The following is a 115,343-nucleotide window of genomic DNA, read 5'->3' as shown; positions in this document are numbered from 1 at the left end:
TGATAACGGGAAAGTTAAGCCTGAACCTGCCTGGATCGAGTATCGAACAATCACATACTACTTGGAAAGCAAAAAATAAATATTGAAAAACATCGACTCAAAATCACACGTTCGCGGCGAGTCCATTTATCTGGACGATATTCCGCTTGTCCAGGGGACGCTGTTTGCGTGTGTTTTTGATTCACCAGTTGCTCATGGAAAGTTAAAGTCGATAGATACAACTGAAGCCAAAAAGTCGGAAGGCGTTTGCAGGGTCATTACTGCAAAAGACCTGATCGGCGAGAATCAGATCGGCGGCATTGTTCCGGATGAACCGCTTCTTGCAGCTGACGAAGTTCACTTTCAGGGGATGCCGATCGCTATTGTTGTCGCGACAAGTGAGGAACTCGCCCGCAAAGCCGCGAAGAAAATTAGTATCGAGATCGACGAACTCGAACCGATCACCGATCCGCGAGTCGCTGCCGCAAAAGGCAACCTGATCGTTCCGCCAAAGAAATTTGTACTGGGCTATACGGAGTCCGCTTTTCACAATTGTGAGTATATTTTCGAAGGCCGAACCGAGCAGAACGGCCAGGAACATCTATACATCGAGACGCAGGGAGCCTACGCCGTGCCGACCGAAAATGGCGGGTTAAAAATTTACTCTTCGACACAAGGGCCTACGGCGGTGCAGCGTGCGGTCTGCCGTGTAACGGGCTTGGCAATGCATCAGGTCGAGGTCGATGTTCAGCGACTCGGCGGCGGGTTTGGCGGTAAGGAAGATCAGGCAAATGCTTGGGCTGGAATCTGTGCGGTCGCCACGCAGCTTACTGGTCGTCCCGTAAAATATGCCCTGCACCGCATGGAAGACATGCGAATGACCGGCAAACGGCATCCGTATTCATCCGATTACAAGATCGGCCTCGATAAGGATCTGAAGATCGTCGCTTACGAGGCTTCGTTCTATCAGAATGCGGGAGCTTCGTGCGACCTCTCGCCGCCGGTGCTCGAACGAACGCTGTTCCATTGCACCAATAGCTACTACGTCCCAAATGTCACCGCGACCGCCTATTGCTGTCGTACAAATCTGCCGCCGAACACCGCCTTTCGCGGCTTTGGCGGGCCACAGGGAATGTTCGTTATTGAATCAGCGATTGCACACGCTGCTGAAAAATTGAATGTGCCAATCTTCGCAATTCAAGGTCGCAACCTAATCCAAACCGATGACGAATTTCCATACGGACAGAAAGCTGAAAGTGAAGCGACAACGTCTTGGCAGCAAGCAGACGCTGAATTCGATTTCGCATTAAAACACCAACAAGCCGCTGACTTTAATGCCTCATCAAAATACCTGAAGAGAGGGGTTGCCATAATGCCGGTCTGTTTCGGCATTTCGTTTACCAAAACGCCGATGAATCAGGCGCGTTCGCTGGTGCATGTTTACACAGACGGATCGGTGGCAGTTTCGACCGGTGCGGTAGAGATGGGCCAAGGTGTGAACACAAAGATGGCACAAGTTGCGTCGAAGATGTTTGGCCTGCCCATCGAGCAGATCAAGGTTCACACGACAAACACTTTACGCATCGCAAATACTTCGCCGACCGCTGCGTCTGCTGCTGCCGACCTTAACGGTAAGGCAACGCAATTAGCTTGCGAGACGATCCGCAAACGTTTGTTTGAGGTGGCAAAAGATCTGGTTGAGACAGTAAGTGTAGAAGATCTTTCACTTGAAAACGGCTTGGTGTACCGCAATGGTGAAAAAACAAGTCTGGAATGGCAGACGCTCGTGATGGAAGCCCATCTCCAGCGCGTAAACCTCAGCGAACATTCGCATTACGCGACCGCAGGGATCGGTTTTGACTGGAGCACGGCGAAAGGACATCCGTTCGCATATCACGTTTACGGCACGGCGATCATCGGTGTTACCGTCGATTGCCTTCGCGGTCGATATGAGGTTGACTATGTTAAATGCTGTCACGATTTTGGCTCGTCAATGAACACCGCGGTTGATAATGGTCAGATCGAAGGTGGCATCGTCCAAGGCTTAGGTTGGGTGACTATGGAAGAGGTCGTTTACGATTCTGACGGCAAACTTCGCTCGAATGCGCTCTCAACATACAAAGTTCCAGACATCTATTCCGTTCCAAAAGAGATAACGATACTTCCGCTCGAAACTACTCGCGAAAATCTAGCGATCTTCAATTCCAAAGCGGTGGGCGAGCCGCCGCTTATGTACGGCATCGGCGCGTATTTTGCGATCAGAAATGCGGTCAAGGCTTTTACCGATTGTTCCCCTCCGTTTGATCTTCCGTTCACGCCAGAAAAGGTTCTGATGAATCTCTACAGCGACTCAGTAGAGAAAGCCGCAAATGCAAAATGAGCAAGGAATCCGAGCTATGGCAATTTGTCGCCAGCCGATTGAAAAAAAATGAATCGGTGATGCTGCTGATTGTCGCCGAAAGTTCCGGCAGCAGTCCCGGACGAGCGGGATACAAAATGGCGATCGGTGAAGACGGTGAGTTATGCGGCAGCATCGGCGGCGGCGTGATGGAAGTAAATCTCGTCGAACAAAGTCGACAGCTCTTGTCAGAACCGGGAGTGATAACGACTGCCTTCCGAAAAGCAACAATAATAGAGCAGGTTCATCAAAAGAACGCGTCTCATTCGAGCGGAATGATCTGCTCTGGTAAACAGACAATAATCATAAAAAGACTGGAACCTGATGATCTCGAAACAATTCAACAGATCATCGAATGCCTGACCAAAGGAAAGCCACAAGTATTTGAAATTTCAGATTCGAGATTTCAAATTATAGAAGACACTGAAAACGAACTTGCGATCACTTTTATAAAAAAGAGTGAAAACAGTTTCGTTTATCGCGAACGACTCGGCCCAAAACACACACTTTTCATTATCGGCGGAGGGCATTGTGCATTGGCTCTCTCGGAATTGATGTCCCGAATGGATTTTCGCATTTCGATCTTTGATGATCGGCCTGAATTAAACACACTCGCTAAAAATCAATTTGCCGATGGGATAACCATCATCGAACGCTATGAGAACATCGCCCAATTTATTCCATCGGGAATAGATACCTATGTCGTCGTAATGACGCTTGGATTTAAGTCGGATGAGATTGTGATCCGCAGTCTTTTTGATAAGGAGTTTAGATATTTTGGGGTTCTAGGCAGCAAAGCCAAGATGAAAACTCTGCTAAACACTCTCGAAAAAGATGGATTTTCAAAGGAACGTCTTTTGCAGATCCACACACCTATCGGCATATCCATTAACAGCCGCACTCCCGAAGAGATCGCCGTAAGCATAGCCGCTGAGATCATCTCGATCAAAAATTCCTGATCCTCTGGAACAAACGTGCCTGCTTGGTGTCTAAGTAAGCAGAACGCACGGCACCGGCGTTAGGAGGATTAAAAATGTTTGACAAATTGATCGAAACAGAACCGGAAGGAGCAGACTTCCACAATCGCCGTAGTTACTTCATGGTGTCGTCTATCGTGGTTGGAATATTGTTCGTCACGGCGGTCGTAATTAGTATTTACGCTTCAGATTACGGCTTGGGAAATGACAGTTTTGAATTAGCGACAGTAGTTGCCCCGCCCGAGATCGCCGCTCCCGAACTAAAGCCGCAGCGTTTACAGACAGCTCGGATTCCATCGCAATCGACCAGCGATCTACCGACAAAACCCTCATACGTCGCTCCGATGGACAAACCAAACAGCATCCCGACGACGATCTCAACTGTGCCAACCTCATTTGAAACATGGAACTCACCAGATCCCGCACCTATTGGTCCAGACAATCCGAGTGGAGGCGGGCGAGATAGAGATAGCACCGACGGCAGCCCTGACGGTATCGTGCGACAAGTCGAACCAACCGAGCCGGAACCAATTCCGGAGCCACCGCCTGTAATTAAGAAACCAGTCGAAATAAAGCCGACGGTTGTTAGGTCTGCAGGCCCGGTCAACGGAAAAGCTACCTATCTGCCAAAACCACCATATCCGGCCGCAGCGGTCGCTCTGAACCTTCAAGGCAAAGTGGATGTGCAGGTAACGATCGATGAAAACGGCAAAGTAGTCTCCGCGAAAGCCATCAACGGCAATGCGTTGTTCCGAGGGGTTGCTGAACGAGCCGCATGGCAGGCTAAATTTAGCCCGACCTACCTCGGCAAAATGCCGGTGAAAGTAACAGGCGTGATCGTTTACAACTTTACAAAGTAATGCCGTGTGGATCGTTAGTGAGAGGCAAGTCTTAACGACTTGTCTCTTTTAAGTTGTCAAATAGCTAATCAGACCTGCCGTGTCCACATCATAAACGGGGACATCAAATTTCGATCTCAATTCTTCATAAGTCATTCCGTCTAGAAAGATCGGTTCGTCCGATTTTATTGTGGCCTTAGGGATGATAACGAAATCGCCCTTTATCTTATCTTTCATCGCGATCAGATCTTGGCCCGTTAACAATCCCGCAACCGAAACATCGCCGCCGAAATAGGTGTTTGGAACGGCTAAAACACTCAGTCGCGAACCTCTCAGCTCGTTGTATTTATCTATCTGTTCACGCAGGATCGGAGCGAACATTTCGCCTGTAAGGAAAGTTCCGAACAAGTCAGAACCACCTGCGGTAGCGGGTGGCTGAAGATCAGATATATGCACATCTGACGGAACGATTGCTTCTGGATGTGTACGGTGATCGATCTTCTTTGCCCGCAGCGTTGAACCTACAGCTACCGCAGGTGGTTCTGACAATAACTTTTCAAACGCATTCACGAACGACCGCACCATTCCTACGCCGTCTTCGATCTGCGGATAGTTGCCGTAATGCCGCCGCGATGGTATTTCGGCACCGGCTTTTATGTAAATTTCATCGCCCAGAAAAGCAAAAGTTACGCCAAGCGTCTTGCGAAATTCTTTTTGCAGTTTTTCAATTTCTTTTATTGTTCTGCGGCAAAATTCGGGCGTAACGCGGGTAAGGCGTTCGTCGGTATTGTAGCGAGTCAACGCAACCGGCACAACGGCCGTCGAAACGACCTTAGGATAATGCGATGCGAGGTCACGCAATGTTTTTTCCAGGATCGCTCCGTCATTTATCTCCGGACATAAAACGACCTGTGCGTGAAGTTCAATATCGGCTGCGAGCAGGCGCTCTAATTTGTCCGAAATGTCCGCACGTGATTCTTCGACGCCGAGCAGATACGCTCGCGTCTTGAGATCAGTCGCATGAACCGAGACGTATTGCGGCGATAAACGCTGCTCGATGATGCGTTTCATCTCGTCTTCAGTAATCGACGAGAGTGTTGTGTAATTGCCGTAGAGAAACGAAAGACGAATGTCTTCGTCTCGAACGAAAAGCGAAGGCCTCGCGTCTTCAGGGTTGCCCTTGCAAAAACAGAAGATGCATTCATTGGCGCATTGGCGAGGCACGATCTGTTCGAACATCAGCCCGAGGTCTTCGCCTTCTTCGCGGTCAAATTCGATGTCATGAGTCTCGCCGTTGGTCTTTTTTATTTGAAACGTCAATTCGGTTTCGCCACCCGTTTGAAAACGAAAATCAAGGTAATCACGAACAGGCCTGCCATTGACGCGAACGATGCGATCATCTGGACGCAACTCAAGCTCTTCGCCAAGACTGCCCGGTTCGACCTCAGTAATGATCACGCCCGGACGGCGAAGTTTTGTAATGGCTGGCTCTACTGCAAACTCGTACATCTTTAAAGAAATTAGCCACGAATTACACAAAGGTCACGAATCAAATTTCGAATTCGTGCAATTCGTGTAATTCGTGGCAAAAAATATCTGCCGATCTTTAAGCAGCTGCCGACTTCAGATCAAGCAGCGAATCGAGCGGCGTGTATTCGAGGTTTTGCGAAGTCGCAACTGCCTCGTAAGTCAGTTTACCTGCGTAAGTGTTAACACCTTCGCGAAGTCCTGCGTCGTCGGCGATCGCCTTTTCAAAACCTTTGCCAGCAAGAGCCTGTGCGTACGGCAATGTTGCGTTGGTCAATGCGAATGTCGAAGTTCGCGGCACAGCACCTGGCATATTTGCGACGCAATAATGGAGAACGCCTTCTTCGTAATAAGTCGGATTCGAATGCGTCGTCGCGTGTGTCGTCTCAAAACATCCGCCCTGATCGACGGCAACGTCTACGAGAACGGAGCCTGATGGGATCAAGTGCAGCATGTCGCGTGTTACGAGCTTCGGAGCGGCCGCACCGACAACAAGCACTGCGCCAACCACAAGATCGGCATGCGAAATAGCTTCTTCGATGGCGTAACGCGACGAAGCGAGCGTCTGCACCTTCGAAAGGAAAATATCGTCAAGCTGACGCAAGCGGTCGAGGTCGCGATCAATGATCGTAACTTTAGCACCAAGTCCGACAGCCATTTTCGCAGCTTCGGTGCCTACGATACCGCCGCCGATAATGACGACGTTCGCTGCCGGAACTCCCGGAACGCCGCCCAGCAAAATTCCCTTTCCGCCGTTCATTTTTTCAAGGTAAGTCGCTCCGACCTGCACCGACATGCGGCCCGCAACTTCGGACATCGGCGTCAGCAGCGGCAAGCGGCCGTTGGACGTGATCGTCTCGTATGCAACGCCGGTAACTTTGCGGTCAAGCATCTGTTTGGTCAATTCCAGCTCAGGTGCGAGGTGCAAATAGGTGAAAAGCAGCTGATTCTCACGCATTCGCGGATATTCCGGAGCGACCGGCTCTTTGACCTTGACGATCATATCGCCGGCCTGCCAGATCTCGTCCGCCGTATCCAAAAGCTGCCCGCCTGCCTTCACATACTGCTCGTCCTTAAACCCCGAGCCCTCGCCCGCCGTCTTTTGCACAAAAACCGTGTGCCCGTCACCCACCAACGCCTGAACACCCGCCGGCGTCAGCCCAACGCGGTATTCGTTGTCTTTAATTTCCTTCGGTAAACCGATCTTCATAGATTATTTTTCTCCAAAACAAAATTGCGATTAAGTCGAATCCTTGATTTTACGTTTTTTTGACGAAAATTAAAAATCATTTCTGCCACTCACGGAAAAAGCGACACCAGATGTTCCGCATCCTAACATTTTCTTCGTTCCACCGTTCCACAGCGCTACACACCGGAGTGGAACGCTGTAAACCTTGCAGATAAATGAGTTAAGGTCAGAAAAATGCCTGCGTTCCGCGATTTTTGAAAAAAATATTAGACATTGTCCTCAAATCCTTAACTTCTGCATATATTGAGGTTACAGCAACGGCACACAGGAAAACACCACGATCTTTGTTGGAACGGTACTCTCACTCACGACTCTCAGACTGAGACTCCAGACTCATAAGTTTAGCTTGTCAAATATCTATAAATAAGCGATACCATCCTAGCATATATTTGCACAGAAGTCAATATATTTTATGTGTGCAACGACACGATAATCCCTTTTGATCATCTGGAATAGCCTTTCTTTGCTTTTATCCAAATGGATGCTACTATGCCTCGAAAGCAACAAATTAGAAGTGACGACGTTATGCATAAACTCTATGCCACCAACCCCGGCAAACTAGCCGCCTGGCTCCAAGCTGCCACATCGAACAGCGCCCGCAAAACCAAACCCGTCAACACCATGAACCATAGCTATCGATCCTACCGGGATTATCTCGTCGTGATATCGGCGGTGTTTTTATTCCTGTGTCCGTCGACCTTGGTCGCCCAGAAGACTCCACGCAAGCCATCGAAATATGTCGTCACGTCTTTAACTTCGAGACAAATTGCGGACAAAATTGCGAAATCACTCGTATTAGTTACGACCCAAGATATCAATGGAAAGCCTCTGGCACTGGGTAGCGGCTTTTTTTATGGAGTTCCGCCGGCGCTTCTTGCGAAGAAAACTGGCGACTACTGGGATGACCTTAGTCGAAGGTTTGGAATCGGCGTTCCGACTCTGAATCAGAAGCCCGGAAGTTCAACTAGTTCATTCATCGTCTCCAATCTACACGTCTTCAAAAGAGCGTGGACCGGTAAGGTAAAGGTCGTGGGATCTGCAACTGAATATTCGATAAAACGCATTGTAGGAATAGATATAAAACACGATCTTTGTGTCTTTGAAGTAGACGGGTTAGCGTTACCCGCACTCATGTTAGCTGACCCAGAAAAACTCGGAGTAGGCGATGATATTTATGTGGGTGGGAGCCCGCGGGGACTTGAAAATACTCTTTCTAGCGGAATTATCAGCGGAATAAGGAAAGACGAAGGACTCGTTCAAATTGACGCTGCGATTTCTGCGGGTTCGAGTGGGGGGCCGGTGGTTGATACGAATGGAAACATCGTCGGAGTCGCAGTGTCATCGTTGTCGTCGGGCCAGAATCTTAATTTTGCAGTTGCAGGCTCGTACGTCCTGAAACTCCGCCTTACATGGGACGCATCCGTGAAAGAGACCGGAGCTTTTGCAATTAGTGATGCAGAAGATGATGGATTTGTCGGCAAAGTAAAGCTAGTAAAAGTTAAGGTCGCGGAAAAGGAGGACCCAGATACTGACCTCTATTCGATTACGCCAAAACCAAAAGACACTTACCTGTTCAACGAAGATGGAAATCATTTGGAAGTTATCACCCATGGTTCTGATGGTAAGATTTACAGTATATTTCAAACTAGTTACGACTACCGAGGAATGCGTTCGCGCGTTTCGGTCCTATCACAGGAACGAATGCCTGTGGAAAGAAGCTATACGGACACTCAGAATCTACAAATAAAACTTGAGCAACGTTATTACGGGATCTCGAAGGAGAGTGAATTCGCAGCTAAGAACGGATTAATGGTCAAGGAAACCGCGACGTTTGATCGAAATGGCAATCTAACAGAACGAATGCGACGTGCCTCAAATGGCTCTTACTCCCAAACGTTATTCGAGTACAACGAGCAAGACAGATGTATTTCGGAAAAAGACATCCGAGACGGAAAACTGTTTGCAACAACTCGATATCAATACAAGCTAGACGCATACGGTAACTGGATTTCGCAACTAGCCTTAGTTGATATTGGTCATGACATCGAACCAATAGCGAATAAACTAATACTTAGAGAAATTTCCTATTACTAATTCGCAATATCGGCATGAAGGATGTTAACGACCAACTTGAAAGACATCACGAACGGTTGCAGCGATTGTTTGGGGAGATCAAACAGTTAGCAACTGATCGCGGACCAATCGCAATCATTGCGGACGAGGCCGCTCTCGACAAAACTAAGAACTTCTTTTCAGAGTGCCACCATTTTAAGGATGCCCTTAGAAGAGATTCACGGATCAAAGACAAGAAAGGTGTCGAAGCCTTCGTACAAAGTAGTTCCGCCCTGCTGATCGCTGGTGAAATATGCAATACGTTTAAGCACGGGCCGGCGCGCACAGGAAAATCACTAGACAGAATGATTCTTGCTGATGCGATCGACAATCCGGTTGGTCGAAGTGGACCGATTATTAAGATGGCTGGAACTCCGAACGAGGGCGATACTTTCACGATTTCACATTCCAAACGCGCTGGCGAGCCGATTGCAACGACCGTCGTTAAATTTATTATAAATGGTGCCGAGCATAATGCTGTTCAGCTAGCCGAACTGTGCTTGAAGGATTGGAATAAGTTTCTAACAACAAAAGGCATTGGCTTTACAAATTAAGCCTCTGGCTTCCGCAATTCCATCAATGCCAGTCTTTTGACGACATTTCCTTTTTCGATATGTTGTTCGATGACGGAGTAACAATATTACATCGAGGCCATTACCGCGCGGATTTCGCCGTAGGTGTATTGGTCACCCAAAAATTCTTTGATGGGCGATAGTGCTCCGGTGTCGTTGAATTTGATGATCGCGTTTCGTATCGGTTCGACTTTGTCGAATGAAACAAGCTCATCGAGGCGTATCTGACCGGTTGTAATAAACCTGGCAAGATGGCCTTCGACGGTGCTTGGCTGCACTCCTCGCTCGGCGGCTATTTGAGCGATCGACTTGCCTTCGCGGTACATTTCAAGCGAGATCTGAAAGGTGTCTTTGCCATTAACGTCACGTTTAGTGCGCTGTTTGCAGTTGGATTTGGGCGACTTTAGGTCGATGCGGGAAACAAGGCTGTTTTTAAGGCAGTATTCTTTTATCACTCGCAACAAATCGGCTCCGTATTTGTCGAATTTGAGATCGCCGATACCTGAGATCTTCCGCATTTCCCAATCGTTCTGCGGCAGATACGTGGACATTTCGACCAGCGTTGCGTCCGAGAAAATGATGTACGGCGGCACATTTTCGTGTTTTGCCAGATTCGTTCGCAGAGTGCGCAGATCGTCGAAAAGTGCCTGAATATACGGATGAGAAACATCTGAGACGAGTTTCGCTTTTTTCTCTTCTTTGACCTTTAACTTGACGAGTTCGACAGGCGTTTTCCCGGCGAGTACGTCCATGCTGGATTCAGTAAGAACGATGATCGGATATTCGCCCTCGGTCTGAGCAAGATAGCCTTGAGCGATCAGATCTTTGAAGTAATTGAACCAATTATCCTTTGAGATGTCCGCCCCGACGCCGTAGGTTTTTATGTTTTTGTGCTCGTCACGGATCTTTTCGCTTTTCGAGCCTCTGAGAAAATCGATCAAATAGCTCATCCCGAACCTTTGATCAGTTCGATATACCGCACTCAAAGCCTTCTGAGCGATGACCGTGCCGTCAAACCGCTCGACGACGGTTGTGCAATTATCACAATTGCCGCAATCCTCATCCATCATTTCCGAAAAATAATTGAGCAAAAATTTCCGGCGGCACGTTGTCAGATCACCATATTTGCCCATCAGATCGAGCTTTTTGAGCATGATCCTCGACTGTTCGGCGTTGCCTTCGACCTCGGCAAAACCTTTTAGTTTGATAACGTCCGCCCACGAGAAAAACAGCAAAGCATCGCTCTGCAAACCGTCTCGGCCCGCGCGTCCGGTTTCCTGATAATAGCTCTCGACATTTTTGGGCAGGTCCATATGGACGACAAACCGGACGTTGGATTTGTCGATGCCCATGCCAAAGGCGATCGTGGCCACAACGATCTTTGTCTCGTCTTTTAGGAAAGATTCCTGATGTTTCTCGCGAGTCTGTCTATCCAGTCCGGCGTGATAAGACAATGCACTGTAGCCTTCGTCGCGAAGATCGGCGGCCAGCGAATCGACCGAGCTGCGGCTCAGGCAATAGATTATGCCGCTTTCGTCTTTTCGTTTCTCAAGATAATCGAGCAGTTGATCGTAGGATTTCCGCTTTGGCTCGACAGTGTAGAAAATATTCGGCCGGTTAAAGCTGGAAACAAAAACCTCGGCATGATTGATATTCAGCCGCTCGACGATATCTTTGCGAACCAACTTATCGGCGGTCGCCGTCAGCGCGATCAGCGGAATCCTAGGAAACTCGCTCTTGAGCGCCGCAAGCCGCAAATACTCCGGCCTGAAATCGTGTCCCCAACTCGAGATACAATGAGCCTCATCAATCGCAAACAGCGAGATGTTAATGCCTCGAAGAAAATCCAGAAACAGATCGCCGCTTTGCAAGAGGCGTTCGGGAGCGACGTAAAGCAGTTTCAATTTGCCGTTGCGAATGTCACTAAAAACCTCGACTTGCTGGGCAGCAGTTTGTGTGGAATTCAGAAATGCAGCGTCGACGCCATTGTTGCGTAATGCATCGACCTGATCCTTCATCAAGGCTATCAGCGGCGAGATCACAACCGTCAAACCGTCAGACATCAACGCCGGTATCTGGTAACAGATCGATTTACCGCCGCCCGTCGGCATGAGCACGACACAGTCCTTTCCGGCCAAAACGGTCGAGATCGCCGCTTCCTGATTCATCCGAAACGAATCAAAGCCAAAGCGATGTTTGAGAATTTCGCGGGCCTTTTCGATTGTCATATAAATTATGAACGCGGATTTAGCGGATTAGGCGGATGAACAGGATAAGATCTATGAAGAATCCGCTCCCATCCGCTTGATCTGCTAAATCCGCGTTCAAATTCCCTATTCGAGAATGTACTAGATCTCAACCTCGTCGATCTGCGCTTTTTGCAGTTTGCCGGAGTAGTCGATGTATAGCGACTTCCACTCGCTGAAGATGTCGAGGACCTGCGTGCCCGCTTCGCGGTGGCCGTTGCCGGTGTTCTTTGTGCCGCCGAATGGTAGGTGAACTTCTGCTCCGATAGTCGCCGAATTGACATAGCAAATGCCGGTGTAGAGTTCCTGCATCGCGTAGAATGCATGGTTAACATCCTGCGTGTATATCGCCGACGAGAGGCCGTATGCGACGCCGTTGACGATGTCGATCGCTTCGTCGAGTGTTGAGAACGGAATGACGCACGTCACCGGACCAAAGATCTCTTCCTGAGCGACACGCATCTTCGGGCTGACGTTCGTGAACACCGTCGGCTCGATGAAATAGCCTTTTGAGTAATCGCCTCGCGTCAATCGCTTGCCGCCGCAAGCGAGTGTCGCTTTGTCGTGATTTTTGCCGATCTCAATGTAGCCGAGGATCTTGTCCATGGCACGCTCATTGATGACCGGACCAACTTCCGTTTTCGCATCGAGGCCGTTGCCGACGCGGAGTTTTTTAACCTTTTCGACCAGCTTTTCGCAGAATTTCTTATAGACCTTTTTGTGGACAATAAGCCGCGACGAAGCGGTGCATCGCTGTCCGCTCGTGCCGAATGCTCCCCACAGCGAGCCTTCGACGGCGTTATCGACATCCGCATCATCCATAACAATGATCGCGTTTTTGCCGCCCATTTCAAGGCTGACGATCTTGTTGTCGCGGGCACAAGCCTCGGCGATCAGCCGTCCGGTCGAGGTCGAGCCGGTGAACGAGATCAGCCGAACATCCTTATGATCGACAAGTGCCGCACCGGGCGCTCCAAAGCCGTTGACGACGTTGACCACGCCTTTCGGAATGCCAGCTTCTTCGCAAGACTTAATTAGATTGATCGTCGAAAGCGGCACGTCCTCGCCCGATTTGATGACGACTGTGTTACCGCATACCAATGCGGGAATTAACTTCCACGACGGGATCGCCATTGGGAAATTGAACGGCGTGATGAGTCCGCAGATGCCGACCGGCTGGCGGACGCACATTGCGAATTTGTTCGGCATTTCAGCCGGCGTCGTAAAGCCATGCAATCTGCGGCCTTCACCGGCGGTGTAGTAGGTGCAGTCGATCGCTTCCTGTACATCGCCGCCAGCTTCCTTTAGCACCTTGCCCATTTCGCGGGTCATCTGGTGCGTAAATTCGTCCTTATTTTTGCGGAGAATTTCGCCAAGCGTGAAGAGGATCTCAGCACGTTTCGGTGCAGGAGTTCGGCGCCAGCGTGTCGCAGCCTTTTTCGCCGCCTCAACCGCAGCGTTTACGTCGTCTTCGTTAGACGCGGGAAAACGCCCGACTATATCCGACGTGTCAGCCGGATTCACATTGTCAAACCACTCGCCCGACGAAGATTTGACCCATTCGCCGCCGATATAGTTGTGATATTTCTTGATCGACGTTTTAGCCGATCCTTTACTCTTCGTTTTTTGTACTTTTGCCATAAACTTTAAGTTTAACGTGCAAAGGCCAAAGTCCAAAGTTGGCATCAATTAAATGCAAGCTTTGGACCTTGAAGTTGGATGTTGGACTAGGTCTACCTGACAGTAAATTGCACTATCTTGAGCTGGGCAGTTTTGGAGTCCGGCTCATAATACTTGATATGGAGAACGACAGCATCGCCAACTTTAAGGCGAGATGCCGCGATGTTAAAAGACTTTAGATCAGTGACGGTGGTTCGATTGAGCCGTTGTATAAGATCGCCCTCACCCAACGCCGGAAAACCCAGAGAATTTTTCAGATCGGAAACAAAGCTCGTTGAACTTACCTCTCTAATGACAAGCCCTTTAAGGCCGACGAGCCTGTACCTCTGAGCGAGGAGCGGGGTTAATTCTGCCAGTGTGAGACCAAAGGGATTTTGTTCTTCTTTGACATCCTTGACTGGTATTTTTGGACTGCTGGTTTCGCTAGTTGCGGCTCTGCTTGACGGCCGTTCCCCTAACTTTATCGATGCGCTTTTGCGTTCAAGATTAGCTCCCGCTTCTCGAAGGTAGGTAACTGAGATCAACTGGCCCGGCTGTACAGCGGCAACTTTTGAGATCATATCCCTTGCGTTCTCGATCGTTAGCCCGTTGAATTCGATGACGACATCGCCCACCTCCAATCCTGCGACTGCGGCGGGACTCTGTTTGTCGGGAACGTTCGTAACTATCGCTCCCTTCGCTTCTGCAAGGCCGTAAACGCGGGCAAACTCCGTGCCTACAGATTCGAGATATGCTCCTAAATACCCTCTGCGAACTTTACCATTCTTTACGATCTGAGCGTAAACATTTGCCGTCTCGTTAGATGGCAATGCAAAACCAACGCCGTTGTATCCGCCGGTCGCGGTCGCTATCTGCGAATTCACACCGATCACCTCGCCGTCCATGTTTACAAGCGGACCGCCTGAATTGCCCGGATTGATGACCGCGTCCGTCTGTATGAAGCGCTGAAACGGTGACGTGCCTGGCGTCTCGCGTCTTGTCTGCGAGATTATTCCGGCTGATACAGATTTTGCCAAGCCAAACGGCGAGCCGACCGTGAGTACCCAATCTCCGATCTCGGCCTTGTCTGAATCGCCAAACTTGAGAAATGGCAAATCGCGTCTGGCATCGATCTTAAGAACTGCAAGGTCGGTCACTTCTCTACCGTCCGAGCCGACTACAGTTGCTGTAAATTCTTCGCCAGAGTCGAGCTTGACGGTAACCCTTTCCGCATTTTCAACCACATGTGAATTCGTGATAATGTAACCGCTTTTATCGACGATAAAGCCGCTACCTACGGAATGTGCCGGCCGTTGGCGGCCCAAAAAATCCAACATACCTTTTGGATCATCGGGTTTGACCGGGCCGCTGTAAATAGCGGGAATCGTCTTACTTTTCGTATCAATACTAACAATCGCGGGAGCGACTTTTTTTGCGATGTCCGCAAACGATCTCGTCCTGTCCGGCTGTGCGTACGTATGAACAGTTAAGAGTGCAACAGCCAAAAAAATCAACAAAATGCTCTTTTGTCTCAAAGGCGATAATTCAGATCGTTTTAACATAGTCGAGGAAGGCTTCTGAAATAAGCGAGTTACCGACGGGAAGCTTTCTCTAAGAATTATACCAAATCCTTACGGCGACAGAATCACTTTTAGAACGCCCTTCGCTGCGGCACACTCCATCGCGACAATGCCATCTAAGAGCGAGAACTCATTTGTGATCAGATCGTTTACATTTATCAGACCGTCAGCAAGCAGAGTAATTGCCGGTTCCATCTTTCCGCAACGGGAACCGACTATAGTTATTTCATCGACAACAACACGCGAAGCCGCCCATGTTTGCGTGCCGTGAAACGTGGACTTGAGCACTATTTTTCCACGTGGCCTTACAAGATCGAGCGCCGTGGCAAATCCCGATTCGGAACCGCTTGCCTCAACAACAACATCGAATCGACCGGAAATCATCGGTGTCAGATTACCGAGAAAAATGCCCTCTACACCATTTTTTTCAGCGATGGACATTTTAGATGTGTGCTTGCCGATCAGCGTGACATTTTGTGATTTGAGAGCAAGACTCATTGCACACAGCAATCCGAGTTTTCCGTCACCGATGACCGCGACCTTTGTCTCGGGCAATATTTCAACTTGCTCAGTGACTCCAAAAGCTGCCGCGAGCGGCTCGGCGAAGACTGCCTGCGCATCTGTCACCCTGTCAGGAATCTCTATGAGATTTCGCGAGGGCAATTGCAAAAATTCGGCATGACAGCCGTCGCGATCCACAATGCCCAGAACGGTCCGCGTAGGACAATGCCGCGAATCGCCCGCAATGCATAGATCACAACTTCCGCAGCCTGCGTTTATCTCGCCAACAACCCTTTTCCCAACGATCTCAGTCCTGTCATCAGCCCTTTCGACAACACCGACGAATTCATGACCGATAGTTCCCGAAAAACCGGCGTAGCCTCGCACGATCTCAAGATCGGTGTTACAAATTCCCGACTTTAAAACGCGAACGAGCGCTTCAGATTCGTTATTAGGGTTGGCAACGTTTGCCACTTCAAGGCCGCCATCATGAGTAAAACGCAACGCTTTCATAAACCACGGATTATATACGAATAAAATATCCGCTAATAATTGATTGATAAAAATGTTGTATACTTTCAAATTGTCGGAGACAATGTTGTTGAATTTATGCTAAGAATCATTCTTTTGTTTGCCGTGCTTTTAGTGATTTGCTCTGTTGTTGCTTGCAGCCAAATGTCGAGTGGCGGCGGTGGAGGTGCGACTCCAACGGAAGCCTACAAACTCCTATACGCTGCTGTTAAAAGCAAAGACACGGAAGCCATTAAAAAACTGCTCACGAAAAAATCTATCGAATTCGGCGCGATGGCTTCGCAGCGAAACGGCACTCCGCTCGAAAAGGTCTATGAGAACGGATTTACAGCCACAACCTTTTCTGCAACCTTACCGACGATGCGTGATGAACGAATCGACGGCGATATGGGAGCATTGGAGGTTTGGAACTCAAAAGAAAGTAAATGGGAAGACCTCGCCTTCATTAAAGAGGACGGCTCATGGAAACTTGCGGTCGGAGATATGTTTGCAGGGACATACAAGTCACCTGGACCGGGCCGTGATGTGGTCGAAAAGCAGGCCGCAAACGCCGCAGCAAATTCTGACGTACAAAGTCCGCCTATATTAAACTCCAATGCTCCGATGCCCGGCATAAATACAGCGTCCAACAAAGCTGCCCATTCAAATAGGTAATGACCAAAGCTTCCGCCGTCGCGGAGATCATCGCAACATATCAAAAATACGGCTGGATATTACGCCGTGTGCTGCTTACCAGCCAGTCGAGCAAAAACTTGCAGCACGATAAAGACTCACTTTTCGGCGAAACCATAATTGTCGATTCGGCGATTGACGCGGCGTGGTTCTCACGTCCGCCGAAAAGCGGCGGTGTGGCTTGGGAAATACGATATTTGGGTGATATTCCATTTGCTTTGCTTGAAAACGTGGACGAAGATGATGAACAATTTGAAAATCTTCTTAGCTCCGTTGAGCTTCGTCTCTGTGAATCCATCTCGGCAAAAATATCAGCTTGACAACCGCGCCGTGCGATAGCAAACTTATTCAATTGACATGATGATCAAGGAATTAGGTGGAAGGGTTGCTCGTGTGTGGGACGGTTTGCGGCCCATGACAAAAAAAATGCTCGTCGGAGCATTGCAATCTAGCAATCCAACCCCGGCTAACACAAAGAGTCCTAAATTCTCCTACGACGCTCACGCCGACTGGGAAGTGAGCCGTCTGCTCAGAGCCCTCGACGAACAATCAAAGAAAAGTTCGATACGAAAGAATTCAGTAAAATTAGCTGAGATATCGCAGTTCGCAGATGCCTGTGCCCGCGTGCTCGAAGCACAGTCCGCTTCGGCCGAGGTCTTTATTCAACTTGCCGAGCGAGTTATACGAGAGAACGATTACGACCGTCTCGACAAACTTGCCGACCGCCTCGCAGAACGTTATTCGGCGGGCGAGATAGCAGAGATAGTCCGGCAGACCGAGCTTCCACAGATTCGCGCGATAGCCTACGAAACTCTATCAATGCTGCCGATACCTTCGATACTGCCGTTGTTGGATGATTCGCTATATGCGGAAATCGCCGCCGGAGCATTAGAGCAAAAAGCCTTTGAATTCGATTCCGAAGAGGCCCGCGACATCCTCGATCAACTTGAGGCCGAAAGCTCACTCGCAGATCAATAGCGTTTTTGAAAGAATCTTAGGTTTTATTTTTCGGGCTTTTTCACGCCTTTATTGCTTCCAAATCCCCAGCGGAAAGGCGTCGGCAGCCATGCGACGCCGCCGATCCGAACTCCAAGATAAATCACTGGGGAAAGAAATCGATGGCCTTTTGCACGCACACAATCGCAAAGCCGTTTGTCAGCCGCTCTTCTTTCCGCCTTTGTTCCGCCGAAATAATAAGCCTTGTCATGCTCGACACAGCAATCGCGATAGTTGCCGTCAGGAAAAAGCGAACAGCCGTCACTTTTGAAATCAGCAGGCATCGGACGGACGACAATAGTCTGGCTAAATGAAGATATGGAAAAAACCAACACGAGTAAGACGGCTGAAAGTAGTTGCGAAAATCTTTTGGTCATTTTAATCATTATGTCGCCGAGATCGATTCCTGCTTTGTCGCTTCCAACCGATTGAGATACATCGGAAATTTCGCCGTTATCTCCGCAACGCCGCGCCTGACATTCGCCTTGACTTCCTCTGATTCCGGTTCGTGGATGATCGACGCGATCATTTCGCCGATCAACTTCATTTCAGATTCCTTCATCCCGCGAGTCGTAAGTGCAGGCGTTCCAAGACGAATGCCTGACGCGACAAAAGGCTTGTTAGTATCGAAGGGGATCGTATTTTTATTGACCGTGATATGCACTTCATCGAGTGCCTTTTCGGCGACCTTGCCCGTGATGCCCTTGCCGTCCATAAAGACATCGACGAGCAGCAAATGATTATCCGTTCCGCCCGAAACGAGCCGCAGACCCGCGTTTGAAAGTGTCTCTGCCAGCACCTTTGCATTGTCAATTATCTGCTGTTGATACGCCTTAAAATCGCCGCGCAAAGCCTCACCAAACGACACTGCTTTTGCAGCGATAATATGCACCAGCGGCCCGCCTTGAACGCCCGGAAAAACGCTGCGGTTTACGTCAGCAGCAAATTCCTCGCGGCACAATATCAATCCGCCGCGCGGACCACGCAAGGTCTTATGCGTCGTCGTCGTTACAAATTCGCAATGCGGCACCGGCGAAGGATGCAAGCCCACAGCAACTAGTCCCGCGATATGTGCAATGTCGGCCATTACCTTTGCACCAACGCTGCGTGCGATCTCGCCAATGCGTGCAAAATCTATCGTCCGCGGATAAGCCGACGCACCGCAAATGAGTAGCTTCGGATTGCTCTCTTCGGCCTTTCGCTGCAGTTCGTCGTAATCGATCTGCTCGGTGTCTTTATTAACGCCGTAATCCGCGACCTTATAATTGATCCCCGAAAAATTGAGCGGATGGCCATGTGTCAAGTGTCCGCCATGCGAGAGATTCATGCCGAGGATCTGATCGCCATGGTCGAGTGCCGTCATCAAAACAGCCATATTAGCCTGCGCACCTGAATGCGGCTGGACATTAGCATGCTCGGCTCCGAAGATCTCTTTAGCCCGATCTATCGCCAAATTCTCGACGACATCAGCAAATTCACATCCACCATAATACCGTTTCGCCGGATAACCTTCGGCATATTTGTTTGTAAAGACCGTTCCCATCGCCTGCAAAACGGCCTCGGACACAAAATTCTCCGACGCGATAAGCTCAAGCCCGTTCGTCTGACGCCGCACTTCGTCATTAATAGCCTCGCTGACCATCGGATCAACCTCTAATATATTTGCTGTGAAAAAATCATTCATAAGAAAATGATATATGTTTTCGTTTATTGAATCATCGAACGGAATTCGTTTTCATCCAATACTGCAACACCTAGTCCTTCCGCTTTAGTCAATTTCGACCCCGCATCGCTTCCAGCAACAACAAAATCAGTATTTTTACTGACCGATGATGACACGCGGCCGCCTCGTTCTTCGATAAGTTTTGCGGCTTCGTCGCGGGTGTAGTTTTCGAGCTTGCCGGTCAGGACAAAAGTTTTGCCTTGAAATCTTTCGTCGAGCATTGCCGTGCTCGCGGCGTCAGTTTCGGTTTTGACTCCGACGGCTTTGAGCCGTGCGACAAGATCGACATTTCGCGGATCGCGAAACCATTCATAGACGCTCTCGGCGACAGCGAGGCCGATCTCGTGGATGTCGTCGAGTTCCTGGACGCTCGCCTCGGCAAGGCGGTCGATGCTGCGGAAGTGATTCGCGAGAATTTTTGCGTAGCGTTCGCCGACGTGCCGAATGTCAATGCCGTATAGCAAACGCTGCAAGCCGCGAGACTTGCTCGCCTCGATCTGTTCGATAAGATTGGTTCCCGATTTTTCGGCCATTCGGTCGAGGCCCGAAACCTGTTCGAGAGTCAGCGAATAAAGGTCGGCGACATCGCGGATCATTTCTTTGTCCACCAGCATTTCTACCAACACTTCGCCAAGGCCCTCGATATCCATCGCCTTTCGCGATGCGAAATACAGTATGCGAGCTTTCAATTTCGCCGGACAAATATCATTTGTACACCGCCGAACGGCTTCACCTTCCGGACGCACAGCAGGCGAATGACAAACAGGGCAAGCATTTGGAAACTCAAATTCCGTCTCGCTGCCGTCGCGTTTCGTTGTTACGACTTGCAGCACCTGCGGAATGATCTCGCCGCTCTTTTCGATCATCACCCAATCGCCAATTTTTAGATCGAGCCGCTTGATCTCGTCCTCGTTATGGAGCGAAGCTCGTGCGACTGTAGTACCCGCAAGCAAAGTTGGTTCGAGATGAGCAACCGGCGTCAAAGCACCGGTTCGGCCAACCTGAATGCCGATACTGAGTAATCGTGTAGTCGCCTGTCGGGCCGGATATTTGTACGCAATCGCCCAACGCGGAGCTTTAGTCGTTGCCCCAAATTCGTCCTGCAGTGCAGTCGAATTGACCTTTACCACAACACCGTCGATCTCGTAATCAAGGCCGTCACGGTGGTTTTCCATTTCATTAATAAACTCAACCAACTCTTCAAAATTGCTACACAAGCGGCGATTTGGATTGACGTGAAAACCGTTTCGCTCGCACCATTCAAAATTTTCCCAGTGCGTCGCGAACATCTTCTGATTTCCCGTAAAAGCATCATACGGAAACATGTCGAGTCGCCGCGATGCGACGACTGCCGAATCGAGCATCCTCAACGTGCCCGACGCCGAATTCCGTGCGTTGGCAAACATCTTTTCGCCCTGCATTTCGAGTTCCGAATTGATCCTTGCAAACTGCGACCGCGACAGAAACACTTCGCCGCGCACTTCGGCATGCGCCGGTGCATCAACCTTCAAACGCAGCGGAATTGTTTTGATCGTCTTAACATTTTGCGTGACCTCATCACCAGTTTGTCCGTCACCGCGAGTAGCACCCGTTACTAAAATGCCTTTCTCGTAATGCAGAGAAACACTCAGCCCATCGATCTTCAACTCGGCAACGTATTCGAGATTGCGGCCCTCGGCCATTTTTTCACATCGCTCGGTAAAGGCTTTGAGGTCGTCCAGACTGTAGGAATTATCAAGCGACATCAATGCCACAGTGTGTTTGAACGGCTGCAGGCTCACTGCCTTACCTCCGACACGCTGAGTCGGGCTGTCAGGCGTAACAAGTGCGGGATGCTCATTTTCAAGGGCTCTTAGACGTTCGAGAAGCTGATCGAATTCAAAATCCGAGATCTCCGGCGAGTCTTGCTGATAATACAGATCGCTGTGGCGTTCGATCTCTGCACGAAGGTTTTCAATCTCTTTCTGAATTTCTGAACTCATACAAAATTAACTCATAAACTCCGCGATCAAACGATGAAAATGATGCGTTCCCTGCTCTCGTGTGGGCGAATAACGTCCGTGAGAATAAAACCGCGACCGAATGCCATTTTGAACACTTTCGACAACGGCCTCGTCTTCCATTTCGACAGAATGCAGATCGGCTCCCGCTCCTTTGTCCACGAGTGATTCGTCACAAACGTATGTCAAAAATTCAACTACGCTTTTCGACGGTGAAACCGGTCGAACAACATTCACGGAAAGTCCCCACGGATAAAAATTTAACATCAGATTCGGAAAGATATATAAATATCTCGCGGCGACTTCACCTTGGTCGTCATACCCGGTTTGCACGCTCGAATAACGAAACGTCTCGGTGGTGTAACTGCCGTAATCGACGATCTCATTTAAACCTTGATGGACATATGGAATATGAAAGCCTTCAAGATAATTCTCGCAATACAACGCCCAGTGCGCATTAACTTCATATTCGCGTGTCGCTGTTAGACGCAACCCCGGTGGTTCTGAATACTGGATAGTAGCTTCATTTACAAACGCTTCAAACGTATCAACCGGATCGATCGAGGCAAACATAAATCCGCCCTGAGCAGCAAACGCGATCTGGCGCAAATTATCACTCTCGGATGGAAAATCCTCAACCCCTTCAAATTCCGGCATCGACAAAAACTTACCATCAAGCGAAAAACGCCGCCCGTGATAGGAGCAGCGGATCAGATTAGCCTCGCAAGGCTCTTCGACAAGAATTTTGCCGCGATGCGTACAAACATTTGAAAGGCACGTCACCGATTCTTGCGTTTTCACCAGCAAAACGGGCTCATCAAGAAAGCCAGGCAAAATCATTACAGGCTTTAGTCCCGACATTTCGTTTGAATGACCAAGGAATTGCCACGAGCCTGCAAAGATCTTTTCTTTTGATATTTCGAAATACTGCTCATCCGTATAAAAATCGGACGCAAGTGTCTTTGCCTTTCTAATATCGGGATCTATCTCAAAGATTGACATCGTTAATCTTGATATAGCAAAAATGCCGGTCGTTTATCGTCGCGTCTAAATCCCCTTGCGATATAACCATTGTCAAACGCCGCTTCAAATTCAATGCGAATGCGCGTCTGCTCGGCTAGTGCTTCGGTTGGAGAGGATGCAACCAATCCCAACCAGTCATTCATTATCTCTATCTCAGCACTTTGTTCACGATCATCTCCAAATTGCGCTCCTGACGCTAATGCCGCAACTTTAGGACTTTCCAAGTGCCATTCTGCGAACAAACGGTCGCTAGCGAGACCGATCTTGTTATCGGCGGTAGCATAGTCTGTACCATAAAAATTCGGCCGATATTCTGAGACGATCGCTCCGAGTTTTTCGAGGTTAAAATAGGCATTTCTCGCCTTTATAGGCTCAAATGTCCACTTGATGTATTTTACACCTTCATCCAAAGCTCTTGTTCGCTGCGCCCATTTAAGCTTCGCTCCGATACCGTAACCTTGGTATTCCTGTCGAACACCCGTCATATGGGAGTAAAAGGCACGTTCGCCACGCAAAAATGCCGGAACGCTCAGCACAAAACCCGCAAGCCTCTCGCCATCATACGTACCAATCACAAAGCCGCCCGCGTTTTTCGTCACGACAAAATGCCTTACAGGCGACAATTCCACCTCAGGCAAAGCAAAAACCTCGCGTTGGATCTGCACACATGCGGCCAGATCATCGAGGTTATTACATTCGCGAATTTCCAGCTCTTTTTCCATCAAAAAACCGACTGCAATTGATTCAAATCCTATCAAATGAACGCCCGAAACGCGAAAAAATACCTTAACTTTTAGGCTCCATATTTGTTATTATTGTAATAGGCTGCTCCTGGCCGTTTCCCGCCTCTTTCTTTTACAAAATGACCCCACAGACGCAGACAGACCTAGAAATAACCGGAAGTTTCTACGCTCATCCGCTTGCCGAACTCATAACCGAGATCATGCAGGCACGGCTGAACGGCAGTTTGCGCGGAGCCGATAAGGAAAAAAAATGGGTCATTTATTGCAAGGGTGGTAAGGTTGTCTTTGCGGTTTCCAATGCCAGAAGTTCGCGCCTATTTGACATCTTGATGCGACGAAATCGGTTGAAAAAAGAGGAAGTTGCCGCGATCCCCAATTTCTCGAACGACTTCGAATTTGCCGCACATCTGCAAAGCAAAAAACTGTTATCTAAGGCCGATTGCGATCAGTTATTCGCCGAACAGATACAGGAAATAATAGTTGACGCGCTGTCGTGGACACAAGGTAATTGGACATTCAGCTCGCTGGCCCGCATTCGCGACGGCCTCACCTTTGACATAAACACGCGACAACTGCTGATCGAATATACGCGATGCCTCCCAGTAGATACGGTGCTGGGACGATTTCGCAGCATGGAAGAAACCTTCACGCGGTCGGAAGCCGATGCAACCGATCTTCGTCTGGACGCCGAAGAAGCTTTTATCTTGTCAAGGTCGGAGGACACGCCACTATCAGCAACTGACCTTGTCAGTATGGCAGCGATGAGTGAGTCGCGGGCATTGCACGCGCTTTACACGCTCTGGACGGGCGGACTGCTTGTTCGCAGAAAGGGGAGGCCGGCATTTGACGCAAATCATGTTGCCGCTATGAAAGACGCTCGACTTGAGCTAAAACGGGAAGCCAAACTAGCGCATGTTCCGCAACCGGTCGCTGAGATCCCGAAAGAACAGCCCGAGGTCGAGCTTCCGAAAAAAGAACAGGACGAAGTAATCTCGGTCGAAGCGTATCTGGCACAGGTCGAGAATGCAGAAACTTATTACGATATCCTCGGCGTCGACTCGCTTGCCGATGTCGAGGAGCTAAAGCGTGCGTATTTTCATCTCGCTCGTAATTTCCACCCCGACAGATTCCACTCAGAAGGCGGCGAGAGGCTTGCTCGCATCCAACAGGCATTTACCGAGCTCGCTCAGGCGCACGAAACGCTGAAAAACGAAGCGAGCCGCGAAATGTACGATTACCGAATGCGCAAAGAACTTGCCGAACGCGAAAAACTTCGCGAATCAGGCGGCGAGCGCGACGTTAAACTGGAGCAGGCCGACGAACATTTCGAACGTGGCTTCAGCCTGCTAATGGATAACGATCTAGAAAGGGCACTGCCGTTTCTCGCTCGTGCAGTACATTTCGCTCCGAAGGTCGCCCGCTACCACGCATATTACGGCAAGGCGCTGTCGGCAGATGCAAAACAGCGTCACAAAGCCGAGTCTGAGATGCAGGCTGCGTTGCGGATCGAGCCCAACAACGCGACGTTTCGCATTTTGCTCGCCGAGTTCTTCATTCAAAACAATCTGATCAAACGTGCCGAGGGTGAATTGAACCGCCTTCTGACAATCTTCCCCGGCCACCGCGAAGCCATAGACTTGCTAGCGAGTTTGAAGTTGTAAGTCTTACTCAGTCTCAAGACTTAGGACTCTAGACTCAAGACTCATCTTTTAGCTTGAATCTTCCGGTCAAAGACGCGACACTATAAGGATGCAGAGTGCACTCGCCGATTTCCCGGGATTTGATGAAAAGCTTCTCCGGATGGCGCCACAAATGGACAGGTTCGAAGGCTATACCGACGCCCATAGCCAGCGGATCGCATCGTTTGCCGATTCGCTCGCGGCCACGTTTAATCTTGCTTCGCGTGACCGTTTCTTCCTTCAGCAGGCGGCTCTTGTCCATGACATCGGCGAACTGAAAATGAACCGGGACTACATCAGATCGACAAAGATCCTTAGTCTCGACGAACGCCTCGACCTCCAGCGTCATCCTGTGATCGGTGAACAGGAAACGGCGAAATTAGGCCTGCCGCGTGGCGTCCAACTCCTTGTCAGATGGCATCACGAATGGTGGAACGGCAGCGGTTATCCCGACGGATTGACGGCTGAACAAATACCGCTTGCAGCTCGAATACTGCGAATTGCGGATACCTATGCAGCACTGACTAGCCCAAGGCCGTTTAGGGCGGGTTGGTCGGTTGACGACGCAAAAAAATATTTGGTCGAGTGGGCGGGCATCGAGTTTGATCCGGCAATTGTAAAGGCTTTCCTTAACATCCGACAGGCAGCGGCGAAAATACGACCGGAGACTTACTCATAATAAAGACCTATGCACGGCCCTTCGAAGATATCACCCAAAAGCTGGCTCGCGTTCGACCTGAACGTTCTCCATCGAATGACGTTCACTTCCGTCGCTCTGCCATTCACGGATAGTCCGGTGCTCGGTTCATTTCTCAAGCGCTGGGATGTGCGAGTCGCTGCAAACGACCCGATGCAGTCGTCATGGATGCGTGCTTCGGCACAGATAGCGAATCCAGGCGAACGATTGTCGTCCGACGACGTAAATGTCGTTCTGGAAGACGCATACGTTCCCGGCTATCGCCTGCACAATCCTGCTCTGACAGATTGGTTCGGCGAGACTGATGCATGGTGGTTTGATAATGTCCGCCAACGCATCGACAAGCTAGCGTCGCCGCTTGCTCGTGCTATCGCATCCAGCGTGGCAATGGCTACTGGCGACTATGTGTTGTCCTTTACCGACGAAACTCGTGAATTGCGCCAGCCGCTCTCAAATGTCTTTCGACGAATCTGGTCGATACAGCCGGAACCTCACAACAACGGGCAAAACAACAGTTGTCACAACGGGACCGCCGACTCGTTCATTTCCGAGACATTTACCGATCTGATGTTTCTCCGTCTGCCGCCTGTCCATACGCAAAGCACCCGATCATTTCTCGGTCGTTCGGCGTGGCGCGAAGAATGGCTTCGCGGCGGGAACGATTTTTGGGATTCTCTGGAAACGAGTTTGAAAGGCCAGCTCGGCGTCGCAACCGAAACAAAATCGCAGTATCTTCATTTGCTCGAAGAGACCTTGCGAAAGGCCTCGCACATCAGCAACTGGGCGATCGCCCACGTCGAAACCGGCTTTATCCAAACTCACGACATCGTTGAAACCATAGGCAAACTCCGTCGCGTGGATACCGTTTATACAAAAGATTTTTCGGAGCTGACAGGCACAAAGGCCGTAATCATAACTGCCTAGCTTGTCGTTTTTCCCGTACAAACCACACAAGCCCCGCAGTTGCCGCAAGCAATCCAGAAAAGACCGTCAGCGTCTGAGGCGAAATATAATACATCAGTTCGCCGCCTACATAACTTGAAAGGCTGAACATCGCGAGTTCGGCACCGCGGTCGAGCGTCGAGATCCTGCCGCGGATATAATCCGGCAAACTGCGTTGAAACATCGTTTCCTGCACTGCGTATTCGACGCCGACTATGGCACGCGACACAAATGTCAGGATCGAAAATAGAAAAAGGTTCGGCATAAATCCTGCGGCCGCAAACAACACGCCGTGAATTATCAGCGTCCATCCGATAAATGAGCGAACAGACTTTTTCCGGTCGAGATAGTTCGAAGTCCGATGAGCGATCATCATCCCGAGAAATAATCCAAACCCTGCTGCCGTCCATAATAAAGCGACGGCAACATCGGGATTCCATGCTTCCTTTTCGGCATAAACAACGCCGCCCATTCGCTCGAAAACGATATTGATCGCACCACCGCCGGTCGCCCAGATGACATTCATTATCAGTATCGTGAATGCAAAACGATTACCGAACGCATAACGAACGCCTTCCTTCAACTCAAACCAAAACGATTCTCTCTGAGTTCCTTCTTTACCAAGAAAGGGCAGCGTCGTTTCATCAACAAAAGTATTCTCTTGTACTACCTCGCTCGCCTTTCCTTTTTCACTTACCGCTTCCTCCGGAATTAGCCAGACTGTGTATGCCGAGATCAAAAACGAGGCCGCATTGATGATAAAAGCTATTTGGTATCCAAATAAATATGCCGCCCAGCCGCCCAAAGCCGAGCCGACAGCCATCAGCAAAAACCGCGTGGAGAACATCAACGCAGTTCCTGCGAGCAAGCCTTCTTTACCTGTTAGATTTGGCGTTGCGGCGTTTTTTGCACCATCAAAAAATGCTCCAAAAGTTGAGAGAAGCGCCGTTGCTAAATAGGCGATCCAAAGATCGTCGGCACTCGTAACAAACAAAAACACCAACGCTATTGCGACTCTCACGATATCGCTGACGATCATTACCGTTCGCCGTGAAAATCTGTCAACAAAAGTTCCCGCGATAGGCGAAAATAACGCGAACGGAAGTATGCGGCATACCAGCAAGATGCCCGCTGCTCTCGGCGAAGCCTCAGAAACAACACGCACCAATCCTAATCCGGCAATAAAATTGAACCAGTTTCCAAGCTCCGAAATAAATTGTCCCGCGAGCAGATTGCGAAAATTCCGATTTCCACGCAACAACTCGCCATACGTCAGCGAATGCATCTAATTAGAATAAACGGTGCGAAAGATTTTTCAGAATCAAAGGTGCATGAAAAAGGCGGGAGGTACCGGTTGGTTACCGGTACCTTTAGCGAGGGCTTTTTGATTTAGTTTTACAGTTTTAGAGGCAGGTGAGCAATCTGTATTAATGAACTGAGCAGTTGGTATGAGTGCGTGCGTCGTGCTCGCCCAGATCTATCAGCGAAAATGGATTTGGTGTTTCCCATCCGCTGTAATTTATTTCAACAACAGACTCGGTAAACGCCGCAAACTCTTCGCGAGGAAAATTTAACACCATATTTTTGACTGACATATGCACGACGCCGCAGCCGACGCAATGCCACAACTTCACGTCGGTCATTTCTTTCGTTGGTTTAGCACTTCTTATAATTTCCATTATTTCAAACCTCAGCATCAAAAGTTGATCTTTACTCCGGTCTGCGCACTCCTTTCCATTGACGGCAAAATGCCGCGGCTGCGATCGATAATGTAAGTTTTGTCTGTGAGGTTTTTGACCGTCACAAAAAAGGTCGTCTTCCAACCCTCGACTGTGTAATTTGCAGTAGTGTTCCAGTAATTTTGTTTTGTGATAAAACCGCGTTGGCCATTCGCGATCGGCTTGACAGTATTGAGATCATCGGCAAACTGGCTGCCGATGAAAACATTCTCGACAAATACATTGAGGCCCTTTGGGTGTGAATAACCGACACTAGAGGTCGCGAGAGTTTCGGGCGTGTATGGCAGACGATTACCCGTTACCAAAACCGTCGGCGTGACCGAACTATATCTCACACCCCGAAACTCAGCCGTCGGCAACCACGTAAATGCTCCGCGAAAATACACATTATTTTGGGAGCGAAATATCGCGCCTGACTCAGCCAACGCCGAAAACTCAAACCCCTGTTGCAGCGTTTTGCCGCCGTTTGTCAACAGTGAACCGACACCGCCGGCAAGGCTCGCAGCCACGATCTGATTTTCATAATCGAGTCGAAACGCGGTCGCTTCAAACTGCAAACCCGTCATCGGCGTCGAACGCATTCCAATTTCGTAGTTCCAGCTTCCCTCTGGGTCGAGATCGACCACGCCGCCTGTATTGCTGATGATGTCCTCTGCACGAGGCGGTGAAAAACCGCGATGAACTCCCGCAAAGATAGTCGTCTTTGGCAACCCCGAATACGCAAATCCGATGCCTGGGATCACGGCGTTTACGGTCGTGCGTCCGAGAGCGATCGGCGTCGCGAGCTGATTCTCGCGATATATCTCGATACGCTCCAACCGCAAGCCCGGCGTGACCGCGATATCGCCAAAAATAAATCTGTGCTGAACAAAACCGCTTTGTGCAAAGTTGCTGCGGTAGTTTATCTCTGATGCAACGCCGTCGCGGCTCGTCGGCAGATCACCGTTTAGTTGGCGACGATATTGCCTTTCAAGATGGAGTCGAAAACCGGTTTTGATCTCCCCTCGAAACGCCGACCCTCCATTGTAATTAAGATCGAATCGCGGCTCGATGCCAACGGTATCGTAATTGCGCAGACGGCCTTCGTTGCCGCACGTCGTGTTTAAATTTGCCATCGACAGACAATCAGGATCTACGTTGAGACGATTTGGCCGCTGACCGGAGTTCGACGATTGACGCCACCAGTCACGCGAAAAACGGTTAAAATATGCATTCGTAGTAAGAGCTGCGTTTGATGAAAAAACAGTCGTGTAGGCGGTTGAGAACCCAAACCTATCGCCATAGAAAAAATCGTTTCTAAACGGATTTGCACGTGGGTTCGCGGCGTATTCCGCTGTCGTCAAGCCCGAATAAGTAACATTCGAATCTTCGCCGTAGTAGCTGAACTTAAAAGTAAGTGCGTTGTGGTCGTCGATCGTTTGCACGATCTTTGCGGTCACATCGTTGAGCCTCGAATTTGTATTTTCACGAGAGCCATCGCCTTGCTTTCGTGTGTAATGTGCAAATATTCCTGTGCGCCCGAGCGTGCCGCTGCCTGTGAAACTACCATTGAAATACTTGCTTTCACCGCCCGTCAGTGCGAGTGAAAATGAAGGTTTGGTCGTCGGATTCGGCGTCAGGTAGTTTATCACTCCGGCGATCGTCTGCGGGCCAAAGGCGATCTGGCTCGAACCTTTTAGAACCTCGATCGCCTCATAACGCTCTATCGGCGGATGATAGTACGATGCATTATCACCATACGGCGCATATGCGAGCGGAATGCCGTCTTCGAGCAGCAGGACCTTTGTCGAACGCGTCGGGTTTGTTCCGCGAATACCGATGTTCGGCCGCAAACCAAAACCCTCTTCGTCACGAACATTGACGCCCGCAACCTTTCTTAACGCCTCGGAAAAATTCAAGACCCTCGAACTGTCGAGAGTTATTTTGTCGATAACCGAGATCGAGCCCGGCACTTCGAACAAACTTTCAGGCGAACCCGCCAACAAGCTTGACGTCACCGATATCTCAACGGCGATCTGTCCCGGTTGCAGAGTGATCAGCAGATCTTCGCTCGTCGGCAAATTAACCTCGAATCTCCCTGTGCTAAAGCCCTCAGCCGTGACTGTCACCAAATATTTCCCTGTCGTTAGTTCGCCGAACGCAAATTTGCCATTTGCATCAGATATCTCCCGCCGCTGTGATGAAAGTTCTTTCCTCAAAACTGAAACGCTAGCACCCGACACCAGATCGCCGTTTATATCAACAACCTTACCGTGCAAATTGCTGCTTTGAGCCGACGCCGCTATCGCCGCACACACCAGCATAACCCCGAGCATTAAAGCTTGTTGATAAAGACTCGTCCACGATTCCTTTGAGTAAACTATAAAAACCACCCCAAACCCTCCTCACTCATTCAGCGCAAATAAGTCATTTCAAGATTGAATCTGATTAATCTTATTGAAAATGACTTTCAACTTCATTTAAGAGAATATAGACATACCAGAGGCTTGTCAACTGCAAGTTAAAAGTGTTGACTGCGGGGATCGTGAATTGAGATGAAAAAGCTACTTCCCTGTGAAAGCAGGCGGACTTTTATCAAAGAAAGCGGCAACACCTTCTTTGAAATCTTCTGATTTTCCGGACTCGATCTGGCACTCATGCTCGAGAGCAAGCTGTGCCGTGAGATCATTTGAGAAAGTAGAGTTGAGCATTCGTTTGATGCGGCCAATCGCACCGGTTGGGCCGACCGCCAGCTTCCCTGCCATCTTTGCAGCGTCCGTCGAGAGTTCACCGTCGCCGGCGATCGAATTGATCATACCGATCTGGAGAGCACGCTGCGCTGTGATCGAGTCGCCTGTCATAAACAGCTCGGCAGCAAGTTTTTCACCGATCGCGCGCGGAAGAAAGAATGTGCCGCCGCAGTCAGGCGTAAGGCCGATGCGGACAAAAGCCTCGCGAAACAAAGCATCTTCGGATGCAATCACAATATCACAAGCAAGCGCTAAATTGACGCCCGCGCCTGCGCATACTCCGTTAACGGCAGCAATAAAAGGTATCGGGGTTTCGCGGATCAATTTTATCAGTTCGTGCAGCGCGCCGAGAGGTTCTTCGAGAAACGCCTCGATCCGGCCTTCGCTTTCCCACATCGACTTCATCTCACGAAGATCACCGCCCGAACAAAATGCCCTGCCACTGCCCGTGAGAATAATTGAGCGCGCATTATCCGCGATCGCCTGTCGAATAGCGGCAGTTAAATCAACCGTCAATTGCTGCGACAGCGCGTTGAGGGCGTCAGGCCGATTCATCGCAACGGTAGCGATATTTTTATCTACTTCGTACGTAACAGTTTCAAAGGTCATAAATCTGAGTCTGGAGTCAAAAGTTGCAAGTCCCGAGTACCGACGTTCCGACTGCCGACTAAAGACTTCGAACACTCGACTTTTTAAGCGTGTCTTGCCCGCGAACGGCCGGCTTCGAAACAATCTTTGCACAGCACCGATCTGCCAACTTTCGGTTGAAACGGCACCTGATCGTGTCGTCCGCAGTTGTCGCAAACTATCTCGAACCGAGTCGGAGCATCTTCGCGCAGAGCCGCTTTCTTCGAACGGCATTTGGAGCAACGCTGCGGCTGCATCATGTTCCGTTGATAAAAAAGTTCCTGGTCTTTCTCACTAAAAATAAATGTCTCTCGACATTGAACACACGGAATTTCGACGTCCGGCATAGCGTTACCTCCTTTCAAAGTGGGTTACAAATTTAGGATAATTCTAGCACACTGATCTTCAACGGCTTAACTCAGCCACGTGGTTTTTGACAGTTTCGCCGAGAGTTTCGAGATTGTAGCCACCTTCGAGACATGAAACTATACGTCCGCCGCATGCATCGTTGGCCCATTGTTTTACGGATCGGGTCATCGCAACAAAATCGGGATCTTCGAGTCTCAATTGACCCAACGGATCAGTCAAATGAGCGTCAAAACCTGCCGAGATAATTATGAGATCGGGTTTACATTTTGCACCTATGTCCGCTAATGCTGCCTCTAACATCCGCGTTTGTTCACCGGCCTGCGTATTCGCCTTGACCGGAATATTCATCGTTTTGCCAAGGCCGCGGCCATGTCCTGTCTCGCCTCGCGTTCCCGTTCCGGGATACCAGGGATATTGGTGCATCGAGAAAAAGAAAACGCTTGGGTCATCATAAAAAATACCCTGCGTGCCGTTGCCGTGGTGCACATCCCAATCGATGATCGCGACACGCTCGATCTCCTTGTAATGACTTTGCGCGTAACGGGCAGCGACCGCGACGTTATTGAAAAGGCAAAAGCCCATCGCATTCTCAGCTGACGCATGATGCCCCGGCGGACGAGTAGCAACAAATGCATTTTTCGCACCGCCTTTCATTACTGCATCGACCGCCGCACAAGCCCCGCCTGCCGCAAATAGCGATGCATCGAACGACTGCATCGAGATCACAGTATCTGCATCCAACCGGTCAACGCCATGTTCGATCGCACCTTCGACACGCTTAAAATGCTGTGCCGTGTGGGCCGCGAGCATTAACCCTTTCGACGCCTTTTCCGGCGTGACCTCGTCGAGACTTTCCCAAAGAGCCTTGTCGCTGCGAAGTGCGTTCATCACAACTTCATATCGCATCGGCGTCTCAGGATGCCCGAAACCGGTGTCGTGTTTTTGATAGATCGGATGATGAACGATTGTCGTGCTCATAAATGAACATTAACGCAAAGACGCGAAGGTGCAAAGACGCAAAGGAATAAGATCAAATCTTTGCGACTTGGCATCTTTGCGACTTTGCGTTAAAAAAATCTTCAAATAAAAGCTGTTTCGTGAAGAAGTTCGCCTTTTGTGAAGCGATCAAGGCTCAGGCAGGAAACGTCCATAAAGCTTGCTTCGCCGTCAAGAATGATCTCGGCAAGTGCTTTGCCTGTCGCGGGTGAGTGCATCACGCCGTGGCCAGAAAAGCCGGCAGCAAAATATAATCCTTCTACACCGCATCCGCCGAGGATCGCGTGATGGTCGGGCGTATTTTCATACAAACCGGCACGGCATTTTTCGTAGATGATCTTCGCTCCGTTCAGGAATGGTGCTCGATGAGAGGCTCTTTCGCCGACCTTGTCGAGAAAGCCTTCGTCAAAGTCTGTCGAAAAACTCGCAGGTTCGTCCGGATCGGGATAAGCAAATAAAACATCATGGTTAGCAAATACACTTGTTTCCGCATCTGAGCCTTTGAAGACAAAATCGCGGGCAGGACGAAAGTGAAATCCGTCGGCCAAATCGATCACCATCGGCAGATCATTTGGCAATGGCTGCGGCGCTCGCGCCCAGACTATTTGCCGCCGCTGCGGCTCGACCGGCAATTCAATTCCTGCCGTCGCAGCAATATGTTGCGACCATGCTCCCGCGCAAAGAACGACGTTGTCGCACTCCAGCAAACCATTGGACGTGTGAACCCCAGTAACCCGACCGCCCTCAACTTCGATAGACCTAACGGTTGTACCGCTTATCACGCGAGTTCCTAGTAACGCCGCTCCCGTCGAAAAACCTTCAAGCACGGAAAGCGGATTGATAAAACCGTCAGCCGGACCAAAGCTGCCGCCGAGAATGTCCTCGCAATTCAACCCCGGCACCAACTTCGAGATCGTCCTGACGTCAACTATTTCGACCTCTTTGTAGCCAAGTTCACGCTGTCGTTCGCCGGTTCGCTTTAGGTAATCGATGTGCCGCTGTTCGGTGGCTAGAAAAATATAACCGCGAGGTTCGTACTCACAATCAAATTCCCAGTTGCGAAAAAAATCGAGCGAATACAGTGACAGTTTTATGTTGATGTCTGTCTCAAACTGCGCCCGAACTCCGCCGGTCGCTTTACCTGTCGAACCGAGGCCGAGCATCTTCTCGCGTTCGAGGATAACGATGCCATTCATGCCTCGCTCTGCCAGGTGATATGCAATCGATGTCCCGGAAACGCCGCCACCGATGATTACTGTCTCAGCATTTTTCATTAAGATTAGTCGCCACGGAGAAAGAAATCTAGCAACAGATGTCCTCAGATAGTCGCCCTCCGTGGTTAGGCTTATTTCGCAAAAACGAGCGACAAATCGTTAAACCCCTTGAATTCCAGCGCATTGCCGCTGGGATCGAGAAAGAACATTGTCGCCTGTTCGCCGACTTCTCCTTCAAAACGGACCTTTGGCTCGATGACAAATTTCACGCCCTTTGCATTCAGTTTTTCGGCGAGAGCGCGCCATTCGTCCATTGGAAGAATAATGCCAAAATGCGGAATCGGAACATGATCGGTATCGACATCGTTCGTTGATTTGATGCCTGCCGATTCGGGAGCGAGATGAGTGACGATCTGATGGCCGTAGAGATCAAAATCTATCCAGCATTCGGAACTGCGTCCTTCTGCGCATTCAAGCACACCTCCATAAAATGCACGGGCCGCGTCGAGATCGTGAACGGGAAAAGCAAGGTGAAACAGGTTTTTATTTTCCATAACTCAGATTTTAGCAAATCTATATGCTAACCTTTTTTGATGCGCGAGAATATCGACAAATTTGTTAGCGAACTCAAAAACAGCATCGAACGCCAGAACTTTGTTAAGCTCACGCTTGGAAATTATAAGGGCAGCGACGAACATCTGCAAAAGATCCTTGTTCGCCTGGTTAAAACCAAAAAGGGCGCACGGCTTTACTTTCTGTATCGCAGCGATACTCGTGACACGGCAAAAAACTACGACTTCGGTACCGGCGTCGCATTGATCAACGAAGCTCTCGATGGACAGTTTTTCAGCGGACATTTATTCACAACCGAACACGATTTCCAACTCGACATCGGCAAGAAAAATAAATCGCGGCTGAACATCGCGAAGCCGACATTCAAGGCTGTGCCGCAGCTCGCTCACGACCGCGAAAAAAAGGAACAGATCGACTCCGAGAGTTTTTATCTCAAGGCTCTAGGCATCACCGACGACACCGGCCGTATTCGCGACCAGCAGCGCGATAAATGGCGGCAGATCAACAAATTTGTCGAGGTTCTGGCGAGCCTTGTTGATAAATCAGAATTGAAAGATAGAACCGAGCTAAAGATCGTCGATATGGGCTCCGGCAAAGGTTATCTGACATTTGCGGCTTACGATTATTTCAAAAATATTCGCGTCGTCGATGCTGAATTGACCGGCGTCGAGCAAAAGCGAGACCTCGTCGACCTCGGCAACGGAGTTGCAGATGCTTCGATGTTCAGCGGACTTAAATTCGTACTCAGCAGCATTGCTGAGTACGATGTCGGAGATGTCGATATCCTGATCGCTCTTCACGCCTGCAACACCGCCACGGACGACGCCATTTACAAAGGCATTGCCGCTAAAGCGAGCCTGATCGTCGCCGCTCCATGTTGTCATCAGCAAATTCGGCCGCAGATCGTACCGCCTAATATGTTTCAAGACATCTTGAAACACGGCGTCATGCTCGAACGCACGGCTGAAACTATCACCGACGGCCTACGCTCGCTGCTGCTTGAACGAAGCGGCTATGCGACGAAATTATTTGAATTTGTCTCGGTCGAGCACACTCCGAAAAACAATATGCTCGTAGCCACGCGTCTGGCAAAACCCTTATCACCGGAACGTTTTGACCGGCAGATCAACGAAATCAAAACGCTATTCGGCATCCGCGAACATCATCTCGAAAGGCTTCTCACATCATCGAAATAAGTCTCGTCATCGGAGGAATCGACTATGCTCGCATCGCCCAAAAGATCTACGTCTAGATCTGAAACCTTCGAACCGCCGACGCTTGCTCTCGCTGTCGTGTAGATATAATCGCCGTCAGTCCCTCCGCTTCCGTTGGCTGCATTGCCGGCTGCGTAAAAGGTCACTCTGCCGAGAAACTGCGGCGGAGCGTTCCAAATAAATGTCCACGATTTCAAACCGAACGTCGTGGGTACAATACCGGCCGAAGTGTGCTCGACATATTGGCGAAGATCAGTACCGACTAGCCCTTCCACGATCTGAGTTTGGACCGTGTCCTGAAGCGTCCAAGTGCCAGCAGCACGTCCAAAATCATCGATTGCTGTCAATTGAAATCCGTAGTTAACGCCGTCCTCCTGGCTTGTTGTCACGGTGACCGTCATTTGCTGTCCGGGATAGTAAATGCGCGGCACACCTGATATCTTGACACCTCCGGTTCCACTGTTGGCAGGAAAATCAACATGGCAAACTGTGCAGTTGGACTCGCCGGGAGCATTTGTGAATGAGGGCGAAGGCCCCGACGCCGACGCGTTTGCCTGCTCACTGTTTGACAGGCCGAAAATCAAGGCCATGACGGCGCATACCGCTATTAAAGCCAGCTTTAAGAGGATTCTTCTGCCGATAACAACTTTCATAAGTTTTAAGACCGTGCTAGAGAAGGAGAAATTGACAATTATTTGACGCCGGAAAGTGCCGCGTGGCTTGGAAAATGTATCTTTTAAAGATTAGGGCATCGACAACAAGAATGTCAACGAGTTTAAACACCGTGTTTCGCGTAGCATTGACAATGCAGATAATAAACCCAATAATTTTTCCGTTAAGTTAAATTTCGTAACGCAATTGATTCGACGCCTGCCTGTCTTAAAGATATTTCATATTAACCCGTCTGACCGATCCGCTGGTGGAGGTTTCTAAGATGTTCAAACACAAATTTTTTTCACGTCTTTTTTTTACAATTTCTATTTTGATGCTTGGTGCTGTTACCTCCATCAACGGTTCCTGGGGCAACTTATTTGACCTTAGCCTTTTCTTTGCTTCTGATGATCTGGTTGTACCTGCGGAATCATTATTACTTACCCCCGCTGCAACACTTGGCAATTATCCTAATACTCCGATTGCTCTGGGTTCGAACACAACGATCACGCCCGATGTCGGGCCGACGAGCACGACAAGCATTAGTGCTGTAACCACTGCTGGTTTTGTAGGTGAATTGACCGCCGATCCGATAACGGGGGTCATTCAAGTAACGAATGCCCATCACGCCAATATCGCTCCCGGCACTTACACGGTGACGGTCCGGGCATTTGGGCCTGGCGGCACGGCGACGAGAACATTTCAGCTCACAGTGACGAACGGTGTCGCGTGTAATGGCGTTCCAAATTTTAGCAATGCGGCAAACGTCGGGGTTGGGAGCAACCCTATTTCCGCTGCGTTAAGCGATTTCAACAATGACGGCAAGCAAGACATCGCCGCTGTCAATGTCAATTCATCAACGGTTTCGATCCGCCTCGGCAACGGGCTCGGCAGTTTTTCGGGCACGACGGATGTGTCTGTAAGCAGCGGCCCGGTTTCAGTAGCGGCTGCAGATTTTAACAATGATGGAAAGCAGGATATCGCCACCGCAAACTCTCTTGCAAATACCGTCTCCATACGAATCGGCGATGGGCTTGGCGGCTTTACTTCGCCCGCCATTCCGGAAGTTGCCGTCGGCAGCAATCCGATCTCGGTCGCGGACAGCGATTTCAACAACGACGGCAAACGTGACATCGCGGTCGCCAATTACATTTCCGGCAACGTCTCGATCCGCTTAGGTGACGGTCTCGGTGCCTTTAGCGGAACGACCAATATCGGCGTTGGAGGCAATCCAAACGCAGTCGCTATCGGCGATTTTAATAGTGATGGCAACCCGGATATCGCCACGGCCAATGATAATTTTCCCGGAACGGTGTCTATCCGGATCGGTGACGGATCGGGTGGTTTTAGCGGCACTACAGAAGTTTCCGTCGGAAGCGATCCGGTTTCGGTTGCATTCGGCGACTTTAATAACGACGGTAAACAGGATATTGCTGTTGCTAACTTTAAGTCGGACACAGTTTCCATTCGCCTCGGAGACGGACTTGGCGGTTTTAGCGGTACAGCGAGTATCGTTGTGGGATTTAATCCAAATTCGGTCGCGGTCGGTGACTTCAATAACGACGGCAAGCAAGACATCGCCGCTGTCAACTATAAATCAGGCACCGTATCGATCCGGCTCGGCGACGGATCGGGCGGGTTCAGCGGCTCAACCGAAGTAGATGTCGACAGTTTCCCAGGTTCGGTAACGATTGGTGATTTCAACGCAGACGGCAGGCAAGATTTTGCGGTTGTTAATCGCGATGCCAACTCTTTGACGGTTCGTCTCGGGACATGCCTAGTGCCAACGCCGACTAATACGCCGACAGCAACTCCCGCTGCTCCTGCGGCGGTTTGTAGTCTCGCGGAAGGATTTGCCGACATAACGACACTGCCAGCAACCGGATGGGTTCAGACCAACAACAGCCAGCCCGGTCCAGGCACGTCCGGTTGGTTTCAAGGCGAATCGGGAGCATTTCCAGCACAGTCACCAAGCCCTGTCGCTAGTCCGACTCCTTCCACCGCCGCATATATAAGTGCCGATTTTAACAACGGCACCGGTCTATCGACGCTGAGCAATTGGCTCATTAGTCCGCCGCTGACTCTCCAAAATGGCGCTCAGTTCACATTCTGGACGCGGACGGCAACACCGGTTCAATTTGCGGACCGTCTTCAGATACGAATGAGCACGAACGGCGCAAGTTCGAATGTGGGGGCAACGGCAACTAGCGTAGGCGATTTTACAACATTGATGCTCGACATTAATCCAAGCTACCTGACTTCTGGTCTTGGCAGTTATCCGCTCGTATGGACGCAATTCACGGCGATTGTCAGCGGTCTTGGATCACCAGTCAACGGTCGGATAGCGTTCCGTTATTATGTCGAGAACGGCGGGCCAACCGGTACAAATTCGGATGTCATCGGCATCGACACGGTAAGTTACATTTGTAATCCGGCAAATACGCCTACTAATACACCAACTGCAACCGCAACGGTGACGGCAACCTTTACTCCAACGGCAACAAGAACGAACACCGCGACAGCAACGGCAACGTCAACCTTTACGCCAACACCGACGATCACAGCTACCAATACGCCCGCAAACACCCCGACAGCAACCCCTGGTGGAGATTCGGTCGCGGGAACGGTAACGTACGGTAACCCTGCATCGCCAACGACGAAGTTCATTTCGAACGCACAGGTGACGGGAACGGGATCGCCTAATGTGTTCACGACGACAGCAGCTCCTGGCGGAACAGCAGGACAGTACACACTGACCGGATTCGGTGCGGGTAATTACACTGTCGGAGTGGCGAAGACGACTGGACAGAATGGTATTGCTTCGGCGGATGCGGCTCGTATCGCACAGCATGTAGCTGGAACGGTGCTCATCGCCACCGCCCGTCAGAGGATCGCTGCCGACGTGACCAACAATGGAGCACTGTCCTCGACCGACGCTGCGCAGATCGCAAGGTTTGTATCGGGTCTCGGACCACCAATCGGCATCACCAACACTTGGAGATTCTTCGTTCCTAGCGTAACAGAACCGACGTTCCCGATCGGAGCATCGCCGACGACGAGGAGCTACACGGATCCGATCGGCAATCCTACGGGACAGGACTACATAGGAATACTTGTCGGTGAAGTCACGGGTAACTGGGCAGCAGGTCCACTTCGACCGGTCGCAGGGCCTGAGAGAAGCACGGCAGTCAATCTGCCGAAGCTTGTCACACCTGCGGATAGCGAAGTGATCATACCTGTTTCGGTTCAGGGAGCGGCTAATATGGGAATCATCGCTTATGAGTTCGATCTCCGATACGACCCGACAGTGATCCAGCCTCAGGCAGAGCCTGTGGAACTGGCAGGAACGGTTAGCCGCGGCTTAACAGCTGTTGCCAACCCGAACGAGCCGGGACTGCTTCGAGTAGTTATGTACGGCCCGATGCCGATAGATGAGGATGGTGTGCTTTTGAAACTGAGATTCTTTGCCGTCGGACTTCGCGGTTCGAAATCACCTTTAATTTGGGAACGAGTAATGTTCAACGAGGGGGCCCCGAAAGCAATGGCAGAAGAAGGACTGATTGCGATCGCTTGGTAGTAAAGTAACAAGTCCAGATACCCCCCTGTCCAGTTGATTAAAGAGGGCGTCCGGAGATTTTGGACGCCCTTTTAGTCATGATTCTAAGGAATATATTTTTTCGGGATCGGCATATCGGAACTCAACCCGAACTGAAGCGTCATATCAGGATCAGTCGTAGGGTTGATGTACCAAATGCCGCTACGGAATACACCGACGTCGTCTTTGCCGTCGCCATCGTAGTCGCCCGGAACCGGAACGTCGCCGTTTTGGCCCCAGTGAATCGTAAAGAACTGGCCGTTGGTGCTGTTGTGTATGTACCAGTTGCCGTCAGAAGGTCTGAAGACGGCAAGGTCGATGATGTCGTCACCGTCGTAATCGGCCGGCACGGGCAAATCGGTACCGAGTCCGAATTGTTCCGCATTGAACGATCCGTCGGAACTATCAGTGCCATACCAGATGCCGGATCGGAATACAGCCACATCGGCTTTTCCATCACCGGAATAATCACCGATTACCGGCACGTCTCCGTTCTGCCCATACTGGACCCCGACGAACTGTCCGTCGCTGCTCCTGAGCCAATACCATGTTCCGTTCGACGGACGGAAAACAGCGATGTCGTCCTTGCCGTCATTGTCAAAATCACCAACCTGAGGTACGTCACCTGCGAGGCCGAAATTTGTGGCAAATGTTGTTCCGTTTCCGCTGTTGACGCCGTACCAATAACCGTTTGACGGACGGAAAACCGCTGTGTCAGCCAGACCATCGCCATCAAAATCGCCCGGCGTCAAAATGTCGGTTGAAAGCCCCCAATTCACGCCCGTAAAGCCCTCGGTCGAACGCTGCAAATACCAATTGCCGTCTGAAGGACGAAACACCGAAATGTCAGTCTTCCCGTCGCCGTCAAAATCCGCTCGCGAACGTGTCGCGACAATCGGCGGACATGTGTAGCCATTCTGGATGACCGCTCCCGTCAAGGAAACGGTATCAACATTTGCACCGACTCCGCCGACAGCCGCGTCGGTCGCGATACGCCAGCGAAGTTTTACATTTTGGCCATTCGCAGATGCAGGCAGATTTGCTGTTGACGTAATATACCCGGCGGAAACTCCGATCCACGCCATTCGTCCCCCGAGCGGATTACCTGAAGTATTGTTCACCGTTCCTGTATAACCGCCCGTCACAAATGAGCCGCCTGCGGCAACTATGTCTTGAAACGCTCCATTAGCGATACTTATCTCGAGCACCATCGCATCCCAATCGGGCGTTTCGAATGAATATTGGTTGCGGAAAGTAACTGAAGCCGCAGACGAAGTGACTTGGATCAGCGGGCTGATAAGTGATGATTCGCCCGGCGAGGCTGCGTCATTGCCAAAGGCCGAATTTGGTGCCGTGTCCGCTCCAGATGCCGAAGTGATCCAGGCCGCCTGTGCGCCGGAGTTCGCCTGCGTCCAAGCTGCCGGCAAAGCCGGAGCGGGAACTCCGTCAAAATTTTCTGTCGATCCGCCAAATGACGGAACACCCAGCGGCCCGACAACACCGCTTGCGTTTGCCTGGCCAAGACTACTGTTAATACTAATGTTGAGCGTCGTCGTGCTTCCGCAAGCGACGGCCGGCAAGGTTACCGGAAACGTCCTCGACACAGTTTCGCTGTTCGCAATGGTGCCATAACTAATAGGCGAACCTCCGTTGATAGCTACCATGACATCGGTTGCTATGTTGCCGGTGGAATTATTGATAGGAACCGTCACGAGCACATTTTCAGACGGCTCGAAGTAGCCATTATTGTTGCCGCTCGAATCCGAAATGGTAAAGTTTGGCAACTGCCGCAGATTGGGAAGGTCGAAGGCTTCAATGACGCGAGTCGAACCTCCGCTGCCGTTGACCACCACTTGTGCACTAAATCCCACGCCTCGCAAAGCAAATCCGGCCCACACATCCGCCGTATCAGCTCCTCCAAGGGCCTGTGCCGCAGCAATGATCGCGTCACGTTCCGTTATAAATGTCGGATTCAGCGGTGCGAGTTTCATCCCATCCGTTACGAGCTGCAGCGTTCTACGGTTGCCGACTTCCCAACCTAGCCGCGTTATGAACTTGGCCCTCACTTCCCAAAGAGCGCTACTCCAAATCTCACCGAGGCCATGAACCTGATCTGCTGTAGACGATCCAAAAGAGCCGCGAGCATAAGCTCCATCTGAAATGTTCAACTGTGTTGCGTCAGCATCGGCAAAAGTCAGAGGGTTATGCGGCCGGTTATTCGGGCCGCCTGTGAATGCAATGACAGCCTTCGGAAAGCGGCGAATTCCGTAGTAATAATTGTTGAAAAAGGCTCCGCCTGCTCCGCGGTAAGTGTCGTAGCCACCAGTAGTGTATATGCCGTTGATCGGATCCGTCGGCTCGGACAACATAGCGTGGCCGTAAAAATCACCCCAGCCTTCGCCCATGCCGCCCGACATGTTTGATCCTAAGCCGCTGCTGTTTCCGTGGAGTCGATTCGAAAGGCCGTGTGTGTATTCGTGAACGATCACATCGGCGTCAAGATCGCCGTCAAAATCCGGAGTCGGCCCGGTCCAAAGATACATCTGCATTCGCGGGCGGCCGCCGTCCGACGGCGTTCCAAAATTTGCGTTGTTTGTACCAGAACAATCTTGTGCCTCGGCTGAAACACGGTCGTTGCCTGCTCCGCCGCGTCCGAAATTATCCTGCTGGAAATTGCGTGCCTGTTCCGTAAACCCTAGCCGGTAATACTCGTCGTGAATACGATTGGTAATGTAAAAAAGCTGCGTGACGGCCGCACGTTGATAATCGATCATTTCCGGAGCGACCGCTCCGCACGGAGACGGTACGGTACCGGCCGGCAATGGTTCGTCGCCGCCATTTTGAGCTGGGTTGGTAGGAATGCCAGGTGTGAACGGGAAATCGAATACGCGAGTCGGACTACCTGCCGGAGAGCCATTTGCATCGGGGCCGTTTGCGGAATCGCGGTCGAGGCCTGCCTGCACTGCGTTACCATCCGTCGTGTTTGTTCCGTCAGTCATCCAGCCATTGTTGTTGAATTGATATGGCGGCTCGTTGCCGATGAGCGTCATCATCGTTCGGGGAATGCCCGCGGCTTGTGTACCGTCCGGCGAGGTCGGGCCGGGCGTTCCCGGAAATGGGCTGTCGGCAACGTTGATCATCGCATTTGGATTTGTATATACATTATATGTGGCAGCCTGTGTCTGATCCTGAACAATGTTCTTGCGCCAGAGCATCGTTCCCGTTGCCGCGTCGACGATCACATAAAACGCATTTACCGGCTGCCATATCAGCACTCGCCAAGCCGGAACTGCAACACCGGGCTCGGTCGGGAAATACATCTTCTCAGCCGTCGTTGCCGAACCGCCGGTGCCAAAAACTGCTTTAAGATCTGTCGATTCCTTTGTGTTTCTGCGCAGATCAAGTTTCGATGTGTCGTTATTGATCAGCGCGGCAGCGGATTGGACAGCATTGACAGGATCGCGGAAATCGGTTGACAGAGAGGAATAATCCAAAGCCGGTGCAAGATTGTTGATTACGCGGATCATTTCACCGCGTTTTGTAAAGCCTGCCTTGACCTCGCCTCGAAATACCGGAACGCCGTTGATCTCCTGATTAAGTTCGACAAACGAAAGATTGCCGTCAGGATTTGTATAATCGGCAAAGACTTTCAAGCCGTCTATCTGATTTGAATCTGCTCCGACGAGTTCGGTATTTTGTTTGAGAAAATTTATAAGGACGTTAGCATGACTCGTTCGAGCAGGCGTTGTCGGACCCGTGAGAAATGCGCGGCCTTGTTTTACATCAGGTGCGATCACTTCAGGGATGCGAATATCTTCGTTGTATTCAACCTTGAGTGTCGGCACACGCTGTTTTAGAGCTTCTTCTCCACGGACAAAGGCCTCTCTCGCATTTGCTATCTGCGATGCGTTTCTTCCCAAGCTTGTGCGAAAGGCAGCTATCTTATCGTAGGCCATTTTGTCCGAACGAATGTCGTAATTCGGCAGATCGGGATCATGACTCTCCGTTCTTTGAACCAAGCCTTTTTCAGCAGTAGAACGCATCTGAAATGGCAGAACAAAAACTGCTGTCAGAATACTCAAAACAAACAGGCAGAAAAATACTCTGCGGCGTGATTCAAAATTAAAAAGAGTGGTCATTGATAAATCTCCAAATATTAAGAAGTGCTGCGGACGAGAAATACGAAAGATTCTATCCCGTTCGAAATAGGTGCACAAAAACACTAAGATAAGAGTCTGGGTATCCTCGGGAAGCCGGAAGCTACTATCGAAAATGATTTCGCTGCAAACATTGTTTGTAACAAAAATGACATGTTAAGTCAATAAAAATGGGCGGACAGAACGCACAAACAGAAAGAAGCGATGAATTTGCTGAAATCTTCGGCGAAGGCGGCCTCATCTCGCGCTTTCACGACAGTTATGAACATCGCGAAGGCCAGATAAAAATGGCCGAAGCAATCGCACGCTCATTTGAAGATAAGAAGCACCTAATTGTCGAAGCCGGAACAGGAACCGGCAAGACGCTCGCCTATCTCATTCCGGCGATAGCCGCATCCATAAAGAAGAATAAGCGTGTAATAATTTCAACTGGCACCAAGAATTTGCAGGAACAGCTGATGGAAAAAGACATTCCTTTCCTGCAAAAGATAATGCCAAAGAAGTTTTCGGCGGCTTATATGAAAGGCCGGTCGAATTACGCATGTCTTAACCGCATTCACAAGAACGGCGATCAGCCGATTCTTGACGGTATGGATCAGATCGACCATTTCCGCCACGTCGTCGAATGGTCGCTCGAAACGAAGACCGGCGACCGTGCCGAGCTCACTTATTTACCGGAAAACCTTTCATTCTGGAACCGCATAAACGCGAAAAGCGAGACTTGCATCGGCCAAAAGTGTCCGGATTTCGAGCCTTGCTTCATCACGCGGATGCGTGCAGGTGCCGACAGTGCAGACATCGTGATCGTCAACCATCATCTTTTCTTCGCCGACCTCAATGTTCGCGGTAATCAGTTTGGCAAGGTGCTTCCAGATTACGGCGCGGTGATCTTTGACGAAGCTCACTTGATCGAAGACATCGCTGCCGATTATTTTGGCTTTCAGGTGTCGAATTTCCGCATCGACGAAATTATTCGCGACGCAAACCAATTACCGATAACCGACGCCATCGCGACGAGTGGAATAATGAGAACTTCGACGCGAATCAATGGTTTTTCTGAGCAATTTTGGGTTAGATTCACTCAGGCACGCGCGCAGGAAGGCCGTTTTCCATTATTTCCTGATGCATTTGCCGCGCTCACGAGCAACGGCCAAACCACGCCAACACCGCTCGGCGAAACATATAGATCGCTAGATGAAAACCTGAAACGTCTTGAGACCGAGGTCGATGTTTATTCGGAAAAAATACCCGAAGCTGAGAGTGTCGTCCGCCGCATCCGCCAGACGCGATTCGATCTCGATTTTATCGTCAAACAGGCCGACCGTAACTTTGTCTATTGGCTCGAACGTCGCGGACGCGGTGTCTTTTTACAGGCATCGCCGGTCGATGTCTCTGAGCTGCTGCAGGAAAAGTTATTTAACAAGGTAGAGACGTGCATTCTCACCTCAGCGACGCTTTCGACAAACGGCAGTTTTAATTTCATCCGCGACCGTTTGGGTTTGACCGCCGAAAAGACAAATTCGCTTGTCGCCCCGTCGTCCTTCGATCACGAAAAGCAGGCAGTTCTTTATCTGCCAAAGTCGATGCCCGATCCGCGTTCACCGGAATTCTTACAGGTCGCTGCGAATGAAATAATCAAGATATTACAGGTAACGCGCGGGCATGCGTTCGTACTCTGTACCAGCAATCAATCAATGGCTGCGCTGTATGAACTCGTCTCTTCACGCATCGGCTATCCGTGTTTTCTTCAGGGCTCGATGTCGAAGACCGGCATTATCGACAAATTTCGCACGACGCCAAATGCTGTGCTTTTCGCCACATCAAGTTTTTGGCAGGGCGTCGATGTGCGAGGCGAACAACTTTCATGCGTCATAATCGATAAACTTCCCTTCGCCGTCCCAACCGACCCGATCGTCCAGGCACGAAGTAAATTCATCGACGAAAACGGCGGCCGCTCGTTCAGTGATTACAGCGTTCCGCAAGCTATCATCTCGCTTAAACAAGGTGTCGGCCGTTTAATACGAAGCACGACTGACCGTGGTGTTATCGCTATCCTGGATCCGAGACTGCGTTCCAAAGGTTATGGTCGGGATTTTCTCCAAAGTTTGCCGAGGATGAAGATAACGGGCGATCTCAATGACGTCGAAGCAGTATTGCAATAACATTCCGAGCATGCGATATTATCGCCTTAAACCATATGCCATCATTCTACGAAGTAATGATCGAACGCAATTTCTCATCGGCTCATCAACTGCGTGGGTATAAGGGAAAGTGCGAAAATCTGCATGGGCACAATTACAAGATCGAGATCTATGCTCGCGGCGAGGAGTTGAACAATATTGGGCTGTTGATAGATTTTGGTGACTTGAAAACGGCGGCGGACGAGATCGTAAAATACCTCGACCATCGCAATATCAATGAGCTGCCGCCATTTGACGAAGAGTTGAACCCGTCGGCTGAAAATCTAGCCCGATATTTTCTCGAATACCTTAATACGCGCGTTGCGGACGAACGTGTGAAAGTTTATAAAGTTCGTTGTTTTGAAACACCAACCAGTGTTGCTACCTATCAAGTCGAGTGATCACATCAAATACCTGCGAACCCTGGTAATAATCTCACGACCAGATATTTTTGCTGCTCGTCGCTCAATAATCTAAAGAAAGTGCGATTATGAAGAACTACATTTATTACTTCGCGTTATGCGTCTGCCTTATGGCGGTCACAGGCACCCAGGCTTTGGGGCAAAATCGCATTAGCGGAACGGTAACGGATGAGGCAGGCTTGGTTGTTCCGGGGGCAGCGGTAACGCTTGCCAACGCCCAGCAAGTAGTGTTGGCAGCGGTCGAGACCGATGAGCAGGGAAAATACAGCTTTGAAAATGTTGCCGAAGGCTCATATGTTCTTACTGCGTCCCGTAAGGACTTTAGTCCGCAGAACGTTTCGGTGAAGGTTACGGGCAGCGGACCCATTGAAGCCAACCTGAAGCTTCAGGTTAATCAAGTAACAGGAATGGTGACCGTGACAGCCGATACCGGCCTTGCAGCGGACAAAATTAATGTACCGATCCAGCTCAACCTCATCACTTCCGACGGCATAGCGCAGCGTACGACTAGTGTTCTTGCGCAGGTCGCCGATGAAGAAGTGGGAGTTTCGCTGCAGCGGACGAGTCCCACTATAGGAGCGATCTTGGTCCGCGGGTTGACCGAGGTAGGTGTTTACGTTGATGGCATCCGGTACACGAACTCGACACAACGCGGCGGCATCAATACGTTTTTCAATCTCAATGAACCGTCATCTCTCGGTTCCGTCGAGGTACAACGTAGCCCCAATACGGCACAGTTCGGCTCGGACGGCCTCGGCGGCAACGTCCAGTTAATCTCACGACAGCCTGAGTATGGGTTTGACTCTCCCAAATGGAACGGTGAACTAAACACCTCGTTCACCAGCGCAGACACTTCGTTCGGCAGTAATGCCCTGGTCGGTTATGGCACGAAAAGATTCGGTGTGCTGGGCAATATTGTGGGGCGCCGCGTAAACACCTGGCGCCCGGGCGGCGGCATTGAGAGCCATTCTTCGATTACGCGATTTTTCGGCCTCTCGTCAGACATCATCGGCAGCGACCGACTTCCCGATACTGCGTTCACGCAATACGGCGGCACATTTCAGATGAACTTTGCTATGGCGAACGATCAGAATGTGAGTTTTCGCTATCAACGAAGTCACCAAGACGGCGGCAAGCGTTACGATCAATTGATTGGCGGCGACGGCAACCTGATCGCGGATCTTCGCAATTTGATGCTCGATTTTGGCTACCTTCGTTATGTCAAGGTTGGAGCCGGCTTCTTTGATACCTTCTCGGCGAAAGTTTCCTATAACAGCCAACGCGAAGAGAGGATAAATCAGGGCGGCCAGGGAAATTTTCTAGCGGCCATCACAAACGATAAAGAACGTACAACCGTTTGGGGTGTCGGCTTTTTCCTGGACAAGCAGTTTGCGCGGAACAATTTTCTCGTCGGCGGCGATCATTATCACGACAGGGTCACGGCGCCGTCCTTCAGCACCGACCCTGCAACGCTAGCTGTTACGCTTGTCAGGCCGCGGGTTCCGAACGGATCGACCTACGATCTAAGCGGCATTTACGTTCAGGATGTGTTTGAAGCGGTGCAGGGTCGATTGAGGTTAAGCGGCGCACTGCGTTATAACGTCGGGCAATATAAGGCTCGTGCGGCCGATGCTCCGATGGTCGGCGGAGCCCCGCTCTTTCCGGACGACTCGGAGAGGTTTGAGGATTTTTCAGGCAGGATCGGAGCAACCGTCACTATCACTGATGGGTTGAACGCCGCCTTTAATTACTCGCGTGGGTTTCGAGCTCCGAATATCACCAGTTTGGGCGGACTCGGACTCGTCGGCGTCGGCTTTCAAGTCTCTACCTCCAGCGTGGCAGGACTCGGTGCAACGATAGGCACCACCGCCGATGCTACGGCCGTGTCTTCGGGCTTTTCTGTCTCGCCTTTAAGCTCAGAGATCAGCAACAATTACGATCTTAGCGTCCGATATAGAAACCGGAGATTTGAGGGTAGCTTGAACGGCTTCCTGATCGATTTGGGTAAAACGATCGTTCGCCAGACACTCATTTTGCCTCCCGGAGCTGTTGGCACGCAACTTGGCAGTCAAACTATAATCGCGCAAAATTCTAACGGCGCCGTGTTCGTAGCGGCTTCCACTTCACCGGTACTTGTACAGGCAAATTTCAGCAACACGCGGGTAAAAGGCACCGAGGCAGAATTTGTTTACCGATTTACGGATTCGTGGTTGACGGCGGGAAACTATTCGCATGTTTTTGCCGAGGACAAGGCGACCGGAGTTCCCCCTAATCTTGGCGGTGGTGGAATACCGCCTCAATTCGGTTTTGTGCGGCTGCGATATCAACCGACAGGTAAACGATACTGGGTCGAGGGCTATGCGAATACAGCAGGCCGACAAACACGTCTTTCGTCGTTGGATTTAGCAGACAGGCGCACTGGCGGTGCTCGAACGAGGGCTCAGATCCTGAACTATTTCCGACGAGGAGCTTGCATTCGAGGTATAACGACACCGGGAACAACAGGCTGTGGCTCGGCTGGCGGCATCTTGGTCTCGACCGGTGAGACCCTTGCTCAGGTGCAGAACCGAGTGCTTCCAATCGGAACAGTCATCAATGGCGTTCTGGTGGTGGATAACAATACCGCCGTGCCTCTCTTTGGTGCGATCCCGGGCTATGCGTTATTTAATGTACGGGGTGGATATCGATTTGGTGAGAGTCACGAGATCACCGCTGACTTTGAAAATATTGGCGACAAGGGGCATCGTTCACCAGGATGGGGAATTGATGGCTCAGGGAGGAGCATCACGCTGCGTTATCAGTATCGGTTTTAATAACGTAGTTATTAATATTAAGAAAGGCGGCTTGGAAATTTCCGAGTCGCCTTTCTTGTTTGTTATTAGGAATAATTTTTTACTGCTCAGCGATCAAATCGAGGCTTAGCATTTGACCGGTGATGCTGACGGTCAGCGGATCAAAGGCGTAATGTCTTGACTCAATGCTGACTGTATAGGTTTGGCCGACCTGCAAGCCGCCAAACCTGTAAACTCCAAAACCGTTGGAGATCGTAGAGCGACGCTGACCAGTCGAGTCTGTCAAGATAACGCGGGCATTCGGAATGCCCTGTCCCATCGCATCTAGCAGACGGCCCGTTATCTCAGCACTGTTTGGTGATGCTGCCGACAATTCTACCTGTCCGTCGGCAGCTGTTACGCCTGGATCGCCTTCGTTAAATACAAGCCTCTCCCACGTGAGCGGTGATACCGAACCCGGTGCTCCAACCGCCGTGAATCTGAGATTCAGCAGAACTCCGTTCTCAGCAATTGGTACTGGGCCGTAAACCGCGACTCTGAGAAGGCCCGGTTCTTTGGCGTTCACCGCAAAAGACAGCCTTCCGCTTACAGTTCCTGCGACACCGACCGGTTCGGCCTGAGGTTGTATGACAGTCGGATCATACCTTAGGTCGAATTCATACGAGATGATCCCTTTGTTCATTGCTCCATGTACAGTTACGGGAACTATCACCTCGTCATCCGCCGGTGTCGCAAGATTTGGTACGGTAACTGCGATCTCACGCTCAGGGCCGTTTGCAGTCCTTGCATTTGTGTTCGTCCAGTTACCTGTAACCTCGCCCATGAGCAGTGCACTGTAATCCTCGCCGGCAATGCTGCTGGCCACTGAGGCGTACGTTCTGCTTACAGGCAGGAATTTCCATTGTCCGGCCTGGCCGAACGGCGGGCTGTTAACCGAGTAACCGGCAACCTGTGCGGCATCGAACGAAGAGATCGTGCCGTTATTGCTTGTGTCCGCCACAAGCAGCTGATTGCCGGTCAACTGCGGATTAGGCGGCCCTACTGCATGCTGCGATATTCTTGCCGCATCGAATGATGAGATCGCTCCATTTATCGCTCCCGTCTTTGTAGGCGTGACGGTGTATGAACCCGCTCCAAAGCCTGTGAGCGAATATGTCCCTCCCGGAAAACTAGTCGTTGTCGATACATTCGGCGACCCGACTCCGCTCATCAGCACATTCGACACAAACCGCGTCGCTGCCGGAATTGCATTGCCGTATGTTACAGTTCCGCTGATCGCTACCGGAGCAGTCGGCGTCGGCGTTGCGGTGTTTGTCGACGTCGCTGTGGCTGTTGCCGTGTTTGTCGGTGTAAAGGTTGCTGTGCTTGTAGCAGACGGTGTGTTCGTCGATGTAGCGGTTGCTGTATTTGTGGATGTTGATGTCGGTGTGTTTGTTGCGGTTGGCGTGGGCACACCGTTAGTGCTGATAGCCCATGGTGAAAACTGCGTTACACCGGTCTGCTCAACCCAATTATTAGTAGTGTTGTTTGCCGAAACTCCAACTTGAACCCACGATCCGATAAATCTGAAAAGCTTTAGCGTCGCTTCCGTATTCCCATTGAGTTCACTGTCAAGGTAATGCAGCCGCACGGTTGTTGAATATCCAGTGCCGCCTGTGGGTGTAATTGTATATGATCGCGTGACAGCATTGGCAAAACCGGACGGCTGTGTTTTTGTCATGTTGACGGTAACTTCGGTTGGCAATGTTCCACCCACTGCAAATGCGATGCTGTTAAAGGGATTGCCGAAGCTGAGGGCTGCTCCGCCGCCAGTAAATCCTGTGCGTTTTACGTTTCCGATGACATCTGCTACGCCGGTCGAAGTTCCGGTAGAGGGCATAGTCAGAATGTTTGATCCAGTGTTGAAGTCGTTTGTCAGCGTAAGGACGCCGTTGGCAGCAGCGTTCTGGATGAGACTGACGCCCGAACCGGCGTTAGAGATCGTTAAGTTGTTAAATGTTGTTGCCGAAGTGCCGCCAATAGATTGAGCACTTGAACCGTTGAAATTGACAGTGTTGGTGTTTGCGGTAAAGGTGCCGTTGTTAACCCAGTTTCCGTTGACATTGATAGTCGTTCCGTTGGTTCCGGCAAGAGTAGATCCGCTGTCTATCTGAACGTTTTTGTATGTACTGCTGCTCGTGAATGTACCTGCCTTGACACGCAGCAATTCGTTTACGGTCAGCCCGGCAAAGCCCGTTACGCCGGCCGCATTGTTCATGTTGAGATTGTTGTATGGCGTAAATCCGGCTAAGGTCTGCGCAGCCGAGCCGTTGTATTCGACCGTGCTGCCAGTGACGGTAAATGTGCCGGAGCCGCTTAAAGCCGTTCCTGCATTTGAGAGCAAGAGAGTCCGATTTGTGATATTGAATGTTGCACCGGTGTTGATCGTGACTGCTCCCATTTGCTTATCGACTGCCAGCGTTGTGGTCGAGCCGCTAAGTATGGTTGCGATATTTCCCGTAAAGCTACCCGTTCCTGCAAGCGATTGAGCAGCCCCGCCAAAAACAAATGAACTGACTGATACGCCGGCATTATTGGTAAATGTTGCACCGTTAACTCTGAACGTTCCGGAACCGCTAAGCGGCGCTCCAACGGTTGCATTGCCGATGATGGTTAACGTTTGCGCTGCTGGGACCGTTAATGCAGTTGCGGTCGCATCGACGGTCAAGGTCGAGTTCACCGTGCCTTGTGCATCAGTGGTGCCGGAGTTGACGGTAAGTGACGCATTAAATCCGCTTGCTCCGGCATTAAGGCCGACATTTGCTCCCGTAGTTCGAACAGCACCGGTTACGGTTCCACTGTTGGTAAATGTTGTGCCGTTAAACGTAAGTACGTTGCCGCCCGTGGCGACGGTTGTGCCGCTCCCGACGGAGAAGGAGCCATTGCTGAACGTTATGTTGTTCGCGAGTGATGTATTCGATGTACCTGTAATCTGAAACACGCTGCCGGTCCATGCTCCGGTTCCTAGAATCGATTGTGTTCCACCGCTGAATGTCGTGGTCGGAACCGATTCGGTTCCGCCATTTGAAAAAACCGTACCATTGAAAGTCAATGCAATTCCGCCGCCGCCGCTTAAGGTCGAACCCGCGGACGTCGACGCGTTGCCGTTCACCGTAAGGCTGTTGCTTAAAGTAACAGTATGTGTGTTGTTATTCGTAAGATTGCCAATGGTATTGGACGGAGGGATCTCGTTTCCGGTTGCGATCGGATTACTGCCGAAATAGGTGATGTTTATTACGCCCGAAAAGGTCGGCAGTGCAGCCAACGTGCCGTTTCCACGGGCGATGGTTGCATTAGCAGCCAGTGTCAAAAATGCTCCGTTGGTAAATGTGCCGTTTGTTAGAGTGAGCAGCGACGCAACCGATTCTGCCGCCGACAGCGTGACCCCGGCTGTGTTGTCGATTCCGAGTTGGTTGTAGCTTACACCTACAGTTTGAACCGTCTGAGCCGCCGTACCGTTGTATGTGACATTGACGTTTGCAATCGTTCCAGCTCCGCTTAACGCTGTTCCGGCGCCGTTTAAAAAAGCCATGAATGTCGAAGTTGCGAACGTGCCACCCGTATTTACGGCAAGGGTATTTAGTTGGTGGTTACTCGCGAGCGTCACGATCGAACCGCTTAGTATCGAAGCCGCAGCAGCCGTGGTTCCGGTGCCGGAGAGGGTTTGTGCCCCGCTTCGTCCAAAAACAAGGGTTCCGCCTGTGATAGTGCCGTTGTTTACAATATTGGCTCCATTGGCATTGATAGCTGCGGAGGTTTTTGTCATTGTCCCTCCGACGTTTACGGTAAGATTGCCAAGCACGGTTATCGTTTGATTCGTCGAGTTAAATGTCGCCCCCGTATTTACGGTGAGTGACCCGCCGATCGTGCTTCCAGAAGCCGTTGTTGTGCCGCTGTCGATCAGTAGGGAACCTGTGAAACTAGCTCCGACATTGAGTGATGAGGTACCCTGCGTGCGGATCACCCCCGCGCCGGTACTCGTGTATGCGCCGGCGCCTCCAACACTAACCCCATTGAGTGTCAACGTGAATCCGCCGACCGCAAACGTGCCACCGGTGCTGACCGACAGAGACGATGCCGCCACGCCGTCGCCAATCTTTAGGTCGCTTACAAGGGTTGTAACAGACCCGTTGAAAACCGTCATGGCTACTGTAAATGTCCCCGTTCCCGAGAGATTCTGTGTTCCGCTGCCTGTTAAGTTAAAACTGCCGCCGGTTATTGTCCCGTTATTGACGATGTTTGCCCCACTAGCGCTTACAGTGTTGGAGGTTTTGGTCATCGTGCCGCCGGAGTCGACCGTAAGGTTTCCGACAACCGCGAGGCTTAAGTTGATCGAGTTGAGAGTTGCTCCATTTAAGACGGTGAGCGATCCGCCGATAGTGCCGTTGCTTGTCGTCGTGCCGCTTTCAATCACAAATGGGGCAGTAAAATTTGAGTTGCTTGTCAATGTGGAACTTCCCTGAAAGCGGATCGATCCGGCACCGTTTGTTGCCCCGGCACCCGACAAACTTCCGCCGTTGATAGTCAGCGTGTTTGCTCCAATGGCGATCGTGCCGCCCGTGCTAAGCGCGATAGATGTAGGTGTCGCACCATCGCCGATCGTTACGTTGGTTGTAAAGCTAACAGTAGTGCCCCCGAAAACAGTGATGCCGGCGGTGAGCGTTCCTGTTCCCGAGTAGGTTTGCGATGCGCCGCCCACGAAAGTAAATGAGCCGCCTGTGATCGTGCCGTTGTTGACGATGTTTGCACCGCTGGCGGTAACAGTGTTTGATGTCTTGGTCATCGTGCCGCCCGTGTCGACGGTAAGGTTACCATTAACGGTGAGGCTTAAATTGATCGAGTTAAGCGTTGCGCCGTTCAAAACGGTGAGCGACCCGCCGAGGGTGCCGTTGGCCGTCGTTGTGCCGCTGGCAATGACAACCGGTGCGGTTTGGTTAGCTGTACTGGTCAGCGATGAAACGGCTTGAAATCGAACGGACCCCATCCCGTTAGTTGCTCCTTGCCCGGTCACAGAGACGCCATTCAGATTAAGCGTGTTTCCACCAACGGCAACTATAGCGCCCGTATTGAGGGCAAGGCTGGTCGCCGTTACATTTCCGTTGCCGAAGGTTGCATCGCTCGCAAGGGTCGCAACGGACCCGTTGAAAACCACGATGGCGGCGGTAATTGTTCCTGCTCCGGATAGATTTTGTGCTCCACTTCCCATGAAGTTGAAACTACCGCCGGTGATCGTTCCATTGTTAACGAGATTGGCCCCGTTAAAATTGATGCCGCTTGACGATTTGGTCATCGTTCCGCCTGCGTCCACCGTCAAATTACCATTGAAAACCAATGACTGATTGGTTGAATTGACCGTAGCTCCGTTTTGTACGGTGAACGAACCGCCTATCGTACTGCTCGATACTGAGGTAGTGCCGTTAGCGATTGTTAGAGGAGCAGTAAAAGTTCCGCCAATGCTACAAGACGAAGTACCCTGAAGGATGAGAGAACCGGTGCCGTTCACCGTTCCAGAATTTGTCAGCGAGCTCGACGGTCCCGTTCCGCTAAATGTCAATGTTGCCCCCGGGCCTGCAGTTACGGTTCCGCCAGCACTAACTGTCAGATTCCGAACCGTCTGCGCGCCCGTGATAGTTACGACCCGCGTATTCGGAACCGTTACGACGTCGTCACCGTCCGGAACTCCGTCACCATCCGTACCAGTGAACGTCCACGTTGCAGGCGTCGTCCAGTCGCCGCTCGCCGCCGCGGTAAATGTCGCCTGTGCGTTTACTGACACATTCGCAAGTAGGCAAACGGCAAAAAAGGTGATGCCCAAAAGGCAAAAACGGAAATTCTGGCTATTACGGCCCGGCATTGTTTTCATGACTGTGATTCTCCTTAAAAAAATCAGGGTGTTTGAGATATAAGCGTGAAATGTATCAAATGTTCGCCAAAAATCTTTTCATTAAGTTGGACTTGAGGTAGAATCATCCTCGAAACCACTGTAAATAGGGATTTTATGAGCAATGCCGAACCTGTAGAGATCACTCATATATTGCAGGAATGGAATAGCGGTGATGAGTTCGCGCGAGAACGGCTATTAAAATTTGTGTATGACGAATTGAAACGTCGTGCCCGGTATCTGATGTCGCGCGAACGGGCGGAACATACGATGCAGCCGACCGAGCTTGTTCACGAAACTTATTTGAAATTGAACGAGTGCGACAGGGTCGCGTGGAAAGACCGTTCACATTTTTATGCGTTCGCATCGCATTTGATGAGGCAGATATTGGTCGATCATGCCCGTAAACATGCTGCGGCAAAACGAGGCAGCACTCCGATCCGGCTATCGACTGATGATATTGATATTCCTCTTGAAGAACGTGCCAGTTCAATACTTGTGATCGATGAAGTTATGGACCGACTTGCTCTACTTGACGAACGAAAGGCTAACATCGTCGAGATGCGCTTCTTTGGCGGTATGACCAACGAGGAGATCGCTGTTGCACTCGAAACAAGTGGACGCACTGTAAGCCGTGAATGGCAAGCTGCAAGAATATGGCTCGCCCGCGAGTTTAGCCGCAAGTGACCTCAGAAAAAAATCTTGGCTCGATTTCTCCGTTTTTTACGCTTCCTTGTTAGAGGAGAAAAATGTCAACTGGCTCGATTCAAGCTGAAGAATGGGAAAAGGTCAACGCCCTCCTGATGAAGGTGCTTGCTCTCGATCCGCAAGAGCGCCATGCATTTCTGAAAAAGCAGCCTGTTAGCTTCGAGATCAGAAATGAGGTCGAATCTCTGTTGGCTTTTGAGGGTAATGCCGAAGAGATCCTCCAAACATCAGCTCTAGAGTATTCAAAAGATTTTTTTGACGATGAGCCTGAGGAGCCTTTCAAAATGGCTGGGCAGGAGATCGGAGCTTACCGCATAGTTTCGGAACTGGGACTCGGCGGCATGGGTGCTGTTTATCTTGCTGAGCGTCGCGACGGCAAATTTGACCAGAAAGTCGCGGTAAAGCTGCTGAAACGCGAATTCAACGCGGGAAAGATACGTGAGTCCTTTCGCCGTGAGATCGAGATACAGTCAAAACTCGTTCACCCAAATGTCGCGGCGATGCTCGATACCGGTACGACAGACGACGGCATTCCGTACATCGTTATGGAATATGTCGATGGGTTGCCGATAGATAAATACTGTTCTGAAAATGATCTCGGGCTTAAGGAACGTCTAAAGATCTTTAATAAGGCATGCGACGCCGTCGCCTTTGCCCATCAAAATCTCATCGTCCATCGCGATCTCAAACCGTCAAATATCCTTGTCACGTCAGAGGGAAATCCAAAGCTTCTCGATTTCGGCATTTCGAAGCTGCTGGGAACTGTCGAAGATGCGCAGGTAGCGACATTATTCGTCGCTATGACGCCGGAATACGCTAGCCCGGAACAGCTCGACGGCCGCCGCATCACTACTACAACTGATATCTATAGTCTCGGTGTAGTGCTGTTCAAGCTGTTGACCGGAACATTTCCTTACGACTTTAAGCAGAAATACGGTATCGAAAATTTGCGTGAGGTAACCGCTGAAGATCCGGTGCCGCCGAGCAAGGCGCGGAACCCAAATCAGCCTAGATCGATAGATCGGTTACGACTAAAGGGCGACATCGACAACATTGTCCTGAAAGCCATAAGCAAAGAGCCGCGGCAACGCTATTCAACCGTGGAGCAGTTTTCAGCAGACATCTGGCGGTTTATCGACGGCGAACCTGTTTCCGCGAGGCCGGCGACCCTTTCATATCGACTGAGCAAATTTTTCAAGCGGAATAGACTGGCTGTTACAGCCGGAAGCCTTATTTTGGCAAGTATCATCGCCGGAACTGCAGTGTCGCTCTGGCAGGCAAACACCGCACGTGCGCAGGCGGCTATCGCTGTTGAGGCCCAGCGGACTGCGGAGAATGAAGCTGAGAATGCCAGATCTGAACAAGCAAAATCAGAAAAGATCAGCAAGTTCATGGCACAGGTCATCTCGTATGCAAATCCGGCATGGTACGCCGCAGGTTCAAAGTTTGGCGGTAAAGCGAGGGTGATCGATGTCCTTGATGATATGGGCGAAAAGATCGATACGGAGTTTGAGGGCCAAGCCGACATTCAGGCAGAACTTCATCATAAATTTGCAGAGGTTTATACTTTTATCCCAAAACGTGAGGGCGACGCTGAGTGGGATCGAACTTTTAGCCAAAAACGAAAATTCCACTCGCTACGCGCACTGGAACTGAGAAAACAATTCTACGGTAATCGGCACGAGCTCGTCGCCAAAGACATTTTCTACTCTTATTACCTGTTGGGAAATGACGATCAGGAGCGGGCACGCGTTTTAGCGGACGCGGTCCAGATGATGCGCGAAACCAATCCAAACAACCTCAATTTTCCATACATGCTCGAGGCTTATACCGCATATTTGGTTCTGCCTGGAAGATACGAAAAATATCACGAACCTTATCGAAATGCCGTTATTCCGCCAACGGACGAAAACAGCTATCAGATCGCCGAAAGATATTTGCGTGAATCTCTGCCCGTTTTTCGCCTCCATTACAAAGAAGATAACTCAGCGATTTTCGCCGCGGAGTGTAAACTCGCCTACACTTTGGCCGTGCAGGAAAAATGGGCGGATTTTGAAGAGCACTATGAGGTTTGTAAACAAGGATCTTCCGTGCAGGAGGGAGTATCGCCATTTTTGGCTATGGTTGATAAGAAGCTTGCTGAGTTGGACCGGCAAAGGTAACGATTCCAGAATCAGTATGAGGTCACAAAAAGAGTATATCTGAAACCCGCAAGCGAATTTCAGACATACTCTTTTTTTTAAAATCGAGAGGAACAGTATCTTATGGAGAACTCGACATGGTTTCATTCTCCTACTTCTCTGCGATCAAATCGAGGCTTAGCATTTGACCGGTGATGCTGACGGTCAGCGGATCAAAGGCGTAATGTCTTGACTCAATGCTGACTGTATAGGTTTGGCCGACCTGCAAGCCGCCAAACCTGTAAACTCCAAAACCGTTGGAGATCGTAGAGCGACGCTGACCAGTCGAGTCTGTCAAGATAACGCGGGCATTCGGAATGCCCTGTCCCATCGCATCTAGCAGACGGCCCGTTATCTCAGCACTGTTTGGTGATGCTGCCGACAATTCTACCTGTCCGTCGGCAGCTGTTACGCCTGGATCGCCTTCGTTAAATACAAGCCTCTCCCACGTGAGCGGTGATACCGAACCCGGTGCTCCAACCGCCGTGAATCTGAGATTCAGCAGAACTCCGTTCTCAGCAATTGGTACTGGGCCGTAAACCGCGACTCTGAGAAGGCCCGGTTCTTTGGCGTTCACCGCAAAAGACAGCCTTCCGCTTACAGTTCCTGCGACACCGACCGGTTCGGCCTGAGGTTGTATGACAGTCGGATCATACCTTAGGTCGAATTCATACGAGATGATCCCTTTGTTCATTGCTCCATGTACAGTTACGGGAACTATCACCTCGTCATCCGCCGGTGTCGCAAGATTTGGTACGGTAACTGCGATCTCACGCTCAGGGCCGTTTGCAGTCCTTGCATTTGTGTTCGTCCAGTTACCTGTAACCTCGCCCATGAGCAGTGCACTGTAATCCTCGCCGGCAATGCTGCTGGCCACTGAGGCGTACGTTCTGCTTACAGGCAGGAATTTCCATTGTCCGGCCTGGCCGAACGGCGGGCTGTTAACCGAGTAACCGGCAACCTGTGCGGCATCGAACGAAGAGATCGTGCCGTTATTGCTTGTGTCCGCCACAAGCAGCTGATTGCCGGTCAACTGCGGATTAGGCGGCCCTACTGCATGCTGCGATATTCTTGCCGCATCGAATGATGAGATCGCTCCATTTATCGCTCCCGTCTTTGTAGGCGTGACGGTGTATGAACCCGCTCCAAAGCCTGTGAGCGAATATGTCCCTCCCGGAAAACTAGTCGTTGTCGATACATTCGGCGACCCGACTCCGCTCATCAGCACATTCGACACAAACCGCGTCGCTGCCGGAATTGCATTGCCGTATGTTACAGTTCCGCTGATCGCTACCGGAGCAGTCGGCGTCGGCGTTGCGGTGTTTGTCGACGTCGCTGTGGCTGTTGCCGTGTTTGTCGGTGTAAAGGTTGCTGTGCTTGTAGCAGACGGTGTGTTCGTCGATGTAGCGGTTGCTGTATTTGTGGATGTTGATGTCGGTGTAAAGGTTGAAGTGTTTGTCGGCGTCGGCGTGTCGTCGTTAAGAATTGTCAACACAGCCGCTGTTGGGGTGCCAAGAGTTGCTCCGACTGGCAACGACAATGTGAGATTTATAGTTTCGCTGCTCTTAAACAAAGAATCAGGACAAAGTGTGACATTAAATGTCTGGCTGGTAACGCCTGCGTTAAAGTTCAATGTTCCAGATGCATTAACGTAATCAACACTGCCGCCACAGCTGGCGCCGCCAGTAGCAGTGCCGTTGCTCGTGGCGTAATTGACCGTATCGACGCCCTCGCTGCCGCCAACGCGATCAACCGTGATCGTCGCAGATCCGCTGTTCTCATTGTTAGCGTAAGTTGGCGAGCTAAATTGCACGGAAGGCTGAACCTCGAATGCTCCTATATCCGAGCCGTTTCCGCCGGTAGCGTTTGTGATATTTGGATTATCAACGAACCGTGTCTGCCCGCGCTGGTCGGCTGTTAGTGCACCGCTCGCTCCTTTGTCGATCGCAGGACTACCGGTGTTAAGAGCATGAGTAAATCTCACACCGCCATTATCGGCGAGCGTCCCAAGATTTGGATCTTGTCCGGTTATGTTGTTTGTTGTCGTTCCGGTAACAGTCGCTCCAGCGGTGTTTTCTATCAAATTGTAGTCATTTGAATTAAGAGTTCCGGCATAGTCGGGACCCGTTGTGGCGGTGTTGTTACCGACAAGCGTATTGCCGAGATTCATCGTGCCGCTGATGCCGCCGCCAGTGGTGGTTGCGGTGTTGTTAGCAACCGTCGTGTGACTGAGCGTAACGGCCAAGGATGCTCCTGCTCCGCGGAAAATACCACCGCCGTTAGGTGCGGAATTGCCGCTAATCGTCGAATTTGTGATCGTAATCAGGTTATTTGTGTCAGCCTCAATATTTAGGCCGCCGCCTGTTGTGGCTGCTGTATTTCCGCTTATTGTCGAGCCTGTAATGGTCGCAGTACTATCAATGTCGAACGCTATTCCACCGCCGACCCTTCCAGCGGACGAATTTCCGCTAATCGTTGAGTTGGTCACCGTCAGAGTTATCGAATCAGCCACAATACCGCCGCCGGATGATAGTGCCTGATTGCCGCTTATCGTAGAGTTGGTAAGCGATAGTGTAGATCCGTCTTCGGAATAGATAGCACCTCCGCCAACTCCCGTTCCAGCAGGAGCGTTAGCTACATTATTACTGATGGTTGAATCGGTTATCGTCATGGTCGCACTCGTATGATTGTGAGCGCCGCCTGACTGGCTAGCCGCGGTATTATTAGTTATAACGCAGCCAATAATCGTCATACTGTCGCTTGTGCTATTGTAAACTCCGCCGCCATCTGACGCCGCCGTGTTACCTGTGATGACCATATCTGTCAGCGTCATAACGCCTTGATTATAGACCGCTCCGCCAAAGGTGTTTCCGGGACTGATGCCGACGCCGTTGCCTCCTGTCAGCGTCATGCCGCTTATTGAAACTACTGCCGTTTCGAGGTTCGAAAAGATCTTGCTCGTTCCGCCGCCGCTAACAGTTAGTAGATTCGCTCCTGGGCCAGTGATCGTGACATTCGAATTGACGCTGTTGGTAAAAACGATATTGCCCGACGTCAGCGTGATGATTTGCGGAGTGCTGAAAACATCCGGGTCAAAAGTGATAAAGTCCGGTCCTACCCCCGCGTTTGCGTTCAACACCGCTTGCCGCAGACTGCCTGTGCCGCTGTCATCGGTGTTCGTGACTACAAATGTTGTAGGTGTGCCGGTTGCAGTTGCCGTCGCGGTTGCTGTATTAGTCGATGTGGCCGTGTTTGTCGGAGTCGGCGTGTCATCGTTTAGTATGGTCAGAACAGCCGCTGTCGGAGTTCCGAGCGTTGCTCCGATCGGTGCTGACAATGCAAGATTTACCGTCTCGCTCCCTTTGAACAAGCTGTCGTTGCAAAGCGTGACGTCAAACGTCTTACTTGTCTCGCCTGCATTGAGTGTCACCACTCCCGGTGTATTGATGTAATCCACCCCGCCGCCGCAGCTTGCTCCGCCGGTCGCAGTTCCGTTAGTCAAGGTATAGGCGACCGAATCCACGCCTTCGCTGCCGTCAACGCGATTGACCGTGATCGTTGCCGTCCCACTGTTTTCAGCAACAGAATAAGTGGCTGAGCTAAACTGCACCGCCGGTTGAACCTCAAATGCTCCGATGTCGGCACCGTTACCGCCGGAGGCGTTTGTAATATTCGGATTATCAACAAACCTTGTCTGCAGTCGCTGATCTTCTGTCAATGCACCACTCGCTCCCTTATCGATAGCCGGGCTGCCCGGCAGCAATGCGTGTGTAAATGTCACACCGCCGTTATTCTGCAATGGCCCGACGTTCGGATCTTGACCGGTGATGTTGTTTGTCGTTGTTCCGGTAAAAGTAAAATTAGTCGTATTCTCGATCAGGTTATGATCCAGCGAATTGAAGCTTCCGCCGCCATCCGGCCCAATCGCGACGGCAGTATTATTGGCAATGATGACGCCACGAATGCTGCCTGCATCCAAGGTGCAGAAACCGCCGCCGTTGTTTCCAGCCGCATTATTAACGATCGTTGTATAGCTGACGGCGACAGCACCGGGGGCTCTATCAAGAATGCCGCCGCAATCTCTGGTGGCTGAGTTGCCGCTGATCGTGCTGTTGGTCAAGGTCAACGCGCCGTCCATAAAGATGCCGCCGCCGTTGCCCGCAGCACCGGCAAAACCGAGGACGCTGTTGCCGCTGATGGTGGAATTAGAGATCGTCATCGAAGTGCCGCTGCCTCCGTAGATTCCGCCGCCGTCGCCATTAGCGCTGGCATCGGTGTTGGCCCTATTGTTTGAGACGGTGCTGTTCGTTATGTTGATTGTTCCGCCGCCGCCGGTCGCATCATTCACAATGCCGCCGGCACCGTCGGTTGTCGAATTATTGTCAATGGTGGTTGAGGAAATTGTGATGGTTCCGGTGCCGGCTTTGCGGATTCCGCCACCGGCGCCGGGACCTGCCGTTATTGAGTTGCCGCTTATGATCGAATTAGTAATACTTGCTGTTGCCGTAAAGAAAGCAATCCCGCCGCCGCCGGTGGAATTTGTGGCGGTTATCGTATTATTCGAGAAGGTCGAGCCGGAGATGGTAACAGTTCCGCCACTGGCTGCGGATGCAAACAAGCCGCCGCCTTCACGAGCCGTTGTATTATTGGAAAATGTCGAATTGGTGATGTTTAATAATTGCGGATCGTTGGCTTGAATACCTCCGCCTTGGTTTGTGCTAGTATTATTTGAAAGTGTCGAATTAGCGACTGTCAAACGGTCAGCAGCATCGGTTTGGATGCCTCCGCCGAAGCCGGTTGCCGTGTTGCCGGTAATAACCATATTGTTCAAGATCAATTCGCCTTGATTTAAGATCGCGCCGCCCGCGGTGGTTGATAGAGAGCCGGTACCATTGCCACTGGTCAAAGTCATTCCACTGATACTGACGACCGGAGTTTCGGGAATCGTAAATATCCTGCTCGCGTTATTTCCGCTGACGGTCAGCAGATTCGCGCCCGGTCCGGTAATCGTGACGTTGGCATTGATCAGCAATTCGCCGCTGGTCAGCGTGATGGTCTGCGGTGTGCTGAAAACACCTGTGTCGAAATTGATCGCATCAACACCCGTCGCCGCGTTTGCATCCAAAACCGCCTGCCGCAAACTGCCCGCACCGCTGTCGTTTGTATTTGTTACCGTAAATGTATTCACCGTGAAGCATTTTCCGGCGGAACCGGCGGCGACGATAGCTTGGATTTCCGATGCTGCAAGTGATCGATTGTAAATCGAAAGTTCATCTATACTGCCAAAGAAGGCGTTTCGAGCATCGTTGTCGCCGCGTGCTCCGATTGCCGCATTGGTCCCAAAGGTGAAGGTTATATTGTAAGTGATCGGAGCTCCCGCCACACCGTCAACAAAAAATGTAACTTGATTGCCTGATTTGGTCACAGCAACATGATGAAAATTGGTGTCGCTGATTGTGGCAGTCGAGTAAACCGCAGAAGTTCCAATTTTCGTTAGGCCGATCCGACTGGTCGACTGTTCAATAACAAACCCGTAGCCGCCTGCCCCGTAACTAAAAAATACTCCGCCCTCAAATCCGGCGACAGGCGAATTAGTAACGATCGTGTTGCTGGAACGTTTTATCCACCCCTCGATAGTAAAATCCTGTAATTGTAAATTAGCCGGATTGCCGACTAAAACCCGGTCGCCGACACCGGATGTATTTCCGGTTCCGCCGAGAGTAAATGTTTGTCCGATATTGCCCGTCGTATAGTTGACGTTGCCCTGGATCGCGCCGTTGTTTGTATTTATAAAGTCAATAGCGTTGTTTTCGCCCTGATACCACGAAACCAAATTGGCAGGTGCCGTCGAACAAGCACCGAGCGTTTCCGTACGCAGCCTTACGCTTACGGGTTCGGCCACGCCGGTTGAATCTGATTTTGCACCCTGCGTTGTTCGGGCCACCGCTGCCCACAGCTCACCGAAATGCTCTGTAAAACTTGAGCTCGCATGGGCGTTCGTAGGTGTAAATATGACGGCACAAATTGCTGAAGCCGTTATAACGATGACAAGAATAAAACGAATCAGTTTGGCATTGACGTAGCGCATGGTTGATCTCCTTAGATTGTTCGAATGAAAGTAGTCCTTGCCAAGATATGCGTAAGAGCGGCACGAACTCTGCCAAAACAATCAAAAAAATTTTCTTTGGACAGTATAAATGCTAAAATATGGCTATTAATTCACTTGTATTTTCTTAGTTATGGCTGAAGTTGAGTCCTCAGAGATCACGCAAATACTTCAGGATTGGAACAACGGTGACGAACTGGCCCGCGAGCGGCTGCTGAACTTTGTCTATGACGAACTAAAGCGTCAGGCCCGCTACCTGATGTCACGCGAACGTTCCGACCATACGCTGCAACCGACCGCTCTCGTTCATGAGGCGTTTCTGAAAATGGGCGATGCAGTAAATGTCATATGGAAAGACCGCTCTCATTTTTACGGTTTTGCATCGCATCTTATGCGGCAGATATTGGTGGACCATGCCCGTCTTCACGCTGCGGATAAGCGTGGAAACAATCCGCTGCGCATATCCCTCGACGACATAGAAATTCCTGTTAGCGACAGGGCATCATCAATAGTTGCCATCGATGATGTCTTGAACAGACTCGCTGAGATCGATGAGCAACAAGCACAGATCGTCGAAATGCGCTTTTTCGGCGGCATGACAAATACTGAGATCGCAACCACGCTCGATATCAGCGAACGCACGGTCGGACGGGAATGGCAAACAGCCAAGATCTGGCTATACCGCGAACTCAGTTCGAACTAGGCTCAAAATATTTTGTCCGAATATTCCCGGAACTTACGCATTTATGATTGGGAGAATTACGGCTATCGATAATATCCAGATCGACAATTGGAAAGAGATAAAGTCTCTGCTTATGAATGCACTGGCGCTTGACCCTCCATCGCGCTCGGATTTTCTGGATCGACAACACATAAGCCCGGAAATCAGAAGCGAGGTGGAATCGCTCCTCGCTTTGGAGGATGCCGCCGATGGAATTTTTGACAAGTCCGCACTAGAGCTTTCAAAGGAATTCCTCTTAGATCATGCCGAGGATCTTTCCGTCGGCAACGGACAAACGATCGGCCCATACAAACTGGTTTCCGAACTTGGTTTGGGCGGAATGGGAGCGGTCTATCTTGCCGAAAGGAGCGATGAACGATTTGAACAGCAGGTCGCAATCAAATTACTAAAACGAGAGTTTAATGTCGATCGTCTGCGACGGTCCTTCAAGCGCGAGATCGATATACTCGCCAAGCTAAGTCACCCCAATATCGCGACGATATACGACACCGGCACTACCACAGACGGCATTCCATACATTGTGATGGAATATATCGACGGTGTGCCGATCGATAGATACTGTGATCAGCATGGCTTGGGCCTTATTGAAAGATTAAAGCTTTTTAACAAAGCGAGCGAGGCAGTCGGTTACGCCCACCAGAACCTGATAGTTCACCGCGATATTAAACCGTCAAACATACTTGTAAGCTCTGATGGAGTTCCAAAGCTGCTTGATTTTGGCATTTCTAAAGCTCTAGATTCTGCCGAAGACGGCAGCAGCACAACCATAATGGGTGCTATGACACCAGAATATGCGAGCCCCGAACAGATTGATGGCGGCAGAATAACAACCTCGACCGATATCTATAGTCTCGGCATGGTTCTTTTCAAACTCTTGACCGGAACCTATCCGTACAATTTCAAAAAGGGATCGAGCAGCGATATCTTACGTGAGATAACCGACGAAGACCCGATATTGCCCAGTCAAACTGAAGATACAAGATCCTCGGTAGAGCGAAACGAGCTTAAGGGTGATATTGATAATATTGTGCTGAAAGCCCTCAGCAAAGAACCGCAAAATCGTTATTCGACAGTTAGACAGTTCGCGGAAGACATTTGGCGTTACATTGACGGCGAGCCTGTCACGGCGCGGCCCGCTACTGTTTCTTATCGCCTTAATAAATTTTACAAGCGAAACAAGATCGCCGTAACTGCGGGCGTTTTGATCTTCGCGACGTTGATTGGGGGAATCTCGGTAGCTCTATGGCAGGCCCGGATCGCGCATGCGAATGCAGCAGTCGCTGTTGCCGAATCCGACAACGCAAAAGATGAACAGAAAAAGGCGGAGAAGATCAGCAGCTTTATGATGAAGTTCTTCCGCTATGCAAATCCAAAATGGTACGCCGAAGGTTACCCGTTCGGAGGCGAGACTCGTGTGATAGACGCTCTCGACGACATGGCGCCAAAAATTGACACGGAATTCGCCGACCAGCCGGATGTACTTGCTGAGATGCATCACCATTTTGGCGATGCATTTATGGCTCGAAAAGAACCTGGCGGAAGGGAAAAGGCGAAATTTCACTTCCAGCGTGCATTTGAAGTACGCCGCTCATACTACGGCGGCTGGCATGAACTTTTGGCGAAAGATATGCTCTACCTCTATTGGGTTCAAGAGCCGCCGCGTTCTGAAGAAGCTGTGAAGATGCTGTCGGACGCGATCGTCATGATGCGTGCAACGAATCCCAAAAACCTGAACCTGCCATACATGCTTGAAGATTATTTCCATCGATTGTCCGACGATGAATACGCACAGTTACACGAAATGTTTTTGCGCAACGTTCCGCAGCCCGCTCCGAATGACAAATATCTCGCCGCCGACCAGCTTTTCGACGAGATGCTCGGACTCCTAAACCTGCACTTTCCCAAAGATAGCGAGCAGGTCGTTTATCAAAAGTGCTCTGCTATGTCGCTAAAATTCAAGGTCGGCAAGACTGCTCAAGCCGAAGAGTTTTATGAGGAATGCCGCAAGCGATATGAATCAGATACCCTGAGCGAAAAGACAAAAAGTAATGGTGCAATCACGAACAGGCTCGCCGAGTACCGCAAACTACTCGCACAACGAGCAGTGGACTAATGACCCTTTTCTTAATTGCCGTAGCTCTACCTGCGGTTACCAGTAGTTCAATATAAATGAAAAAGGCCGCAATTACAGCGGCCTTTCAAATAATGGTCGGGGCGAGAGGATTCGAACCTCCGACCTCACGGTCCCGAACCGTGCGCGCTACCAGACTGCGCTACGCCCCGTCAAACTTGAACTTTTGAGTGTAGGTTACTCATGCTCCTTAGTCAAATCTGTTTCTGTTTCACCCTCAACGGATGCAGCATCGCGCTTTGCTTCACGTCGGGCCTTGATGAATTCAAAAATGATCGGTAGTATCGAGAGAAATACGACGACGATCACAACTTTATCGATATGGTCTTCGAGCAGAAAACCCTCGACACCAAAAACATTTCGTACTAGCTGCTCTACCACCCCGCCTAGGAAATAACCCGCAAAGAGCATGCTGGTCACCCATGCAAAACCTCCGACTATGTTGTAGAGAGCAAACTGTCGATATGACATGTCGGCCGCTCCGGCGACGATGGGGGCAAACGTACGAACGATCGGCACAAAGCGGGCGATTATTATTGTCTTGCCGCCATGCTTTTCATAGAAATCATGGGCTTTCCTGAGATGTTTAGGGTTGAAGAAACGAGATTTAGGCCTATTAAAAATTGCAGGCCCGACCTTGCGTCCCGAATAATATCCGACGGCGTCTCCAACGACCGCAGCAACAAACAGGAGAACCAGCATGGCCCAAAGATTTAGTTTGCCCGCTGCGGCAAACAAACCGGCGACAACCAGCAACGAATCGCCGGGCAAGAAAAATCCGATCGCTAGCCCCGTCTCGGCAAATACGATAAGGAAGAGCCCAAGATAGACCCAGATTCCAAGTTTTAGTAGCATCCAATCGATCAGGATCTTCGGATTTAGGTAGTCTTTGATCTGGTGAAGAAAATCAAAAATAGATTCCATAAATGTAATGTCAGAGCCGGTCTTACCAGCCGTGTTCACCGATCAGCGGCACGAAAGCACACGGGCCGAAATTCTCGGTTGTAAAATCTGCTTCGGTGCGTGTGACGCGAATCAGGTTTTGCTTTCCCTGTTCTTCGCCAAGCGGCATTACTAACTTTCCGCCGATCTTTAGCTGCTGCACAAGAGGCTCTGGAATTTCCGGCCCGCCCGCCGCGACGAGAACAGCGTCAAACGGCATATATGTGCTCCAGCCTTCTGTGCCGTCACCGGCTTTGAGTGAAAAATTTCTAAATCCAAGCGATTGTAGTCGCCGTGTTGCTTCATCCGCCAGAGGCTGCAACCTTTCTATCGCAAAAACCTTGCGAGCGAGCGATGCCAGGACCGCCGTTTGATAGCCCGAACCCGCTCCAATTTCAAGCACTTTTTCCTGTCCTGTCAATTCCAAAAGCTCGGTCATTCTGGCAACAATAAACGGCTGTGAAATTGTCTGGCCGCTCGAGATCGGCAAAGCATTGTCCTTATACGCCTGCGATTTTATCGCTTCCGAAACGAACATATGTCTCGGAAGTGTTGCCATGGCTTCAAGGACGCGCCGGTCAGAGATATTGTAGTGATCGCGAAGCTTCTCGACCATTCGAAGCCGCTGCATCGTCATCTCGTCAGTAATTCTGGCCGTGCCGTTCATGTGTTCCAGTTTTTCAATTTCTCTAGTCCGCTGTGGCTCGTCAGATCGCTCCGCATCGGAGTAACTGATACATAGCCATCATGAATCGCTTCAAAATCCGTACCGCCTTCAGCACGAAAACCTTCGCGTAACTCGCCGATCCAGTAATATGGTTTCCCACGCGGATCGATATGCTCGCTGATAACTGGCCGCGCTGTTTTGAAACCCTGTTTCGTGATACGAATACCTTTTGGCACACTCAAAGGCACGTTCACATTCAACAGCGTCCATTTTGGAATGCCATCGGCGAGCGCCTTTTCCGTGATCTGTTTTGCGATCTTTACGGATTCCGTAAAGTCGTGATCGCTGTGAGTCGTCAGGCTGAATGCGAGCCCCGGAACGCCAAGGATCGTTGATTCGAGCGCACCGGCGACGGTTCCGGAGTACGTTGCGTCATCGCCAAGATTTGCACCATGATTTATGCCCGAACAGCAAATATCCGGCCGCAATTCTTTCGGCAGTATATGATTCAAAGCAAGCGTGACGCAATCGGTCGGCGTGCCGTCAACGGTCCAATGCCTATCGTCTATCTGCCTGATACGCAAAGGCTTCGCAAGCGTCAAGCTGTGTGACGCACCGCTCATTTCGGCCTCAGGAGCGACCATAAAGACATCGCCGATCTCCTTCAGCCCTTGTTCCATGGCCAATATACCATCGGCATGATAACCGTCGTCGTTCGTGATCAGTATTCGTGGTCGATTCATTCTAAATAAAAAAGTGAAAAGGCGAATGATCTACTCATTAACACACCTTTTCACTCTTAACTTATCGTTATTAACTACCTATTCTGTCCCATCGGCGGACGCGATGCTCCCGGACCTGTTCCGGTGCCGCCACCCGTTGGACGCTGCTGACGAAAACGTCGTCGGTTGCGCTTGCGGGCATTTACCGATTTAAGCTTTGCCTTTTGACCCGGAGGAATAAAATGAGCGTGCTTTTTGAGATCTTTAATGATCTCTTCACTGATAACTTTACGTTTGAACCTGCGTAAAGCTGATTCAATCGATTCGTTATTGTTTACTGAAATATATGCCATTTTGTTTGCTCACCTCCTCTCGGCAAAATTTTTGCCCGTTAGAGCAAACAAGTATTAGACACGATTCCAGTCTGTTTCGCAAGTTTGCTGCCATTCACAATTTCGAAGTTGGAAGTGTCCCACTGTCCCACGGTTTTTTTCACGGAAAATGCCGTTCCAAGCGTTCCACGGCGTTCCACATCCATGTGGAACGGTGTAAACATTGCAAACATTGCGGTTATCATCGTTTTTTTAGCCGCGTTCCACGATTTTGCGAAAAAAACTTTTCGCTCAAATCTTGCGGCCCTTCACGAGCCTGTTGCTCCGGACAAATCCTACTTCTTCCTACCGGAGTAGGAAATATTACTACTCGTTCCTACCAAAGGACACCTTCAGGACATGTAATTTATTGTGTTAACAGCATTTATCTCATTTGTCCGGCTCAGTGTTAAAATAAAAAACTTTCGCCAAAAATGAACTTTTAGAAGAGCGGATCTGATGTCCCAAAAATACTATTGTCAAAGATCAAACAATCGTCGATTTTACAACGATCCCGCATCAAGCTAGCGCATTTCAAGGCAAATTGGAAGACCAACTTTCTCGATATGGCGTGGTTTTCTCGATTTGACGCAACTTTCCGAGTAAAAACCGACGAAGAAACCACGAAAATACACGAACGAACACGAAAACAAAAATGTTCTTATTTTGTGTCTGTGCGTGTATTTTCGCGGCTAGCCAGATGCAAAAGCCCGCATGTTAGTACCGAAACGCCGTCATTGTTGGCTTATCGCCGTTGGCCCCGAACTGGAATGCGATGAACGCTCCGTTTGAGCTGTTTTGGCGGTACCAAGTGCCGTCTGACGGACGAAAGACATTGATGTCAGCCTTGCCGTCGCCATCGAAGTCGCCTGGTGCGGGAATGTCGCTTGCCAAGCCAAAGACCTTGTAGTCGTAGCTCGAATTCGAACTGTATTTCAGATACCAGATGCCGTCTGTTGGGCGATATGCAGCGAGGTCGGTCTTGCCATCGCCGTCGTAATCTGCCGGGGTGATAACATCCGTTCCAAACCCAAACAACTCGCCATAGATCGAACCGTCGCCGCTGTTTATCCGATACCACGCTCCCGTCGAAGGCCTAAAAACTGCGATGTCCGATTTGCCGTCACCGTCAAAGTCTCCGACAGTCGGCTTGTCTTCGCTAGCTCCGAATTGAATGCCTTTGTACGAACCATCCGAACTATTCTGCCGATACCAAGTCCCCGTCGAAGGTCTGAACACAGAAACATCTGCCTTACCGTCTCCATCGTAATCCGCAGGTGTCGGCAGATCTTCAGCAAGCCCGAAGACGTTATAAGAAACCGTACCGTTCGAACTGTTAAAGACATACCAAATCCCCGTCGAAGGCCGATACACCGCAATATCAGTCTTCCCGTCCCCATCATAATCCGCCGGAGCGATCCTATCCGACCCAAACCCAAACAAAGTCCCATAAAGCCCCGCCTGCGACTGCTGAGAATACCAAGCCCCATCCGTCGGACGGAAAACCGAAATATCCGCCTTGCGATCACCGTCGTAATCAAACGCCGTTCGACCCAAAGGTGTTTCCGTCGGTGTCGATGTCGGAGTATTCGTTGGCGTACTCGTTGGCGTACTTGTAGGGGTAGCCGTCACCGTAGGTGTTCCTCCAACGGCGCCCGGTTCCGCAAGCGTCCAATCCTTACTAAAATCACGCACCCCTAATATCTGAAATGTATTCGCAACTGTGTCAACAACGCCGCCAAGCTGCATAAAGGCAGTGCCATTGTATTTTTGGATTACAAAGTTTGCTTCATTTGCAGTCAGGGGTACATCGGCATCCAAATAGTGAAAGGTAAGGTTGGCTGTGATATCACCCGCCTCAGCAAGCGTCCAGTATCGAGAAAGTGACTTTGACGGATCGAATATGTTTGGCTGCGCCATCTGAAGCGGATAAACCTCAAGTCTGGAAGGAAAGGTGCCGGAAGTCACCTCAGCTATTACCGGCGCGTAGCCGTTTTCGGTTCCGACATCAAATGTGTAAGTGTCGGGAGCGGTCATTATTCTAAGCAGATAACCATTCACATGCCCGTTAGTGCGAACAACGGTTCCGAATGCACCAAAGTACCAAAAAGGATCAACGACCGTCACGATGCCGTTTATAAGCTCGAGGTTCCACGCCACAAAAGTTGTATTAGCTATCACACCTGCCGTGTTATCAATGGCAATGGTGTTTCCATCATTTACGTTCATTAGACCGAGACGGGTAATTGTCTGCTGAGTCTTCCCGTTTAAAGTTATTCTTCCGTTTTGCATATCCAACCGAGTTCCCGGTTGCGTAAAGATATTTCCTTTGATTGAATGACCTGTACCGGTCATCCAGAGATGAAATATTCCTGCCATGAGCGTTAGATCATCCATAACGAGAGGATTGGAACCCGTTGCAAAAAGATCACCGTTGGGATAACTCACTTCGAGATTTGCGTAGGTACGGCCCGAAAAAAAAGAAGATTGAGCGTTTCCACAGAATATAAAGAGGCTCTCGCTTTTAAAAACTACTACCGATTCAGGCTGGTTCGCTCCGAAAGGATCGCCGCCCGCCATGTAAACGTATCTCGATCCCGCTGCAAAAACTACGGAATTTAAGGCGATTGTTCCAAATGGATTTCCGGAGAAGCCTTGTCCGGCGGTAAATATGGAGCCATTATCAAAAGTTACCGCACCAGCTTCCGCGGCTGTAAGGCGATGTGCCGCCGTACTCAAAGACGAAAATGTGATCGAACCATTTATTGTAGCGGTAGCGTTAACGGCAAGGCTGAGCGCTATCGCATTAGCACCGGTGAAATTGAGCGCCGAGTTTTGCTCAACCGTAAAATCATTTCCCACACCACCCGAGACTGCTAGAACGCTGGCGCTCATAGATTCGAAATTTACTATCGTGTTTCCTGAAACCATTAATTGGCCGATAGTTTCGTTCGGAACATTTGTTGCGGTCGTTGTACCCCCGCCATTGAAAACCAAAACATCGCTGGACGCCGGCGCTGTGCGCGCCGGCGTCCAACTTGCAGGTGATTGCCAGTCGCCGGTCGCACTCTGATTCCATGTAAAGACCACCGCCGCTGGCGTTAGGTTGAGCACTACATGCTTCTCGACCACACTGCCAAGAATTGATCCGCCGGAAAAAACAATGAAGAATACGGCAACCATGCCAAATCGGAATATTTTTCTTATTTTAATCATAATGCGGGCTGAAAAGATGGCCCGATGGGATCTGTGGAGCAATATCCGGGAAGGGAATACCTAATTACGTCGTTAAGCCTGACTCTATACTTATGTCGGGCTGTATGCAATTTCGTATTTTGATCGATCAAATTAAAGAAAAAGTACCCGGTAGCTAACGGTCGGACACGACGGCGTTACTTTGTGCGATCTGGAAGAGGACTGTGCAAAGGCAGCGCGAGCAGATGTCCTCGGTAAACGAAATAGACCTTTCCGGCGGGTTCATCGACCCACATGCTCATGCTGTTGAAGTTGATCTTTGGGATGCGCAGGACGGGCTTGAAGCCGAAGGCCTTGATGTCGTAGATGCCGACCTGTGTTTCCTTTTTCTGAGGATCATAGATCGCGGCCCAAAATTCATTTGGTTTTGATGTTTGCTGCAGGGCGCGAAATGTTTGCTGTGCCAACGGGCGAAATTCTCCCGCGATCGGCTGAACGGCACCTGTCGCGGGATCGACCAGCATCATACCGCTTGGATCAGCATCGTCGGGTGCCGCATCTTCTTCTCCTGCAAAATACTCGCCTTCGTAGTTGTAGCGGTCGTTACGGACAACCAGAAACTTGTTAAGGGTTGAGATGTAGGCGGTCGGAACAGGCTGGCCGTAACCTGGAATCTCGACGGCGAATTCCCTGTTGGTGACGAGATCGATGCGAACAACGCCCTCGCCGACTTCGGGATCGGACTTTGAAGCGATCACCCAACGGCTATTTGGCGTGATGACCGGATGTTGATAATAACCCTTATGCAGCTTTGTCAGCTTACCGCGAACAGCTTTGAATAAACCTTCTTCGGATGTTCGGATCTCAACATCGCTTGCTCTGGCTTTCCACTGTTCACCGGAAGGCTGCACGGAAAGAGCATCTCGAAGAGGTACGAACTCGACCTGCGGAGGCTGCGCGGCACTGCCCGCGACACTGCCGTCGGCGACCTTGTACCAACCGTAACCGTCGTATTGACGTTTATTGATCGCGACCAGCAAAGCGGCTCGGCGAGGTAATTGATCTTCTTCGCCGCTGTCAGCTTCTTCAGAGGTTTCTGAGTAGAGATTCTCAAGGTCTGCCTTAAACTTTTTGCGGACAGACACGTCACTGGCAGCAACGCGCAGATCGCTTCCCTGCGCCCAAACGGTTTCGGCATGAAGATCGTCCGAGGCAAGCAATATCTCTAGGCCGGGAATATCGCGGCTAAGGCCGTATTTTAATGCCGCTCGCGTTAGTTTTAGATCGGCAAAATATTTATCGAGTCCTGCAAAAAAAGCTGATGTCGATCTAGCTCCCGGCCCGTAACCGCCTGTGTTCGTATAAACGCGGCGTCCGCCGTTGCGTCCAAGCATTAACAACTCTTTCGCTCCGCAATATTCTCCGCCGCAGGTGAGAAACGGCGCGAGTTCGTCCACTTTGTTGGTTGTAAGATACGATTTAATATCCTCAAATTCGTACTGTGTCAGGGGCCTTTCGCGATATCGCGACTCGTCCTCGTCCCAGCTAAAAATGGCGCGGTCTTTGTAGATGCGAATGTAATTGCTGTCATATGAATATATGCCGAGCAGGCTGTCGTCTTTTTTCACCTCGTCCTGCAAGCGTTTCTCAACAGCCTTGATCTCGTCATCATTGCCACTGCCGGCCCAGCCATTATAGAGAGAGTCATTGCCTACACTTTGGAAAAGGTTCCAAAGGAAAGGAACATTCTCTTCAGTCGCGCCTTCGACAAAAAAGGCACTCGTTGCCCCGAGTATCTTTGCCTTGTTCGGATGCCGCGCAAGAACATAAGCTCGTGCCTGGATTGAATCTTCAGATTCGAGGTATCGTTCCGCAGCCGTCTGAAGTATTTGTGACTCGGCTTTCAAATTTTCAGCGACCTTTGCAACCGGCAGCGGCGCGCGTATCAACCTCGCACAGGCCAGCATCGCAGTCTTAGTCTCCGCATCGCTGCTTTCAAGAATGGCGTCAAAGCCCATTGCATCCTCAAGAATACAAGCCGCCACACCGACCGCAACCGGCTTACCGGTTTGAAGATTATACACATCGGCAGACAACGTCTCGCGCAATTCCTTACGCCTACTCAATAACTGCACGATCATCGCCGTATCTGCCGCATCACGCTTCAAGTCGAGCAGCAGCAGCACACTAAACAGCGGATTTTTCCATTTGAGTATCAGATTGCGATAGTTCGTCGCCATCCGTTGATCTTTTGTATCAAGCACCTCGATCCGATCGACAATCGCCCGCGCGAGCTCGTCGGATATTTCAGAAGCCTGTGAGATCTGCGCACCGAGAATGATACTGATTTCAGCGGGAGATATTGGCTTATCGACTCTGCCAAATAACACCTTTGTCACCGCCGCAATATTTGCCGGCATTACGGCATCGTCTGCATCCGGAATTCTTTTGACCGCAGCATCAAGAGCTTCCATTTGCTCTGGAATAGAAAAACCTCCGCATTCGAGAATTGCACTTATGACGCTGTAGCGTTCGTAAATATCAACTTCAGACAATACTCGCCTCAACGCTGGAACAGCCCGGCCGTCCTTTTGTTTTGCAAGAGCAGCAATTGCTGATTGGCGATACGGAAAGGAAAAAACCGGCGGACCAACTGGCCTAACAGAATTTGCCGCAGATCGACTAACATTGGCAGCCGGGGCACCATTTGTGATGTTGAGTTTATTATTTACTCTTTTTACGTCAGCTTCCATAGCGACTTTCATCACGTCAGCGAGCCGGTCTTTGGCAACCGTACCCGTAAGCGTAACTTCTCCATCGGAAACAGAGACGTCAATCCCGCTCAAGCCAAGTTTCATAAGTCCGTCTTGTATGGCCTGTTTAACTGAAGTTTTCTCCACTTTTTCATCAAGCAGTTTTATCAACCCAGGAACGCTTTCGGGAATTTTATGTTCGGTGAGTTTTCTTATCAGCAAACTGCGAGTATCGTTCAGCCAGCCGGAATCTGAGGCCCACTTTGGATCTTCGAGCCACGGCAGCATGGATTGAATGATCTCCCGCTGCATTTCGACACTCGGATTGCCGTTCAGCGCGGTCACAAGATTGTGGACGGCCGCGGCTCTTACTAACGGATTCGAGGTCTTCTCGAGCAAAGCGATCATTTTAGGAACGTATTTTTCAGGCGGCGAATACATCACGAGCGTTGTGAGCATCGAGTATCGCGGCATATTGACCAAGGTCTCGTCCTCAAAAAGCGAGAATGTCCAATCGTCACGTCCCGGAAAATCAGGCCCGTGCGTCAGTGCATCATTTGCCATATCGCGGGCGCCGTCCGGCAGCGAACGGTTCTCAACGATCCGCATCAACTCGCTACGATAACGCTCAATATCCCCTAGAGAACCAGTTTCGAGCGCACGCTGGTAAAGCGCCCATGTAGCAAGGGACTTCGACACAGGCTGCGAGCTGTCGCTGTAAAGCTGAGTTATGACCGGATTTGCCTTATCAAAATCGTGCCGCGTCAGGGCGAGCAAAGTTCTTTCGTCATTCGGTCCGACATAACCTGCGGTGTCCTTTATCCCTTGCGAGGCGCGAGCAAGGTCGCCGCTAAAATGAGGACTGTGCAACCGCAGCCATTCCTTAAATTGACTGCGTTGACCTTTATCAATGCCATCTTCGGAATCAGCTCGGTCGTAGAGTTCCTTGATCGTATCGATCGTCGTTTTGTTATCCGGCAGGATAGAGAGAATCTGCGAGGCAAGCTCCGGTTGTTTTGCCATTTCACTGGCTAACCTTTCGACCGTTCTGTCCGATGGCCGCGCCCGATAATTAAGCTCCCCACGATAATTCTGTGCCTGGTGTGTCCAGTAATCTATCAGTTCTTCGATAGGTGCATTATCGCTGGGCGGATTGTTTTTGTCGTAGAATTTCTCATCGCGCTTCGCTCCATTCACCAACGGATTTGGCGGCGGCGGAGCAGGCAGGCTAAGCAATTTAATAAGGATATTTTCTTTTGCTGCTGTTACAGAGATCGGAGGGAAAAGAAACAGCAAAAGCAACACGAGCAGCGAGGCACAAAGGGCGATGGCTGAAATGAATCTTTTCATCGTAATATGCAACTGTTAACGGACATTTTATGAATACCGACTGAATGATGCGATTATATACTTTTGTCGGCTCGACGCAAGCAAAAATACGATCGCTGACGATGACCTTTTCAAGCAAGATCAGAACGCTTTTTCGCGGCGACGTGCGGTTTTCCGACTTGCCGCGTGAAGCCCTGCGTCGAAAAAAGGTCATTGCTCATCAAAAACAAGAACGCCGCGACCTCGAAAAATTGCACGATGCTCAGGCAAGGCTCACAAATCAATTTGCGTCCGTTTCAACATCTGAATTGCTAACACATTTTCGGGAGAGAACTGTTTCGTTTTTTCCGATAAAAGAACTTGACCAAATTGCAAAGCTGCAGTCGGAACATTTCCCTGCTGAAACTGCTCACCTTATCGCCGACGCCAACCAGATCGTCCAACAATCACGTTGGGAACTTGTCGGTCTAGGGGCTTTTGAGTTCAAGGCAGAAAACTTCTGGCGGTGTGATCCGATAACCGGAAAAGATTGGGGACTGGACTATCACGCTGACGTCGTCACATATAGCAACGACGGAGCAGACATTCGCATTCTGTGGGAACTGAATCGCTTCGGCCACGCGGTCACGCTTGGGTGTGCATATGCAGTGACCGACGATGAAGTTTACGCAGAGATATTTTTTGCGCATGTCGAAAGTTGGATGCGGCAAAATCCTTACGGACGCGGCGCAAATTGGAACTGCGCAATGGAAGTCGCTTTGCGAGCGATCAACCTGCTTGCCGCTTTTGATATCTTTCGGAAATCAAAATCACTTTCCGAAGAAAAGCTCGCTTTTATTTTGAGACTTTTCGATCAACACGGCAGATTTATTCTCGACAATAACGAATTCTCATATATATCGACCAGCAATCATTACTTGTCTGATGTTATCGGCTTGTTTTGGATCGGTACGCTGATGCCGGAATTGGAACAAGCCGCAGAATGGCGCGATTTCGGTCTTCGCGAGATGCTTCGCGAGATAGACAAACAAATCTTAGCCGACGGCGCCGATTTCGAGGCATCGACTGGTTATCACAAATTTGTGACCGAGATGTTTCTTTATACTTGTATTCTCGCTGCGCGGGCTGGGATCGACTTAGGGCCTCTCGATGTCTATTATCTCAACCAGATTCGCAAGATGCTGTTTTATCTTGACCGTATCATTCAACCTGACGGGCTAATGCCTTTGATCGGCGATGCTGATGGCTCGCAGATCATTCCAATGATAAGACGTGACGCCGATGATGCGGCATATCTGTTGTCGTTGGGCTCGGTTCTGCTGAATGATGCGGAACTCAAGCTCTCCGAGATGGAACCGGAAGTCCCGTGGTTATTTGGAGAAAAAGGGCTGTCGGACTTGAATGAAATGGACAACTATGAGCCGTCACGTTCTGGCAAGCTTCAAAATGCCGGAGCGTATGTCATGCGTGACGGTGATTTGTATCTGCATTTCAATGCCAACGATTGCGGCTTAAACGGACGCGGATCGCACGGGCACAATGACGCTTTGAGCATTGAGATCTCGGCATTTGGCCGTCCGTTTATCATCGATCCGGGCAGTTATGTTTATAATCTTGATCGCGAAGCACGACACAGATTTCGTTCCACCGCATATCATTCAACGGTTATGGTTGATAATCAGGAACAGAACACAACTGTTTCTGAACTTCCTTTCATAATGGGCAACGAGGCACGGCCAATTGTCGATGAATGGCACGCGTCTGTCGAACTTGATCGTGTTTCGGGAAGGCATTTTGGTTACGCTCGGCTGACGGAACCAGTGATGCATCGTCGAACCGTCGAGTTTCACAAACAAGATCAATATTGGATGATCGAGGACGCACTCACAGGTAAAAGCAGGCATAAATTCAGCTTTTCGTTCCATCTTGCGCCGGGAATTAGCGTAAGTGAGGTTGATCATGCGACCGTCCAAATCGGGGACAATGATGGGCGAGAAATGCACATTCGAGCCATCGGAATTGATGCCAAACATGAGATCGATCCTGCATTCGTATCGCGCAACTACGGCCATAAGGCAAATTCTTCGATCCTTAGATGGACTGTCGACACCAACGCTCCTTTCACTGTCCGCTTTTTGATCGTTCCGTCCGGTCCGAATGAAAATGACGCATCAAGATTGGAGTTGCTGCAGCGGTTGACCGACAATATTGATAACTAATATGTGCGGAATTGTCGGAATTTGGGAATATGCGTCGAGTGAAGGCCGCATTGAGTTGCCGCTAGTCGAAGCGATGCGCGACACGATGCCGCATCGCGGACCGGACGATACAGGCGCTCATATTTTTGATAACGGCAAAGGAGCGTTTGGATTTCGGCGGCTGTCGATCATCGATCTTTCTGCCGCCGGACACCAGCCGATGCGCGGCTGTGAATCGCGAAACATTTGGCTGGTTTTTAACGGCGAGATATATAACCACGCTGACTTGAGACTTGATCTTGAAAAGCGTGGCCATGCATATAGATCAAAGACCGATTCCGAAACGATCATCCATCTTTACGAAGAGAAAGGCATAGATTTTGTCCACGAGATCGAAGGCGATTTCGGCATCGCGTTGTGGGACGAACAACAAGAAGAGCTTTCTCTCTATCGAGATCGCATGGGCGTCAAGCCTTTGTATTTTTACGTCAAAAACGGCCGCATTATTTTTGCGTCTGAGATAAAAGCGATCCTCGCTCATCCGGATGTCGAGCGTGACGTAGATGAAAGTGCACTGTCCGATTACCTGACATTTTTAACGACGCCCGCGCCGCAGACACTGTTTAAGGACATTCAAAAACTGCCCGCGGGCCATCGTCTAATTATTAACCGCAAAGGCGACGTCAAGATTGATCAGTATTGGGATGCATTACCGCCGAATGACATTCCAAAACGCACCGAAGCCGAGCATATGGATGAGATTTTGCGGCTGCTTCGTGCGTCGATAAAGAAACGAATGATGTCCGACGTTCCGTTCGGAGTTTTTCTGTCGGGAGGCGTCGATTCGAGCGCAAATGTTGCCGTGATGTCCGAATTGATGGACCGTCCTGTAGATACATTTACGGTCGGCTTTCAAGATCATACATACCTCAACGAACTCGAACAGGCTCGTCGCATTGCCAAGATTTACAATACAAATCATCACGAAGTCATGATCGGCGATAAAGAATTTAACGACTTTCTGCCGGAACTTGTTTTCCACCAGGATGAACCGATCGCCGACCCTGTCTGCGTCCCGCTGTTTTATGTATCAAAACTCGCGCGGGATTCGGGAACAACGGTCGTGCAAGTTGGCGAAGGTGCTGACGAGATATTCTCGGGCTACGAGAATTATGTCCGAAACATACGAATGTACGACGGATTTTGGCGTTATGCTGAACGAGCTCCGTCTATCTTTCGAAAGGCAGTTGGAAGTTCGGCCCGCAAGCTTCTTAACACTTCAGGAAAGCAAAAACTTTTGATCGAACTCGCACGACGGCTCGAAAAAGGCGAGCCGATGTTCTGGGGCGGAGCGGTTGTTTACGACGAATCGATAAAACCCAGCTTACTTTCGCAACGAATGCGTTCAAGCTTGAACCGCCATTCGTCATTAGCGACTGTTGAGAAATATCTCAACCATATCGAAAACGAACGTCCTTTGTCTGACATGCTTTCGCGAATGACGTATCTCGAATTGAAACTGCGCCTTCCCGAATTACTGCTGATGCGCGTCGATAAGATCACAATGGCGACTTCTGTCGAAGCTAGAGTTCCGTTTCTCGATCATCATCTTGTCGAATACACGATGGGATTGCCGAGCAATTTAAAAGTGCATGGCAAAACAGGTAAGCACATTCTGAAACGCGCCCTCGAATCGATCTTGCCACACGATCTGCTTTACGCAAAAAAACGTGGTTTTGGTGCTCCGATCCGCGAGTGGTTTCGTACCGCAACTGGCAAAGAATACACTGACAGTCTAATGAATTCTCCGATCTGGAAGCGTGATTACTTCAACCGTGATTTTGTCGAGCAAATGCTCGCGCAACATCGCAGCGGACATTCCGATTGGAGTTTTCATTTGTGGGCTTTGCTGAATTTAAGTCTTTGGTATGAACATTGGATCGATCCAAAATAAAACATGACATCCTCTTCACAGCTAGCTATCGACCATTGGAATAAAACCCCTCTGTTTATCTCGGAGGAGGAACGCTATGGCATTTATCCATGGCTTCAAGAAGCTGCTGAGTTCAAGCATCACAACGGCGAAAAAGTTTTGGAGATCGGCTGCGGTACAGGCTGCGACCTGCTGCAATTTGCCAAACACGGGGCACGCGCCGTTGGTATCGACATTACTCCCGAACATCTGCGACTCGCCCGTGAACGCGTCGGATCGCTCGCCGCGGTTGGACAGGCCGAGGCGACTTCGCTGCCGTTTGCCGATGGCTCGTTTGATTATGTTTACTCGCATGGCGTTCTGCATCATATCGACAGGCCGCGTCTTGTCGTTGACGAGATATTTCGGGTTTTACGGCCGGGCGGACGCTTCAATATTCAGGTTTATGCGTTATTCTCTTATTTTACGCTGCTGCGCATTCTACAGCATGGCCGTGACTGGAAATTGTGGATCGAAAACAGCCAAGATCCTGTTCATATAGATTTTTACACGGCGAAAACGCTGCGGAGTTTGTTCGCTCCAGCTACTTTGAACATACGCAAATTTCATTGCAGGCCTGTGCCGGCGATCGCGCCATTTGCGGGATTCTTTTTGGCAGCAACGGGCCGCAAACCAGAATAGACATTTTGAAAATAGATTCCAACATAATTGAGACCGAAGCTGCGATACCTCGCCAGCGTTTTTCTCATCAGGTCGCTTGGACGCTCGGAGCAAAGATCACAATTGCGGGCGGCAGCATGCTAGCCGGCGTTATCGTCGCCCGCTGGCTCGGTGCGGCAAGCGTCGGCATATTGGCGTCACTTAATGTAATGTCGCTGCTGGCGATCAGTTTTGGCGGCATCGGACTATCGTCGGCAATAACCTATCTCGTTGCCCGCGACCGGCCTAGGATGAAAGCGGTGATGACAAATGCCGTTACCTTTGCTTTTGTCGTCGGAGCGATTCTCGCACTTGGCATCATCGTTCTGACATTTGTTAAACCCGGACTTTTTGGTGATATTCCGATTCAGTTGGTAACGATAGTCGCTCTTTCGCTTCCCTTTCAACTTCTGACTTTGTTTTGCCTCGCGGCGTTTCTCGGCTTGGGCGACATCAAACGATATAATGTGCTCGATCTTTTGTCGCAGTCGTTACTGTTCGTTAATCCGCTCGTCCTGCTTGGTCTATTTGGCTTCGGGCTGTTTGCTCTCGTCTCGGCGAACGCCGCGACTACAGCAATTCTGAGCCTCCTAGTCCTTCCGGTTTTGTTTCGCTCCTCGAAAACCACACAAGCAATTAGCCTTCGTTTCGACAAGCCGCTGATGGCTGAAATGCTTCGATTCGGCTCAAAGTTCTATATTGCGATGGCCTCATCAGTGATAATTCTGCGCGCTGATCTACTGCTGGTGAATTATTTTCGCAGCAGTGCCGAAGCGGGCGTCTATGCAGTAGCCAGCCAAGTCGGAACCCTAATGATGATGGTTCCCGGTGTAATCTCGACCGTTCTCTTTCCTCGCGTTACCGAAGCACGCGAAGCAAGTGCCGATATGACCTGCCGCGTCACGCGTCACGCAGTTTTGATCATGTTTGCAGTTTGTCTCGCCGTTATTCTGCCGGCTTTTCTGCTTCCGCTATTGTATGGCCAGGCCTTTTCGGATGTGCCATTTCTGGTTCTGATACTTTTGCCCGGTGTCTATTTTTTGGGCATTGAAACTGTGCAGGTGCAGTATTTCAGCAGCATCGGACTGCCAAAGGCCATCCCATTTTTTTGGGTTTTCACAATGGCGGTAAATGTTGTGCTCAATCTCATTTTCGTGCCTCTTTACGGAGCATACGCCGCTGCGGTCGTTTCGAGTATCTCTTATATGATGATGTTTGTTCTGGTCGCGATCTACTTTCGAAAACAGACCGGAAAAATATTTTCCGAATCATTTCTGCTTCGCAGCGAAGAATTTCGCGGCCTCTTGAAATTGCACAAAGCCGCTGAATAAGAATGACCGATATTGAATTAAAAGAAAATCTCTGGGGCTATGCAAAACGGCTGCGTTTTGTATGTGCAGCTATCGAGGCCGGATTTCCCGGCAAGGCTCCGTCTGAACTGCGAATTTTGGATGTCGGTTGCGGTTCAGCCACTCAGCTTGGACTGCCTCTCGCCCGTCGCGGCTACCGGCTCACGGGCACCGACACGCACGAACCTTCAATCGCAAAGGCTCGCGAACTTTCAGATGGTATTTCAAATGCGAGTTTCATCTGCGGCACTATCGAAGACCTCGATGCCGAACCGTTCGAAGTAGTTATACTTTCCGAAGTTCTTGAGCATGTCGACGAGCCCGAAAAGCTCTTAAAAGCCTCGCTGCTGCAACTGCGCGACGACGGCCTAGTCATCATCACTGTCCCAAACGGCTACGGTGAATTCGAATGGGATAGCTGGGTTTTCCGCACGCTTGGATTTGAGCGTTTGGTCGATAAACTAAAAACGCAGCGAGTGGCAGGAAAAATTTCCAGACATGAAATGCCAAGCACCGAAAACGCAGAAAACGGCCATATCCAGTTTTTCACAAAACAGCGTCTTCTGACGATGTTTAACTCCTGCGGCCTTATGGTAGTAAATGAATGTGCCTCGACCTTAGTTTCCGGCCCGTTTGCAAGCTATAGTATCGGGCGTATTCCGGGCTTTATTGATTGGAACGCAAAAATTGCAAATATGCTTCCGATGACATTTTCGAGCGGCTGGTTTTTTGCTCTCAGACCAATTTCTGCGGACAAGAATTGATGCTTTCATCGCATAAGTTATGAAACTTTCGTTTACCGAATTCGATTCTGTCTATCAATCGTCCGTTGACGAAATTTGGCTGCATTGGAATGAAAAAATGCAGGCCGACATTGCGAAACACTGTATAGCTTGGGCTCCCGGACGAATGGATTTTCTTGGTTATCTGCAGGCTTCTTCTGTTCGGTTTTATAAGGCCTATTGCTCACTGATAGAAACCGGCGGAAAGACTGTGTGCGATGTCGGTGGATTTTGGGGCGTTTGGCCGGTTACTGCAAAAAAATTGGGATTTGACGTCTCAATGACCGAGACTTTGAAATTTTACGGCGAATCTTTCACGCCGCTTTTTGAGCATATAACCCAAAGCGGTGTCAAGATCTTCGATTACGACCCCTTTGTTCCTGACGCCAATCTGCCGCAGAAATTTGATCTCGTCACCGTGATGGCAGTGCTTGAACATTACCCTCATTCGCTTAAAACTCTTGTAGATAACTTAAAGCACATCACTGCTGGAAAAGGCCATATTTATTTTGAAGCTCCAAACATAGCGTATTTGCCAAAACGCATCCGGTTTCTCTTCGGGTTAACTCCGCTGGTAAATGTTTCTGACATCTACTTATCCGAAGCGCCGTTTATCGGCCATCACCATGAATTTACGCTCGCTGAAATGCGTGACCTTGCTCAGCTGAGCGGCCTAAAGATAATCAAGGAAGATCTTTACAATTATTCGCCCGCAGGTAAGGACAAGTTCATTTTATTTTACCCGTTTATTTCTCTTGCCTTTGCGCTTTCAAAGACTAGCCGCGAATGTATAGCCGTGCTGTGCGAAACAAAAAAATGAACCAGATCTCGAACGGCGAAAAATTTAGCACACTAAGCTTGCAGGCATCTTTATTCCTTATCGCTCTGTCCGCTCCGATCTCGATCGCCGCTACTCAGACAGCTTGGTCTCTCGCTCTTCTATTTTGGCTGATACGACTCATTTTTGTTCGCTCAAGATTGCGTCGTGTGCCATTTGATCTGGCCGTGCTTGTCTTCGTCGGCTTGACGCTTGTTTCTTCCATTTTCTCGTACGATCAGGAAATTTCATTGCGAAAAATGGTGCCGGTCTCGTTGGTCACAATTGTTTATCTCGTCTCCGAATACACCACAACTCGCCGACAACTTCACCGTCTCTTTGCTATACTACTGGTCTCGTGTTTCGCTTCATGCATTTATACTTTTGCCACACTTGCTGTCGGCAAAAATCTCAAACTCCAGAGTCTGTCCATTAATAGTCCTCTGAAGCAAGCCGGCGTAGAAACAGGCGACACGGTCCTCAAGGCGAACGGCATCAGCATAAGTTCGCCTGAAGACCTTTATACAGCGATCTCGCAGCATTCGATCGAAGGCTCATCTTCGATCACGATCTATCGTCACGAGCTCATCAAAACTTTTGCTCTTAATTCCGCAAACTTTACGTTCAGCGATCTTGGTATTCTCAAATGGTCACGCGGACGTGACACTCGGGCGGCAGGATTTTACGGACATTACGTTACATTTGCCGAAGTACTGCAATTGATCGCGTCGCTTGCTCTTGGTTTATTTGTCGCTCTGAACGGAAAGATATTTTCGCGAAACCGTATTCTCTTAATCGTAGCGCTGGCCGCGTATGGGCTCGCATTATTTCTTACGATCACACGAGCATCGTGGCTTTCGTTTTTGATCTCGGCAGGGGTAATGATCTTGCTCGGAACAAGCCGCCGGACAATTTTGATATGCGGGGTTATTTCGATACCGTTGGCGGTCGGCGGATTGTTCTTTCTACAGCAAAAACGTCAGGTCGGATTTTTTGACGCCGCGGACGGCTCGACGAGTTGGCGTTTGACGGTTTGGCGCGAGGGCTTTGATCTGCTCACGAGCAAACCAAGACACTTGGCTGTCGGCGTCGGAATGGATTCAATCAAAAATCATTATCGCGAATGGCATTTGTTTGATGACGGGCGTTTGCCGATGGGACACATGCACTCGACGCCACTCCAATTCGCTCTCGAACGCGGCTTCCCGACATTAATTGCGTGGATTATTTGGATGTTTATCTATCTACAAATGTTGTGGCGCAAGCTCAGGGAAAACAAACTCGAATGGATCGAACGGGGCATCCTGCTCGGCGCGTTCGGCGGCACAATCGGTTTTCTTACGAGTGGACTGGTTCATTACAACTGGGGTGATTCCGAAGTCGCTATGGTTTTTTATGTGATAATGGGCTTCAGCCTCGCGATCATTCGAAAAATTGACAACCCGCAACCCGTCGAGGTCGTCGCATAATCTTGTGCTCAAAGATCGTTCAATAATTTGCTTTGGCGGAGAAGATTGGTGGTATCATCATCCGCATTCCAAAAACCACCTGATGCGCATCTTCGCGCATGCCGGCAATAAAGTGATCTTCGTCAACTCGATCTCAATGGGCCTGCCTTCGCTAGGCCACAAAGACATCATGCCCAAGATCACCCGCAAACTAAAAAGCTACGCCAAGCTTGCCCGCACAACCGACGAAGGCATCACCGTCGTTTCGCCGGCGACGATTCCCTTCTATGGCAACGCCGTGACACGAAAGATAAATCAAAAACTTCTTGAATTACAGATCGGTCTTCTCGCCAAAAATAAAAAGATGTCCGCGCCGGTTCTCTGGATAGCGATCCCGACTGCCGCAGAGGTTATTGGCAAGATGAACGAATCGTGTGTTATCTACCAAGTGTCCGACAAATACGACGCCAACTCCGAGGATCACTCCGTAAATCCGGAAACGATTCGCCGCCTGCACGACTATGCGATCGAGAGGGCTGACATCGTTCTCTACTCCGGCCGCAAGCTGCTGGCCGAGGCCACTCACGGCCTCGAAAAATCCTATCTCCTCGAGCAGGCCGTCGATTTTGAACACTGGTCGCGTGTCAGCACGCCGCATTCCGCACTCCGCATTCCCCATTCTATAGCCGCGATTCCACAGCCGCGTCTGGGCTATTTTGGAGCTATAGATCCGTGGCTAATGGATCAGGAATTGATAAAAAGAGCGTCCGTTGAACGCCCCGAATGGCACTGGATATTCATCGGCAACTTAGCTCGCGGCACGGAACTGACTGGTCTCCCGAATGTCCATTTCTTCCCGTCGGTTCCCTACAACGAACTGCCGCATTATGCCGCCGGTTTTGATGTCTGCGTCCTGCCGTGGGAAACCGAACACGCGTTCACGAGCTACGGTTCGGCGATAAAGGTCCGAGAATACCTCGCGACTGGCAAACCAGTCGTCATCTCGCCGCTGCCCGAATACGAACCGATGGGCGACGTCCTCCGCATCGCGCGCAGTCGCGACGAATTTATTAAATTCATCGAAGACGCCCTCAACGAAACCGACCCAGAACTTGCACTCAAAAGACAAGCCGCCGTCCAGTCCGGAACCTGGCAAGCGAGGGCTGAATGGGTCAGTGGCCTCATCGAGCAGTAATAATCAAAAAAAGTTATTTAAAAGAGAAGTGCGGCCTGAGTTTGGGAACTCAAGCCGCGATTATCAGATAGGCAGACTGTAGGCCTTCGCGGAGATGTAGGCAAAAGGCGGATTTTCAAAGGGCAGGGCAGTGTGCCAGACGAACAAACTTCTCCGCGTTCGTTTAGTTCCCCGGCACGGAAACTTTTCAATGTTAAGAGCTACGCCTTTCGGCGTGAGCTTTTGCTCTTACTGAGAACTCTTCATAGCGATACCAATACGCTTTGCTTCGCGTTCGATTACGCGAGGATCACTTTTCAACGTATGTATCTCTTCCTGAAGGGCGACATTCTCGTCCATCAGGCTCTGTATCTGGGCAGCAAGCCGCTCATGCTGATCGGCCTCTTCACGCATTTCGGTAAACGCCCGAAAATTGATCGAGATTATCAACATCGCAAATATCGAAGCGACTATCACATAAGGCAACCAGCTCGGAGCCATTTTGTGATCGGCTTCGGCGTTCACTCGGCGGCGGCGTGCGGCAGTCGATCTGCTTGCTACACGTGTTTTGCCTTGCGAACTATCCCAGTAAATATTTGCGGCCTTGCTCAAGTAGCTCCTCCAGATCGTTTGCGTTTTCGCTCTCGGCGTATATCCTGACCATCGGCTCGGTGCCCGACGGCCTCATCAGCATCCAGGCATCGTTCCCGAAAAGGAATTTCACGCCATCCATGCGGTTTATATTTTCAACTTTTCGCCCGCCGATCTCTGTCGGCTCTTGTGCGAGCTTTCCTTTCAGTTTTGCGGCGACCTCAGGTGTTAATTTCACTCCGATGCGGCCCGATTCAAGCTTTCCGACGCGGCTGTAAAGCTCTTCTAACTGCTCTGTCAAACTTGTACCTCGCGCGGCGACCGCTTCGGCGGCTAAAAGGCAGGCCAAAATGCCGTCCTTTTCCGGGTAATGCCCGCGTATCGAAAGACCTGCGGACTCTTCTCCGCCAAGTATGATCTCGTCTTTATTTATCAATTCGCCGATGAATTTGAAGCCGACCGGCGTCTCGTAGAGTTTCAATCCTCTATCTTTTGCTACACGATCGACAAGGTGCGATGTTGCAACGCTACGTGCAACGCCTTGCGTCCAGCCTCGGCTTTCTGCTAAATAATCTGTCAATAGAGCGATCAGACGGTTTGGTGTAATAAACTCGCCGTTGCTGTCAATAACCCCAAATCTGTCGCCGTCTCCGTCAGTCGCTAGTCCGAGCGTGAGATTTTCGCTCTTCACCTTGGCTATCAATTCGCCAACGTGCTCTTCGCCTGGCTCAGGCGGCTGCCCGCCGAATGTCACGTCACGCCAATCGTGAAGTGTCTCGACTTCGAGACCGTGATCTTTTAGGCACTTATCAAGAAAACCTCGCCCCGTACCGTAGATAGCATCGTATGCGTATCGGCCTTTTGCTGCAGAGATCACGTCGAAGCGAATTTTAGTTTTCAAATCGTCCAGATAAGCCGGACGCGGATCAAAATCTTCTATCTTTCCGCCGGGTTTGTCTTCGGCGGTTGATCGGTTGACGACACCTTCCTCGATCTGCTTAGTGACCTCAGGCAACGCCGGTGCTCCATCAGCGGTCGAGAACTTTATCCCTTGATACTCAGGCGGATTGTGCGACGCCGTAAAATTCATCCCGCCTGCCGCTTTTTGATCGCGTATCGCATGCGATATCGTCGGTGTCGGCGTTGGCCCGTTACAAACCAGTACGCGGAGTCCTTTCTTTAAGGCGACCTCCGCCGCGACCGCTACGAACTTCTCGCCCATGAACCGTGAATCGTTTCCGACGATCAGTGTTTTGCCGTCGCCCGCTTCGTTAGTTGTCAAATAACTACAAATCGCTTCAGACACCAGTCGAACATTCTCGAATGTGAATTCATCGGCGATGATGGCCCGCCAACCCGATGTCCCAAAACGAATTGCCATTTATCTTGCAAGTTGTTAGCTTTGCTCTAGGAAAAGATTCCCAAAGTGTTAGGAAGCATATCACAGGTCTTAAACATATGTAAAGCACACAGGTGTATTTTTTTTAAATCTATAAGCGCTTTGCTTACAACGTTTAACAGAAATCTCTAAAGTGATGGCTACCAAAGGCGCTTAAACAATTTAGTTTTTTTCTCAATTTTTAGCTTAAATAGTGACTCGATAATTGCAGTTCGGCACGTGTATCAAACTGCTACAAAGTAGCTCTATAGCCGATAGCTGTCACAAAAAGATACACCGATAATCCTATCCCGCCTGCAACTTAAGCACTGTAAACCGTTTGATACTATTGGTTTACACATTGTTAACAACTTTACGCACAACGGCACGATTCTTGCTTGCTAATAGTAAGATTGACACCGTGCCACCTCACTCCCGCTAAATGGCTAACTCTTAGCTAGCACGGCAGAATAATTTTAATATTGAATTTATAGTTGGAGAAATCATAATCATGAGACCAGTAAAGCACTTTGAAAAAGGATTGACATATGTGGCAAGCGGCCTGTTCAATGCCGTTAAATCAGTTAATCAGTTCAAACCAAATCCATCATTCACGCCAAAATGGTCTGACAAGCCGCTGCTTAAATCGTGGCAAAAAACGAAGCCGACGCTTGGCTTCCCTCGTATGACGGACAGTTTGTGTCCAAACTGTGTCATTGAGGCGCGTGAGTCGATCATCAGTGGTGAGAAAGATGTGTCGTTGCTGGTGAATGAGAAGGTGGGCGAGATCAAGGCTCAGATCATTGAACGTGACGGACAAGTTTGGATGATCAAGGATTGCCCTACGCACGGCCATTTCGAAGACATGATGGCGATCGACAGCAAGTTCCTCCAGCACATCGAATCGCTCTTCCCGGGCCGCGACATCGAATCACACAATGACGAAAAGCTGCACAATCACGGCACGTCGTCCGTCAAGTACGGCCGCGGAGCGGTGCTCACGGTCGATCTGACAAATCGCTGCAACATGATGTGCGATCCGTGCTTCATGGACGCGAACCAGGTCGGTTTTGTCCACGAATTGAGCATGCAGGACGTTCAGGAGATCCTCGACAACGCGATCTCGATCAAGCCGCGTCGCCAGATGTCGGTTCAGTACTCAGGTGGTGAGCCAACTCTTTCACCGTACTTCCTCGACGCAGTGCGTTACGCACGTAAAGTCGGTTACAACTCGGTGCAGGCTGCGACGAATGGAATTGAGTTCGCGAAATCGAAAGAATTTTGCCGCGAAGCTGCGGAAGCCGGATTGAGATTCGTTTATCTGCAGTTCGACGGTATCGGCAACGACGCCAACTCGCACCGCCAGATCGGAAACTTGTTCGACGTCAAACTTCGTGCGATCAACAACCTTCACGAAGCCGGCGTTGACATCATTCTCGTAACGACATTGGTCAACGGTATTAATAATGACCAGGTCGGCACGATCATCCGCTTCGCTTTGGAAAATCCGAAGAAAATTTCGTTCATCGCGTTTCAGCCTGTGTCGTTCACGGGACGCGACGAACTGATCACCGAACAGCGTCGCCTGCAGCAGCGTTACACGCTGGCTCATCTGGCGCACGACGTTCACGATCAGGTTGGAATTACCGAACCTACGCGTGACTGGTTCCCGCTTTCGCTGATGGGAGCATTCGCGGATTTCGCTGACGTAGTTCACGGCCCCGAGAACGAATGGGGACAGGTTAGCTGCGGCTGCCACCCGAACTGCGGCGTCGGAACGGCGGTGATGGTTCACAAGGATACGAAGGAAATGGCACCCGTCCCGCAGTTCCTGAATATTCCGGGCCTCGTCTCAGACATGCAGCACATCACGGACACGAACCGCGGCAAATGGTTCTCAAACTTCATGATGGGCCTCGCGCTGCTCAAGAATTACAATCCTTACGGAGCTCCGCGCAGCCTAACGCTTTTTGGTATTTTCCAGAAGTTCGACAAGTCGTTCGGCCTATCAGGCAAAGATTACGGCAAGGTCGGCCCGGACCGCACGTTCGAGGACATCGAAAAGCGTCGTCAGGACCCTTGGAACTTCCTCTTCATCGCAGGAATGTGGTTCCAGGATCTTTTCAACTACGATTTCCGCCGCACCGAAATGTGCATCATCCCTTACGGCACGCAGGAAGGCGAAATTTCGTTCTGTGCCTACAACACCGGCATCGGATGGCGTAACATCATCGAGCACATGCACCAGAATGCGACCGTCGCTGAATGGTACAAGAAACAGGGCCGACACGAGGTCTTTGCACGCGGTAAGGAAGTCGAGCTCGGCGACAAATCGCACAACCTTATTCTGAATGAGGTCGATCTTACTCGTCCGAACAAGCCCGAGATGGAAGGCCCCAAGACCGCTGCCGAGGAAATGCAGATGATGCGTAAACTCTACAACGAAATGGTCATGGAAAAAGCCGGCATCAAAGGCGAGAATTTAGTTCAGATCGGCGGCATCAAGAAAAAGAATGAAGAAAAAGAAATGGCAATGGCGGAATAGCCTGGTGTCAGTAGCCCGCACGTAAGTAAGGGCTTTCATGAATAAAGAAAAGCCTCGTCGAGCAATCGGCGAGGCCTTTTTATTGCGTTAGTGATGCGTTTATTAAATCATTATTAAGAAATTTAGAGCTAAAGCTCTCGAAAGATCGGAAATTAGAGTAAAATAATTTACCAATTTCTGTTAAACAAAATTATGAACCAAGCTGAACAAAAATCTTCGTTAAAGAGTGCTATCGAAAAGCACAAGGAATTTCTCTTCCCGGCCGTGGCGACCTACTATCAGGAGCCACTTGCTCTTGTAAAAGGCGAGGGCGAATACGTTTGGGATGATCAGGGAAATAAGTATCTTGACGCCTTTGGCGGGGTGCTCACGGTTAGCGTTGGCCATGCTAATCCGCGGGTTAACGCTGCGTGGAAAGATCAGGTTGATAAGATCGCTCATATGTCGACGCTTTATGCCAATCAACCGCAGGGCGATCTTGCCGAGAAATTGGCTGAGATCACGCCGGGCAACTTGAAGAAGTCTTTCTTTTCCAATAGCGGCACCGAAGCCGACGACACTGCAGTGCTGGCGGCGAAGATAGCGACCGGCAATAACGAGGTTATCGCTCTGCGGCATTCGTATGCGGGACGTTCGGCGACGGCGCTTTCGAGTATCGGGCATCACACTTGGAAGCCGATAGCTTCGCAGGTCGCGGGCATAGTTCATGCGGTCGCACCTTATTGTTATCGCTGTCCGTTCAAGCTCGAGTATCCTTCATGCGGCGTTGCTTGTGCGGACGATGTCGAGGAACTTATCAAGACCACCACTACAGGAAAGATCGCCGGAATGATCGCCGAGACGATCCTTGGCGTCGGCGGATTTATCATACCGCCCAAAGAATATTTTCCGCGTGTCGCTGAGATCGTTCGTCGTCACGGAGGGCTTTTTATCTCTGACGAAGTGCAGGCCGCTTGGGGACGCACCGGCGATAACTGGTTCGGCATCGAACATTGGGGCGTCGAGCCGGACATCTTGACCTCGGCAAAAGGTATGGGCAACGGCGTGCCTATCGGTTGGACGATTGCAACGCCCGAAGTTGCTGACGCATTCCCCGGATTAACATTTTCGACATTTGGCGGCAATCCTGTTTCGGCGGCTGTTGGTCTGGCGGTTATCAAGGTCATTGAAGAAGACGATCTGCGAACCAACGCACGCGTCGTCGGTGATTACCTTTTGAAGAGAATGCTCGAACTGCAGGAAAAGCACGCGTGCATCGGTGACGTTCGCGGCAAAGGCTTGATGCTCGGCGTCGAACTCGTCAAAGACCGCAAAACCAGAGAACCAAATCCCGAAGCCGTCCTGAAAGTCTTCGAAGAAACCAAACGCCGAGGCGTCCTCATAGGCAAAGGCGGCCTCTACGGCAACGTCATCCGCACCGGAATGATGCTCAATACGACGACGGATACTGTTGATCGGTTGGTCGAGGCTCTCGATGCCGGATTTGCGCTTTGTTAGATTTTTGCCACAGAGGACACTGAGAAGTGGGAGACAAGTTTGTTGAATGTGGTAATCATGGAAAATCCAACCCGGCATTCATTTGCTGGCATTTAATGCACGAAGCGAATGTGGGCTGGAATGATGCAATTCAGGACGAAGAATCTCCGGATGATCCCTTTTATGGGTGTATCAAAGCACACTGCAATAAATGCGAGTCAATCGCGATTAAGACTACCGGTTTTGTAGAGCAATCATTTGCTAATATCCAACTCGTTTGTGAAGAATGTGCCTTAAAAATTAAGCGTGCGAATATGAAGTAATTCGCTCTGTGCCCTCTGTGGCTAATTTCTTATGAAAACACTTATCAAGAATGGCCGTATTGTAACGGCGGTTGACGACTATAAAGCAGATATTTTTATTGACGGCGAGACCGTGACGACTATCGGCAAGACGCTGGATATGGAGGCGGATGTTGTCATTGACGCTTCGGGCAAGCTTGTTATTCCCGGCGGGATCGATCCGCATACGCATATGGAATTGCCGTTTGGCGGGACGTATTCGTCGGACGATTTCTTTACCGGCACGCGCGCCGCGGCTCACGGTGGGACGACGACGATCATTGATTTTGCGGTGCAGACGAAGGGCGAAGCGATGACCGCGGGCGTCGATGCGTGGCACAAAAAGGCTGAGGGCAAGACGTGTATTGATTACGGCTTTCATCTCATCACGACTGATTTTGAAGACGGCGACGAGAAAGAAATGTATAAGCTGATGGACGAGGGCGTTACTTCGTTCAAGCTGTTTATGGCGTATCCGGGTGTGTTTCTGGCGGATGACGCGACGATCTTTCGAGCGATGTCCGCGGCCGGAAAACGCGGCGGCCTGATCTGTATGCACGCTGAGAACGGCATCGTCATCAACGAGATCATCAAACGCTTTTTGGCCGATGGCAGGACTGCACCGAAATATCACGCATTGACGCGTCCGACCATCGCCGAGGCCGAAGGAGTTCATCGTGCTATCGCAATTGCCGAAATGGCAGAGTCGCCGGTTTATATCGTTCACCTTTCGTGTACGGATGCTTTGAATCAAGTAAGACAGGCGAGAGATCGCGGCATTCCGGCGTTTGCTGAGACTTGTCCGCAGTATCTGTTCCACTCGATCGACGATTACGGCGACGGTTGGGAAGGTGCGAAATACGTAATGACGCCGCCTCTGCGTGAGAAGCACAACTGTGCCGAATTGTGGAAAGGACTCAAGATGGACGATCTCCAAGTCATCTCCACCGACCACTGCCCGTTCTGCATGAAGGAGCAAAAGGAACTTGGCATCAACGACTTCACAAAGATCCCGAACGGTGCTCCGGGCGTCGAGAACCGCATGAACCTCATTTACAACGGCGGCGTTGTCGAGCAGCGAATTTCTTTGAATAGATTTGTCGAACTGACCTCGACGGCTGCGGCGAAGATGTTCGGTCTTTTCCCAAAGAAAGGCACGATCGCGGTCGGTTCCGATGCCGACATTGTCATCTTCAACCCCGACACCGAACACACCTTTGGCGTTGAGAATGAGCATATGAATGTCGATTACTCTGCCTATGAAGGCGTGAAAGTAAAAGGCAAGGTCGAGACTGTGCTATCCCGTGGAAAGGTCGTCATTCAAAACGGCGAACACACCGGCAAGCAGGGCGACGGTCAGTTTTTGAAACGCGGAGTGTGTGTGAAGGTTTAGAAAATCGGAACTAGTCTACCGCGATTGCCGTAAGATTCTGCTTAAGAAGTTTTAGAATCCTAAAGTATTTTATGAAACCGAGTTATTTGCGGCGCCCAAGCGTCTTAATCCTGATATTTATGTTTGCCGCGACAGTAGCGGTGCGGGCCGACAAGGTCGATGATTTTGTCCGGGCAGCAATGCAAAAACAGCATGTGCCTGGGATTGCGATCGCGGTTGTTCGGGACGGAAAGGTAATAAAGTCCGCGGGATACGGGATGGCCAATGTCGAGCTCAATGTCGCCGCAACTCCGGACACCGTTTTTAAGATCGCATCTGTTAGCAAGCAGTTTCTAGCCACGGGGATAATGCTTCTCGTTCAGGATGGGAAGCTAAATCTCGACGACAAGATCAGTAAGTTTTTGGACGGCACCCCTGATACGTGGAAAGATATTACGATCAGGCACCTATTGACACATACATCAGGGCTTGTCCGTGAGGCTCCCGGATTTGATCCGCTCAAGATACAGAGCGATGCCGACGTGATCAAAACGGCCTACGCTTTGCCGCTGGTTTTCAAAACGGGTGACAAGTGGCAGTACTGCAATGTCGGCTACTTTTCGTTGGCTGAGATCATTCACAAAGTCAGCGGAAAGCCATGGGGTGATTTTCTGACGGAACGCGTTTTTGCACCGCTCGGTATGAACTCGACGCGAACCACGTCGATGACCGATCTGGTCCCAAACCGGGCAAACGGTTACGCATGGGCAAAGGGTAAATACCAAAACGCCGATATCTATTTTGCTCTTCGACCGAGTGGTGCGTTTCTTTCGACGGTTAATGATCTGGCAAAATGGGACGCCGCCCTTTACACCGATAAGTTTTTGACCAAAGCGACACGTGATCAGATGTGGGCGCCGGTCAAGCTGAATAATGGCGAGACATATCCATACGGTTTCGGTTGGCAGTTGGAATCGGCGGGAAATCATAGACAGGTTCGTCACGGCGGCTCCTTGCCCGGATTTCGAGCTGAGTTTACGAGACTTGTGGACGATAAGCTGTCGGTGATTGTGCTGACAAATGGGGACGGTGCAAATGCTGCCTCGATAGCCGCAGGCATCGCAGATCGGTATATTCCTGACGTATTGCCTAATCGATCGGTGGCAAAGGTCGATCCCAAAATATTTGATGCATTTGTCGGACAGTATCAGCCCAATCCGTCGAACCCGAATTTCATCGTCATCGTCACAGGCGAAGAACGCAAGTTGATGGTGCAAGAAGGCGCGGACGCCGAGAAACAAGAATTGCTTCCTGAGAGCGAAACAGACTACTTTATCGAAGACGAACCATTGCTTACATACAGTTTTATAAAGGGCGAGAATGGACTAGTTACCGAACTTGCCGTGATGCGTGGTAAGCAGCAGTTGGCCAAGGCGAAAAAGATCAAGTAGCGGTGAGCGTGTGAAGATCAAGATTTGAAACTTTCAACGCGGGTCAAGCCTTATTGGTGATCATTCTGGTCAGATTTATCTGCGGCGGCTCAGCCGCAACTTCTTCGACGACTTTAAAGAACTCTCCAAAAAACGGGGTGGCAAAATGTTCGTCGATAGCGTCTTTGTTGACCCACGTTTCGTGCCAGAAAAAGACGGTTTCATCTTCAATGGATTGATGGATGTCGTAATTAATATTTCCTGCTTCATTACGCGAATCCGCAACGATTGCGAGCGCAGCTGTTTTTAATTCCTCGATCTTGTCGGCTTTTACTTTTAGGCGTGCGATCAGCACAATTTTTTCGTCACTCATTTTTTCTCCAGTCTGTAATTATGCGGCGGTAAATCCGCCGTCGATCATGTGAATCGAGCCGGTGCAATATGATGATTCGTCGCTGGCGAGAAATAGTGCGAGGTTAGCGACCTCTTCGTTTGTGCCGTAGCGGGCCATTGGAATTTTTGAAATAATAAAATCATGTGCTGCGGATGCGTCAGCAGGATTGAATTGGGTTTCAAGCGAACGGATCATGCGGTTGTCAATAGGTCCCGGACCGATCGCATTAACCCGAACATTAAAGGTGGCTAACTCTAACGCCGCCGTTTTTACAAGACCGTAGACAGCGTGTTTACTTGCGATGTAAGGTGCCATTGTCGGTGAAGCTATCATCCCGGCGATCGACGATAGTGCGATCATTGATCCGCTGCCTCTCTTTTTCATAGGTTCGACACAATATTTCATCGACAACCAAACTCCAATTACATTAGTACGCAACACGCTTTCAAATTCATCCGTTGTAATACTTTCAATCGAAGCAAAATTGCCTTCGGTGCCAGCGTTTGCGAGCAGAATGTCAACACCGCCAAAGGCTTCGGCAGTAGCGGCAACAGCTGCGGCAGTTGCCTGTTCATTAGTTGCGTCTGCGACCGAGGTCGCCAGGTTGTCAAAACCCGAAAGACGCCCCCGTGTCTCTTCAAGTTTTTCTGCCGAGCGCCCAACGAGCATCACGCTTGCGCCTTCTTCGAGAAACCGTTTTGCCGTCGCCTCGCCGATGCCGCCGGTTGCGCCGGTGACTATTGCCACTTTTCCATCAAGTCTTTTCTGATTCATATTCTCTCCGACTGAAATGAATTTACCACAGAGAACTCAGAGGACACAGAGTTCAAATCAATTTTTGATTTCTCCGTGCTCTCTGTGTTCTCTGTGGTGATTGGTTCTGAAACTACTTCTTTGGTTCGAGAACGATCTCGCGCGCCAAGCGGTTGCCTAAGACTTCGCGGATCAACAAACGTTCACGATAGCCCTGCATTTGTGCAGCGTCGTTACCGACCACAGTTTGTGCGAGGTTGTCAGCTTTGGATTGATTGGCCTCAAATGTTGCCAAGTCTTTATACTCAGTCAACAGCAGCATGTTCCAGTCGTTGGCACCGTGCATTTCTGTTTGGATAACCATATATGAAAGGATGATGCCTTCCTTCTTCATCGATTCCTGGTTCCGTTTCCAGTCGGTAGCGAGGTAATTTTTATAGGCGGTTTCCATACCGGGCTTCATCTGGATTACGCCAATGGCCCAAACCGAACCGTTGCTGTACGGACGATTGACTTGTGCGGATGTGACGATGCTCATTGTCAGCGTGATGATGAAGAGCGAGATAACTAAAAATAATTTGTTTTTCATGATTTTTCTCCTGTTTTTGTTTTTGTTGGGAAGTAATTAATCTGCCAAACGTGTGTTGCCTGCGGCGACCAACTGCCAACGGCCTTTTATCTTGACGAAGGTCGCTGTTGTGACGAATTTGCCGCCGGACACTTTTGATTCGGGAGCAAATTTTGTCTTGATATGGGTAACCGCCACTGCGGTGTCTCCAAAAATGTGCATTCTTGCCACCTCGATGCTGACCGATTCGTATTTCACGTCGCCGGACTTGAAAGAGGCAATGCGTTCAGCCTTGTTCATCATCGTTCCGGTATCGCCCACGAATGTGTAATCATCAGCATAGATGCGGTCGAGCGCGGCAGTGTCATTTTTGCCCAGTGCAGTTGCAAGCTCACTGATCGTTTTCCGAACTTCTTGCTCAGCCCCGCCTTTCTTGGTGTTCTTGTACCCCGTTTGGCACAGGATTAAGGTCGGCGCCGCAAGCATAATAGCCAATGCCAACAACATCTTTCTTGTTTTATTTTGTTTGAATTTCATAATTTTCTCCTCCTGATTTGTCGAACTGGTTCTTTAGGCGCTCTGCCGCGCTCGATTAAGCCGCTGCATAGCCGTTTTTTTTGTTCTCTACTTAGCTAAACGAGAACCAACTCTAAAAAGGTGCATGCCTCAATTCTTTTTTATTTAAGGTTTTATTGTTTTATAATCAGCATAGAAATTCGCCGCAAAACAAATGGAAAACGCAGATTCGCATGAGATCACTCTTTTGCTGGCTGATTGGGGAAAGGGTGACGAACAGGCACTGGAACAGCTAATGCCGCTAGTTTATGACGAACTGCGCCGGATGGCGAGAAATTATATGAGGCGTCAACCGTCGGGACACACTTTTCAAACGACTGAGTTGATTCATGAAGCCTACCTAAAACTTGCTAAACAGGATGAACCAAACTGGCAAAACCGGGCACATTTCTTTGGTGTGGCGGCGGCGGCGATGCGGCATATTTTAGTCGATTATGCACGTTCAAAAAGCAGCCAGAAACGCGGCGGTTGGCAGGAGAGAGTTACGCTCGCCGATGATACTGCTTTGGCGGCGGACCATTCAAAAGACATAATCGCGCTCGATGACGCCCTGAAAAATCTGGCTGCACTGGATCAACGAAAAAGCCGTGTCGTTGAACTGAAGTATTTTGGCGGCATCACCAATGAAGAAGTTGCCGAGGTCCTAAAAATATCAACGGACACCGTAAAACGCGACTGGCGTTTCGCCCGAACGTGGTTATTACGTGAATTATCTGTTGCGCAATAAGAGCAAAGAAATTTTATGGATTCCAAAAGGCTGAAACAGATCGAGGAGATTTATAACGCTGTACTTGAAAGTCCGGTCGACGAGCGTACGGCTGTACTCGACAAAATGTGCGGCTCTGACGCCGATCTTCTCCGCGAGGTCGAATCGCTGCTGACTTTTGAGAATACATCCGACAATTTTTTAGAGTCGGCGCCCGAAGCTCTCGCCGCTGAGATGTTTGCACACAGGGAAAACGTAACGAACCTTGCGGGCAAAGAAATAAGCCACTACAAGATCATCAGGCTTTTGGGAACAGGCGGAATGGGTGAGGTTTATCTCGCCGAAGACACAAAACTTCGCCGCAAGGTCGCTCTCAAACTGCTGCCGCAGGAATTTTCTACTGACAGTGAACGCAAAAAGCGTTTTGAAAAGGAAGCTCGCGCTGTATCTGCTCTCAACCATCCAAATATCATAACGATCTACGAGATCGAAGAAGCCGAAAATATCAGTTTTATGGCGACCGAGTTTGTTGACGGACACACTCTCCGTCATTTGACCGCCGACAAACCGCTTTCGTGGCGTGAAGCCGTTAATATTGCTATACAGATAACCGGCGCCCTCGAATCGGCGCATTCTGTCGGCATCATTCACCGCGACATCAAACCCGCTAATATCATGGTCCGCGAAGACGGCATCGTAAAGGTTCTGGATTTCGGGTTGGCAAAACTGACGGCGCCTGATTCCGGCGATTTCGACACACGCGAATTGACCGCTCCGAATCGCGTTATGGGCACGATCAATTACATGTCGCCCGAACAGGCGCTTGGAGAAAGGATCGACACGCGAACAGATATTTTTAGTTTTGGCGTTGTGCTTTATGAGATGCTAACAGGCAAAGTGCCTTTCGGCGGAGGAAAAAATTCGGTAACCAACCATTCGACTATCGACACAACTCTGCCTTCGGTAAGCGAATCAGACGATGAAATTCCTGCGCCATTGGATCAGATAATCAAACATGCTCTGGAGAAAGATCGTAATGTGCGTTACCAGACGTTTACCGATCTGCGTACCGATCTGAAAAATGTTCTGCGCGATTCTCAGACAGATTCGTTCGATTATGCGTTTACCAACAAGACCGTCCTACAGACCGATCCGAATAAAGGTTTTCCATCGACGCGATCAAATAGTGAGATCGTGTCGAGATTTAAATTTTCTGCACTTTGGCTGGTCGCACCGCTTCTGATCTTGGGACTGGCTGTCGGCGTTTACTGGACTTATTTTTATTCTCAAGGCTCTACCGTCAACAACTTTCAATCAACAAAACTGGATGTTCTTACCGCACATGGATTGGCTGTTTCGGTTGCCATTTCACCCGACGGGAAATACATTGCCTACGCCAAAGACGAAGATGGACGGCATAGCCTTTGGCTGCGGCAAACTGGCAGTGCGGGCGACACGCAGATCGTTCCGCCCGACAAAACGAAATATAGTTTCTTGAAATTTTCGCGCGATGGGAACTTTCTTTACTTTGTAGGCACGGAAGGAACGGGCGATCCGTCTTCGCTCTTTCAGATCACGACACTGGGCCGCAATAGGCGTAAGATCATAACCGGCGTTGACAGCCAGATATCTTTTTCGCCGGATGGCAAGAGCATCGCTTTTGTCAGATCGCAAGAAGGCGATAAATCCATCATTATCACTGATGAACAGGGCGGAGATGAACGCATTGTAAAGACGCGCAAATATCCGGAGGTTTACACGGAGGAAGTTTCCTGGTCGCCAGACGGGCGGCTGATCGCAGCCCCGACGCTGACAAGCGGTGCATATTACGCGGGTGGAATTGCGGTGGTTGATGTCGCGACGGGGATCGAAACGCGAATCCCCTTGCAGGAAGAAAAATTGCTTCGAGTCAGTCAGCTAGCGTGGACGACCGACGGTAAAGGCATCCTTTATACGCCCTATGCGGCCGATATGGGGCAGCGATACCAAATCCGATACGCTGCGTACCCAAGCGGCGAAGTTCAAAACGTCACGAATGATCTTTCCAGTTATGAAGATTTCAGTGTAACGGCCGATTCCCAAACAATAGTTGCCGTCAAGCGGGAATATTCGATGGGCATTTGGCTGACGACTGAAAATGACTTCTCCAGCACCGTCAGCATTAATTCAAAAACGGGAGCCGACGATGGAGAACGCGGTGTATCGTGGACGAAGGATGGCAAGATCGTTTTTGTTTCGAGCGAAGGCGGCGCACAAAATATATGGCGAATGGATGCCGACGGCGGCAATCCGAAGCCTTTAACAACCGGCTATACGTTCGGGAAATTATATCCGTCGCTTGCGGTTGATGGTGACAGGATAAATTTCTTCGGTCCAAACAACGACCCCGTTACGAATGAGCCGATTCAAGGACCCTACAAGTTTTTTCAGATGGACTCCGACGGGCGAGATGTTCGTCCCGTTGTTGAGAACGCAGATCTTGCTTTTGTTCCCGTCTCGTCTAATGCAGATTGGGTGGTTTACACAACCAGAGCAGCCGGCATATCGAGGATATGGAAAGTTCCCCTAACGGGCGGCGATGCCGTCCGATTAACGGATGTGAATTCTTTGATGCCTGTCATCTCGCGCGACGGCAAATCAGTCGCATATTTCATCGCTGAGAAAAACAAAGATCTCAAACTCGGCGTTATTTCGATTGACGGCGGCGCTCCGATAAAAATCATTGATTTGCCACCCACCACGCATATGGGAGCCGGAATCGCGTGGAATAAGGCCGGTAACGGCATTTTGTTCGTAAATACACTCGGCACGACTTCAAATATCTGGACGCAGACGCTTGACGGATCGAAACCCACGCAAGTAACCGCATTCAATGAATTTCATATCGCACAATTTGCGTTGAACGCAGAAGGCAATCGTCTCGCCGTTGCTCGCGGCTCGCGTAATCGGGACATTGTGTTGATAAAAAATACCCGTAAATAAATTAGCAAATGAATATTCGGCTTGCGACGCGAGAACTTAAAACGAAGTTTGGCACATACACAGAATTTCTTTATTACGATGGCCAGAAAGAGTCGATCGCGCTTGTGATGGGCAATGTTGAAAGCGGCGAAGATATTCTTTGTCGGATACATTCGCATTGCATAGGCGCTCATGTATTCAACAGCGTCGAATGCACTTGCCGCGAAGAGATGGAAGGCTCGCAGACGTTGATCGAACGCGAAGGCAAGGGCGTCATCATCTGGCTCGATCAGGAAGGCAAGGGCAACGGTCATCTTGCGTTGATCGAGAGCATTCCTTATAAGAAGGAATTTGGTCAGGCTGAGGGCTATGTAAAAGCGGGGTACTCGTCCGACGCACGCAGTTATCGTCCGGCTGCTGAGATATTGAACCACCTTAAAGTAAGATCAATTATATTGCTATCAAACAGTTCGGAAAAGGCCGACGATCTGCGACAGGTCAACATCAATGTTACCGGCGTCCGCACACCGATTTAATAGAAACAGTGCCCTTTTGGCCTGTGTTTTTACTTTTTGTTTAATAGGGATACGGGAGTTTGGGTGTTTATGTCGATGCTGCCAAACACATCGACCTCGTCAATAGATTTCAAAGGAGAAACTTATGATTCGAAGCAGCTTTCAAGTGATGGGGCTTTTGATTTTGTTCTGTCTTTCGGTCACAGCACAGGCAAGCAGTGACAACAAGCTAAACGCGGCCGAGGCTTGGAAGGCAGGGCATTCGCGGCATGGCGAAGGCTTTGATGTCGGCCCGCGCGAAAAACCTTGGGTGATGTCGGGCATCGGCAAAGTCAACTTCCCTATCACAACCAAAAACCCTGAGGTTCAACAGTGGTTCAATCAAGGAATTGCGCTACAGCATTCATTTTGGTTCTTTGAGGCAGAGCGTTCGTTTCGCTGGGCGCTCAAGCTCGATCCTGAATGCGCGATGTGTTACTGGGGGTTGTCGTTAGCTGCTGGCGATGAGCGAAGTCCCAAGTTTCTAAAGGAAGCTAGTAAACGCAAAGATAAAGTCAGCGACCGTGAACGCCGCTATATCGAAGCTTGGGAAGCACGCGGACAAACGGATCTGCCGGCTGACGCAGGAGGCAATAATCCGAGCGATGAAAAGCGATCTAAGCGTTTCATGTATCTGCTCGAACAGCTAGTGATTAAGTATCCCGACGACCTTGAGGCAAAGGCGTTTTTCGCGTTGGACCAGATTGGCGGCGAGCATCGCTACGCGGCGGATCTGATCATGCAGCAGGTCCTGGCACGCGATCCTAATCATCCCGGCGCGCATCACTACCGTATTCACAACTGGGACAGCCCGGAAGGCAATCAGGCGCTAGACAGTTGCGCAGCTTATGGCAAGGTAGCGGCGGGCATCGGTCACGCGCAACATATGCCGGGACACATCTATAGTAGTATTGGCATGTGGCACGAGGCAGCGATCTCGATGGATTCGGCGACGCGCGTTGAAAAGCAATATTTGCGTCAACGCCTTGTGTTTCCGTTCAATACATGGAATTACGCGCACAATCAAAATTATCTCGGCTACATTCAAGAACAGCTTGGCATGCCCGAAGCCGCGATCAGCGGAGCAAAGCAATTGCTCGCTGCGCCGCTTGATCCTAAATACAACAATCCATCTCGCTACAGCGCTCACGCGCAGGGCACGATCGCCTTGTCACGAGCTCTTGTCAGATTTGAACGCTGGAACGACGTTCTTGATCCTAAGACATTCAATTGGCAAGACCACACGCGTGATAAATTGACTCGCGCTTACATAGAAACGCTCGCTCATCTCGGCCTCGGTGATATTGAGAAAGCTGCGAAAAGCTACGTCACACATTCTACTCTCAAAACAGAAATCGAGAAGCCCGAAAACAAATGGTTCGAGCATCATTACACGATCCAATCACTCGAATTGCGCGGACGGCTTGCGTTGGCAAAAGGTGAAACGATAAACGGCCTGACGCTGCTCGCGGATGCAGCCAAACAACAGGCCGAGAGATTCGATGACGAAGACGATCCGTCACCGTGGCCGAATCTTTTATACAACACTCTCGGGCGTGCTTACCTTGATCAAAAAACACCGTCGCTTGCGGTTGCGGCTTTTGAAAAGTCCCTAACTATCGTTCGCAACGACGGCTTTGCTCTTTCAGGCTTGGTCGAAGCTCATAACGCGTTGGGTGACAAAGGAAAAGCAACCGAAGCTTATGCGCGACTTCTACACGTCTGGTCTGACGCTGAGCCCGGAATGAAATGGCTGGCGCAGGCGAAAGCGGTTGGGTTGCAGGCACAGCCAAAAGATGTATCGCCCGGGCCGCAGCGCAATTACAAAAGCACGGTACTTACACAACTTGGGCCGAGCGTTTGGGAGTCGTTCGAAGCGCCTGAATTGAATGCCGTCGATGCTCAGGGGAAAACCGTTTCGCTAAAAGACTTTCGCGGCAAGAACGTGCTTCTGATCTTTTATCTCGGCGGTTACTGCGAGCATTGCCTCACGCAATTGAAAGAGGTTATCAAACGCAATCAGCAACTCGCGGACCTGAACACGACGGTACTAGCCGTAAGTGCCGATCTGGATCCGGCGCTAGCTCAAACAGCAAAGTCTCTAGGCGTGCCGTTCCCGTTACTTTCAGATCCAAAAAATGAGAACGCTCGGCGTTTCAAAGCCTACGATGATTTCGAAGAGATGGCGTTGCACTCGACGATCCTGATAGATAAACGCGGCCGCGTACATTGGTCGCGTACTGGCGGCAGCCCGTTCAACGAATTCGATTTCCTCATAAAAGAAATTGAGCGGTTGAATAGTACAGCTAACTTGGAGGCTGTAAAATGAACAAATAACTGGTCAAGTGACTGGTCATGTGTTAGGATCAAACGGCTATGAAAAATAAAATAAAAACCATAAGTGCAAGTGAATTTAAGGCCAAGTGTTTGCAGATATTCGATGAACTTGGGTCAGAGGGAATAGTGGTTGAAAAACGAGGCAAGCCGATCGCCAAAGTGATTCCATTTGGAACTGCCGATAATTCAACGCTGATAGGCTCAATGAAAGGCCAGATTACAGTATCAGGTGATATTTTCTCGACCGGAGTTAAATGGAATGCTGAATCTTGACACACATATCCTGGTGGCGTCGCTCGCTGGCGACTTAACGCCTCGCGAAGAAGATCTCGTTCTAGCAGAGAGTCTGGTAGTGGCGGATATCGTCCTGTGGGAATTGGCTAAACTTGTCCAACTCAAGAGGCTGACTCTCGATATGGACAGCGTTGCATTTCGCCGCGTCTTGCGGCATCTAACGATCATTCCGATAACTATTCAGATAGCTCGTCAGAGTACTAAATTAGATTTTGCATCTGATCCGGCTGACGAGTTGATCGCCGCAACCAGTATCGTCGAGCGAATACCACTTTTGACCCGAGACAAAAAGATACTCAAATCGCGGGTTGTGCCATTAGCAAAATGAAGTTATGAAACGATGCCCTGAATGCAGACGGGATTATTACGACGATACGTTGCTGTATTGTCTCGACGATGGAAATGAGCTTTTAGAAGGCCCTACCACGGGGTCAGCGGGCGATGAACCGGTGACGGCAATCTTCCACTCGACGGCGTCTTCGGATGATGCTCCGACTCGGGCTCAGATCCATACGACCGAACAGACGGCTGTTTTGCCGTCGGGCATTGCCGATATTCCAAAAACAAAAGCCTTTGATAAACGGTTATTTTTGGCTCTGGTGCTTCTTGCGGTGATCGTTCTCGGCGGTTTTTTTGGATACAGGTATGTCACGCCCGGCAAACAGATCGAATCAATTGCAGTGATGCCGTTTATTAATGAAAGCGGTAATGCTGATGTTGAATATCTTTCGGACGGCATGACTGAGACGCTGATCGGTAATTTGACGCAATTGCCGAACCTGAATGTGAAGGCGCGATCATCGGTATTCCGCTACAAAGGCAAAGAAACGGACGCGAAGACCATCGGCAAAGAGCTGAACGTGCAAGCGATCTTGAATGGTCGGGTTGCCCAACGCGGCGATCAATTAACGCTCAGTTTGGAACTCGTTGATGTGCAAACCGAAAATGCGATCTGGAGTCAGCGATACGACCGTAAACAAGCGGACCTCGTTTCGTTGCAAAGCGAGATCGCGCGCGATGTTTCGAGCAAACTGAAATCCAGGCTTTCAGGTGCAGAAGTCGCGAGTGTCGAAAAGAATTACACCGCCAACTCCGAAGCCTATCAGCTTTATCTGCAAGGCCGTTACCAGTGGAACAAGCGGGAGGCAAAGGCATTTGATAAAGCGGTCGAGTTTTTCAAACAAGCCATCGAAAAAGACCCGAACTACGCCCTTGCCTACAGCGGATTAGCCGATACATATTCCTTGTTTCCTGCATACGGCTATTCCAGACCGAAAGACTATATGCCGCAAGCCAAGCAAGCCGCACTCAAGGCTCTCGAACTTGACCCGAATTTGGCGGAGGCCCACGCATCTCTCGGCGAGGCAATTTTTTATTACGATTATGACTGGGCAGGTGCTGAGAAAGCATTCAAACGCGCGATCGAGCTCAATCCAAAGTACGCCACGGCTCATCAATGGTATGCGGAGTTACTAGACGGCGCGGGCAAACATGATGATGCTATCAGGGAAATATCAAAAGCTGTCGAACTTGACCCGTTTTCCAAGATCATCAACCAGCAAATGGTGCAGATTTTGACAGTCGCCAAACGATTTGACGAAGCATTGATGCAAAATAAGAAAGTCAATGAGTTGTTTCCCGATGAAATTGGCTTTCGTTATACCAACGCCACGATTTATGAGGCTCAAGGCAAATACTCGCAAGCTTTCGAAGAATACATCCTTGTTGGGAAAGCAGCCCGGGCCAAACCTGAAGAAATTCAGGAGGCAAAGGACATGTACGAAAAAGGCGGTTGGGACGGTTTAGTAAAAAACCGGGAAGAAGAAAAACTCAAATCTCTAAATGACCAACAGGCAAAAGACAAGAACGCTTATGTACAGGCAATTGAGTTTGCCAACTCTTACGCTTATCTCAAAGACAAAGATAAGACAATCGAATATCTGAACAAAGCTTATGACGAGCGCTCAATGGGTGTTCTTTACCTTAAGGTCAGTTTTATTTGGGACTTCGTGCGCGACGACGCGCGATTTAAGGAATTGGTCAAACGAGTCGGGATCCCGGAGTAGCGATTTATGAGAAAATGCCCGCAGTGCGGACGTGAGTATGACGTGTCGAAAAGCTTCTGTCGGAGTGACGGGGTTCGCGTGCTCAAGTAAGAATTATAGTTGGCTGCATTGCGGCCGTGAAATGAAAATATGACAAGTAAAATGTTTTTGCTGATCAGCCTCGTAGCTGTGTTTTCGCTGTTCTCGGCGGCGCAGGCGCCGGTACCTATCGATAAGGAACCCGGGCACCGTCTAAAACTCGAAAATGAGTATGTGAGGGTGTTTGACGTACTGGTGCCTGTCGGAGGCGGGACACTCTTTCACACGCATGTATTCGATGGCGTTGGCGTACCTGTGAGCGACGCCCAAATGACCGACGAGTCGATCGATGGAACCAAAGAAGAGTTCACAACCCGGTTGGGCGAGACGAGTTTCGGCTCGAGTCCCGAATTCTCGCATAGGGTCATGAACCGCGGTAAGACCGATTTCCGGACCATTTACATTGAACTGCTACCGAGCAAAAGGCGGCCTTCGAAGACAACCGCGAAGGCTCCGCTGACCGACGCTCACATCGTCGAGATCGACAACGAGCGCGTGAGAGTCAACCGCCTTATCCTCAAGCCAGGTGAGTCGTCGAAACCTCACACTCATAAGCTGAGCGGCCTTGGGGTGATGCTTTACGATTCGAGAGTCGAAATCACCGCCCCCGACGGTACGAGACGGATCATTGACGCGAAGGCCGGCGACATCGTTTGGCAGGCCGCAGGCACGGCTCACACGATCAAGAACGTCGGTAAAACCGTTTTCGAAGCTATAGACATTGAGATCAAGTAATGAAGAAGTGCCCGCAGTGCGGACGAGAATACGACAACTCGATGATGTACTGTCTCGATGACGGAACCGAGTTGCTCTACGGCCCGGCGTCGATGGATGAGCCGGCGACGGCGATAATGCACGACACAGAGCCGCCGAGCGAAGCAGCGACTCGTGCGCAGATTTACACAGCCGATAAGACTGCCGTCTTACCACGCGGGGCGGAGGCGGAGCCTCAAAAGAATTTGGGCGGCTCGACGGAAAAGCGTAGTTTTTCCGCAAATAGGGCGGCGAAGCCGCTGATCGCCGGTGGAATTTTGGTTGTGTTTCTTGTCGCCGGATTTTTCGGTTATCGATTTATCACCCCGGCAAAACAGATCGAATCCATCGCCGTGATGCCGTTCGTCAATGAAAGTGGAAACGCTGATGTCGAGTATCTCTCGGACGGCATGACCGAAACGCTTATTAAAAGTCTGTCGCAAGTGCCGAATTTGGCTGTTAAGTCCAGAAGCACAGTTTTTTATTACAAGGGCAAGGAAACTTCGCCGAAGAAGATCGGTGAGGAATTGGGAGTTCAGGCAGTCTTGCTAGGCAGAGTCGGGGGGCGTGGTGACGATCTTAAATTGAATCTCGAACTGGTCAATACGCAAACACAAGACGTGATCTGGGCCGAAGAATACAACCGCAAACAATCTGACCTTGTCTCGCTGCAGAGCGAGATCGCCAAAGATGTTTCGACTAAACTCAAATCAAAACTTTCGGGTGCGGACGAAGCAAAGGTGACCAAAACATCTACGTCAAGCCCCGAAGCGTATCAAGCGTATCTGAAAGGACGTTATTACTGGAATCGCCGTACGGAGGAGAATTTCAAAAAAGCAATCGAGCAATTCAACATCGCCGTGTCAAAAGATGCTGGTTATGCCCTTGCGTATGTTGGTCTTGCCGATTGTTACGTTCTATTGCCGCAATACTCCGGAACTCCTACCAGAGAAGCAATGCCGCAAGCGAAGGCCTACGCCGAGCGGGCAATCGCTCTTGATGAAGAGTTGTCAGAAGCACACACATCGCTTGCACAAGTGGCGCAAAGTTACTGGCAATGGGCAGAATCTGAGCGGGAATACAAGCGTGCGATCGAGATCAATCCAAATTACGCGACCGGTTATCATTGGTATGCCGGGCTTCTAAAAGAACTTGGTCGATTTGAAGAAGCTGCCGTGATGATGAAACGTGCCAAAGAACTCGACCCGCTTTCGAGTATTATTGGCGTCAATATTTCTGAGATGTATCAGATCCAAAACAACCATCAGGCAAGCGTCGAAAACTCACTCAAAGTAATTGAGATTGATCCAACCTTTCCGCTTGCGTATGACTATTTGGGACTGTCCTATCTAAAACTGGGGCGTAACGCGGAGGGGATGGCAAATCTTGAAAAAGCCGTCGAAATGAGTAACAGAGCGGCCAATATTCTTACAGATCTTGGTTATGGTTACGCTGTTATCGGAAGGCGCTCCGAAGCGCTCGCAATTGCGAAAGAGTTGGAAGCAAGTTACACCGAGAAGGCAACCGCGGGACTAAATATTGCTCAGGTTTACGTTGGACTGGGCGACAAAGATAAAGCACTAGAATGGCTGGAAAAGGATCTGCAGAACAAAGAGAGTGTCTCGGTTGTCAGATATTACATAGCCTTCGAATCTCTCCGCGACGACCCTCGAGTCAAGGATTTGCTGAAACGGATGGGTCTGCCGGAATAGAAATTATGAAAAAATGCCCGCAGTGCGGAAGAGATTTCAATGACGACACGATGAGCTTTTGTCTCGATGATGGGTCGGACCTTCTGTTTGGCCCGGCAAGCGGCTCCGGTGCTGGCGACGAGCCGCAGACGGCGATCTTGCATTCGACTGAGGCGCCGAACGAGGCGCCGACGCGTCGGCAAATAAACACGACCGGTGAGACCCTAGCCGCTCATACATCTGGAAAGAAGCGTTCATCTGCACTGCGAAATATCGCTTTCGTATTGGTCATCATCGGAGCACTGGTTGCGACCGGATTTTTAGCATTTCGTTATTTCAAATCGCCGCCGCCTCAGGTATCGAGAACGACTGACAACCTCAAGACGCAACGGCTGACCGGCGACGGAAAAACTCGTGGGTCGGTGATCTCACCGGACGGTAAATTCCTCGTCTATAGACGGCTCGAAAATGAAAAAGAATCATTGTGGATCAGGCAGATACAGACGAACAGTAATGTTCAGGTGGTTCAAGCCGGCGAGTTGGAGGCGATCCGCGGCCTCGCATTTGCTCCAGACGGAAGCTTTGTTTATTTTAACGCCGAAACTCCGGAGAGCGGACTTAATACCATCTTTAAAGTTCCGACCCTCGGCGGTTCGCCAACGAAGTTTCTGTCAAACGCGCTAGATATCACATTCTCGTCCGACGGAAAGCAGATCGGCTATGTTCGTTATGACAACGCGGCGGCCGAAGCATGGATATTTGTCGCAAACGCCGATGGCACGAATGAGCGAAAGCTCGCAACGTTTCGTGGAAAGCAATTTACCAGTACGCGTCCGGCCTGGTCGCCCGACGGGAAAACGATAGCGGTCGGTATCGGGGACGACGATCTGCTGCCCGGACCACAATATTTCATAGGCTTGATCTCGACCACTGACGGAAGCATTTCGGAACTTGGAAGCCGGAAATGGGCGGGCTTAAGAGACCTGGTGTGGACGCCGGCAGGTGATGCAGTACTTATCGTTGCAACAGAATATGTCGGAACCCCGGGGCAGGTCTGGGAAATAAGCTACCCGTCGGGCGAACCGCGACGCGTAACTCCGACACTAAGATCCTACAACGATATCTCGATAACGGCAGACGGAAAGTCCATTTCTTTGATCGAAAGCGAATCAAGATCGAACGTGTGGATCTCGCCAAATACCGATCCAAATTCAGCCAAACAGATAATGCCGCCAAAAGGAGACACTTGGGGCATATCCTGGACACCGGATGGACGGATCGTCTATGCCTCGGACCAGAGCGGTGATTATGAGATATGGTCGATGGGTGTTGACGGATCAAATCCCAAGCAACTGACTAACGATCGGATCTTCAAAGCGGGGCCGATAGTTTCGCCCGACGGCCGTTATGTCGTTTACTACTCTGCCGAGGGCGGCGGTCAGATATTCAGGATCGATGTTGGTGGGGGCAATCCGGTTCAATTGACGTCCGGTGTAGGCGGTGACAATCCGAGTATTTCGGTTGACAGCAAATGGGTGCTTTATTCGGCCTTTATTGACGGCAAACCCGTGATCGTCAGAATGCCGATCGATGGTGGTGAACCTCAAAGGCTATTCGACGGCCTGGCGACAGAGCCAAGCTATTCTCACGACGGGAAATATCTTGCGTGTTTCGTTATGGATGAAAAGACCCAGCGCTGGAACCGGATCGCGATCGTGCCTGCGGACGGAGGCGAGGCGATCAAAATCCTTGAAGCTCCGCCATCTCTCAACGTCAGCAGCGGCCCCAGATGGACACCTGATGGAAAAGGTATCGCCTACCTTGCATCCCGCGGAGAGAAGACTGATATGTGGGTCCAGCCGATCGACGGCGGTAAACCGAAGCAACTCACAAACTTTGACCCGCCCACGATCGTTCGCCGTGAATACTCACGCGACGGCAAACAGATCGCGATCGTCCGCGGCGAGGCAACGTCAAACGCTGTTTTGATCACGGGTTTTAGATAGAGATACGTATTTATGAAACGATGCCCAGAATGCAGACGCGATTATTACGACGACACGCTGTTGTATTGTCTTGACGACGGAAATGCTTTGCTCGAAGGCCCGGCGTCGATGGACGAACCGAAGACGGCGATCATGTCAGAACCGGGAGCGATAGCGACTGGGTTCCCGACTAGTGAGGCTCCAACACGCGCGCAGATACACACGGCTGAGGAAACTGCGGTCTTGCCTTCGGACGTTGCAGATGCACCAAACGCAAGAAGCTTTGACAAGCGTCTGCTTTTCGTTCCGTTAGCCCTGGTCGTTATCATTCTTGGCGGATTTTTTGGGTATCGATATGTCACTCCTGCCAAACAGATCAATTCCATCGCGGTGATGCCGTTTGAGAATAGGAATTCGGATGCCGACACAGATTATTTATCCGACGGTTTGGCGGAATCGCTGATCTTTCGCCTGACGCAGATTCCTGATCTGCGGGTCAGCCCGACGAGTTCGGTGATGCGTTACAAGGGGAAGGAGACCGATGTTGCCAAGATCGCCAACGAACTTGGCGTAGATGCGGTGATGACCGGACGCCTTACCAAGCGGGGCGACAATCTGAACATCACGGTCGAGCTGGTGGATGCCCGCACCAACAAGTCGCTGTGGGGCGAGCAGTATGAACGGAAACTGTCGGAATTGCTGACCACCCAACGCGAGATAGTCGCCGAGATCGTGGGCAAACTGCAATTAAAACTGTCGGGCGAAAGTGAGCAAAAGCTTGCGAAGAAATACACCGACAACTCGGAAGCTTATCAGCTATATCTGCAGGGTCGTTACCATTGGAACAAACGAGATGCGAAAGAATTTGAAAAGGCGGTCGAGTTTTTCAAACAGGCCATCGAAAAAGACCCGAACTATGCGCTGGCTTACACCGGCTTAGCCGATACTTATAGCTTGTTTCCTCGTTGGGGCGAAGTCAGGCCAAAGGACTATTTGCCGCAAGCTAAGCAGGCGGCTCTCAAGGCTCTCGAGCTTGACCCGAACTTGGCCGAAGCACATACGTCTCTGGCATCGATCATTCTTACTTATGAGTATGACTTTGCAGGAGCCGAAAAGTCCTTCAAACGGGCGATCGAACTCGATCCTAATTACGCGACGGCTCATCAATGGTATGGGAACTCTTTAATGGCGATCGGCAGAAGCGACGAGGCGATCAAGCAACTTACAAAAGCCGTCGAGCTCGACCCGTTTTCAATGATCATTAACAGGGAGTTGGCTATTGGTCTCTTCGCCGCCAATCGATTTGACGAAGCTTTGTTGCAGAACAAGAAACTTAATGAGCTATTTCCCGATGAAGCACGTTTTCATTTTGTTAACGGTCAAGTTTATGCCGCTCAGGGCAAATATGACGAAGCTGTCGAAGAATATCTTCTTAGTTTGAAGGCAAATAATGATTTCAAACCCGAGAACATTACGAAATTAAAAGAAGCTTACGAAAAAGGCGGCTGGGATGGCTACGGGCGAGTGAATCAGGAAATACGCCTCAAAGACCTGAGTGCCAAACAGGCAAAAGACCCAGACGGATACGTTAATCCAATGGGTTTTGCCAACGCATATGCTTGGGGTAAAGACAAAGATAAGACGATCGAATATCTGAACAAAGCATATGACGAGCGTGAAAGGGGGTTGGTCGAAATAAAGGCCAATAAAATTTGGGACTTCGTGCGAGACGACCCGCGATTTAAGGAATTGGTCAAGAAAGTCGGGTTTCCCGAATAGAAAATAGTTATGAAACGATTCCCTGAATGATGATGAAATTTGAATTGAGCGGCAAAGAGAGGCGGCAGTTTTTGGCGAAGACGCGGGAGTTTGCGGATGCTCAGGGCGAAAATCATTACGTCGCTCTTGGCCGCACCGTTCAACAGCTTGGCAGCTTTCTTCTCAAATTCTGCGACCTCACCGACAAGGAAAGAGAAGATATCCAATACACACTCGAACAACACGACCGCGACCAGAACCGGAAATATTAACCGCTTGCCAAGCCAAACGGTTAATGCTACATTTGCCTACACATTCGAGGAAATAATATGGAAGAACTAGCCTTTGAAGTACAGGGTTCTGCCCCTGAACCTTACAAAGTAACTTTTACTCGCCGATCGCAAGACAATCTATCTGCTTATTGCACATGTGCAGCAGGGGCAAACGGTCAATACTGCAAGCACCGACTAGCGATACTTGGCGGAGATGCGTCCGGAATTATAAGTCCGAACAGCGGCGAAGCAAAAATAGCCCAATCATGGTTACCAGGAACAGATGTCGAAAAGGCTTTGCTCAAATTACGGGAACTTGAGTTGGCGGCAGCAAGAATCAAGAATGAAATAACTTCCGCAAAAAAAGAAGTAGCTGCAGCGATGCGATCCTAATT

Annotated in this window: 83 protein-coding genes and 1 tRNA gene (1 of these 84 cut by a window edge); 47 read left to right on the top strand and 37 right to left on the bottom strand. The window is 50.2% G+C overall.

Going from position 1 to position 115,343, the window contains the following annotated elements; translation table 11 throughout:
* From IPL32_11690 to IPL32_11675, 4 genes are all read left to right on the top strand, one after another.
* Positions 1 to 79, top strand: partial view of a hypothetical protein gene (locus IPL32_11690; protein ID MBK8466484.1) — the 3' portion only. It extends 773 nt beyond the left edge of the window; only the last 79 of its 852 coding nucleotides appear in the window; its start codon lies beyond the left edge, outside the window; it ends in the stop codon at positions 77 to 79.
* A 3-nt stretch (positions 80 to 82) separates the two neighbouring features.
* The gene (locus IPL32_11685) at positions 83 to 2,359 is read left to right on the top strand and encodes a molybdopterin-dependent oxidoreductase (protein MBK8466483.1); all 2,277 of its coding nucleotides are present in this window, start codon (positions 83 to 85) and stop codon (positions 2,357 to 2,359) included.
* Positions 2,356 to 3,336: an XdhC family protein gene (locus tag IPL32_11680; GenBank protein ID MBK8466482.1), complete on the top strand. Its 981-nt coding sequence runs from the start codon at positions 2,356 to 2,358 to the stop codon at positions 3,334 to 3,336. The genes IPL32_11685 and IPL32_11680 overlap by 4 nt, the downstream gene beginning before the upstream one ends.
* Positions 3,337 to 3,410: 74 nt before the next feature.
* Complete coding sequence (locus IPL32_11675) at positions 3,411 to 4,214, top strand: energy transducer TonB (protein MBK8466481.1); 804 nt, start codon at positions 3,411 to 3,413, stop codon at positions 4,212 to 4,214.
* A gap of 48 nt (positions 4,215 to 4,262) precedes the next feature.
* Here IPL32_11675 and IPL32_11670 read toward each other — a convergent pair whose 3' ends face one another.
* Positions 4,263 to 5,702, bottom strand: coding sequence for a DUF512 domain-containing protein (locus IPL32_11670; GenBank protein MBK8466480.1), 1,440 nt, complete (start codon positions 5,700 to 5,702; stop codon positions 4,263 to 4,265).
* Between the two features lie 97 nt (positions 5,703 to 5,799).
* Entirely contained in the window at positions 5,800 to 6,930 is a 1,131-nt protein-coding gene (gene ald, locus IPL32_11665; protein MBK8466479.1) for an alanine dehydrogenase, read from the bottom strand.
* A gap of 564 nt (positions 6,931 to 7,494) precedes the next feature.
* Between ald and IPL32_11660 the strand changes: the two genes are divergently transcribed.
* The gene (locus IPL32_11660; GenBank protein ID MBK8466478.1) at positions 7,495 to 9,063 is read left to right on the top strand and encodes a trypsin-like peptidase domain-containing protein; all 1,569 of its coding nucleotides are present in this window, start codon (positions 7,495 to 7,497) and stop codon (positions 9,061 to 9,063) included.
* A gap of 14 nt (positions 9,064 to 9,077) precedes the next feature.
* Complete coding sequence (locus IPL32_11655; protein MBK8466477.1) at positions 9,078 to 9,635, top strand: hypothetical protein; 558 nt, start codon at positions 9,078 to 9,080, stop codon at positions 9,633 to 9,635.
* Positions 9,636 to 9,721: 86 nt separating this feature from the next.
* Here the strand turns inward: IPL32_11655 and recQ are convergent, their stop codons facing one another.
* From recQ to IPL32_11635, 4 genes are all read right to left on the bottom strand, one after another.
* A complete protein-coding gene (gene recQ / locus IPL32_11650) occupies positions 9,722 to 11,881 on the bottom strand; it encodes a DNA helicase RecQ (protein MBK8466476.1) in 2,160 nt (719 codons plus the stop codon).
* Between the two features lie 120 nt (positions 11,882 to 12,001).
* Complete coding sequence (locus IPL32_11645; GenBank protein MBK8466475.1) at positions 12,002 to 13,540, bottom strand: aldehyde dehydrogenase family protein; 1,539 nt, start codon at positions 13,538 to 13,540, stop codon at positions 12,002 to 12,004.
* A gap of 92 nt (positions 13,541 to 13,632) precedes the next feature.
* Entirely contained in the window at positions 13,633 to 15,063 is a 1,431-nt protein-coding gene (locus tag IPL32_11640) for a trypsin-like peptidase domain-containing protein (GenBank protein MBK8466474.1), read from the bottom strand.
* A 126-nt stretch (positions 15,064 to 15,189) separates the two neighbouring features.
* On the bottom strand, positions 15,190 to 16,152 hold the full coding sequence (locus tag IPL32_11635) for an alcohol dehydrogenase catalytic domain-containing protein (GenBank protein ID MBK8466473.1): 963 nt from the start codon (positions 16,150 to 16,152) through the stop codon (positions 15,190 to 15,192).
* A 96-nt stretch (positions 16,153 to 16,248) separates the two neighbouring features.
* Between IPL32_11635 and IPL32_11630 the strand changes: the two genes are divergently transcribed.
* Genes IPL32_11630 through IPL32_11620 form a run of 3 tightly spaced genes read left to right on the top strand, consistent with a single transcriptional unit; the run spans position 16,249 to position 17,820 of the window.
* The gene (locus tag IPL32_11630) at positions 16,249 to 16,824 is read left to right on the top strand and encodes a hypothetical protein (GenBank protein MBK8466472.1); all 576 of its coding nucleotides are present in this window, start codon (positions 16,249 to 16,251) and stop codon (positions 16,822 to 16,824) included.
* A complete protein-coding gene (locus IPL32_11625) occupies positions 16,824 to 17,162 on the top strand; it encodes a hypothetical protein (protein ID MBK8466471.1) in 339 nt (112 codons plus the stop codon). Before IPL32_11630 ends, IPL32_11625 begins: the two co-directional genes overlap by 1 nt.
* A 37-nt stretch (positions 17,163 to 17,199) precedes the next feature.
* On the top strand, positions 17,200 to 17,820 hold the full coding sequence (locus IPL32_11620) for a hypothetical protein (protein MBK8466470.1): 621 nt from the start codon (positions 17,200 to 17,202) through the stop codon (positions 17,818 to 17,820).
* A 23-nt stretch (positions 17,821 to 17,843) separates the two neighbouring features.
* Here IPL32_11620 and IPL32_11615 read toward each other — a convergent pair whose 3' ends face one another.
* From IPL32_11615 to IPL32_11595, 5 genes are read right to left on the bottom strand one after another with little or no spacing between them, the layout of a single operon-like run.
* Positions 17,844 to 18,215 carry an FAD-binding oxidoreductase gene (locus IPL32_11615; protein MBK8466469.1) on the bottom strand — a complete coding sequence of 124 codons (372 nt, stop codon included), beginning with the start codon at positions 18,213 to 18,215 and terminating at the stop codon, positions 17,844 to 17,846.
* 8 nt (positions 18,216 to 18,223) lie between these two features.
* Entirely contained in the window at positions 18,224 to 19,522 is a 1,299-nt protein-coding gene (locus tag IPL32_11610; protein ID MBK8466468.1) for a serine hydroxymethyltransferase, read from the bottom strand.
* 23 nt (positions 19,523 to 19,545) lie between these two features.
* Positions 19,546 to 21,543 (bottom strand): NAD-dependent DNA ligase LigA, encoded by a 1,998-nt coding sequence (gene ligA / locus IPL32_11605; protein ID MBK8466467.1) that lies wholly within the window; start codon positions 21,541 to 21,543, stop codon positions 19,546 to 19,548.
* A 6-nt stretch (positions 21,544 to 21,549) separates the two neighbouring features.
* Positions 21,550 to 22,563: an aromatic ring-hydroxylating dioxygenase subunit alpha gene (locus IPL32_11600; GenBank protein MBK8466466.1), complete on the bottom strand. Its 1,014-nt coding sequence runs from the start codon at positions 22,561 to 22,563 to the stop codon at positions 21,550 to 21,552.
* Between the two features lie 2 nt (positions 22,564 to 22,565).
* A complete protein-coding gene (locus IPL32_11595; GenBank protein ID MBK8466465.1) occupies positions 22,566 to 23,306 on the bottom strand; it encodes a GNAT family N-acetyltransferase in 741 nt (246 codons plus the stop codon).
* Positions 23,307 to 23,446: 140 nt separating this feature from the next.
* Between IPL32_11595 and IPL32_11590 the strand changes: the two genes are divergently transcribed.
* The 3 genes from IPL32_11590 to IPL32_11580 all read left to right on the top strand — a co-directional run bounded on the left by IPL32_11590 (position 23,447) and on the right by IPL32_11580 (position 26,627).
* The gene (locus IPL32_11590; GenBank protein MBK8466464.1) at positions 23,447 to 24,988 is read left to right on the top strand and encodes a DnaJ domain-containing protein; all 1,542 of its coding nucleotides are present in this window, start codon (positions 23,447 to 23,449) and stop codon (positions 24,986 to 24,988) included.
* 88 nt (positions 24,989 to 25,076) lie between these two features.
* Positions 25,077 to 25,685, top strand: coding sequence for an HD domain-containing protein (locus IPL32_11585; GenBank protein ID MBK8466463.1), 609 nt, complete (start codon positions 25,077 to 25,079; stop codon positions 25,683 to 25,685).
* 9 nt (positions 25,686 to 25,694) lie between these two features.
* Entirely contained in the window at positions 25,695 to 26,627 is a 933-nt protein-coding gene (locus IPL32_11580; protein MBK8466462.1) for a hypothetical protein, read from the top strand.
* Here the strand turns inward: IPL32_11580 and IPL32_11575 are convergent.
* From IPL32_11575 to IPL32_11540, 8 genes are all read right to left on the bottom strand, one after another.
* Positions 26,614 to 27,930 carry an MFS transporter gene (locus IPL32_11575; GenBank protein MBK8466461.1) on the bottom strand — a complete coding sequence of 439 codons (1,317 nt, stop codon included), beginning with the start codon at positions 27,928 to 27,930 and terminating at the stop codon, positions 26,614 to 26,616. The two genes, IPL32_11580 and IPL32_11575, sit on opposite strands and share 14 nt — an antisense overlap.
* Before the next feature lie 142 nt (positions 27,931 to 28,072).
* The gene (locus IPL32_11570) at positions 28,073 to 28,324 is read right to left on the bottom strand and encodes a hypothetical protein (GenBank protein MBK8466460.1); all 252 of its coding nucleotides are present in this window, start codon (positions 28,322 to 28,324) and stop codon (positions 28,073 to 28,075) included.
* A gap of 17 nt (positions 28,325 to 28,341) precedes the next feature.
* Positions 28,342 to 30,756, bottom strand: a complete 2,415-nt coding sequence (locus IPL32_11565; GenBank protein MBK8466459.1) for a TonB-dependent receptor plug domain-containing protein — start codon at positions 30,754 to 30,756, stop codon at positions 28,342 to 28,344.
* Positions 30,757 to 30,927: 171 nt separating this feature from the next.
* Positions 30,928 to 31,722: an enoyl-CoA hydratase/isomerase family protein gene (locus tag IPL32_11560; protein MBK8466458.1), complete on the bottom strand. Its 795-nt coding sequence runs from the start codon at positions 31,720 to 31,722 to the stop codon at positions 30,928 to 30,930.
* Between the two features lie 83 nt (positions 31,723 to 31,805).
* Complete coding sequence (locus IPL32_11555; GenBank protein ID MBK8466457.1) at positions 31,806 to 32,087, bottom strand: zinc-ribbon domain containing protein; 282 nt, start codon at positions 32,085 to 32,087, stop codon at positions 31,806 to 31,808.
* 58 nt (positions 32,088 to 32,145) lie between these two features.
* Positions 32,146 to 33,087 (bottom strand): histone deacetylase, encoded by a 942-nt coding sequence (locus IPL32_11550; GenBank protein MBK8466456.1) that lies wholly within the window; start codon positions 33,085 to 33,087, stop codon positions 32,146 to 32,148.
* Between the two features lie 101 nt (positions 33,088 to 33,188).
* Positions 33,189 to 34,379, bottom strand: a complete 1,191-nt coding sequence (locus IPL32_11545) for an FAD-binding oxidoreductase (protein ID MBK8466455.1) — start codon at positions 34,377 to 34,379, stop codon at positions 33,189 to 33,191.
* A 71-nt stretch (positions 34,380 to 34,450) separates the two neighbouring features.
* Positions 34,451 to 34,873, bottom strand: coding sequence for a VOC family protein (locus IPL32_11540; GenBank protein MBK8466454.1), 423 nt, complete (start codon positions 34,871 to 34,873; stop codon positions 34,451 to 34,453).
* 39 nt (positions 34,874 to 34,912) lie between these two features.
* On the opposite strand from IPL32_11540, the gene IPL32_11535 reads away from it, so the two are divergent.
* Positions 34,913 to 36,088 (top strand): SAM-dependent methyltransferase, encoded by a 1,176-nt coding sequence (locus IPL32_11535; protein MBK8466453.1) that lies wholly within the window; start codon positions 34,913 to 34,915, stop codon positions 36,086 to 36,088.
* On the opposite strand, the gene IPL32_11530 is transcribed toward IPL32_11535, so the two are convergent.
* A complete protein-coding gene (locus IPL32_11530) occupies positions 36,055 to 36,759 on the bottom strand; it encodes a hypothetical protein (protein ID MBK8466452.1) in 705 nt (234 codons plus the stop codon). The genes IPL32_11535 and IPL32_11530 overlap by 34 nt on opposite strands.
* 281 nt (positions 36,760 to 37,040) lie before the next feature.
* Between IPL32_11530 and IPL32_11525 the strand changes: the two genes are divergently transcribed.
* Positions 37,041 to 40,334 carry a VCBS repeat-containing protein gene (locus IPL32_11525; GenBank protein MBK8466451.1) on the top strand — a complete coding sequence of 1,098 codons (3,294 nt, stop codon included), beginning with the start codon at positions 37,041 to 37,043 and terminating at the stop codon, positions 40,332 to 40,334.
* An 83-nt stretch (positions 40,335 to 40,417) separates the two neighbouring features.
* On the opposite strand, the gene IPL32_11520 is transcribed toward IPL32_11525, so the two are convergent.
* Positions 40,418 to 44,491, bottom strand: a complete 4,074-nt coding sequence (locus IPL32_11520) for a M36 family metallopeptidase (GenBank protein MBK8466450.1) — start codon at positions 44,489 to 44,491, stop codon at positions 40,418 to 40,420.
* 188 nt (positions 44,492 to 44,679) lie between these two features.
* Here IPL32_11520 and IPL32_11515 point away from each other — a divergent pair, with 188 nt between their 5' ends.
* The 3 genes from IPL32_11515 to IPL32_11505 all read left to right on the top strand — a co-directional run bounded on the left by IPL32_11515 (position 44,680) and on the right by IPL32_11505 (position 49,924).
* The gene (locus tag IPL32_11515) at positions 44,680 to 46,671 is read left to right on the top strand and encodes an ATP-dependent DNA helicase (GenBank protein MBK8466449.1); all 1,992 of its coding nucleotides are present in this window, start codon (positions 44,680 to 44,682) and stop codon (positions 46,669 to 46,671) included.
* Between the two features lie 35 nt (positions 46,672 to 46,706).
* The gene (gene queD / locus IPL32_11510; GenBank protein MBK8466448.1) at positions 46,707 to 47,090 is read left to right on the top strand and encodes a 6-carboxytetrahydropterin synthase QueD; all 384 of its coding nucleotides are present in this window, start codon (positions 46,707 to 46,709) and stop codon (positions 47,088 to 47,090) included.
* A gap of 89 nt (positions 47,091 to 47,179) precedes the next feature.
* Complete coding sequence (locus IPL32_11505) at positions 47,180 to 49,924, top strand: TonB-dependent receptor (protein MBK8466447.1); 2,745 nt, start codon at positions 47,180 to 47,182, stop codon at positions 49,922 to 49,924.
* 79 nt (positions 49,925 to 50,003) lie between these two features.
* On the opposite strand, the gene IPL32_11500 is transcribed toward IPL32_11505, so the two are convergent.
* Complete coding sequence (locus IPL32_11500; protein ID MBK8466446.1) at positions 50,004 to 55,805, bottom strand: hypothetical protein; 5,802 nt, start codon at positions 55,803 to 55,805, stop codon at positions 50,004 to 50,006.
* A gap of 135 nt (positions 55,806 to 55,940) precedes the next feature.
* Between IPL32_11500 and IPL32_11495 the strand changes: the two genes are divergently transcribed.
* Both IPL32_11495 and IPL32_11490 read left to right on the top strand, forming a co-directional pair.
* Entirely contained in the window at positions 55,941 to 56,510 is a 570-nt protein-coding gene (locus IPL32_11495) for a sigma-70 family RNA polymerase sigma factor (protein MBK8466445.1), read from the top strand.
* Positions 56,511 to 56,572: 62 nt separating this feature from the next.
* The gene (locus tag IPL32_11490; GenBank protein ID MBK8466444.1) at positions 56,573 to 58,693 is read left to right on the top strand and encodes a serine/threonine protein kinase; all 2,121 of its coding nucleotides are present in this window, start codon (positions 56,573 to 56,575) and stop codon (positions 58,691 to 58,693) included.
* A 130-nt stretch (positions 58,694 to 58,823) separates the two neighbouring features.
* Here IPL32_11490 and IPL32_11485 read toward each other — a convergent pair whose 3' ends face one another.
* Complete coding sequence (locus tag IPL32_11485) at positions 58,824 to 64,799, bottom strand: right-handed parallel beta-helix repeat-containing protein (protein MBK8466443.1); 5,976 nt, start codon at positions 64,797 to 64,799, stop codon at positions 58,824 to 58,826.
* A 151-nt stretch (positions 64,800 to 64,950) separates the two neighbouring features.
* On the opposite strand from IPL32_11485, the gene IPL32_11480 reads away from it, so the two are divergent.
* Together IPL32_11480 and IPL32_11475 are read left to right on the top strand one after the other, a co-directional pair.
* The gene (locus IPL32_11480) at positions 64,951 to 65,520 is read left to right on the top strand and encodes a sigma-70 family RNA polymerase sigma factor (protein MBK8466442.1); all 570 of its coding nucleotides are present in this window, start codon (positions 64,951 to 64,953) and stop codon (positions 65,518 to 65,520) included.
* A gap of 43 nt (positions 65,521 to 65,563) precedes the next feature.
* Positions 65,564 to 67,672 (top strand): serine/threonine protein kinase, encoded by a 2,109-nt coding sequence (locus IPL32_11475; GenBank protein MBK8466441.1) that lies wholly within the window; start codon positions 65,564 to 65,566, stop codon positions 67,670 to 67,672.
* 93 nt (positions 67,673 to 67,765) lie between these two features.
* Here IPL32_11475 and IPL32_11470 read toward each other — a convergent pair.
* From IPL32_11470 to IPL32_11435, 8 genes are all read right to left on the bottom strand, one after another.
* A tRNA-Pro gene (locus tag IPL32_11470) sits at positions 67,766 to 67,842 on the bottom strand.
* 25 nt (positions 67,843 to 67,867) lie between these two features.
* A complete protein-coding gene (locus IPL32_11465; protein ID MBK8466440.1) occupies positions 67,868 to 68,614 on the bottom strand; it encodes a VTT domain-containing protein in 747 nt (248 codons plus the stop codon).
* 22 nt (positions 68,615 to 68,636) lie between these two features.
* Positions 68,637 to 69,269 carry a protein-L-isoaspartate(D-aspartate) O-methyltransferase gene (locus tag IPL32_11460; protein MBK8466439.1) on the bottom strand — a complete coding sequence of 211 codons (633 nt, stop codon included), beginning with the start codon at positions 69,267 to 69,269 and terminating at the stop codon, positions 68,637 to 68,639.
* 26 nt (positions 69,270 to 69,295) lie between these two features.
* Positions 69,296 to 70,042, bottom strand: a complete 747-nt coding sequence (surE, locus tag IPL32_11455) for a 5'/3'-nucleotidase SurE (GenBank protein MBK8466438.1) — start codon at positions 70,040 to 70,042, stop codon at positions 69,296 to 69,298.
* A gap of 74 nt (positions 70,043 to 70,116) precedes the next feature.
* Positions 70,117 to 70,374, bottom strand: coding sequence for a 30S ribosomal protein S21 (locus IPL32_11450; protein ID MBK8466437.1), 258 nt, complete (start codon positions 70,372 to 70,374; stop codon positions 70,117 to 70,119).
* Between the two features lie 38 nt (positions 70,375 to 70,412).
* Complete coding sequence (locus IPL32_11445; protein MBK8466436.1) at positions 70,413 to 70,598, bottom strand: hypothetical protein; 186 nt, start codon at positions 70,596 to 70,598, stop codon at positions 70,413 to 70,415.
* Between the two features lie 511 nt (positions 70,599 to 71,109).
* On the bottom strand, positions 71,110 to 73,608 hold the full coding sequence (locus IPL32_11440) for a VCBS repeat-containing protein (GenBank protein MBK8466435.1): 2,499 nt from the start codon (positions 73,606 to 73,608) through the stop codon (positions 71,110 to 71,112).
* Positions 73,609 to 73,784: 176 nt separating this feature from the next.
* Positions 73,785 to 77,690 (bottom strand): BON domain-containing protein, encoded by a 3,906-nt coding sequence (locus IPL32_11435; protein ID MBK8466434.1) that lies wholly within the window; start codon positions 77,688 to 77,690, stop codon positions 73,785 to 73,787.
* A gap of 44 nt (positions 77,691 to 77,734) precedes the next feature.
* Here IPL32_11435 and IPL32_11430 point away from each other — a divergent pair, with 44 nt between their 5' ends.
* From IPL32_11430 to IPL32_11395, 8 genes are read left to right on the top strand one after another with little or no spacing between them, the layout of a single operon-like run.
* Positions 77,735 to 79,888 (top strand): alginate lyase family protein, encoded by a 2,154-nt coding sequence (locus tag IPL32_11430; protein ID MBK8466433.1) that lies wholly within the window; start codon positions 77,735 to 77,737, stop codon positions 79,886 to 79,888.
* Between the two features lies 1 nt (position 79,889).
* Entirely contained in the window at positions 79,890 to 81,821 is a 1,932-nt protein-coding gene (gene asnB / locus IPL32_11425) for an asparagine synthase (glutamine-hydrolyzing) (GenBank protein ID MBK8466432.1), read from the top strand.
* A 3-nt stretch (positions 81,822 to 81,824) separates the two neighbouring features.
* Positions 81,825 to 82,481, top strand: a complete 657-nt coding sequence (locus IPL32_11420; GenBank protein ID MBK8466431.1) for a class I SAM-dependent methyltransferase — start codon at positions 81,825 to 81,827, stop codon at positions 82,479 to 82,481.
* A gap of 5 nt (positions 82,482 to 82,486) precedes the next feature.
* Positions 82,487 to 83,830 (top strand): oligosaccharide flippase family protein, encoded by a 1,344-nt coding sequence (locus IPL32_11415; protein MBK8466430.1) that lies wholly within the window; start codon positions 82,487 to 82,489, stop codon positions 83,828 to 83,830.
* 2 nt (positions 83,831 to 83,832) lie between these two features.
* A complete protein-coding gene (locus IPL32_11410; GenBank protein ID MBK8466429.1) occupies positions 83,833 to 84,612 on the top strand; it encodes a methyltransferase domain-containing protein in 780 nt (259 codons plus the stop codon).
* 19 nt (positions 84,613 to 84,631) lie between these two features.
* On the top strand, positions 84,632 to 85,450 hold the full coding sequence (locus IPL32_11405; GenBank protein MBK8466428.1) for a methyltransferase domain-containing protein: 819 nt from the start codon (positions 84,632 to 84,634) through the stop codon (positions 85,448 to 85,450).
* The gene (locus IPL32_11400; protein ID MBK8466427.1) at positions 85,447 to 86,916 is read left to right on the top strand and encodes an O-antigen ligase family protein; all 1,470 of its coding nucleotides are present in this window, start codon (positions 85,447 to 85,449) and stop codon (positions 86,914 to 86,916) included. The genes IPL32_11405 and IPL32_11400 overlap by 4 nt, the downstream gene beginning before the upstream one ends.
* A gap of 4 nt (positions 86,917 to 86,920) precedes the next feature.
* Positions 86,921 to 88,090: a glycosyltransferase gene (locus IPL32_11395; protein MBK8466426.1), complete on the top strand. Its 1,170-nt coding sequence runs from the start codon at positions 86,921 to 86,923 to the stop codon at positions 88,088 to 88,090.
* A 228-nt stretch (positions 88,091 to 88,318) separates the two neighbouring features.
* On the opposite strand, the gene IPL32_11390 is transcribed toward IPL32_11395, so the two are convergent.
* Positions 88,319 to 88,681 (bottom strand): septum formation initiator family protein, encoded by a 363-nt coding sequence (locus IPL32_11390; protein MBK8466425.1) that lies wholly within the window; start codon positions 88,679 to 88,681, stop codon positions 88,319 to 88,321.
* Entirely contained in the window at positions 88,650 to 90,041 is a 1,392-nt protein-coding gene (locus IPL32_11385; protein ID MBK8466424.1) for a phosphoglucomutase/phosphomannomutase family protein, read from the bottom strand. Before IPL32_11385 ends, IPL32_11390 begins: the two co-directional genes overlap by 32 nt.
* A 508-nt stretch (positions 90,042 to 90,549) precedes the next feature.
* On the opposite strand from IPL32_11385, the gene IPL32_11380 reads away from it, so the two are divergent.
* From IPL32_11380 to IPL32_11360, 5 genes are all read left to right on the top strand, one after another.
* Positions 90,550 to 92,583, top strand: a complete 2,034-nt coding sequence (locus IPL32_11380; GenBank protein ID MBK8466423.1) for a radical SAM protein — start codon at positions 90,550 to 90,552, stop codon at positions 92,581 to 92,583.
* Between the two features lie 192 nt (positions 92,584 to 92,775).
* Positions 92,776 to 94,080, top strand: coding sequence for an aspartate aminotransferase family protein (locus tag IPL32_11375; GenBank protein MBK8466422.1), 1,305 nt, complete (start codon positions 92,776 to 92,778; stop codon positions 94,078 to 94,080).
* Positions 94,081 to 94,106: 26 nt separating this feature from the next.
* A complete protein-coding gene (locus IPL32_11370) occupies positions 94,107 to 94,382 on the top strand; it encodes a hypothetical protein (protein MBK8466421.1) in 276 nt (91 codons plus the stop codon).
* Between the two features lie 31 nt (positions 94,383 to 94,413).
* The gene (gene hydA / locus IPL32_11365) at positions 94,414 to 95,793 is read left to right on the top strand and encodes a dihydropyrimidinase (protein ID MBK8466420.1); all 1,380 of its coding nucleotides are present in this window, start codon (positions 94,414 to 94,416) and stop codon (positions 95,791 to 95,793) included.
* Positions 95,794 to 95,864: 71 nt separating this feature from the next.
* A complete protein-coding gene (locus tag IPL32_11360; GenBank protein MBK8466419.1) occupies positions 95,865 to 97,223 on the top strand; it encodes a beta-lactamase family protein in 1,359 nt (452 codons plus the stop codon).
* 43 nt (positions 97,224 to 97,266) lie between these two features.
* On the opposite strand, the gene IPL32_11355 is transcribed toward IPL32_11360, so the two are convergent.
* The 4 genes from IPL32_11355 to IPL32_11340 all read right to left on the bottom strand — a co-directional run bounded on the left by IPL32_11355 (position 97,267) and on the right by IPL32_11340 (position 99,454).
* Positions 97,267 to 97,575 carry an antibiotic biosynthesis monooxygenase gene (locus tag IPL32_11355; protein MBK8466418.1) on the bottom strand — a complete coding sequence of 103 codons (309 nt, stop codon included), beginning with the start codon at positions 97,573 to 97,575 and terminating at the stop codon, positions 97,267 to 97,269.
* An 18-nt stretch (positions 97,576 to 97,593) separates the two neighbouring features.
* A complete protein-coding gene (locus IPL32_11350; protein ID MBK8466417.1) occupies positions 97,594 to 98,370 on the bottom strand; it encodes an SDR family oxidoreductase in 777 nt (258 codons plus the stop codon).
* Between the two features lie 112 nt (positions 98,371 to 98,482).
* A complete protein-coding gene (locus IPL32_11345; protein MBK8466416.1) occupies positions 98,483 to 98,938 on the bottom strand; it encodes a hypothetical protein in 456 nt (151 codons plus the stop codon).
* Positions 98,939 to 98,974: 36 nt separating this feature from the next.
* A complete protein-coding gene (locus tag IPL32_11340; protein ID MBK8466415.1) occupies positions 98,975 to 99,454 on the bottom strand; it encodes a nuclear transport factor 2 family protein in 480 nt (159 codons plus the stop codon).
* A gap of 193 nt (positions 99,455 to 99,647) precedes the next feature.
* Between IPL32_11340 and IPL32_11335 the strand changes: the two genes are divergently transcribed.
* The 13 genes from IPL32_11335 (at position 99,648) to IPL32_11275 (ending at position 115,341) form a co-directional block, all read left to right on the top strand.
* Entirely contained in the window at positions 99,648 to 100,220 is a 573-nt protein-coding gene (locus IPL32_11335) for a sigma-70 family RNA polymerase sigma factor (protein ID MBK8466414.1), read from the top strand.
* A 15-nt stretch (positions 100,221 to 100,235) separates the two neighbouring features.
* On the top strand, positions 100,236 to 103,181 hold the full coding sequence (locus tag IPL32_11330; GenBank protein MBK8466413.1) for a serine/threonine-protein kinase: 2,946 nt from the start codon (positions 100,236 to 100,238) through the stop codon (positions 103,179 to 103,181).
* 8 nt (positions 103,182 to 103,189) lie between these two features.
* Positions 103,190 to 103,696 carry a GTP cyclohydrolase gene (locus tag IPL32_11325; protein MBK8466412.1) on the top strand — a complete coding sequence of 169 codons (507 nt, stop codon included), beginning with the start codon at positions 103,190 to 103,192 and terminating at the stop codon, positions 103,694 to 103,696.
* A 124-nt stretch (positions 103,697 to 103,820) separates the two neighbouring features.
* On the top strand, positions 103,821 to 106,043 hold the full coding sequence (locus tag IPL32_11320; protein MBK8466411.1) for a redoxin domain-containing protein: 2,223 nt from the start codon (positions 103,821 to 103,823) through the stop codon (positions 106,041 to 106,043).
* A gap of 47 nt (positions 106,044 to 106,090) precedes the next feature.
* Complete coding sequence (locus tag IPL32_11315; protein ID MBK8466410.1) at positions 106,091 to 106,324, top strand: type II toxin-antitoxin system Phd/YefM family antitoxin; 234 nt, start codon at positions 106,091 to 106,093, stop codon at positions 106,322 to 106,324.
* Positions 106,311 to 106,673, top strand: coding sequence for a type II toxin-antitoxin system VapC family toxin (locus tag IPL32_11310; protein ID MBK8466409.1), 363 nt, complete (start codon positions 106,311 to 106,313; stop codon positions 106,671 to 106,673). Before IPL32_11315 ends, IPL32_11310 begins: the two co-directional genes overlap by 14 nt.
* A 4-nt stretch (positions 106,674 to 106,677) precedes the next feature.
* Positions 106,678 to 108,411, top strand: a complete 1,734-nt coding sequence (locus tag IPL32_11305; protein ID MBK8466408.1) for a tetratricopeptide repeat protein — start codon at positions 106,678 to 106,680, stop codon at positions 108,409 to 108,411.
* 129 nt (positions 108,412 to 108,540) lie between these two features.
* Positions 108,541 to 109,224 carry a hypothetical protein gene (locus IPL32_11300; GenBank protein ID MBK8466407.1) on the top strand — a complete coding sequence of 228 codons (684 nt, stop codon included), beginning with the start codon at positions 108,541 to 108,543 and terminating at the stop codon, positions 109,222 to 109,224.
* Positions 109,224 to 110,954 (top strand): tetratricopeptide repeat protein, encoded by a 1,731-nt coding sequence (locus tag IPL32_11295; protein MBK8466406.1) that lies wholly within the window; start codon positions 109,224 to 109,226, stop codon positions 110,952 to 110,954. Before IPL32_11300 ends, IPL32_11295 begins: the two co-directional genes overlap by 1 nt.
* Positions 110,955 to 110,959: 5 nt before the next feature.
* Positions 110,960 to 112,939, top strand: coding sequence for a PD40 domain-containing protein (locus tag IPL32_11290; GenBank protein ID MBK8466405.1), 1,980 nt, complete (start codon positions 110,960 to 110,962; stop codon positions 112,937 to 112,939).
* Between the two features lie 12 nt (positions 112,940 to 112,951).
* Positions 112,952 to 114,697 (top strand): tetratricopeptide repeat protein, encoded by a 1,746-nt coding sequence (locus IPL32_11285; GenBank protein ID MBK8466404.1) that lies wholly within the window; start codon positions 112,952 to 112,954, stop codon positions 114,695 to 114,697.
* Positions 114,698 to 114,723: 26 nt separating this feature from the next.
* Complete coding sequence (locus IPL32_11280) at positions 114,724 to 114,948, top strand: hypothetical protein (protein ID MBK8466403.1); 225 nt, start codon at positions 114,724 to 114,726, stop codon at positions 114,946 to 114,948.
* A 57-nt stretch (positions 114,949 to 115,005) separates the two neighbouring features.
* Positions 115,006 to 115,341, top strand: coding sequence for an SWIM zinc finger family protein (locus tag IPL32_11275; protein ID MBK8466402.1), 336 nt, complete (start codon positions 115,006 to 115,008; stop codon positions 115,339 to 115,341).
* The last annotated feature ends 2 nt before the right edge of the window (positions 115,342 to 115,343 follow it).

The sequence above is a fragment of the Chloracidobacterium sp. genome (assembly GCA_016711345.1).
GTDB lineage: Bacteria > Acidobacteriota > Blastocatellia > Pyrinomonadales > Pyrinomonadaceae > OLB17.
This window is presented reverse-complemented; position numbering and strand designations above follow the sequence as displayed.

Bases quoted from the DNA above. Each gene is read 5' to 3' on its own strand.
- IPL32_11375 (MBK8466422.1), top strand. From the start codon at position 92,776: ATGAACCAAGCTGAACAAAAATCTTCGTTAAAGAGTGCTATCGAAAAG.
- IPL32_11615 (MBK8466469.1), bottom strand. From the start codon at position 18,215: ATGACCAAAAGATTTTCGCAACTACTTTCAGCCGTCTTACTCGTGTTG.
- IPL32_11635 (MBK8466473.1), bottom strand. From the start codon at position 16,152: ATGAAAGCGTTGCGTTTTACTCATGATGGCGGCCTTGAAGTGGCAAAC.
- IPL32_11655 (MBK8466477.1), top strand. From the start codon at position 9,078: ATGAAGGATGTTAACGACCAACTTGAAAGACATCACGAACGGTTGCAG.
- IPL32_11660 (MBK8466478.1), top strand. From the start codon at position 7,495: ATGCATAAACTCTATGCCACCAACCCCGGCAAACTAGCCGCCTGGCTC.
- IPL32_11445 (MBK8466436.1), bottom strand. From the start codon at position 70,598: ATGATAACCGCAATGTTTGCAATGTTTACACCGTTCCACATGGATGTG.
- IPL32_11550 (MBK8466456.1), bottom strand. From the start codon at position 33,087: ATGAGCACGACAATCGTTCATCATCCGATCTATCAAAAACACGACACC.
- IPL32_11485 (MBK8466443.1), bottom strand. From the start codon at position 64,799: ATGCGCTACGTCAATGCCAAACTGATTCGTTTTATTCTTGTCATCGTT.
- IPL32_11300 (MBK8466407.1), top strand. From the start codon at position 108,541: ATGACAAGTAAAATGTTTTTGCTGATCAGCCTCGTAGCTGTGTTTTCG.
- IPL32_11610 (MBK8466468.1), bottom strand. From the start codon at position 19,522: ATGAATGATTTTTTCACAGCAAATATATTAGAGGTTGATCCGATGGTC.
- IPL32_11575 (MBK8466461.1), bottom strand. From the start codon at position 27,930: ATGCATTCGCTGACGTATGGCGAGTTGTTGCGTGGAAATCGGAATTTT.
- ligA (MBK8466467.1), bottom strand. From the start codon at position 21,543: ATGAGTTCAGAAATTCAGAAAGAGATTGAAAACCTTCGTGCAGAGATC.
- IPL32_11500 (MBK8466446.1), bottom strand. From the start codon at position 55,805: ATGAAAACAATGCCGGGCCGTAATAGCCAGAATTTCCGTTTTTGCCTT.
- IPL32_11515 (MBK8466449.1), top strand. From the start codon at position 44,680: ATGGGCGGACAGAACGCACAAACAGAAAGAAGCGATGAATTTGCTGAA.
- IPL32_11600 (MBK8466466.1), bottom strand. From the start codon at position 22,563: ATGTCAATCTTTGAGATAGATCCCGATATTAGAAAGGCAAAGACACTT.
- IPL32_11570 (MBK8466460.1), bottom strand. From the start codon at position 28,324: ATGGAAATTATAAGAAGTGCTAAACCAACGAAAGAAATGACCGACGTG.
- IPL32_11675 (MBK8466481.1), top strand. From the start codon at position 3,411: ATGTTTGACAAATTGATCGAAACAGAACCGGAAGGAGCAGACTTCCAC.
- IPL32_11545 (MBK8466455.1), bottom strand. From the start codon at position 34,379: ATGAAAAATGCTGAGACAGTAATCATCGGTGGCGGCGTTTCCGGGACA.
- IPL32_11380 (MBK8466423.1), top strand. From the start codon at position 90,550: ATGAGACCAGTAAAGCACTTTGAAAAAGGATTGACATATGTGGCAAGC.
- IPL32_11290 (MBK8466405.1), top strand. From the start codon at position 110,960: ATGAAAAAATGCCCGCAGTGCGGAAGAGATTTCAATGACGACACGATG.
- asnB (MBK8466432.1), top strand. From the start codon at position 79,890: ATGTGCGGAATTGTCGGAATTTGGGAATATGCGTCGAGTGAAGGCCGC.
- IPL32_11330 (MBK8466413.1), top strand. From the start codon at position 100,236: ATGGATTCCAAAAGGCTGAAACAGATCGAGGAGATTTATAACGCTGTA.
- IPL32_11360 (MBK8466419.1), top strand. From the start codon at position 95,865: ATGAAACCGAGTTATTTGCGGCGCCCAAGCGTCTTAATCCTGATATTT.
- IPL32_11595 (MBK8466465.1), bottom strand. From the start codon at position 23,306: ATGGAAAAAGAGCTGGAAATTCGCGAATGTAATAACCTCGATGATCTG.
- IPL32_11430 (MBK8466433.1), top strand. From the start codon at position 77,735: ATGATGCGATTATATACTTTTGTCGGCTCGACGCAAGCAAAAATACGA.
- IPL32_11525 (MBK8466451.1), top strand. From the start codon at position 37,041: ATGTTCAAACACAAATTTTTTTCACGTCTTTTTTTTACAATTTCTATT.
- IPL32_11320 (MBK8466411.1), top strand. From the start codon at position 103,821: ATGATTCGAAGCAGCTTTCAAGTGATGGGGCTTTTGATTTTGTTCTGT.
- IPL32_11630 (MBK8466472.1), top strand. From the start codon at position 16,249: ATGCTAAGAATCATTCTTTTGTTTGCCGTGCTTTTAGTGATTTGCTCT.
- IPL32_11540 (MBK8466454.1), bottom strand. From the start codon at position 34,873: ATGGAAAATAAAAACCTGTTTCACCTTGCTTTTCCCGTTCACGATCTC.
- IPL32_11280 (MBK8466403.1), top strand. From the start codon at position 114,724: ATGATGATGAAATTTGAATTGAGCGGCAAAGAGAGGCGGCAGTTTTTG.
- IPL32_11305 (MBK8466408.1), top strand. From the start codon at position 106,678: ATGAAACGATGCCCTGAATGCAGACGGGATTATTACGACGATACGTTG.
- queD (MBK8466448.1), top strand. From the start codon at position 46,707: ATGCCATCATTCTACGAAGTAATGATCGAACGCAATTTCTCATCGGCT.
- IPL32_11535 (MBK8466453.1), top strand. From the start codon at position 34,913: ATGCGCGAGAATATCGACAAATTTGTTAGCGAACTCAAAAACAGCATC.
- IPL32_11620 (MBK8466470.1), top strand. From the start codon at position 17,200: ATGATGATCAAGGAATTAGGTGGAAGGGTTGCTCGTGTGTGGGACGGT.
- IPL32_11350 (MBK8466417.1), bottom strand. From the start codon at position 98,370: ATGAATCAGAAAAGACTTGATGGAAAAGTGGCAATAGTCACCGGCGCA.
- IPL32_11340 (MBK8466415.1), bottom strand. From the start codon at position 99,454: ATGAAATTCAAACAAAATAAAACAAGAAAGATGTTGTTGGCATTGGCT.
- IPL32_11410 (MBK8466429.1), top strand. From the start codon at position 83,833: ATGACCGATATTGAATTAAAAGAAAATCTCTGGGGCTATGCAAAACGG.
- hydA (MBK8466420.1), top strand. From the start codon at position 94,414: ATGAAAACACTTATCAAGAATGGCCGTATTGTAACGGCGGTTGACGAC.
- IPL32_11385 (MBK8466424.1), bottom strand. From the start codon at position 90,041: ATGGCAATTCGTTTTGGGACATCGGGTTGGCGGGCCATCATCGCCGAT.
- surE (MBK8466438.1), bottom strand. From the start codon at position 70,042: ATGAATCGACCACGAATACTGATCACGAACGACGACGGTTATCATGCC.
- IPL32_11460 (MBK8466439.1), bottom strand. From the start codon at position 69,269: ATGACGATGCAGCGGCTTCGAATGGTCGAGAAGCTTCGCGATCACTAC.
- IPL32_11505 (MBK8466447.1), top strand. From the start codon at position 47,180: ATGAAGAACTACATTTATTACTTCGCGTTATGCGTCTGCCTTATGGCG.
- recQ (MBK8466476.1), bottom strand. From the start codon at position 11,881: ATGACAATCGAAAAGGCCCGCGAAATTCTCAAACATCGCTTTGGCTTT.
- IPL32_11275 (MBK8466402.1), top strand. From the start codon at position 115,006: ATGGAAGAACTAGCCTTTGAAGTACAGGGTTCTGCCCCTGAACCTTAC.
- IPL32_11355 (MBK8466418.1), bottom strand. From the start codon at position 97,575: ATGAGTGACGAAAAAATTGTGCTGATCGCACGCCTAAAAGTAAAAGCC.
- IPL32_11625 (MBK8466471.1), top strand. From the start codon at position 16,824: ATGACCAAAGCTTCCGCCGTCGCGGAGATCATCGCAACATATCAAAAA.
- IPL32_11480 (MBK8466442.1), top strand. From the start codon at position 64,951: ATGGCTGAAGTTGAGTCCTCAGAGATCACGCAAATACTTCAGGATTGG.
- IPL32_11495 (MBK8466445.1), top strand. From the start codon at position 55,941: ATGAGCAATGCCGAACCTGTAGAGATCACTCATATATTGCAGGAATGG.
- IPL32_11475 (MBK8466441.1), top strand. From the start codon at position 65,564: ATGATTGGGAGAATTACGGCTATCGATAATATCCAGATCGACAATTGG.
- IPL32_11590 (MBK8466464.1), top strand. From the start codon at position 23,447: ATGACCCCACAGACGCAGACAGACCTAGAAATAACCGGAAGTTTCTAC.
- IPL32_11450 (MBK8466437.1), bottom strand. From the start codon at position 70,374: ATGGCATATATTTCAGTAAACAATAACGAATCGATTGAATCAGCTTTA.
- IPL32_11490 (MBK8466444.1), top strand. From the start codon at position 56,573: ATGTCAACTGGCTCGATTCAAGCTGAAGAATGGGAAAAGGTCAACGCC.
- IPL32_11435 (MBK8466434.1), bottom strand. From the start codon at position 77,690: ATGAAAAGATTCATTTCAGCCATCGCCCTTTGTGCCTCGCTGCTCGTG.
- IPL32_11645 (MBK8466475.1), bottom strand. From the start codon at position 13,540: ATGGCAAAAGTACAAAAAACGAAGAGTAAAGGATCGGCTAAAACGTCG.
- IPL32_11580 (MBK8466462.1), top strand. From the start codon at position 25,695: ATGCACGGCCCTTCGAAGATATCACCCAAAAGCTGGCTCGCGTTCGAC.
- IPL32_11335 (MBK8466414.1), top strand. From the start codon at position 99,648: ATGGAAAACGCAGATTCGCATGAGATCACTCTTTTGCTGGCTGATTGG.
- IPL32_11400 (MBK8466427.1), top strand. From the start codon at position 85,447: ATGAACCAGATCTCGAACGGCGAAAAATTTAGCACACTAAGCTTGCAG.
- IPL32_11530 (MBK8466452.1), bottom strand. From the start codon at position 36,759: ATGAAAGTTGTTATCGGCAGAAGAATCCTCTTAAAGCTGGCTTTAATA.
- IPL32_11325 (MBK8466412.1), top strand. From the start codon at position 103,190: ATGAATATTCGGCTTGCGACGCGAGAACTTAAAACGAAGTTTGGCACA.
- IPL32_11345 (MBK8466416.1), bottom strand. From the start codon at position 98,938: ATGAAAAACAAATTATTTTTAGTTATCTCGCTCTTCATCATCACGCTG.
- ald (MBK8466479.1), bottom strand. From the start codon at position 6,930: ATGAAGATCGGTTTACCGAAGGAAATTAAAGACAACGAATACCGCGTT.
- IPL32_11560 (MBK8466458.1), bottom strand. From the start codon at position 31,722: ATGACCTTTGAAACTGTTACGTACGAAGTAGATAAAAATATCGCTACC.
- IPL32_11465 (MBK8466440.1), bottom strand. From the start codon at position 68,614: ATGGAATCTATTTTTGATTTTCTTCACCAGATCAAAGACTACCTAAAT.
- IPL32_11420 (MBK8466431.1), top strand. From the start codon at position 81,825: ATGACATCCTCTTCACAGCTAGCTATCGACCATTGGAATAAAACCCCT.
- IPL32_11315 (MBK8466410.1), top strand. From the start codon at position 106,091: ATGAAAAATAAAATAAAAACCATAAGTGCAAGTGAATTTAAGGCCAAG.
- IPL32_11295 (MBK8466406.1), top strand. From the start codon at position 109,224: ATGAAGAAGTGCCCGCAGTGCGGACGAGAATACGACAACTCGATGATG.
- IPL32_11555 (MBK8466457.1), bottom strand. From the start codon at position 32,087: ATGCCGGACGTCGAAATTCCGTGTGTTCAATGTCGAGAGACATTTATT.
- IPL32_11680 (MBK8466482.1), top strand. From the start codon at position 2,356: ATGAGCAAGGAATCCGAGCTATGGCAATTTGTCGCCAGCCGATTGAAA.
- IPL32_11670 (MBK8466480.1), bottom strand. From the start codon at position 5,702: ATGTACGAGTTTGCAGTAGAGCCAGCCATTACAAAACTTCGCCGTCCG.
- IPL32_11520 (MBK8466450.1), bottom strand. From the start codon at position 44,491: ATGACCACTCTTTTTAATTTTGAATCACGCCGCAGAGTATTTTTCTGC.
- IPL32_11285 (MBK8466404.1), top strand. From the start codon at position 112,952: ATGAAACGATGCCCAGAATGCAGACGCGATTATTACGACGACACGCTG.
- IPL32_11310 (MBK8466409.1), top strand. From the start codon at position 106,311: ATGCTGAATCTTGACACACATATCCTGGTGGCGTCGCTCGCTGGCGAC.
- IPL32_11440 (MBK8466435.1), bottom strand. From the start codon at position 73,608: ATGATTAAAATAAGAAAAATATTCCGATTTGGCATGGTTGCCGTATTC.
- IPL32_11585 (MBK8466463.1), top strand. From the start codon at position 25,077: ATGCAGAGTGCACTCGCCGATTTCCCGGGATTTGATGAAAAGCTTCTC.
- IPL32_11405 (MBK8466428.1), top strand. From the start codon at position 84,632: ATGAAACTTTCGTTTACCGAATTCGATTCTGTCTATCAATCGTCCGTT.